Raw genomic sequence first — 115,343 nt, 5'->3', positions numbered from 1 at the left:
GGAAGGTCATCACGTTAGTGCGGAAGATCTGTACAAGCAACTGATTGATATGGGCGAAGAAATTGGTCTGGCCACGGTTTACCGTGTTCTGAACCAGTTTGATGATGCTGGTATCGTCACCCGTCATAACTTCGAAGGCGGCAAGTCCGTATTCGAACTGACTCAGCAACATCACCACGATCACCTGATCTGCCTGGATTGCGGTCGTGTGATTGAATTCCGTGACGAATATATTGAAGGTCGTCAGCGTGAGATTGCTAAAAAACATGGCATCAAACTGACCAACCACAGTCTGTACCTGTACGGTCACTGTGAAGCAGGCGACTGCCGTGAAGATGAATCTTTGCACAATGACAAACCTGCGCATTAATTTGCACAGCTTCGATTGTCGCAAATACTCTAAATAAACTAACCGCTGGAAAGCGGTTTTTTTATGTCTGCGTTTCACCCCGAACACAGACGCCGCTTACCGACGTAGAAAACCCCGGCAAGCCGGGGTTTCGCTTTTGATAATGATGATTTTGCCAGCTAAGGCTTTTACAAAAATCTGCTATTAGTTCGCCATTACAGGCGCGTTATTGGATGTGATTTCCTGCCAGATTTTACCGCAATCCGCCGCATATGCCTGACCATCACCGGTTTTGCGCGCCGTCAGACAGCGCTGGTAATCCAGCACGCGTACTGTTTCCTGTTCCGCAAATTTTTGGTGTTCTTTTTCCTGTTTCAGCTTGTTCAGCAACACCTGACAAGTCGCCAGTTTGTCCGGATTACCTTCTGAAGAATTAATACACGCGCGGTAGTCTTCACGCATTTGCGAAATCTGTGCCTGATCGGCGGTAGGCGCACAACCTGCCAGCAGAACAACAGATACCGCCATCATCAGTAATTTATTCATCGACATAACGACCTCAGAAAATAGTGAATGGAGCAATAACGATGAATTTCACGTCTTTTTCATCCTGGAATATGTTGCCGTAACCCCCGCCCCAGCTCGGAATATCCGAGTGGTTGTCGTACTGGGTGTAATGCAGTTTGAACAATGTCCCCTTAGCGCGGCCTTCCTGAATGGTGTAAAGCGCATCCAGGCTCCAGGCGGTCTCTTTCAGACGCTGGCTCTGGTCATAAGCGGCATTGGTACTCGGTTTGGCGTCCCACGCGTAAACGTAAGAACCCCCGACGGCAAAGCCCGGCAGATCCCATTTCGCCAGATCGTAAAGTACGCCGGCGTACACCGCTTTCTCGCCGTTGGCGTTGAAGTCCGAACGGTTATCCCACCACACGTCAAGACGACCGTTGGAGGAGGAATACGTCGGGGTCATACGTTGCAGGAAGTAGCCCTGATTACCTTCCGCTTTGACCATCGTACCTTCCAGCCGCCAGTTAAACTGACCGGTGGTGTAACCGAAAGTCAGCGCCTGCAACCAGGCCATCCCGTCATACAAGCTGTTCGGATCGTTCTTATTGCTGATGCGATCTTCCGCACCGTAGAACTGGTAGCTGGTGGTCAGCGGATTGCCCATCAGATCGATTTTGTAAGACGCTTTGGCAAAATACTGATCGACGTAACTTTCAGCCTGACCAAAAGCGCCTTCCAGCACAAAGTCGTTTTTGAAGTCGTATTTCGCTCCAAGAGAGTGGATGTACGAAACGCCCGTTTTCTTATCGTTCTGGCGGAAATCATCCATTTCCAGATGCCACGGAGATTTATATTCGTCCGCCCACATGTAGGAGAAACTCAACTCTCCCGGATCACCGAAGTCATGCTTGTAGCCCGCTTCCGCGCCGCGGTAAGTTCCCGGCATGAAGCTCCAGTGCGGCGCAATCAGTGTCTGGCCCGTTGGCTGGATGTAGCCGGCATGTCCCCAGAATCCGCCGTATTTAAATTTACCGGCGGCTTTGTACAGGCTGACCCCACTTTTATCGCCGGAGTAATCTTCGTCGTAGGCACGGTTGCTGTTGGAGAAAGCGATTTCGTTGGGATGTCCGCTTTCGCTGCTTTCGGCCATTTCAATCGCCGTAAAGGCTGCGATATCAATACCAAACATGTCCCAGGCATAGCCGGAAGAAAAATCGAGATTCAGGTTTGCGGTAGAATGCGAAAGGTTGGTTGTGTAGTCTTTGTAGTTGTCGCTCGCCGGATCCATGTCCTTGCGGTCACGCTCACGCTGCCAGTAATACACACCGCCGGTCAGCGTCGAATCATCAATAAAACCTGCCGCTTTGGCATCTTCAGAAAACATCATTCCGCCACCCAATAAGGTGCCGGCAAGAGAATATAGTGCAGGTTTCAGGTAAGCCGATCCCCTGCCCCTGTTAAGGTGCTTGTGCATAGAAATTCCTCATCTTTGACTAAAAAATACCAACAAAACCCAAACGGGTATTAAAAGCGGCCGCCAAAGGCGTAACCGGTTAATTCATGATCAAGAGTATTTTTCGCGACGCGAATTATCAATGAGTAATTACTCCTTGATCGCCGAAGTATGACTAAGTGCACATAAAGATGAAAAAGTGTAACAAAAAGCTTTAAGAAAGGGTCAGGCAGAGAGTTGATAAAAATAAATAATAGAATCAGTAAATTGTAAATTTTAAGCTTTCATTTAAACGTTTCAGCACACAAAAAACAGGGTTTAAAAGTAAACATCAAAAATACATTAATTCGCGATGAAAAACAAAATCACCATGCACCTGTCATTACTAGCAGACAGAAATAGCAGACATAAAAAAAACGCAGCCGGAGCTGCGTTTCATCAGTCGTTCAAACAAGCCATTCAGAGGCAATTACACGACGGGTTTGCTTTCCCAGGTATCACGCAGACCAACGGTACGGTTGAACACCAGATTGTCAGCGCTTGAGTAGCGGCTGTCGGCGCAGAAGTAACCTTCACGCTCGAACTGCAGGCTGATTTCAGCCTGAGCAGCCACCAGAGAAGGCTCAACAAAACCGTGAGCAATCACCAGCGATTCCGGGTTGATCGTGGTCAGGAAGTCTTCTGCCTGGCCAGGATTCGCCACGATGAACAGACGGTCATACAGACGGAATTCCGCCGGTTTACCTTCTGTCGCAGAAACCCAGTGGATCACACCTTTCACCTTGCGGCCATCAGCGGGATCTTTGCTCAGCGTTTCGATATCGTAAGAACAGAAGATGGTGGTGATATTGCCTTCTGCGTCTTTCTCAATGCGTTCCGCTTTGATCACATACGCATTGCGCAGACGAACTTCTTTGCCCAGCACCAGACGCTTGTACTGTTTGTTCGCTTCTTCGCGGAAATCAGCCTGATCGATGTAAATTTCGCGCGTGAACGGCACTTCGCGGGTACCCATTTCCGGCTTGCTCGGATGGTTCGGCATTTTCACCATCTGCACGTCATCACCGGTAAAGTTCTCGATGATCACTTTAACCGGATTGATAACCGCCATGGCGCGCGGTGCGTTTTCGTTCAGATCGTCACGAATACAGGATTCCAGCGCCATCATTTCGACGTTGTTATCTTGTTTTGTCACGCCGATACGACGGCAGAATTCACGGATAGACGCGGCAGTGTAGCCACGGCGACGCAGACCGGAAACGGTCGGCATACGCGGGTCATCCCAGCCTTCAACGATTTTATCCGTCACCAGCAGGTTCAGCTTACGCTTGGACATGATGGAGTATTCGAGATTCAGACGGGAGAACTCGTACTGACGCGGATGGCATGGAATGCTGATGTTATCCAGCACCCAGTCGTACAGACGACGGTTGTCCTGGAATTCCAGCGTACACAGTGAATGGGTGATCCCTTCCAGCGCATCGGAAATGCAGTGGGTGAAATCGTACATCGGGTAGATGCACCATTTGTTGCCGGTCTGATGGTGTTCTGCAAATTTGATACGGTAAATTACCGGATCACGCATCACGAAGAATGGCGAAGCCATATCGATTTTTGCACGCAGACACGCAGCGCCTTCAGCAAATTCGCCGTTACGCATTTTTTCGAACAGCGCGATGTTCTCTTCTACGCTGCGATCGCGATACGGGCTGTTTTTACCCGGCGATGTCAGGGAACCACGGTATTCGCGGATCTGATCAGGAGACAGTTCATCAACATACGCCAGACCTTTATTGATCAGTTCCAGCGCATAGGCGTGCAGCTGATCAAAATAGTCTGAAGAATAGTGAATATCACCACTCCAGTCGAAACCTAACCATTGCACGTCGTGTTTGATGGACTCAACGAATTCAATATCTTCTTTTGCCGGGTTGGTATCGTCAAAACGCAGGTTGCACTGCCCCTGATAGTCTTGCGCGATGCCAAAATTCAGGCAGATAGATTTCGCATGACCAATATGCAGATAGCCATTAGGCTCAGGCGGGAAACGGGTATGAACGGTATTGTGTTTCCCGGTCGCCAGATCTTCATCAATAATCTGACGGATAAAATTTGTTGGGCGGGCTTCTGCCTCACTCATTGTGCAATTCCTCTACGCGACATTTGACTCTACGGATAACCGCTTATGTTCCAACAAGCCACGTAAGGAAACAACCGTTAGTTGCATAAAATCGTGGTTATCTGCATGACTTCTGCTTAGAAGCAATAAAAACGCGGGAAGAGATTACTCTCTTCCCGCGACAGGGCTTTCTACTGTGAATCAATCAACAGAGTTACTTACTCTGGATCTCGAACAGTTTGGTCTGACCGGCAACCACTGAGCCGCTGGCCAGAGAAATCACACCGGTGTAATCGTCGATGTTGCTGACCACAACCGGGCTTATCATTGAGCGCGCATTGGCGTTCAGATAATCCAGATCCAGTTCCAGTACAGGCTGACCAGCGACGACCGTTGCACCTTCTTCAACCAGGCGGGTGAAGCCCTGACCGTTCAGTGCAACCGTATCAATCCCCATATGCACCACGATTTCAGCGCCGGAAGTGGTTTCCAGGCAAAACGCATGGTTGGTATTGAAGATTTTCACCACAGTACCGGCCGCAGGAGAAACGACGATTTTGTCTGTCGGACGAATAGCGACGCCATCACCGACCGCTTTGCTGGCAAATGCTTCATCAGGCACCTGATCCAGCGCAACGATGTCACCGGTAACCGGCGAAACCAGCGTCTCTACGACGGTTTTGACGCTGTTTGGCACAGCCTGCGGCGCTGCTTTAACCGCAGCCACTGGCGTAGCGACACCGGCAGCAATCGGGCCACGCGCCATCACTTTCTTCATGGCATCTGCCAGAGATTCTGCTTTAGCGCCGACGATAACCTGAATACTTTGTTTGTTCAGACGAACAATACCTGATGCCCCCAGACGTTTACATGCGGCGTCATCAACGGTGCCGGCATCTTTCACGTTCAGACGCAGACGGGTAATACAGGCATCAATACCTTTAAAGTTATCAGAACCACCCAGAGCACCGATGTAGCTCACAGCCAGCTGATTCAGACCTTCTTCAGTGTTGCTGTTTGCTTCAGGCTCACCGATATGATCAACGTCGTCTTCACGACCTGGCGTTTTCAGGTTGAACATACGGATGATAACGCTGAACAGAACGAAGTAGATGATGAAGAAGATCACACCCATCACCAGCAACATCCAGACGTTTTTACTTGCTGCTGGCAGGTTGTACATCAATGCATAGTCGATGGCGCCTGCAGAGAAGGAGAAGCCTGCGTGAATGCCCAGAGCGGTTGCGATGTACAGGCTGATCCCGGTCAGGATGGCGTGCACTAAGTACAGCAACGGAGCAAGGAACATGAACAGGAATTCTAATGGCTCGGTCACACCGGTCAGGAATGCAGTCACCGCGACTGACACCAGCATACCGCCTACTAACGGACGACGCTCTTTCGGTGCAGCAAAGTACATGGCACAGGCTGCGCCTGGCAGACCGAACATCATGATTGGGAAGAAGCCGGACATGAACATCCCTGCAGTGCCGTCACCCGCGTAGAAGCGGTTGATGTCACCGTGGAATATAGTACCTGCAGCGTTAGTGAAGTCACCAATCTGGAACCATGCGATGGTGTTCAGAACCTGATGCAGACCGGTTGGGATCAGCAAACGGTTAACGAAACCAAAGATACCTGCACCGAATGCGCCAGCACCTACGATCCACTCCCCGCCCGCACGGATTGCATCCTGCACCGGAGGCCAGACGTAACCGAAGATAGCGGCCAGAATCAGACAGAAGAAGCCGGTTGCGATAGGAACGAAGCGTTTCCCACCGAAGAAGCTCAGGAAGTCAGGCAGTTTGATATCAGACCAGCGGTTGTAAACCATACCGCCCACCAGACCGGTGATAATACCGGCCAGCACGCCCATGTTTACCGCAGGGTTGATGGTGATCATCGCTTTAGTCAGGATGAAGTAACCAATACCACCGGCTAATGCTGCTGCACCCGCGTTGTCTTTAGACCAGCTGGATGCCACACCAATAGCAAAAATTAATGCGAGGTTATCGAAAATCCCGCCACCGGCTTGCGCGATGAAAGGCATATTAAGAAGATCAGGCTGACCGAAACGCAGCAGTAAAGCAGCGACCGGCAGTACGGCTATCGGCAGCTGTAGCGCTCTGCCTAAACGCTGAAAGAATCCAAGAATATTCACATTTCCCCCTATCCGCCGTCAGGCGAATCACCTAAGTAGTTTAATTAGTATGGTTACTACCTTTACATTTACCGTTCCGATTTAACCAACTGCACTTATAACTAACAGCACTGCGAGTGTAAAAAGATTATTTCGTATCGCAAATTAAAACCTCTCTTTTTGTGAGAAATGTCACCAAAAAGAGGTCATAACATGCCATCAGACTGGTCAACACACAAAACTTATTTTATCATTAAAAAAATCTAGACGGCATTGTGCCAGTCATAAACCGCCGCGGTGGTTTACGCTTAACAAGACCGCCTTTGAACTGACGAACTTAGTTTTTACTTTGACTACGTATATCCGCAGTCATTGACGTTGCAGGAAGGCGGCAATCGAGTGGATCCCGATGAGCTTACACAGGTAAGTGATTCGGGTGAGCGAAAGCAGCCAACGCCCCTGCAGCGTCAAGGACAAAGGATATCAACAGTATATTCAATATTCTGAAACTAGAGGTACGTGATGAGACTTATTCCTTTAAACACCACCACTGAAGTTGGCAAATGGGCTGCACGTCATATCGTTGAACGTATTAACGCTTTCAAACCTACCGCCGACCGTCCTTTCGTTCTGGGCCTGCCTACCGGTGGTACCCCTCTCGAAGCTTACAAACATTTAATCGCCATGCATAAAGCAGGCCAGGTTAGCTTCAAGAACGTCGTCACCTTTAACATGGATGAATATGTGGGTCTGCCGCAGGAACACCCTGAGAGCTACCATACTTTCATGTATAAAAACTTCTTTGATCACGTTGATATTCCACGCGAAAATATCAACTTGCTGAATGGTAATGCACCCGACGTCGACGAAGAATGTCGCCAGTACGAAGCGAAAATTAAGTCTTACGGCAAAATTAACCTGTTCATGGGTGGCGTGGGTAACGACGGTCATATCGCGTTCAACGAACCGGCTTCATCCCTGGCTTCTCGTACGCGTATCAAAACCCTGACCCATGAAACCCGTATCGCGAATTCCCGTTTCTTCGACAACGATGTGTCTCAGGTGCCAAAATTCGCCCTGACCGTTGGCGTGGGTACGCTGCTGGATGCGGAAGAAGTGATGATTCTGGTTACCGGTCACGCGAAAGCGCAGGCGCTTGAAGCCGCTGTTGAAGGTAATATCAACCACATGTGGACCATCAGTTGCCTGCAATTACACGCAAAAGCCGTTATGGTGTGTGATGAACCTTCCACCATGGAACTGAAAGTCAAAACTGTTAAATATTTCCGCGAGTTAGAAGCGGAAAATATGAAAAACCTTTAATTAACTGAGTCCCCGAAAGCATTGGAGTTGCAGCAAGGCGGCAACGGAACGAGTCTCAGGGAGCTTACTCAAGTAAGTGACCGGAGTGAGTGAAGGCAGCCAACGCTGCTGCGGCTCAAAGGATTTAGGGGAATGGGGGCATGATGTACGCATTAGTGAACTGCCGGGTCTATACCGGCCATGACGTTCTGGATAACCACGCGGTAGTGATTGCCGATGGCAAAATCGAACGTGTCTGCCCGGTGAGTGAATTGCCGGCGAATGTGGAAACCCGCAGTCTGGACGGCGCCATTCTTGCCCCCGGATTTATCGATCTGCAACTTAATGGTTGTGGCGGCGTGCAGTTCAACGATTCTCTGGAAGCCATTTCAGTAGAAACGTTAGAAATCATGCAGAAAGCCAATGAAAAATCCGGCTGTACCAGTTTCTTACCGACGCTGATCACTTGTAGCGACGACTACATGAAACACGGTATCAGCGTGATGCGCACGTATCTGGAAAAGTATCCGAACCAGGCTTTGGGTCTGCATCTGGAAGGGCCATACCTCAGCCCGGCAAAAAAAGGCACGCATAATCCAGCCTTTATCCGCCTGCCAGACAGCGCGATGATTGATTTCCTGTGCGCGAATGCTGATGTAATTACCCAACTTACGCTCGCACCGGAACAGGTTGATGCGAAATATATCCGCCAGTTGCGTGATGCAGGGATTGTAATTTCCGCTGGCCATTCAAATTCAACGTATGCTGAAGCCCGTGCCGGTTTTGCGGCAGGTATCAGCTTTGCGACGCACCTTTATAATGCAATGCCCGCCATTACCGGTCGTCAGCCTGGCCTTATTGGTGCAATCTTCGATACGCCTGAAGTGTATACCGGCGTGATTGCAGATGGTTTGCATGTGGACTGGGCCAATATCCGTAACGCGAAAAAGCTCAAAGGCGAGAAGCTGGTGCTGGTCACTGATGCCACCGCGCCAGCGGGTGCGAATATTGATGAGTTCATTTTTGCCGGTAAAACAATATACTACCGTGACGGACTCTGTGTGGACGAAAACGGTACGCTGAGCGGCTCTGCGCTGACGATGATCGAAGCGGTGCAAAACAGCGTCGAACATGTCGGAATAGCTCTGGATGAAACGCTGCGTATGGCATCGCTTTATCCGGCTCGCGCCATTGGTCTTGAAGATCAGCTTGGCAGCATCGAAGCAGGTAAAGTCGCCAACCTCACCGCGTTCACTCATGATTTTAAAATCACAAAAACTATCGTTAATGGTGACGAAGTTTAATTGAGCGGATAACAGCATTGATGACAACTGGCGGACAGCAGGCACAAATCGGCAACGTTGATCTGGTTAAGCAGTTAAACGGCGCAGCCGTTTACCGCCTGATTGACCAGCAAGGGCCCATCTCGCGCATTCAGATTGCCGACATAAGCCAGCTGGCACCCGCCAGTGTCACCAAAATTACCCGGCAATTGCTTGAGCGCGGGCTGATCAAAGAAGTGGATCAGCAGGCTTCCACGGGAGGCCGCCGCGCAATTTCCATCATTACTGAAACCCGCCCTTTCCACGCTATTGCGGTGCGCCTTGGCCGCCACGATGCAACGATTACCCTCTACGATCTCAGTGCCAAATCGCTGGCTGAACAACATTACGCCCTGCCCGAGCGCACTCAGGAAACGCTGGAGAACGCGCTGTTCGAGGCTATTGCCCAGTTCATCGAGCTGAATCAGCGTAAAATCCGCGAACTGATTGCCATTTCTGTCATCCTTCCGGGGCTGGTCGATCCTAATAAAGGAATTGTGCGCTACATGCCGCATATCAGCGTCGGTGCGTGGAAATTAGTGGATGCGCTGGAGGCAAAATTTAAAGTCACCAGTTTTGTTGGCCACGATATCCGCAGTCTGGCGCTGGCTGAGCACTATTTCGGTGCGACCCGCGACTGTCAGGACTCGATTTTGGTTCGTTTACACCGTGGTACAGGTGCCGGGATCATCGTTAACGGGCAGATTTTCCTGGGCAGCAACGGCAATGTGGGGGAAATCGGGCATATCCAAATTGATCCGCTGGGCGAACGCTGTCATTGCGGTAATTTCGGTTGTCTGGAAACCGTTGCGGCCAACGCCGCCATCGAAAATCGTGTGCGCCACCTGCTTACGCAAGGCTATGCCAGCAAACTGAGCCTGGAAGACTGTTCGATTTCCGCCATTTGTAAGGCCGCCAATCGCCACGATGCGCTAGCCACCGAAGTCATTGAGCATGTGGGGCGCCAGTTGGGTAAAGGCGTTTCGATTGCCATTAACCTGTTTAATCCGCAAAAAGTGGTGATTGCCGGTGAAATCACGGAGGCCGACAAAGTACTGCTTCCTGCGATTCAGAACTGTATTAATGCGCAGGTTCTGAAGGATTTCCGCCGCAATTTACCGGTAGTGACGTCAGCCCTGAATCATCAGTCTGCGATTGGCGCTTTTGCACTGGTCAAACGGGCGATGCTGAATGGCGTTCTGTTGCAGCGTCTGATGGAAAATTGAGACGTGCTATAGTATCAGGCTGCCAGGAATGGGACTGAAAATGTGGGTTTGGAAATCATGACAATAAAGAACGTAATTTGTGACATTGATGGCGTGCTGTTGCACGACAATACCGCAGTACCAGGCGCCGACCGTTTTCTCGCGCGAATTCAGGAACAGGGAATGCCGTTAGTGATCCTCACTAACTACCCTTCCCAGACAGCGCAGGATCTGGCTAACCGCTTCAGCGCAGCCGGTCTTGAAGTGCCTGAAAGTGCATTTTTCACCTCCGCGATGGCGACCGCCGATTTCCTGAAACGCCAGGAAGGCAAAAAAGCCTATGTCGTCGGCGAAGGCGCATTGATTCATGAACTTTATAAAGCTGGTTTCACCATTACCGATATCAATCCTGATTTCGTGATTGTTGGCGAAACCCGTTCTTACAACTGGGATATGATCCATAAAGCCGCGTATTTCGTGGCTAACGGCGCACGCTTTATCGCGACCAATCCGGATAATCACGGACACGGTTTTGTCCCGGCCTGTGGCGCGTTATGCGCACCTATCGAAAAAATCACCGGACGCCAGCCGTTTTACGTCGGCAAGCCAAGCCCGTGGATCATCCGCTCGGCGCTGAATAAAATGCAGGCACATTCCGAAGAGACGGTCATTGTGGGTGACAATCTGCGCACCGACATACTGGCGGGCTTCCAGGCCGGTCTGGAAACCATTCTGGTGCTGTCCGGCGTTTCCACGCTCAATGATATTGAGGGAATGCCATTCCGCCCGACCTGGATTTATCCTTCCGTTGCCGATATTGACGTAATTTAACGGCCACTGATAAGTCTATGAAAACGAGCCCGGATTTGACTCCCGGCTCGTTTTTTTTCGTCTTGCCGCCTGATTTTTATCCACTTTTCTATTTTTTTGAATCCTCCTCAATTTTTGGCAATTAAATTAATAATTCGCTAAAGAAAACGCCATAAAAATGATGATTCGTTAAAGATCACCCTCCCTCTACCAACTATTTATCAGAATAGCGTTAAACCACTTGCACAACATGGGGGTTTTGACGCATTTTCATAGTCAGCAACGCAACAACCGCCGGTTAAAACTGCAAGAACGGCAACGTTGATCCTCATTCATAAACATAAAAATGACAGCCAGAGAAACGTCGTTAGGGAGAAAGCAATATGTGTTCAATTTTCGGTGTGCTCGATATCAAAACTGACTCCGTCGAGCTGCGCAAAAAAGCGCTGGAACTGTCGCGCCTGATGCGTCACCGCGGACCAGACTGGTCCGGCGTGTTTGCCAGCGATAAAGCGATTCTGTCGCACGAGCGTCTGTCCATCGTTGACGTGAACAACGGCGCACAGCCTCTGTACAACGCAGCACACACTCACGTTCTGGCTGTTAACGGCGAAATCTACAACCACCAGGCTCTGCGCGCAGAACTGGGCGATAAATATGAATTCCAGACCGCATCTGACTGCGAAGTTATTCTGGCGCTGTATCAGGAGAAAGGCCCTGCCTTCCTGGATGAACTGCAAGGCATGTTCGCCTTTATTCTGTATGACACAGAAAAAGACGCGTACCTGATTGGCCGTGACCATCTGGGCATCATTCCGCTGTATATGGGTTACGACGAACACGGCAACATGTATGTCGCTTCTGAAATGAAAGCGCTGGTGCCGGTTTGCCGCACCATCAAAGAATTCCCGGCAGGCAGCTATCTGTGGAGCCAGGACGGTGAAATTCGCGAATATTACCAACGTGACTGGTTTGACTTCGAAAACGTCAAAGACAACGTCACTGACGCTGCGGCGCTGAAAGATGCGCTGGAAGAAGCAGTGAAAAGCCATCTGATGTCTGACGTGCCATACGGCGTGCTGCTGTCAGGTGGTCTGGATTCCTCCGTGATTTCCGCGATCACCAAGAAATTTGCCGGTCGTCGTATCGAAGATAAAGATCAGAGCGAAGCCTGGTGGCCGCAACTGCATTCCTTTGCGGTCGGTCTGGAAGGTTCTCCGGATCTGCGCGCAGCTCAGGAAGTCGCTAACCATTTAGGTACCGTGCACCACGAAATTCATTTCACCGTGCAGGAAGGTCTGGATGCTATCCGTGATGTTATCTATCACATCGAAACGTACGACGTGACGACTATCCGTGCATCAACGCCGATGTATCTGATGTCGCGTAAAATCAAAGCGATGGGCATCAAAATGGTGTTATCTGGCGAAGGCGCAGACGAAGTGTTGGGCGGCTACCTGTATTTCCATAAAGCGCCAAACGCCAAAGAATTCCACGAAGAAACCGTGCGTAAATTGCTGGCCCTGCACATGTATGACTGTGCGCGTGCCAACAAAGCCATGTCAGCCTGGGGTGTGGAAGCCCGCGTACCGTTCCTGGACAAAAAATTCCTCGACGTTGCGATGCGTATCAACCCTAAAGACAAGATGTGCGGCAACGGCAAGATGGAAAAACATATCCTGCGTGAATGTTTCGAGTCATATCTGCCACACAGCGTGGCATGGCGTCAGAAAGAACAATTCTCTGATGGCGTAGGTTATAGCTGGATCGATACTTTAAAAGAAGTGGCCTCTCAGCAGATCACCGATCAACAGCTCGAAACTGCGCATTTCCGTTTCCCGTACAACACGCCGACGTCCAAAGAAGGCTACCTGTACCGCACGATTTTTGAAGAATTGTTCCCGGTCCCAAGCGCGGCGGAATGCGTGCCTGGCGGCCCTTCTGTGGCCTGTTCTTCTGCGAAAGCGATTGAGTGGGATGAAGCGTTCAAAAACATGGACGATCCATCCGGGCGTGCTGTTGGCGTGCACCAGTCCGCCTACAAATAATCTCTTCCCTGGTAAATCTCCTTGTAACAAACGGGCCTGTTATGGCCCGTTTTTTTGTGGGTAAAGCCACTAAAAATAATGTCTTTTGTCCAATTAATCACCAGAGTGGTTATAAGCCAGACAAATGGACGCCATCAGGGCTTTTTCTCCAAAAAAGGTGTTGACGCAAAACGGTCATATACGCATAATGCGCCCCGCAACGCCGATGAAGGTAGCGCGAAAAAAGATGGCTACGTAGCTCAGTTGGTTAGAGCACATCACTCATAATGATGGGGTCACAGGTTCGAATCCCGTCGTAGCCACCATCTTTTTTGCGGGAGTGGCGAAATTGGTAGACGCACTAGATTTAGGTTCTAGCGCCGCAAGGTGTGCGAGTTCAAGTCTCGCCTCCCGCACCATTTCCAGACATCGGTAGCACAGTTGGGGTATCGCCAAGCGGTAAGGCACTGGTTTTTGATACCAGCATTCCCAGGTTCGAATCCTGGTACCCCAGCCATTTTCTTATCTTTCACATTGCGTTACTGATGTGTTTGTGAGGAAAATCCAATTTGAAGAAGTTGTACTGTTGGGGTATCGCCAAGCGGTAAGGCACTGGTTTTTGATACCAGCATACCCTGGTTCGAATCCAGGTACCCCAGCCATACTTCTTTCTGTATAATTGGTAAGCACTTGAAATTTATTATTAAGTTAGTTAAATTAGTGCTTGAAGTTTTGAAGTAAGTCAGTAAAATTTGGCTACGTAGCTCAGCTGGTTAGAGCACATCACTCATAATGATGGGGTCACAGGTTCAAATCCCGTCGTAGCCACCATTTTACTTGCAGTACACTGCTCAAAAGGTAGTGAGAAATAAAATTGGGGTGTCGCCAAGCGGTAAGGCTCTGGTTTCTGATACCAGCATACCCAGGTTCGAATCCTGGCACCCCAGCCACATTAAGAAAGCCCGCCTCGTGCGGGCTTTTTGCTATTTGTCTTTTAGTCAGCAAAAAAGACGTGCGGGCTTTTTGCTATTTGTCTTTTAGTCAGCAAAAAAGAAAGGCAAACCAGTATTTCTCCGGTTTGCCCTGAGCTGATTATATCCCTAAAGCATATTTCAGTGCTTTGGTTTTCAGTGCGCCGGCACGCTGTGCGGTCATTAACGCCAGATTACGCAACGCTTTCACCGGTGGCAGATCGTTGCTGAAGGCGGTATAGAACAAATCCATGCCGCTTTGCATCAGCAAATTATCCAGACGACGCTGACGCTGATAGCGTAACAACACTTTTTCACTGCTCCACGCCTCATCATGATCACGCGCTTTCTCCAGCACTGAGAGCAATGCTTCCACGTCACGATATCCCAGATTCACGCCCTGCCCTGCCAGCGGATTAATGGTATGCGCCGCGTCACCCACCAGCGCCAGCCCCGGTAACACGTAACGCTGAGCATGACGGCGAACCAGCGGAAACGCCCCTGCGGACAGGGCTTTCACTGTGCCCAGTCGTGCAGGGAACGCCTGCATCACTTCTGTTGTGAGCTGCTGCATATTCAGCGTTTTCAGATAACGGATACGCTGCGGACTGTCATACCAGACCAGCGAGGCCTGATTGCCGAACAGAGGCAGAAACGCCCGCGGGCCGGAAGGGAAAAATTGCTGCCAGGTGACGTCCTGATCCGGCGTTTCAGTTTCAACGTTAATCAGCATGCAGTGCTGGCGGTATTCCCAGCCATCCACGCCAATGCCCGCCAGCTGGCGTACCAGTGAGTTCGCCCCGTCGGCGGCAATCACCAGTTTCGTACGCAACAAATCCCCCGTAGTCAGCTGAAGCGACCAGGTTTTATCATCGTGCTGCAAAAGATGGCGTAACTTTGCCGGACAAAAACGCGTCAGATTGGTGAGTGCGTCGAACTGCTGCCACAACGCAAGCTGCAATACACGGTTTTCGACCATGAATCCAAGCTCCGGTAATCCTAGGGATTGCGCGTCAAATTTCACCTCAGAACCGTCCACTTCCCAGGTTTCCAGGCGGCGGTACGGTACTGAGCGCATTTTCTCAACGGATTCCCATGCGCCCAGTTTCTGTAAAAAGCGGGCGGATGCACAGCCAATGGCGGAAATACGCAAATCAGCCGGTGCCGACGGGTCAAATCCGGCGGGCGCTTCATTCTCTATCAGTGCGACTTGCAGACCTTGTTTTGCCAGTCCCTGCGCCGCGGCTGCGCCGACCATGCCGCCGCCGACAATTACTGCATCAAATGTCTTCTCAGAATTATTCATTTTATTCCGGCTTTCTGTTCAGTTCATTATGCGAAGTGTACCGGATTTTTATGTCAGCATCAGGGCCTAAGCTGCTTTCCTGCACTGGTCAGCACCGGAGTGAGGGTTTACAATAGCGCCCCTGAACTATGCTATGCACTGCGGCATTGCCGATCTCACGTTCCCCGTATTGAGTACTGACACGCTGATGACTAAAAAACTGCACATAAAAACCTGGGGCTGCCAGATGAATGAATATGATTCATCTAAGATGGCTGACCTTCTCGACAGCACCCATGGTTACCAGCTGACGGATAACGCTGAAGAAGCAGACATTCTGCTCCTGAACACCTGCTCAATCAGGGAAAAAGCGCAGGAGAAAGTCTTCAGCCTGCTCGGACACTGGAAATTACTGAAGAAGAAAAATCCGGATATCATTATCGGCGTCGGTGGCTGCGTAGCCTCGCAGGAAGGCGAAATGCTGCGTAAACGCGCGCCTTGTGTTGATATCGTCTTCGGCCCGCAAACCCTGCACCGCCTGCCAGAAATGGTGAACCATGTGCGTGGCACTAAAAGCCCTGTCGTCGATATCAGTTTCCCTGAAATCGAAAAATTTGACCGGCTGCCGGAACCGCGCGCCGACGGCCCGACCGCTTTCGTTTCCATCATGGAAGGCTGCAACAAATATTGCAGCTTCTGCGTGGTGCCTTATACCCGCGGCGAAGAAGTCAGCCGCCCGTGCGATGACGTGCTGTTCGAAGTCGCCCAGCTGGCCGCGCAAGGCGTACGTGAAGTCAATCTGCTGGGCCAGAACGTCAATGCGTATCGCGGCGATTCTTTTGACGGCGGCATCTGCACCTTCGCTGAGCTGCTGCGTCTGGTGGCGGCCATTGACGGCATCGACCGTATCCGTTTCACCACCAGTCATCCGGTCGAATTTACCGATGACATTATTGATGTCTACAAAGACACGCCGGAAGTGGTGAGCTTCCTGCATCTGCCGATTCAGAGCGGTTCCGACCGCATTCTGACCATGATGAAACGCCCTCATACGGTGCTGGAATACAAATCGACGATCCGTAAGTTACGCGCTGCGCGTCCTGATATTCATTTCAGTTCAGATTTCATCATTGGCTTCCCTGGTGAAACCAATGAAGATTTTGAACGCACAATGGATTTGATCGCACAGGTCAATTACGACGTCAGTTTCAGCTTCATCTACTCTCCGCGCCCTGGCACACCGGCGGCGGACATGGTGGATGATGTGAGCATGGACGAGAAGAAACAGCGTCTGGCGCTGTTACAGGACAGAATCACTCAGCAGGTCATGCGTTTCAGCCGCGCCACGCTGGGCACCGTTCAGCGCATTCTGGTGGAAGGCACGTCCCGCAAGGACATTATGGAGCTGACCGGGCGTACCGAATGTAACCGCGTGGTCAACTTCGAAGGCACGCCGGATATGATCGGTAAGTTCGTGGATGTCGAAATTGTCGATGTGTATGCCAACTCACTGCGCGGTGTGGTTGTCCGCACTGAAGAACAGATGGCGCTGCGCCTGCATGAATCTCCGCAATCGGTCATCGAACGTACCCGTAAAGAAAATGAATTGGGCGTTGGAATGTATCAACCCTGAACCATAGTAATGATGTATGACCCGATATCGACAGGGCGCTCCGGCGTCCTGTTTCTTTTGAGATTTTCGCTAATACCTTCATCACAAGGGTTTAATTTTCCAGCAAAGGCCGCATATCCGGATGAAGGTCCCTGCAACTGCTGCCACGGCGCAGCATATTTTGCCAAGGGCATGTATTATTAAGTCAGGTATGGTTGACGGCTGAAAGCAGTAATCAGCCGGGTGTTTCATAAAACGTACCCGTAATAATTCGAGTTGCATAAAGTCGAGTGAATGCAGCCAACACACTCTGTAGCTTCAGTATGAAGGGTAAACTGGTCCGAAGTGACCCAAAGGATTCGTTTGAACGTTGTAACACAAGAGATTTTACTGGAGCCCGAAGACAACCAGCGTTTGCTGAGCCTGTGCGGGCCGTTTGATGACAATATCAAACAACTGGAGCGCCGGTTGGGCGTTGAAATCAACCGTCGTGATAACGCGTTTAAATTGGTCGGAAAGAGTCTGCCTGTTGCGGCAGCCGCCGACATCCTGCGTGATTTATACGTAGACACTGCGCCGCTGCGTGGTGAAATCCAGGATATCGACCCTGAAAAAATCCATCTGGCGATCAAAGAAAGCCGGGTGCTGGAACAAACCGCAGAAAGCGTGCCGGATTTCGGCAAAGCGGTCATTATTAAAACCAAGCGCGGGATGGTGAAGCCGCGTACGCCAAATCAGGCGCAATACATCGCTAATATCCTCGACCACGATATCACCTTCGGGATTGGTCCTGCGGGTACGGGTAAAACCTATCTGGCCGTGGCTGCTGCGGTGGATGCGCTGGAGCGTCAGGAAGTACGCCGTATTCTGCTGACCCGCCCTGCTGTTGAAGCCGGTGAAAAGCTGGGCTTCCTGCCGGGCGATCTCAGCCAGAAAGTCGACCCGTATCTGCGCCCGCTGTATGACGCATTATTCGAAATGCTCGGCTTTGAAAAAGTTGAAAAACTGATTGAGCGCAACGTCATTGAAGTCGCCCCGCTGGCTTACATGCGTGGCCGTACGCTGAACGACGCTTTTATTATTCTCGATGAAAGCCAGAACACTTCGATAGAACAGATGAAGATGTTCCTGACCCGTATTGGTTTTAACTCCAAAGCGGTGATCACCGGTGACGTCACGCAAATCGACTTGCCGCGTCATCAGAAATCAGGGCTTCGTCATGCCATTGAAGTGCTGTCTTCCGTTGAAGAACTCAGCTTCAACTTCTTCCACAGTGAGGACGTCGTCCGTCATCCGGTGGTGGCGCGCATTGTTGTCGCGTACGAAGCCTGGGAAGAAGAAGACCAAAAACGCCGCGATGCGATTGCCGCAGAGCGTAAACATGAACACCAGAACAGCTCAACACAACAGGCCGGTCAATGAATACGGTAATTCTCGATTTACAAATTGCCTGCGAAGAACCCGCAGGTTTACCGTCTGAAAATGACTTTCAAAAATGGCTCGAAGCTGTTCTTCCACAATTTCAGGAAGAATCGGAAGTGACCATCCGTCTGGTCGATATCCCCGAAAGTCATGAACTGAATATGACGTATCGTGGCATGGATAAACCGACCAACGTGTTATCCTTCCCGTTCGAAGCACCTCCGGGTATGGAGATGCCACTTCTTGGCGACCTGATTATTTGTCGTCAGGTCGTTGAGAAAGAAGCGAAAGAGCAGGATAAAGAACTTCTGGCTCACTGGGCGCATATGGTGATTCACGGCAGTTTGCATTTGCTGGGCTATGACCATATCGTTGACGAAGAAGCCGAAGAAATGGAATCGATTGAAACTGAAATCATGCACGGTTTGGGTTATCCAGATCCGTACATTTCAGAGAAAGAAGACCACTGATTTATCAGTAAACTCGCGCAGCGCCTGCCCGGTGAAGGTTTATCATCCGCAGGCGTTTCGCATAATTTTCACTAACTACGAGTAAAAAAAACCAAACGCCATGAGCGATGACCATTCACAAAATAGTGACAGCCCCAGTCCCAAGAAGGGCTTCTTTTCCCTTATCCTTAGCCAGCTTTTTCACGGTGAACCTAAAAACCGTGGCGATCTGGTTGAGCTGATCCGTGATTCAGAACAAAACGATCTGATCGACCCCGATACCCGGGACATGCTGGAAGGCGTGATGGATATCGCCGAGCAGCGCGTGCGGGACATCATGATCCCGCGTTCTCAGATGATCACGCTAAAACGCAATCAGCCGCTGGAAGAGTGCCTCGATGTCATCATCGAATCCGCACACTCACGCTTCCCGGTGATCAGCGAAGATAAGGATCACATTGAAGGCATCCTGATGGCCAAAGACCTGTTGCCGTTTATGCGCACAGAGTCTGAACCCTTCAGCATCGATAAAGTGCTGAGAACCGCGGTCGTTGTTCCTGAAAGCAAACGCGTAGACCGCATGCTGAAAGAATTCCGCTCCCAGCGTTACCACATGGCGATTGTCGTGGATGAATTCGGCGGCGTTTCCGGTCTGGTCACCATCGAAGATATTCTCGAACTGATCGTCGGCGAAATCGATGATGAGTACGACGAAGCGGAAGATCTGGATATTCGCCAGCTCAGCCGTCATACGTATACCGTCCGCGCCCTCGCGCCGATTGAAGATTTCAATGAAGTGTTCCAGACCCACTACAGTGACGACGAAGTCGATACCATTGGTGGTCTGGTGATGCAGTCATTTGGCCATTTACCGGCGCGTGGCGAAAGCATTGAAATTGACGGTTACCTGTTCAAGGTTGCGATGGCCGACAGCCGCCGTATCATTCAGGTTCACGTAAAAATACCGGACGACGCGCCGCAACCGATACTGGAAGAATAATTCTCCATGGCAATTGCCTCTTTATATCAACGCCAGCGGGTTCGCGCCCTGCTGGCGCTCTTTTTCGGTGCCTGGGGCACGCTGTCATTTTCCCCTTATGACTTCTGGCCTGCGGCGATTATTTCGCTGTGCGGTCTGCTGGCATTCACGCTCGATCGCCGTCCGGGTCAGGCCGCATTGATCGGCTTCTTCTGGGGGATGGGACTGTTTGGCAGCGGCGTAAACTGGGTGTATGTCAGTATCGCCACCTTTGGCGGCATGCCGGAAGCGATTAACCTTTTCCTCGTCGTGTTGCTGGCAGCCTATTTGTCGCTGTACACCATGCTGTTTGCCGGATTGTTCAGCAAACTGTGGCCAAAAACCACCTGGTGGAAACTGGCTCTTGGCGCGCCCGCCCTGTGGCAGATGACTGAATTTCTGCGCGGCTGGGTACTGACCGGTTTCCCGTGGCTACAGTTTGGTTACAGTCAGATCGACGGCCCGCTGAAAGGCCTTGCCCCCATCACTGGCGTCGACGGCATCACGATTTTGCTCACTTCGCTGAGCGGCCTGATTGTGTATGCGGTACATCAGCGTCGCATCACGCCGGGGATCATTGCTGTTGCTATGTTGCTGCTGCCGTGGCCGTTGCGCTATATCCACTGGTATCAGGAACAGACCGATAAAACGGTCGATGTGGCACTGGTTCAGGGCAATATTCCGCAGTCGATGAAGTGGGATCCAAAGGCGCTGGAAAGTGCATTGCAGACCTATCTGGATCTCAGCCGTCCGTTCGTGGGCAAATCCAGCATGATCATCTGGCCGGAATCGGCGATTTCAGACATTGAATCCGATCAGCAAGGTTTCCTGAGCATGGTAGATAATATCTATCGCTCACACGGCACTCAACTCATCACCGGCATTATCGATGCACGCCGTAACGAAGAAGGCATGAAGGTGTATAACAGCGCCATCGTGCTCGGCGGGGAAAAGCCGTATCGCTATCCCGACGAAAATCGTTTCAACAAGCATCATCTGGTGCCGTTCGGTGAATTCGTGCCGCTTGAAACAATTCTTCGCCCTCTGGCACCGTTCTTTGATTTGCCGATGTCAGGACTTACCAGTGGTGATTACGTGCAAAAACCGCTGGTGGTCAGCGGCCTGAATCTGACCACGGCAATATGTTATGAAGTGGTCTTCGGTGAACAGGTGCGTGATAACCTGCAACCGGACACTAACTTCCTGCTGACGATTTCCAATGATGCCTGGTTCGGACATTCCATCGGCCCGTGGCAGCATTTCCAGATGGCACGTATGCGTTCGCTCGAACTGGGTCGCCCGTTACTGCGCAGCACCAACAACGGCATTACCGCCGTGGTGAATGCGCAGGGCGATGTGACACACGAAATCCCGCAATTCACCCGTCAGGTGCTGAACGTGAAAGTCACACCGACAACCGGTATGACACCGTATGCCCGGGTGGGCTGGTGGCCGGTATGGTTCGCAACAGTAGTGATGGCGGGCGCCGCCTTGTGGCTTGGCCGTCGTAAATCCTAAGTAAACGCATTTCGCAGTGAAAACAGGCACCTCCGGGTGCCTGTTCTTTTATGTCGCACCCTGTTCTGCCCCGCTCTTCCCGCCCCCTTTTACCTGCTACCGATTGTTGAGACTGCCGCATTTAGCGCTGCAGGAATGACGGCTAATGAAGTTAAATCGGGCTATCTGGCACGAGTCTTGCTACATCTGATTGAAAGATATCTGTTTAGTGATTTTTTGCGACGGGATGCATCATTTTGATACAAACAGGCTGATCCTCATGCACTTTTTCAGTGCGCAGCCATTTGATTGCTTCGAATTGGTGCGCGTCTCGTCTCAAAAAAGAAACAATATGGTTTCATAATATTCACATTCAGCTATTTTCTAGCTTCATATGACGAGGCATTAGTACTTTCTGATCCCTGAGTTTGGATCCCTAATGACAGCAAGGAGTTGGACATGCAATTGCGCAAATTGGCATTATCAGTACTGTTGGCAAGCGTTACCGTAAGCAGCTTTGCTCACGCAGAAGAACTGACCGGTACCCTGAAAAAAATTAAAGACAACGGCGTTATCGTTGTGGGTCACCGCGAATCCTCAGTGCCCTTCTCTTATTACAATAACGAACAAAAAGTCGTGGGTTATTCACAGGACTACTCTGACGCTATCGTCGATGCCGTGAAGAAAAAACTCGACCTGCCAAACCTGCAAGTCAAGATGATGCCGATCACTTCCCAGAACCGTATCCCGCTGTTGCAAAATGGGACCTACGATTTTGAGTGCGGTTCAACCACCAACAACCTGGAACGTCAGCAACAGGCCGCGTTCTCTGACACCATCTTCGTGATTGGTACCCGCCTGCTGGTGAAAAAAGGCTCCGACATTAAAGATTTTGCTGATCTGAAAGGCAAAACTGTGGTGGTGACTTCCGGTACTACCTCAGAAGTGCTGCTCAACAAGCTTAACGAAGAGAAGAAACTGGATCTGCGCATCATCAGCGCGAAAGACCACGGTGACTCCTTCCGTACGCTGGAAACTGGCCGTGCTGTTGCCTTTATGATGGACGATGCCCTGCTGGCCGGTGAACGTGCTAAAGCCAAAAAACCTGATAACTGGGAAATCATCGGCACGCCGCAGTCCAAAGAAGCTTATGGCTGCATGATGCGTAAAGACGATGCGGAGTTCAAAAAACTGGTTGATGACACCATCGTGAAAGCGCAGACCTCCGGTGAAGCCACTAAATGGTTTGAAACCTGGTTCAAAAAACCAATTCCTCCTAAAAACCTGAACATGAACTTTGAACTGTCTGACGACATGAAAGCTCTGTTCAAAGCGCCAAACGATAAAGCGCTGTAAGAAATACCAGACAGACAGGTATAACCAAGAGAAGAGTGAAAAGTGACTAAAATATAAGGCTGGCCCACCAGCCTGTGATGATAAAGATGCGGGGTGGTCGTTCCCCACCCCGCGTTTCTTCCCATTCACTTTAGGCGGAATTACGTCATCACTCAGAGGGTAATTCATTACCCGTTTTACGGAGTTTTTATGTCAATAGATTGGAACTGGGGCATTTTTCTGCAACAAGCGCCCTTTGGCAATACCACTTATCTGGGCTGGATTTGGAATGGATTTCAGGTCACTGTCGCACTGTCAATTTGCGCATGGATCATCGCCTTCTTCGTCGGCTCTCTGTTCGGTATCTTACGTACCGTCCCCAATCGCGTCCTATCAGGCATTGGTACGTGTTACGTTGAGTTATTCCGTAACGTCCCATTGATCGTTCAGTTCTTCATCTGGTATCTGGTGGTCCCTGAATTACTGCCGGAAAATATCGGCATGTGGTTTAAATCTGAACTGGCGCCGGACGTGCAATTCTTCACCTCATCTGTGATTTGTCTCGGTTTGTTCACCGCTGCCCGCGTGTGCGAGCAGGTGCGTGCTGCGATTCAGTCACTGCCAAGCGGGCAACGCAACGCGGGACTGGCGATGGGTCTGACCCTGCCACAAACCTACCGTTATGTGCTTTTGCCGAATGCTTATCGCGTGATTGTGCCGCCGATGACTTCTGAGATGGTCAACCTTGTTAAAAACTCCGCCATCGCCTCGACGATTGGTCTGGTCGATATGGCGGCACAGGCCGGTAAATTGCTGGATTACTCCGCGCATGCGTATGAGTCTTTCACCGCGATTACCCTGGCTTATGTTCTGATTAATGCCGTCATCATGCTGCTGATGCACTTTGTAGAACGGAAAGTCCGCCTGCCGGGCAACATGGGAGGTAAATAAGCATGCATGAATTTGACTGGAGTTCTATTGGTCCCGGTCTGCCCTATCTGTGGCAAGGCATGGTCATTACGCTGAAGATTACGTCACTGGCGATTGTGGTCGGTATTTTGTGGGGCACGTTGCTGGCGGTGATGCGTTTATCGACGTTTAAACCGATCAGCTGGTTTGCTTCTGCCTACGTCAATCTGTTCCGTGCCGTTCCGCTGGTGATGGTGTTGTTGTGGTTCTATCTGATTGTGCCGGGCTTTTTACAGAAAGTGCTCGGGCTGTCACCGAAAACCGATATCCGCCTGATTTCAGCGATGGTGGCATTTGCGCTGTTTGAAGCGGCCTACTATTCCGAGATCATCCGCGCAGGCATTATCAGTATCGCCCGCGGCCAGTCTTCTGCCGCACTGGCGCTGGGTATGACGCAGTGGCAGTCGATGAAGCTGGTTATATTGCCGCAGGCTTTCCGCGCCATGGTGCCGCTGCTGCTGACACAGGCAATCGTATTATTCCAGGATACTTCGCTGGTGTACGTTCTGGGCCTCGCGGACTTCTTCCGCAGTGCATCCAACATTGGCGACCGCGACGGTACGCTGGTTGAGATGGTGCTGTTTGCAGGACTTATTTACTTTGTTATCAGCCTTTGTGCTTCCTTGCTGGTGCGTTATTTGAAGAAAAGGACCGTTTCATGATTTCACTGAAGAATGTTTCTAAATGGTACGGGCACTTTCAGGTGCTTACCGATTGCAGCACCGAAGTTAAAAAAGGTGAAGTTGTGGTGGTTTGCGGGCCTTCCGGCTCAGGTAAATCGACGCTGATCAAAACCGTTAACGGTCTGGAGCCGGTTCAGAAAGGCCAAATCCTGGTTAACGGCACGCCAGTGAATGATAAGAAAACCAATCTGGCGCAACTGCGTGCCAAAGTGGGCATGGTGTTCCAGCATTTTGAATTGTTCCCGCACCTTTCTATCATTGATAACCTGACGCTGGCACAGGTCAAGGTCCTGAAACGCGATAAAGCCGCAGCAAAAGACAAAGGCCTGAAATTACTGGATCGCGTCGGTTTATCCGCACATGCCAATAAGTTTCCGGGTCAGCTTTCCGGTGGTCAGCAGCAGCGTGTGGCGATTGCCCGTGCGTTATGTATGGATCCTATCGCCATGTTGTTTGACGAACCGACTTCTGCGCTTGATCCGGAAATGATCAACGAAGTGCTGGACGTAATGGTTGAACTGGCAAACGAAGGCATGACGATGATGGTGGTCACGCACGAAATGGGCTTCGCCCGTAAAGTGGCTAACCGCGTGATTTTCATGGATGAAGGTAAAATTGTGGAAGATCGTAATAAAGACGATTTCTTCAATAATCCGGAATCAGACCGTGCGCGGGACTTCCTGGCGAAAATCCTGCACTGATCAGACTAGTTCCAGCAACAGGAACAAATCAGCCCCGCATTTGCGGGGCTGATTATTGATAATCAAGGCTCAAACGGACGGCGCGTAAACTCTGTATGGCCGCACTTAGGACATTTGCTCAGAATTTCCGGCGTATACACCGCTAAATTGAAATGACAGTTTTCACAGACCAGATTTCCCAGCCCGACTACTTCCCCGCTGTGATAAATCCCGTGATGGCTGACATCTTTAAACACTTCTTTCCATTCCAGCTGGGTTTTGTCGGTCATATCCGCCAGCTCTTTCCACAGGCTTTCTTTAATCACCCGCATAAATACGCTGTCCGTGCCGTCATCTTCAGCTTCTGCTACTGCCTGCTGATTTTCAGAATAACTGCGCGCAAACTCATGCAGGTCGCGTCTTACCGCTGACGTTAGCTGTTCAATCTGGATTTCAGACAGTTTGCCTTCGTTTTGCAGCTCAATACGGGCATCCTGCACCAGCGCGCTGATATCACGTTCCCCATTTTTTAACCGTTCAGTGAGTGAAGCCACCAGCTGGCGGTAAGATTGCGTAATATTGCTCATAATTTCTTCTCCTTGAACTGACGTGATCATTTGCCCGACGAAAGCGCATTGACTTTATTTTAGCCGTAAATCCCTGATCCGTTGCGCAGATTATGTCGTGCCGGCTCGCAGATTATGAATATTGCGCCAATAGCGGACAGAAATCCCCTTTAGCCTTCGCTGGGTGTTGTTGCACCATCCGCTTATCAGCTATGCTATGCGGATCTTTTGATTAAAACTTTTTGAGCTACAGGCGTAGCTGTTTTCACTCACAGGACCACCGGCCGCCATGCAAGAGCAATACCGTCCAGAAGACATCGAGTCACACGTTCAGCTTCACTGGCAAGAGAAGCAAACCTTCAAAGTTACCGAACAGCCTGGCAAGGAGAAATACTACTGCCTCTCCATGTTGCCTTACCCGTCGGGTCGTCTCCATATGGGACACGTGCGCAACTACACCATCGGTGACGTGATTTCCCGTTATCAGCGTATGCTCGGCAAAAACGTTCTGCAGCCAATCGGCTGGGATGCTTTCGGCCTGCCTGCTGAAGGTGCTGCGGTGAAAAACAACACTGCGCCTGCTCCGTGGACGTACGAAAACATCGAATACATGAAGAACCAGCTTAAATTGCTGGGCTTCGGCTATGACTGGGATCGCGAAGTGGCGACCTGCAAACCGGATTATTATCGCTGGGAACAATGGTTCTTCACCAAGCTGTATGAAAAAGGCATGGTTTATAAGAAGACCTCCGCGGTGAACTGGTGCCCGCATGACCTGACCGTTCTGGCGAACGAACAGGTTATCGATGGCTGCTGCTGGCGTTGTGATACCAAAGTAGAACGCAAAGAAATTCCTCAGTGGTTTATCAAAATCACCGATTACGCCGATCAGCTGCTTAACGATCTGGACACGCTGGAAAGCTGGCCAGAGCAGGTTAAGACCATGCAGCGTAACTGGATTGGCCGTTCCGAAGGCGTAGAAATCACTTTTGACGTGGCAGACAGCGACGAAAAAGTGACGGTTTACACCACCCGTCCGGACACCTTCATGGGCGCGACTTATGTCGCCGTGGCTGCGGGTCATCCGCTGGCGCAACAGGGTGCACAAAACAATCCTGCCCTGACCGATTTCATCGATGAATGCCGCAATACCAAAGTTGCCGAAGCAGAAATGGCAACAATGGAGAAAAAAGGCATGGCAACCGGTCTGTTTGCTATTCACCCGCTGTCTGGTGAAAAGCTGCCAATCTGGGTCGCTAACTTCGTTCTGATGGAATACGGCACCGGCGCCGTGATGGCCGTTCCAGGTCACGACCAGCGTGACTGGGAATTCGCCACTAAATATGACCTGCAAATTAAACCGGTTATCCTGAATCTTGATGGCAGCCAGCCTGACGTCAGCGCAGAAGCGATGACCGAGAAAGGCACGCTGTTCAATTCAGGCGAATTTGACGGTCTGAGCCACGAAGACGGCTTTAATGCCATTGCCGACAAACTGGTTGCTCAGGGCGTAGGTCAGCGCAAAGTCAACTACCGCCTGCGCGACTGGGGTGTTTCCCGTCAGCGTTACTGGGGTGCACCAATCCCGATGATCACGCTGGAAGACGGTACCGTTATTCCTACACCAGAAGATCAACTGCCGGTTATTCTGCCGGAAGACGTCGTAATGGATGGCATCACCAGCCCGATCAAAGCCGATCCTGAGTGGGCGAAAACCACCGTGAACGGTATCCCGGGTCTGCGTGAAACCGACACCTTCGATACCTTCATGGAATCTTCCTGGTATTACGCGCGTTACACCTGCCCGCAATATGACGAAGGTATGCTGGATCCGGCTGCTGCCAACTACTGGCTGCCGGTTGATCAGTATGTCGGTGGTATCGAACACGCCATCATGCACCTGATGTATTTCCGCTTCTTCCACAAACTGATGCGTGACGCAGGTCTGGTTGATTCTGACGAACCGGCAAAACGTCTGCTGTGTCAGGGTATGGTTCTGGCTGACGCCTTCTACCACACCGGCAGCAACGGCGAACGTATCTGGGTTTCTCCGACAGATGCCACGGTTGAGCGTGACGAAAAAGGCCGCATTACTAAAGCCACTGATCCGCAGGGCCGCGAGCTGATTTATGCCGGCATGAGCAAGATGTCCAAGTCTAAAAACAACGGCATCGACCCGCAGGTCATGGTAGATAAATACGGCGCCGATACTGTGCGTCTGTTTATGATGTTCGCTTCACCGGCTGAAATGACGCTGGAATGGCAGGAATCAGGCGTTGAAGGGGCAAACCGCTTCCTGAAACGCGTCTGGAAACTGGCCTTCGAGCACACTGCAAAAGGCGCTACCGTTGATCTGGACGCAGCTTCTCTGAACGAAGCGCAAAAAGATCTGCGTCGCGACCTGCACAAAACGATCGCTAAAGTGACCGATGATATCGGCCGTCGTCAGACCTTCAACACCGCTATTGCAGCCGTGATGGAGCTGATGAATAAACTGGGGCGTGCGCCGCAAGAGACCGAACAGGATCGTGCGTTGCTGCAGGAAGCGTTGCTGGCGGTTGTGCGTATGCTTTATCCGTTCACTCCACACGTATGCTTCACCCTCTGGCAGTCACTGAAAGGTGAAGGCGATGTCGATACCGCGCCGTGGCCACAGGCTGACGAAAAGGCAATGGTTGAAGACTCTAAGCTGGTCGTGGTACAGGTGAACGGTAAAGTGCGTGCTAAAATCACCGTAGCCGCTGATGCTACCGAGCAGCAAGTGCGCGAGCGTGCGGCAGAAGAGCATTTGGTCGCAAAATATCTGGATGGGGTTACGGTTCGCAAAGTAATCTACGTCCCGGGCAAACTTCTTAACCTGGTTGTAGGTTGAGTCAAGGAGGATCTGTGCGACATCCCTTAGTGACACTGCTGCTGACCGCCGCAGTTATGGTGACAGCAGGTTGCGGATTCCATTTACGTGGAAAAACCAACGTTCCCGACGAACTGCAAACAATCGTTTTAGACAGTGGGGATCCGTATGGTCCGATGACTCGTAATATCAGGACTCAGCTGCGTCTTAGCAATGTGACCATTGTTGATGATCCAACCAAACAGCAGCGTAAGGATATTCCTTCGCTGCGCGTGGGTGCAGAGTCAGTAGGTCAAAGTACCGCGTCGATCTTCCAGGACGGTAAAACCGCTGAGTACCAGATGGAAATGAATCTGAGTGCAACCGTACTGATGCCGGGTAAAGATATTTATCCAATCCACGTGAAAGTGTTCCGTTCGTTCTTTGACAACCCGTTAACGGCGCTGGCAAAAGATAACGAGCAGGACATCATTATCGATGAAATGCGTCAGCAGGCTGCACAGCAACTGATCCGTAAGTTGCTGACCGTTCATGCGTCTGAACTGCATAAAGCTGAAGATGTCGGCGGACGTGAGGTAGAAGTCATTTCTACCAGTACATCCGCTGGCAGCAAGTCGTCTGAGGATACCAAAGAGGTACCACCAACGACGTCGTCCAGCACGTCTGTAAAATGATCCGAGTTTATCCGGAACAACTTGCCGCGCAGCTCCGTGAGGGGCTGCGCGCTTGTTATGTGTTATGTGGCAACGAGCCTTTGTTGCTGCAGGAAAGTCAGGACAGCATCCGCAAAGCGGCGCAGCTGGCTAATTTCGAAGAGCATTACACCTTTATCATCGATAACCATACTGAATGGGAATCAATCTTCAGCATCTGCCAGGCGCTCAGCCTTTTCGCCAGCCGTCAGACCCTGATGCTTATCCTGCCCGAAAATGGTCCGACAGCGCCGGTTGCCGAACAACTCCTTAAACTCACGACGTTATTGCATGATGACATCCTGCTGCTGTTACGCGGAACTAAGCTGACCAAAGCTCAGGAAAACAGTGCATGGTTTAAAGCGCTGAGTGACAAAGGCGTTTTCATCAGTTGCCAGACGCCCGAACAGGCTCAGTTGCCGCGCTGGGTTTCACGCCGTGCGAAAGAGTTATCTCTGGAGCTTGATGAGCCCGCCAACCAGCTTTTGTGTTACTGCTATGAAGGCAACCTTCTGGCGTTAGCGCAGTCTCTGGAGCGCCTCTCCCTGCTTTATCCGGATGGTAAACTCACGCTGCCACGCGTGGAAGAAGCCGTGAATGATGCTGCGCATTTTACGCCATATCACTGGCTGGATGCTCTGCTTGCGGGGAAAAGTAAACGTGCCTGGCACATTTTGCGTCAGCTGCAACAGGAAGACAGCGAGCCGGTTATTTTACTGCGCACCGTGCAACGTGAACTTCTGATGCTGTTGAATCTGAAACGTAAAATGGATAACACGCCACTCCGCACATTGTTTGATCAGCAAAAAGTCTGGCAAAATCGCCGGGCACTGGTGACACAGGCACTGCAACGCTTATCGCTAGCGCAACTTTCTCAGGCCGTACGTTTACTGACTCAAATGGAAATCACGCTAAAACAAGATTATGGTCAGTCAGTCTGGTCGGAGCTTGAAAGCCTCTCCATGCTATTATGTGGAAAACCATTACCCACCCATTTCGCTGGTTTGGGTTCGTATTGAAGTCAGGTATCCGTTATGCCGCGTAACACCTCTCTTACTTTGTCCTCCGGCCCTGCACCGTTGCTGGCCTTTTTCGGCGGCACGTTCGATCCGATCCATTACGGTCATCTGAAACCGGTGGCCAGTCTGGCGAATATCGCCGGGTTTGATCAGGTTATCCTGCTGCCCAATAATGTCCCGCCGCATCGTCCGCAGCCCGAGGCCACGGCGCAACAACGCCTGCAGATGGTTGAGCTTGCCGTCGCCGCCGATCCGCTGTTTTCTGTTGATCCCCGCGAACTGATGGTGGATACGCCCTCCTACACCATCGAGACACTTGCAACGTTACGTAAAGAACATGGCGATGATTGCCCGCTGGCGTTTATCATTGGGCAGGATTCATTGCTGACGTTGCATAAATGGCACCGCTGGGCGTCACTGCTGGATTTCTGTCATCTGGTGGTGATGGCGCGTCCGGGATACAAAGAGCGTCTCGATACGCCAGAATTACAGAAATGGTATGACGCCCACCGGGTGACTGATGCTGAAAAGCTGAAACAGAAACCCTGCGGATTCATTTATCAGGCCAATACGCCCCTGCTGGATATTTCAGCGACAGAAATCCGGGAACGGCGCCATGCGGGGCTAGATTGCTCAGATTTACTGCCAGCAGCGGTTGAGCACTATATTGAATCGCAGGGCTTGTACCGCCAGTAGCGAACGCGTGCTATACTGCGCCGCTTAATTTCGGCTCTCGATAACGCTACGTGACTCACCAATACAATGTATTGATTGTTAAACGTTTTAGGCTGTTTTCCTGATAACCGCTATGTTTATCCATCATGAGACTGATTGTCGCTTCGGTGCCGCACCGGCGAACGTCTTGTGGTGTCAATTGTTTCAAACATCCCCAGGGGGAACCTTTGCAAGGTAAAGCGCTCCAAGATTTTGTTGTCGATAAAGTCGACGACCTGAAAGCACAAGACATCATTGCCATTGATGTTAAAGGTAAATCAAGCATCACTGACTGCATGATTATTTGTACCGGCACATCAAGCCGCCATGTTATGTCCATCGCCGGGCATTTGGTTGAAGAAATCAAAGCCGTCGGTCTCGATGCGATGGGCGTGAAAGGCATCAACGAAGCTGACTGGGTCGTTGTCGATCTGGGCGAAGTGATCGTTCATGTTATGCAGGAAGAAAGCCGTCAGTTGTATGAGCTTGAGAAACTCTGGGGCTGATGCGTGAAGCTGCAACTTGTCGCCGTCGGCACTAAAATGCCTGACTGGGTACAAACCGGTTTTAACGATTATCTGCACCGCTTTCCTAAAGACATGCCGTTTGAACTGACTGAGGTTCCGGCAGGGAAGCGCGGGAAGAACGCGGATATCAAACGCATTCTTGAGAAAGAAGGCGAGCTGATGCTGGCCGCGGTCGGAAAAGGGAATCGCATCGTGACGCTGGATATTCCAGGGACACCGTGGGAAACCCCGCAACTGGCGCAGCAACTGGAACGCTGGAAACAGGACGGACGTAATGTCAGCCTGCTGATCGGCGGTCCGGAAGGATTAGCTCCGGCCTGCAAGGCGGCGGCGGAACAGAGCTGGTCGCTCTCTCCGTTGACACTTCCTCACCCGCTGGTTCGGGTTCTGGTCGCGGAAAGTCTTTACCGTGCCTGGAGTATTACCACTAATCATCCATACCACCGCGAATAACGGGTGGTGAATGTCAGCAACATGAATTAAGTAGTGGGATGAAAATAGATCGTAACCCTTTTCGCGACTATACGGCTGAATCAGCCCTCTTTGTGCGCCGTGCACTGGTGGCGTTCATCGGCATTCTGCTACTTAGCGGTGTCCTGGCCTTCAATCTCTATAACCTGCAAATCGTCCGGTTTCAGGATTACCAAACCCGTTCCAACGATAACCGCATCAAGCTGGTGCCGATTGCGCCAAGCCGCGGGATTATCTATGACCGTAACGGCACCCCGCTGGCGCTGAACCGGACGATTTATCAGCTGGAACTGGTGCCGGAAAAGGTTGACGATTTGCAGGCCACGCTCGAAGGCCTCAGACCGATTGTTGATCTCACCGATGAAGATATCGAAAACTTCAAGAAAGAACGTCAGCGCTCGCGGCGTTTCACTTCAATAGCGGTAAAAACAGCCCTGACCGAAGTTCAGGTCGCGCGTTTCTCCGTGAACCAGTTTCATTTCCCCGGCGTTGAAGTCAAAGGCTATCAGCGTCGCTATTATCCTTACGGCTCTGCACTGACGCACGTGATCGGCTACGTGTCGAAAATTAACGACCGCGACGTAGAACGTCTGGATAAAGACGGTATTCTCGCCAACTACGCGGCGACGCACGACATTGGTAAGCTCGGCATTGAGCGTTATTACGAAGATACCCTGCACGGTAAAACCGGCTACGAAGAGGTAGAAGTTAATAACCGCGGCCGCGTTATCCGCCAGCTTCACGAAGAACCGCCTCAGGCGGGGAAAGATATTTACCTGACTATCGACCTGCCTTTGCAGCAATACATTGAAGTGTTGCTGACCGGCAGCCGTGCCGCGGTGGTGGTGACCGATCCACGCGATGGGGCGATCCGCGCGCTGGTGTCTAACCCAAGTTATGATCCGAACCTGTTTGTGGATGGCATCTCCAGTAAGGATTACAGCGGTCTTCTTAACGACCCGAACAAACCGCTGATTAACCGTACCACACAGGGTGTTTACCCGCCGGCCTCGACCGTGAAACCGTACATTTCAGTTTCAGCACTGACCTCGGGCGTAATCACTAAAAACACGTCGTTGTTCGATCCGGGCTGGTGGCAGTTGCCGGGATCTGACAAGCGTTATCGCGACTGGAAACACTGGGGTCATGGTCGTCTGAACGTCACCAAAGCACTTGAGGAATCGGCTGATACCTTCTTCTATCAGGTGGCTTATGATATGGGCATCGACCGTCTTTCCGAGTGGATGGGCAAATTTGGTTACGGACACTACAGCGGCATCGATTTATCGGAAGAACGCAGCGGTAATATGCCAAACCGTGACTGGAAGTTTAAACGCTTCAAAAAGCCGTGGTATCAGGGCGACACCATTCCGGTCGGTATCGGTCAGGGCTACTGGACAGCAACACCGGTCCAAATCATGAAGGCCATGACCACGCTGATTAATGACGGCAATGTCAAAACGCCGCATTTACTGCTGAGTACCAAAGTTGACGGGCAGCTCGTGCCTTATAAGCAACAGGAAACCACGCAAATTGGTGATATCCATTCCGGCTACTGGGAAATTGCCAAAGACGGGATGTACGGCGTAGCTAACCGACCAAACGGGACTGCGCGCAAATATTTTGCTGATGCGCCTTACAAAGCAGCGGCCAAATCGGGGACAGCACAAGTTTACGGTTTGAAAGCCAATGAAATCTATAATGCGCATAAAATCGCTGAGCATCTGCGTGACCATAAGCTGATGACCTCTTTCGCACCGTACGATAAACCGACTGTGGCCGTGGCCGTGGTGCTGGAGAACGGCGGTGCGGGTCCGGCAGTGGGGACCATTTCCCGCCAGATACTCGACCATATTTTACTGGGCGACAATACGACACAATTACCGGCTGACGCGCCAGCGCCGCCGGGAACCGAAGGTGATTAACCGTCAATGACTGAGAACCAACAGAAAAGATCATTGTGGTCGAAAATGCATATCGACCTGACGATGTTGCTGATCATACTTGCGCTGCTGACGTACAGTGCGTTTGTCATGTGGAGCGCCAGCGGTCAGGATATGGGCATGATGGAGCGTAAAATCGGCCAGATCCTGATGGGTCTGGTGATCATGCTGGTCATGGCGCAAATTCCCCCGCGCGTTTATGAAAGCTGGGCGCCCTATCTTTATATCTTCTGCGTCTTCCTGTTAGTGCTGGTAGATGCGTTCGGCAGTATCAGTAAAGGTGCGCAGCGCTGGCTGGATCTGGGGATTATCAAATTCCAGCCGTCGGAACTGGCGAAGATCGCCGTGCCGTTAATGGTCGCGCGCTTTATCAACCGCGACGTCTGTCCGCCGTCACTGAAAAATACCGCTATCGCACTGGCGCTGATTTTTATCCCTACCCTGCTGGTGGCCGCGCAGCCCGATCTCGGCACCTCGATTCTGATTGCCGCCTCAGGTCTGTTTGTGCTGTTTCTTTCCGGTATGAGCTGGAAACTGATCGCCGTCGCCGCCATTCTGGTTGCCGCGTTTATCCCGATTTTGTGGTTCTTCCTGATGCACGATTATCAGCGTGACCGCGTAATGATGCTCCTCGATCCGGAAAGCGATCCGCTGGGAGCCGGCTATCATATTATTCAGTCGAAAATTGCTATCGGTTCGGGCGGACTATCCGGTAAAGGCTGGCTGCACGGTACGCAGTCACAGCTGGAATTCTTGCCGGAACGACACACCGACTTTATCTTTGCCGTACTGGCCGAAGAACTGGGCCTGATTGGCGTGCTGGTGCTGCTGGGGCTGTACCTGTGCCTGATCATGCGTGGTCTGGTGATCGCCGCCAATGCGCAAACAACTTTCGGGCGTGTCATGTCCGGCGGACTGATGCTGATTCTGTTCGTTTATGTCTTTGTTAACATCGGCATGGTCAGTGGTATTGTCCCGGTAGTTGGGGTACCTTTGCCTCTGGTCAGCTATGGCGGGTCAGCACTCATCGTGCTAATGGCAGGGTTTGGTATCGTCATGTCGATACATACTCATCGAAAAATGTTGTCAAAAAATTTATAGAGGTGAGCAATGCGTAAGGAGTGGCTTGGAGCTGTCATTATCGGTTTGCTGTTAAGTGGTTGCGCCACTGAAGATACCCAGCAACAACAACCGGCACCGCAACAAGCCTATAACGGCCCTGTGGTGGAAATCGGCGGGGCTGATCCGCGTTACGAACCTTATAATCAGGGCACGATGCAGGATTATACCGTCAACGGTAAAACCTATAAGATCATCAAAGACCCGTCTAACTTCTCTCAGGTCGGTCAGGCTGCCTGGTACGGTCAGGAAAATGGCGGCAATACCACGGCAATCGGTGAAGAATTCGACCCGAGTGCCATGACCGCCGCGCACCCGACACTGCCGATCCCAAGCTATGTTCGCGTCACCAACATGGCAACAGGCCGTATGCTGGTTGTGCGTGTTAACGACCGTGGTCCTTATGTGCCGGGCAAAATAATTGACCTGTCACAGGCAGCCGCAGATCGCCTGAATCTGACCAACAGCACTAAAGTCCGTATCGATTTCATCAATGTGGCGCAAGACGGTACATTGTCCGGACCGGGTACGATTGGTACGACTGTCGCTAAACAATCTTACGCCCTGCCGTCACGTCCAAGTTTAGGTGCCAGCAGCATGGGCACGCCGACGCTGAGCACTCAACCGGTCGATACTTCAGATGTGCGTCCGATCAGCAACAGCACCCTAAGTAATCCGAATGCTGCGCCATTAACCAATGACGAAGATAACAACGCCGCCGTAGCCTCTGCGCCAGCAGCGACCACGATGTCCGGTAACAGCAGCGGCGGTGGATTTCTGAGTGCGCCAACACCTCTGCGTCAGGGGGTGTTAGAAGGCAGCGAACCGGTGGCAGCACCGGTTGCTGTCGCCAGTGCCGCGCCGGTTGCAGCAACTGCGGCTTCCGCAGCGCCTGCGCATACCACTGCCGTTCCTTCCTCGGGATTTATGGTGCAGGTTGGCGCACTGAGTAATCCTCAGAATGCGCAACTGTGGCAAAAAAGCCTCAGCCAGCGTTTCTCTGTACCCGGTAAAGTACAGGCCAATGGCAGCACCTATCGCGTGCAGCTTGGTCCGTTCAGCACCCGCCAGCAGGCCGAACAGCTGAAACAGCGACTGGCCAGCGAAGCCCAGCAGCAGTCTTTCGTCACTGCCAGCATGTAATTTAGAAATAAGGGGCTGCGGCCCCGTTTTTATCAGTGCTCTGTCTTATAAGGGCTCTGTCTTATAAGTAAAAATCAGTAAGCGCCGGTAATCGAAGATGTCTGACTTATGACTCTTCTGCTATAGTGGCGCACGTTTATCACTTACTCCCACGGATGTTGTTGTCCCGATCATGAAACTTGTAAATACTTCACGTTTAGTCAAAAGCCTCGCATTTGGCACCGTAATCACTTTAAGTGCAGCGTCCGCCTATGCCGACGATGTTAATTTAAAAACAATGATCCCTGGCGTTCCGCAAATTGATGCTGAAGCCTATGTCCTGATCGACTACAACTCCGGTAAAGTTCTGGCAGAAATGAATGCCGACGCACGCCGCGACCCTGCCAGCCTGACAAAAATGATGACCAGTTATGTGATTGGTCAGTCCATCAAAGCCGGCAAAATCTCCCCAACTGATATCGTGACCGTCGGTCAGGACGCCTGGGCAACCGGCAATCCGGTGTTCAAAGGCTCTTCCCTGATGTTCTTAAAACCAGGCGATCGCGTGCCGGTTTCTGAACTGAACCGCGGGATTATCCTGCAATCAGGTAACGACGCCTGTGTGGCGATGGCCGACCATGTCGCCGGCAGCCAGGACGCTTTCGTCGCCATCATGAACAACTACGTGAACGCGCTGGGTCTGAAAAATACCCATTTCGGTACCGTTCATGGTCTTGATGCCGCCGGTCAGTACAGCTCCGCCCGTGATATGGCGCTGATTGGTCAGGCGCTGATCCGTGATGTGCCGGAAGAATACGCCACCTATAAAGAGAAAGAATTCACCTTCAACAATATCCGCCAGATGAACCGTAACGGTTTGCTGTGGGATAACAGTCTGAATGTTGACGGCATTAAAACCGGTCACACCGATTCAGCAGGTTACAACCTGGTGGCTTCTGCAACTGAAGGCCAGATGCGTCTGATCTCTGCCGTCATGGGCGGTCACACCTACAAAGGTCGTGAAGTTGAAAGTAAAAAGCTGCTGACCTGGGGCTTCCGCTTCTTCGAAACGGTTTCTCCGCTGAAAGCCGGGAAAGAGTTTGCCTCTGAGCCAGTCTGGTTTGGCGATACCGACCGTGTGGCGCTGGGTGTCGAAAAAGATGCATACCTGACCATCCCGCGTGGCCGTATGAAAGACCTGAAAGCCAGCTACGTGCTGAACACTCCTGAACTGCACGCGCCGTTGCAGAAAAATCAGGTGGTTGGCTCAATCAACTTCCAGCTTGATGGTAAAACCATTGATGAGCGTCCTCTGGTGGTGATGAACGAAGTGAAAGAAGGCGGCTTCTTTGGTCGCATCGTGGATTACATCAAACTGATGTTCCACCACTGGTTCGGTTAAGTGGCTGCTTGAAAAAGTTTGCAACAATCCCCATATAACCGGTATAGATTATGGCTCCCGCTACGGCGGGAGTTATACTTTCAGAGACAAAACTTAATACGCTGTACAACACGCTGGAGTGCACATGAAAACCAAACTGAACGAACTGCTCGAATTCCCTTGTCCCTTTACTTACAAAGTAATGGGCCTGGCACAACCCGAGCTGGTGGACCAGGTTGTGGAAGTCGTGCAACGCCATGCGCCTGGTGACTACAATCCTCAGGTAAAACCGAGCAGTAAAGGGAATTATCACTCCGTTTCTATTACGATCACTGCCACCCACATCGATCAGGTCGAGACCCTGTACGATGAGCTGGGCAATATCGAAATTGTCCGCATGGTGCTGTAAGCCCTTTCTGACCGATACGCGCGGGAGCCACAATACTGTCGCGCGTTCTCCCCTTCCCTGACTGACGATAACTGCCGTGCAACCACATAACCCGCAAGAACGTATCGTACTGCGCCAGCTTGGCCTTCAGCCTTATGAGCCCGTTTCTCTGGCCATGCACCACTTCACTGAACACCGTAACGCTGACTCGCTTGACGAGATCTGGCTGGTTCAGCATCCGCGTGTCTTTACGCAGGGTCAGGCAGGCAAAGCTGAACATGTTCTGATGCCCGGCGATATTCCGGTTATCCAGAGTGATCGCGGCGGTCAGGTGACGTATCACGGTCCCGGTCAGCAGGTGATGTACGTGATGGTGGATCTCAAGCGCAAAAAGCTCGGCGTCCGTCAGCTGGTCACAGCTATCGAACAAACGGTGGTGGATACGCTGGCGCATTTCTGTATCGACGCTTATCCGCGTGCCGACGCGCCGGGTGTCTATGTCGATGGCAAGAAGATTTGTTCGCTTGGTCTGCGCATTCGCAAAGGCTGTTCGTTACACGGTCTGGCGCTGAATATTGATATGGATCTGGAGCCGTTCCACCGGATCAATCCCTGCGGATATGCTGGTCTCGAAATGACTCAGGCCAGTCTGGAAAAGCCGGGTTTAACAGTCGATCAGGTCATGCCTGTTCTGGTGAAATCCTTTAACCATCGCCTTGATTATCAGCAGGTTGATTATCTGCCGTGGCAGATTGAACACTATTCCTCTTCAGCGGAATGATTTTCATCGATTCAAAAACTGCGTCATAAAACCTGCTGCGAAAAAATATTTACACACCATTAACACCCTCTCTCCGGCAGGGGGTGTTTGTGGAAAAAGCTAATATTTTCAATCCACTGGAATCATTACAGGGTTGTTTTTTCGAGAATTATTCTTGTTTAAGGTTAAATAATTGCAGCATTTAGCACTTCAGGCCATGACGAAGGGCTGAACGCAGGGATGCTTCAATGATATAATTTCCGCATTATTTCTACTTTTTTTGATGAATCAGCCAGTTCATTGAATGTCCTGAAAAAACTCGGGTAACGAGTGACAAACCTGGAAGCTGCGAGATTATGAGTAAACCGATTCAGATGGAACGCGGCGTCAAATACCGCGATGCAGACAAGATGGCGTTAATCCCGGTGAAAACCGTGGTCAGTGACCGGCAGGAAATGTTACGTAAGCCGGCATGGATGAAAATCAAATTACCTGCCGACTCAACGAAAATTCAGGGCATTAAATCAGCGCTGCGCAAGAACGGCCTGCATTCTGTCTGTGAAGAAGCAGCTTGTCCTAACCTTTCCGAATGCTTCAACCACGGCACCGCGACCTTCATGATCCTGGGCGCTATTTGTACCCGTCGCTGCCCGTTCTGCGACGTGGCACATGGTCGTCCGACCGCACCAGACACCAACGAGCCAGAAAAACTGGCGCAAACCATCTCGGATATGGGTCTGCGTTATGTGGTTATCACCTCTGTTGACCGTGATGATTTGCGCGATGGCGGTGCTCAGCACTTTGCTGATTGTATTACGGCAATCCGCGCGAAAAACCCGACCATCAAAATTGAAACGCTGGTACCGGATTTCCGTGGCCGTATGGATCGCGCACTGGACATTCTCAACGCCAGCCCGCCGGATGTGTTTAACCACAATCTGGAAAACGTGCCACGCGTTTACCGTCAGGTTCGTCCTGGCGCGAACTACGAATGGTCACTGACCCTGCTGCAACGCTTTAAAGAAGCGCATCCGGAAATCCCAACCAAATCTGGCCTGATGGTCGGTCTGGGTGAAACCAACGAAGAAATCATCGAAGTGATGCGCGACCTGCGTCGCCACGGTGTGACCATGCTGACGCTCGGCCAGTACTTACAGCCAAGCCGTCACCATTTGCCGGTTCAGCGTTACGTGAGCCCGGAAGAGTTTGACCAGATGAAAGAAGCGGCGATGGAAATGGGCTTCACCCATGCAGCCTGCGGTCCGTTCGTGCGTTCTTCTTATCACGCCGATCTGCAAGCCAAAGGCTTAGAAGTTAAATAAAGTCTGACGTGGTGCTCCGGCACTGCGTTTAATATTTTGTTACTTCTTATCGCCGAAAACAAAAAAGGTTGTTCGTGAGAACAACCTTTTTTTATGCCCGGAAAACGTGATTGAGTCAGACTCAGTCTTTGTGCTCTACGCGCTCAGCCGGTTTAGCTTCTGCTGTTTTTTCAGCAGCTGCCGGAGCCGGATCATCATTCATGGCTTTCTTGAAGCCACGCAGTGCTGCACCCAGGTCGCCGCCCAGAGAACGCAGTTTGCTGGTACCGAACAACAGAACGATCAGCACGCCGACCACCAACAATTTAGTAATACTTAGACCTTCCATACATACCTTCTTTACACTGAGTGCTGGAAAACAGCAGTGACAATTTGTCGCTATTAACGGCCATTCGCGACGTTAATACAACCCGAAAATGTAACAGAACGGATCCAGAACTGTGCGCATTATGACCATAGTGAGCTATTATGAGCGTGAATAGCCTGCTCATAAAGTAATTCTGTCTTTATTTACAGCAAAACCACTTCGTCTTTGATTTCGACCCGTTTTACACGCCCGATTAGCCCGCCCGACCATGTGGTGTTTGAGGCGAAGAAAGACGGGCGGAACCGGGTTGAGATAGCAGAGTAAATCTATCGCTTCCCCGTGTTCTGCCCGCTGTTATCAGATGAAGCGGCTCAGGAATGCCTGCGTGCGAGGATGCTGAGGATTCACCAGCACCTCATCTGCCGCGCCCTGCTCAACCACCACTCCGCGATCCATAAACACCACACGGTCAGCTGCTTCTTTCGCAAAACCGATTTCATGGGTGACCACAATCATGGTCAGCCCCTGCTGCGCCAGATCGCGCATAGTCGCAAGCACCTCGCCCACCAGTTCAGGGTCAAGCGCTGAAGTGGGTTCATCAAACAACATCAGTTTAGGTTTCACTGCCAGCGCACGGGCAATCGCGACGCGCTGCTGTTGTCCGCCGGAAAGATGGCGCGGATACGCATCGGCCTTATCGCTCAGTCCGACCTTTTGCAGCAACTCACGGGCATATTTCTCTGCGTCCTGACGGCTTTCTTTATGCACGCCGACCGGGGCTTCAATAATGTTTTGCAGCACGGTCATATGCGGATAAAGATTGAATTGCTGAAACACCATGCCGATATCCCGGCGCTGGCGCGCAATCGCCCGTTCAGGCAATTTATGCAAACGATCGCCGCGCAGCTCATAACCGATTTGCTCACCGCCCATCATAATAGAACCGCGATCGATATCTTCCAGATGATTAATACAGCGCAGGAATGTCGATTTACCTGAGCCTGACGGCCCGAGGATCACCACCACTTCGCTGGGTTTCACATCCAGATCAATGCCTTTCAGCACTTCATTATCACCGTAACTTTTATGTACGTTACGGGCTGTCACCAGTGATGCCGGTTCGGATGACTGTGCGTCGGATAATAGTTGACTCATAAGTCCTCCTTTCGGGCCAGACCCGGCGAGTTAATGATCGGCGCGGTTTTTTCTTCCGCATTACCCTGACGTCGCTTCGCATTAGGCAACGTCCGGCGCGTACCCCGGGAATAATAGCGTTCTATCGCCGACTGTCCGAGATTGAGTAATGACGTGATAAACAGATACCAGATCACCGCCACCATCAGCATCGGTACCACTTCAAAGGTGCGGTTATAAATGGTTTGCACCGAATACAGCAGGTCGCCCATAGCAATAACGCTGACCAGCGACGTCGCTTTAATCATGCTGATCAGCTGATTACCGGTCGGAGGGATAATCGAACGCATCGCCTGCGGAATGATGATCCGGCGAAGCGCGCGACCACGGCTCATGCCGAACGCCTGCGCAGTTTCCGCCTGACCGTTATCCACCGATAACAAACCGGCGCGGATGATTTCGGCCATATACGCCGCTTCGTTCAGCGCCAGACCGGCAATCGCTGCCGTCAGCGGCGTGATCAGATCATTGGTATTCCAGCTCAAATATTGCGGACCAAACGGGATACCGAGCACCACCCGAGGGAACAGCGTCGACATGTTGTACCAGAACAGCAATTGCACCAGCAGCGGCGTACCGCGGAAGAACCAGATGTACAATCCTGCTAATCTTCGCAGCAGCATGCTGTCGGACAATCGGGCAATCGCCAGCATCAGGCCGATGAAAACACCGAGCACCATTGAGACCACGGTAAGGCCAAGCGTGACGCCCAGGCCTTTGATGACTGTACCTTCCGTAAACCACTGCGCCACCACATGCCATTCGAAATTGGGATTGTGAGAGACAGCCCAGAGAACATCCGCGGCAATCAGCAGCACCACTATCCAGGCAATCCAGCGACCGTAGTTTCGCGGTGCATGGGAAAACTCGACGTTACGTCGTGGATCCTGCGTATAGTCGTCCTTGACTGCCGGCGTTGAACTATACGTTTTATCAGTCATTTAGCCTGCGCCTTTGCCAGGTTGATGCCCGGTGCTGGGATCATATTGCCTTCCAGCCCCCATTTTTTCATGATGATGGCGTAGGTGCCGTTATCGAACAATTTCTGATAACCGGCAAGGATCGCATCACGCACTGGGGAATCTTTTGCCACCACCGTGCCCTGGAAGATATCGCCAAATCCGTTGGATTTACCGGTGCCGGTCAGCTCAAGCTGGCCGTTGGCTTTTTCCACGAAATACGTCAGCGGAGCCTGAGAAGAGAAGAACGCGTCGGAACGGTTTGAGCGCACAGCCAGAATTGACGTCGGCTGATCGCTGAAAGATTGCACCGTGACTGCCGGTTTACCGTCTTTCACACACACATCCGATTGCTTGCGGATAACCTGTTCAGCAGACCCGCCCGCCATGACAGCGATGCGTTTACCGCAGGTATCATCGAGAGAAGTGATCTTTTCCGGATTACCTTTGCGTACGCCGAACACCACGTATTCTTTCACAAAATCGATGAAATCATTTTTCGCCTGACGATCCGGATAATCACCAATCGGGCCGATGCCCATCTGGTAACGACCAGCCGCCATACCGCTGAGGATGCCAGATAAACCGCTCACGGAAGCATGTTCAATTTTCACACCTAACACTTCGGCCAGCGCGTGTGCCAGATCGGCGCTTGCACCGTCCAGACCGTTTGCGCCGGTGACGATTTCATACGGAGGGAATGACCCGTTGTTCACCGACGTCATCACGCCTGACTTTTGAATATCCGCAGGTAATTTAGCGTGGATCGCCGGATCCATCGTCTGCGTCGGGATGGTCACATTTTCAGCAGCCAGGGCATTCATGGAAGATACGGAAAGTAATGCAGCAGTCAGAACAGCAGCCTGACGTAATTTTTTTGCCATCATTCTCTTATTTCCTCTGTCGAAAAAGTCGGTCTGTGAGTTTATGAATGTTGTGTATTTATAGTGAGTGCCTTCCGTGGCGGGATTCCGGATGCTTCTTTTCGAAGCTTTTTCTATGGTTTTTTCTATGGCTATTAAAAACAGCTTTAGCCTTTTATTTATAAAACAAACGCATTCCCTGGTGAGGGCGCGGTACTGCATGAAATCAGTGGCCGCCGTTGAGGACCGGCAGCGAAATCAGTCCTGACGCAATTGCGGTAAACCAAAGCGGCGGTTTGCCAGCACCGGTAACACCTTGCGGGCATGTGCCAGACGATCTTTATCCAGTTCGGCAAACACCAGCGCCGGGGCTTCTGCTGCGCGGGCAATGGCCACACCCAGCGGATCGACCACCATACTGTTGCCGATATTACGCTCGCCACACTCGCCCACTGCCACCATATAAGTGGTGTTTTCCAGTGCGCGCGCCGTGACAAGCACTTCCCAATGCATTTCTTTCAGCGGGCCTTTCACCCACGCGGCAGGCAGAACCAGCACGTCTGCGCCATCCAGCACCAGACGCCGCGCCAGTTCCGGGAAACGCACGTCATAACAGGTCATCAGGCCGATGTTAAAACCGGCGACATTGACCAGCGGCGGCACTTCATCGCCAGCCGTAACGTTTATCGATTCCTGTGAAGAAAAGGCATCATAAAGATGCAGCTTCTGGTATTCAGAGATAATTTCGCCATTACGGATGGAAATCAGCACGTTATAGGCACGACCGTCCGGTGCGGGCGTGTGCACGCTCATCATGGTGGTCATCTGATTGCCCCGGCTGGCGGCGACCAGCTGGCTGACAAACGGGCCATCCAGAGGCTGTGCCGCTTTCAAAACCAGATCCGGATCGGTGATGTCGCGCGCCAGAATGCCTTCCGGCAATACCAGCAAATCCGCACCCGCTTCCAGCGATTTCGCCATCAGCGAAAGGCAGGTTTCGACGTTCGCTTCCCATTCACGGGAAACGGCAAACTGACCTAATGCAACTTTCATCTTTACTCCCCTGTCGCCTGAGAATTCAGGCAAGTGGTTAGATAGTATTAGCAAATTGCGGGAACAACTCCTGCGGCGTCAGGCGTTTAGCCGTCAGTCCCTGCGCATGTAATTCATGAGCAAAATCGTCGATCATTTTCTCATTGGCCGCGTAACCGTTTGCATTCCAGTCCGCAGGTAAATCGATGACCGTACGACGTAAATCGTCCAGCAACCACGGTGTGGTATCGGCATATTTAGCGCGCTTATCCATCCAGACCTGATAAGAACGGTCGATAATTTCGCTCAGTGCCTGCGGTAACCACGGGTGTTCTTCGGCCAGTGCAGGTTTGATCGCCAGCAGGTGAATGCCAGGGATATAACCGACGCGGTTAAAATAGGCCAGTTCGGCGGTACGGAAATCCGGCTGGAACTGACGGAAACCGGAGTCAGCTTTGAAGAAACCGTCAGGCATGAAGGGCGTGAAAATCGCGTCCAGCCAGCCTTCCTGCAACAACTCCATCATCGGACGCTCTTCCGGCACCGCTTCAATACGGCCTTCACGACCAAAACCTGCCAGACGATCCACAACCGGATGCGCTTCGGTCAGACGACCGACATACCAGTTCGCATCTTCAATGCCCACGCCTTCCAGCGCCAGCAACGTGCGGGTCCAGGTGTTGCCGGAATCCTGCCAGCCGGTCAGTCCGATACGTTTGCCTGCCAGCTGAGAAAGTTCGGTCAGCGGGCTGTCTTCGCGGGTGATGATGCAACGCTGGCGGAAACCGCGCATCAGGAAATGCGGTATCGCCAGCAGATCGGATTCGCCCCGCGCACGCCCTTGTGCGTAGCGGCTGAAAGAGACTTCGCCCGCATCGTATTTATCGCTGCTGCCCAGATTATCGACCAGCGTACCCACGCGATCGATTTCAAGATTAAAGCCTTCCGGTTTGAGGTCGCCCAACGCCAGCGGCGTAAAATAATCCCAGTCACGAACTGCCAGCCTGATGGTAATCGTCACATCTGTCCCCTTAAGTGTCAGCATGGTTGATATGCAGAAAAACAACTGTGCGTTTACAAACCTTCCCGCAAACACACCAAATTCTTTTACGAAGGAGACCATCCTCATCGTAATGTGATTATTTTATCGCCTCCTCTGGCTAAGTTTGATACTAATGGCATAAATTAATATGTACAATAGATTCTTTGTTACTGAACAAAAGGCGAGAAAATGGCAGAAAACCCCCTCGAAAAAACGCTGGATGCACAATGGTTAGCGACGCAATTACAGGATCGTTCCATGCGGGGCATTGCAATTGAAACCGCAGCGATGATCCGCTCCGGCGTGATTGAAATCGGAACGCACCTGCCCGCCGTCCGTGAACTGGCGCAGGCGCTGGGGGTCAGTCCGGCCACGGTATCCGCCGCCTGGGGGCAACTCCGCAGACAAAAAGTGATCGCCGGTCGCGGGCGTAACGGCGTCTGGGTGTGCGGGGACATGCTCTCGCCGAGACCGGCGCGGTTCGAGAAAATCGGCAATTTTGGCGAACATATCATTGCGGATCTGGCGCTGTCTTCGCCGGATCCGGAGTTGCTGCCAAACCTGCTCGAAGCCATGCAACACGGCGTTGGCGCAGACAATCTCAACAGCTATCAGCGTGAGGCCATCGCGCCGTCTTTGCTTGAAGCGGCTAAACAGGACTGGCCTTATGACGCGCCGGCTTTTATGTCTGCGGATGGGGGGTTTGACGGGATGAACCTGACGTTGCAAACCTTGCTGATGCAGGGTTCCGTGGTGGCTATCGAAGATCCGACCGCTACCCGTTTGCTGGATATGCTGGACAATCTGGGCGCGCAGGTCATTGCCGTGAAATGTGATGAGTTCGGCCCGCTGCCGGAATCCCTGACTCAGGCGCTGCTGAAAAATCCTTCCGCGTTTATTTATCAGCCCCGTACGCACTCACATTGCGGTCACGCCATCAATGCGGAACGTTATGCTGCGCTGGCGGAAATTCTCAGCCAGAGCAATACGCTGATCATTGAAGATGACGGCATCGGGCAATTGTCCTGTCATCCGCCGCTCAGTATGGGCAGTCGCCTGCCTGACCGGACGGTGCATGTTCGCTCCTATTCCAAAGCTTACGGGCCGGATTTGCGGCTGGCCGTCATTTCAGGATCGAAAGATTTAATCAAACAAATCAAATCATTCCGTAACTTTGGTGCCGGCTGGTCGAGCCGAATTTTACAGGAAGCACTGGCCTGGCTGATTAAAGATCCGAAAACGCAGGAAGGTATTTCGCACGCCAAAAGCGTATATGCACAGCGCCGTAAAGCCATGTCCGATGCCTTACGCATACGCGGGATTAACATTCCCGAACGCGACGGGCTGGCGATGTGGATCCCGGTGCCATCGGAGCAGTTCGCACTGGTCACAATGGCTGCGCGGGGCATTGCCGTTCTGCCCGGCGAGCGCAGCCGCATCGGGCCGGGGCAGTTTATCCGTATCAGTACCAATCAGGTGAAACCAGAACAGGTTGATTTAATTGCCGATGCTTTGGTTCTGGCAATGGGTGCCTGATGATTTACCGTTTTTTTAGCAAATACTTCGGCGACTCTTCGTACTGCGCCCGCGCATAGAACTGGTGGGCGCGCACGCGGCGGGTATGGCTGTGAACTTCCATACGGTCACAGCCACGTTCAGCCGCCAGCCGTTCTGCTTCATCGAGCAATTTCTGGCCGATACCGCCGCCACGACACTGATCACTGACGCATAAATAGCTGATACGGCAGAATTCTCCGGCCAGGGCGATTTGCGGGATATAGTGCAACGAGATAAAGCCCACCGCTTTGCCGTCTGCTTCAGCAACCAGCAGACAACTGTCCGGGTTGGTCGCCATTTTTACCACACGTTCTGCTATGGCTTCCGGCGTGTTGGGATAATCCAAATCGCCCAGCAATTGCGCCAGAATCTGCGCGTCTGAAACAACACCTTCTCTGATTAGCATGGCATTTTCCTGGTTACATACTGTTTCTGTATCGTGGCTACACAAGCCTCAGGACGCGAGGTAAACTTAGCGCCCGGCCCTTTCTGAATTCATCTGCTTTTTTAAGGCATTACTATGTTTAGCACCTTACTTGCAGTCTTTATTGGCGGTGGTATTGGCAGCGTGGTCCGCTGGTATGTCAGCCTCAAAATGAACGGGATGAGTCCGGTTCTGCCCGTGGGTACACTGACGGTGAATCTGGTCGGCGCTTTTATTATTGGTCTGTGTATCGCCCTTTTCACCCGTCTGACTCATATTGATCCGGTGTGGAAACTGCTGATCACCACCGGTTTTTGCGGCGGTTTAACCACCTTCTCCACCTTCTCACTGGAAGTCGTGTACATGTTACAGGATGGCCGTTTTGGTGCCGCTCTGCTTAATATGGCGCTCAATCTTGCCGGTTCCCTGGCCATGACGTTACTGGCCTTCATGCTGGTCAGCTGGTTCAGCGCGCACTGATACTATCTTCCGGCGATGCCTTTTTTATGACAAAAGGCATCGCTGCCCTAAATTTGTGACACAGGTTCTTATCCTTCCGCCTCGCCTTAATGTTTCCTTCATCTTCTGTACTGATAATAGCGTCAGTTCACTCTGGTTTATTTTCGAGGTATGGCATGTTTTCTGTTCCAAAAACGTCTTCTGAGCTTCTGGTTGTTGCTCTCTGTATTCTGACTGTTGTCGCTTTTTTACAGGCTTACTTTGCCTGAATAACAATGTCTTGCCCGTTGAGTTATCACTTCTCCCTTTTCCGTAAACGGCGCATTCCTCAGGTTTGCGCCGTTTGCATTTCAGCGTCGTGCGTAATAGCGCTGAAACTAAACGTCACTTTTCATTCCATTCATAATACAAATATTTACCTGTTCCTCCTTATTGCCTATACTTGAGAATGATCGTTCACAGTCACTGTCAGCAAAATTCTCAGGTAAATCATGCTTCACCCACAACAATGCAGTAAAGACGCGCGCATCAGCGCACGGCGCGACCAGATTATTGCCGCAGCACGCCTGTGTTTTCGCAAGCACGGCTTTCACGGTGCCGGCATGGCTGAAATCGCTAAAACTTCACTGCTCAGCGTGGGACAAATTTACCGCTATTTCGCGAATAAAGACGCCATCATCGAAGAGATTGTGCGCCGCATCGTGATGAAAAAAATCAGACTGATGACCGGCAATGCCCACAATCTGCAGCAGGTGGCACACAATCTGGCATACCGCCGGATTGGCAATCTCAGCGCGCCTTATAAAGAAGAACTGTGCGCGGTTCAAAAAGAACAGGCAGAAATTGACCACGCATTAATGCTGGAAGTAGCCGCAGAAGCCACCCGCAATCCTGTTGTGGAAAAGATCTGGCGCGACTCTGAAAAACAATTGTTCAACGAAGCAAAGTCTCTGCTCAGTGCCACCTTCCCGCAATTTTCAGAAGCTGAAATGACGGCCAAAGTGGAAACTTTAGCAGTGATTTGTGAAGGGACCGCATTTCGTCGACTGACGACAATTCACGCCGACGCGGAGCTTCTGGAAGCCATCTACCATCGCTACTTCCAGAGCCTCTTCGAAACGGATTTAATCACCAGCAAACCGGAATAAACCTTTACCATGAGCGCTCATCTGCAAGAAAAACGCCTCGGTTATGCCCTGGTGCTAGGTTCCCTCGCCGCACTGGGTCCCTTATGCACCGATTTATATCTTCCCGCGCTGCCAGAGATGGCAGGCGATCTGAATACCACAACCGCCAGCGCCCAACTTAGTCTGACCGCCGGTTTACTCGGCCTCGGTTTCGGCCAGTTACTGTTTGGCCCGCTGAGCGACCGTTATGGCCGTATGCGACCTTTATTATGGTCACTGGCTTTATTGCTGGCCGCGTCAGTCTGGTGCGCCGTGGCGCAGGATATCAGTCAGCTGATTGTCGCCCGTCTTTTACAAGGGATCGCCGGTGCCGGAGGTGCCGTGTTGTCACGCGCAGTCGCGAGGGATTTATATAACGGACATGAGCTGACACGTTTTTTTGCGTTGCTGATGCTGGTCAACGGGCTGGCACCGATTATCGCGCCGGTACTTGGCGGCGCCTTACTGAACTGGGTGAACTGGCGGGGAATATTCGGCGTACTGGCGTTCATTGCCATCTTACTGTTCAGCTTCTCGTCGCTGAAACTGCATGAAACCTTAGCCCCCGAACGCCGTTCGCCGGGCGGCATTTTCAGCATGTTAGGTTCGGTATTCAGCCTGCTGAAACACCGTCCGTTTATGGGTTTGTGCCTGACACAGGGCTTTATCATGGCGGGAATGTTTGCGTATATCGGCGCATCGCCGTTTGTGCTGCAACAGATTTACCATCTCAGCCCGCAGATGTTCAGCCTGTGCTTTGCGATAAACGGCATCGGACTGGTGATTTCCGCGCAGGTATCTACCCGCCTGAGTCGTCGTTTTGGTGAACTGGCACTGGTGAAAGCCGGTTTAGGTATCGCCGCTGTGGCCTCCGTTGCACTGGTCATCGCCGCAAGCTTTAACGCGCCGCTGGTGATGCTGCTGATCCCGCTGTTCTTCTCGGTGATGGTGATAGGAATTATCGGCCCGAATGCCGGATCACTGGCAATGCAAAGTCAGGGGAAAAACGCAGGCAGCGCTTCTGCTCTGCTCGGGGTTTGTATGTTTGCGCTTGGCGCACTGGCGGTGCCGGTGACCGGCTTTGGCAGCCAGCCCGCCCTGTCGATGGGGCTGACCATTCTTGGCTGCTACGCGATTGCTATCCTGATGTTCATGATGCTGGTCCGCAAACCGGCGTAAATATTTCACGAATGACAGGCAAAAAAAAACCCGCTTCGGCGGGTTTTTTAGAATTCGGCTAAAGTCAGATAGCGATAACGTTAGCAGCCGACGGGCCTTTGGCACCATTGGTGATTTCGAACTCTACGCGCTGGCCTTCAGCAAGGGTTTTGAAACCGTTGCTGGAAATAGCAGAGAAATGAACGAAAACATCTTTGCTGCCATCTTCAGGGGTAATGAAACCAAAACCTTTAGATTCATTGAACCACTTAACGCTACCTTTAATCTTAGACATCAAACTTACCTTTACGTGAATGTTGGACACAAAATGTGTGTCAAATACAGTACAGCAACAGATTTCACTTTTGTCCAGAATTCTGATGGTAATAAGCGATAAAGCTCTCACTCCTGACTTTCTGTTGCTTTGTTCTGCTGTCGAAAAGGCCTTTAATCGCCTTATGACATCAACCGGTTAGAAGAATGAGTCGTCATCATTGTTGAAATCGTCAGTGTCGAAATCATCATTTCCAAAACCCAAATCCGAATTGTCATTGCGCAGCGAGGCGTCTTCCCATGAAGGCTGACCGCTATCAAAACTCTGATTATTGTCGAGGAAACTGCTGTCAGCCGGATTGAGATCCTGCACTGGCGGCTCTTCGATAATATTGACGATTTCCTGCGGCTGGCTGTGATGGAACATGCCGGTCAGCATATCCGCCAGCACCACACCGCCCGCAACACCGGCGGCTGTGCGCAGTGCGCTGCCTAAAAAGCCCGGCTGCTGAGGCGCGGCCTGAGCCGGAGCCTGCTGCTGCGGTTGTGCAGCATATTGCTGTTGCTGAGGCTGACTGCCCCACCCTTGCGTACCGGGAATAGGCTGGCTGCCCTGCGACGCCTGACGCTGTGGCGCAGCCTGGGAGGAGCCGCCGCCAAACAAACCGGCCAGAAAACCGCTGCTTTGTGGTTTGGCGGTTTGCGCCTGCTGTTGCAGCTGTTCATTCTGCTGTTGCAGTTCCTGCACCTGCGCATTGAGCTTGGTCAGCGCCGCTTCCTGAATAATCATCGCCTGCGCCATGTAATAGGGGGCAGACGGTTGCTGACGAATATGGGCCTGAATCACACGCTCAGCTTCCGCATCACGCGGTGCTGTATTGGACTCAGCCTGTTGTAAGCGACCAAAAAGTCCGTCAATTAAACGCTGTTCTTCAGATTGCATAAATTCACCTTGTTGATGTGTCGTACGACGCCTTATACGGTATTCACCGGCGTGATAACGCTACAGTAATACAGTTACATTTTTGTATGAATTAACGGAGTGTCAACAAATGTGACGAAGGTAAAGTTGGTGCAGAAAACATGCGGAGGGATTGAAAATCCGCCTGCGGGACCACAGGCGGAATCATCAGACCTGAGAAGGACAGATGTCAGTCGTTACTTTTTCGGCGTCCAGCCCAGAATGAAATCCTGATCCGGCAGGTTAGTGAAGTTACGCACGATGTCGTGATACGTCTTCGCCGGATCCAGATCTTTGAACTGTTGCGGATAGATAAATTTCGCCAGATATTCCATGCCGACAATGTTGTAAGGATGGTTGTAGAACTGGTGATAAACGCCATACACATGGTTGGTGCTAACCGCCGGGATCTGCGCAACGCCGGTACGGGAGAGCAACACTTTGGCTTGTTTATCCACATCAGCTTCATTCGCACCATAACCGAACGGAAGAATGTGCGTAACGGAACCGGAAGCCGGACGCGCAGAACCGGTCATGATGTAAACGTCCGGTTTCATGCTGATGACTTGTTCCAGAGAAACCGTGCCGGATGCGCCCGGCAGCAGTTTAGAACCAATATTATTGGCATCAACGGCCTGGATCAGTTTGCCCCAGCCTGCATTCCCATGGGTAAAGCAGCAGGAATCGTCACGCCCGGCAATCGGCTCAATGAACACATTTGGCCTGGTTTTAATCGCAGCGACGGCCTTCTGAATAGCCTGGAAGTGCTCATTATAAAACGCGGTATAGGCGCGGGCATTGTCTTCCTGATTCATCACTTTACCCAGCAGCTCAATGCTCGGCGCGGTATTTTTGGCCGGATCCAGTTCGTAATCCACGAACAGCACCGGAATATGCAGCGCAGCCAGTTTTTCCAGCACACCAGCCTGCGCCAGCGAGTCTTTGGCACGCGTCTGAGCAATCATCAGATCCGGTTTTTTGGCGATCACCGTTTCCAGATCCACCTGCCCCTTATCGCTGAATCCCATATCGAGGATTTTCGCTGAGTCAGGCCATTTGCTTTTCAGCATGTCCCAGGTGCCGCTGTCCGTTTTCTTCAGCAGGTTATTCCACGCCACCACATGCTGGAACGGATTGGCTTTGTCCAGAACGGCCAGCGCCAGCAGATCACGCCCATCCTGCAAAATCACACGCTGCGGCGCTTTATCAATAGTGACCTTTTGCCCGGCCATATCGGTCACGGTCAGCGGATAGGTGGTAGCAAAAACGGAGAATGAGGCAGCCATCAGACCTGTAACAGACAGCACGCGAGCGGTGTTCTTTAACATGCGATTACCCGAAGATGAGAATGAATAAGAAATGATTTTGATAATTGTTATCAAGTAAGGCTGAAATAATAAACAAGGAAGGATTGGCGGGGCAATGTTTTTAGGGAGAATATTGGCGGTTAAAACATGTCGAAATATTAACGGGATACCGTAATGGCATCCCGTTTGGCTTAAGTCACCGAATCACTGCATCGGCTTTCTTTCTATGCTTTACGTCCAATGAAGTGCAACAGAAACTCACTCACCATCACGCGCTTAAACGCAGATTGCGCCTTGTCTGCCGCTGCGCTATGCCCCCCGTCGGTATTCTCATAAAAATACACATCCGGGATGCCCATTGCCTGCATTTTGGCGGCCATTTTACGTGCATGGTCAGGTCCGACGCGATCATCGCTGGTGGCAGTGGTTATCAGCACCGGCGGATATTTTTTCGTTGCATCAAGATTATGATACGGCGAAAACTCGCGGATAAACGCCCACTCTTCCGGCTTCTGCGGGTCGCCATATTCGGCAATCCACGAAGCGCCTGCCGAAATTTGCGTATAACGGTACATATCCAGCAGCGCAACTTCACAAACAATCGCCCCGAATAACTCAGGATAACGCGTCAGCATATTGCCGACCAGCAAACCACCGTTGCTGCCACCCTGCGCCGCAAGATGCGCCGGAGAGGTGATGTTGCTGGCGATGAGCGCTTTGGCGACCGAGGCGAAATCCTCATACGCCCGCAGACGTTTTTCTTTCAGTGCCGCTTTATGCCATTCCGGCCCGTATTCACCGCCGCCACGGATATTGGCGACCACAAAGACGCCGCCGCGATCCAGCCACGACACGCCGCTGACGCCGAGATAATACGGATCCAGCGAGACTTCAAAGCCGCCGTAACCATAAAGGAGCGTCGGATTTTGCCCGTTGTACACCACGTCTTTGCGACAGATAACAAAATACGGCACGCGTGTGCCGTCATCAGATTGCGCGAAATGCTGGCTGACCTGATAACGCGATGCATCAAAATGCGACGGATCCTGTTTCAGTAGTTCAGCCTCCACCTCCACGCCGTTATCCAGATTACCGAGTGATAAACTCGCCGGTTGCAGGAACCCGCTGACCGTCACGAAATATTCGTTGGTGTCGTCATCCACGCCCCAGGCATGAATTTTACTCAGCTCCGGCACCTTGCCGAACGGTTCACGCCGCCATTCACCGTTTTCCGGCGTCAGCACTTCGAGGCGATTGACCACATCGTGCGTGATACTGAGGATGATGTGATCGCTGGTCAAGGAATAACCGTTTAACTGGTCGCGGGTTGCCGTCACACCGCTGAGAGACGAATGCGCCCCCGGCATAAACAGCGGTTTCAGCGCGCGTTCCCCGGCCAGAAACGCATCAAAGTTTACGGTCAGCAGTGAGCCGGAAGGCCATGTTTCGCCGTTAATCTGCCATTCGCTGGAAGGCTGGATCAGCAGCCAGTCGCGCCAGGTACTGAATTTGGCATCCGTTGGCAGGTCAATCCGGGTCAGCTCTTTTTGCGCATTGAGCACAAAGGCCTCGCGGTGATAAAAGTCGATAACGCGCACCACAAAATCGCGTTCGAAACCTTTAAAACTGTCGTGATAACCGGCCGCCAGCATGTCTTTCTTATCGGCGCTGAATACCGTTTTGGCTTCTGAGAGCGGTGTGCCGCGCTGCCAGATTTTTACAATGCGCGGATAACCGGAATCGGTCAGCGAGCCTTCGCCAAAGTCGGTGGCGACAAACAGATGGTCGTGATCAATCCAGCCGGTACGGCTTTTGGCGACGGGCAGGAAAAATCCGTCAGAGACAAATTCCAGCGTCCGCAAATCAAACTCACGCACTTCAGAAGCATCGCCGCCATCCGGTGACAGAAAAATCAGCGCACGGTTAAAATCGGGCTTCAGCGCGAACACGCCGTGATACACCCAGTCTTTTCCTTCGGCTTTGCCCAGCGCATCGATGTCCAGCACGGTTTCCCACTTCGGCTGCGGTTTACGAAACTCGTCGAGCGTGGTTCTGCGCAGTAATCCTTTGGGATTCTGTGCATCCTGCCAGAAGTTGTACCAGTCATTGCCGCACTTTGAGACGACCGGGATCTGCTCCGGAGAGTTCAGCCCTAGCAGCACTTTCTCGCGCAGAGGCGTAAATTCACTGCCTTGTGTGAAAGCCGCGAGTGTGATGGCATTTTGTTCGTGCGCCCATTCGAGCGCTTTTTCGTTACGCAATCCTTCCAGCCAGATGAAATCATCCTCCGGCACAGATAATGAATCAGTTGTCATGATGTTCAGCCCTGAAAATCAGAAAGGATTCAGAAATACCTGTTTTATCGTTGTCATTTCAAGTCTTTTTGCTTTCGTTTTTCATTTCCAGGGTTCGTTCCGAATAAATGCATTTTGTCCTAATTAATCCATTATGCGATCTGTGAAAGTTCTTCCTGCCTCTTTTGTGAGTCAGTTCAAGCATTGAACCTATCGGAACGCCTATAAAGAAATCATTACTTTGTGATGACAAAACATGACGGACTTATGAGTTAAAAAAGAGGCAGAAAGACTCACGAGAAATCAGACAGAAACACGAAAGGAGTGAGAATATGGAATGGAAAATCATAGATATCCTGAGCATCCCTCAGACGGGGCTGAAGTATATCTGCATTCAGGCGTTCAGAAATCTGAAGCTGATCCTGTCCGTGGATAACGATTTTACCCTGAAAGCCGGTGATACCTTAGAGATCACGCCGGAAGGTTATTCCCTGAATCATCATCAGGCGCAAAGTCTGAAGATCCACAAGATGATGCCTTATTGTCAGCAACGCTGGCAGTCGCTTTCCATCCAGTAATCACCCGGTGATTATTGAGAAATTAATGGAAAGTACAGAAAGACCGGTTTCTACACCGGTTTTTTTATTTGCTGTCTTCTTACATCGGAAAGACCATCGTGCCCGCCAAATTCCTGCTGCGGAACATCCTGCCAGCGGTCTTTGCGCGTCGCCTCATATTCCTGATTGAGCGGATAATAAATCCGGTTTTCCGGTTTATTGGCTTCACCCACGACCAGCAACCGCACTTCCTCATCCGTGTTATTGATGAAGGTATGGCAAATCCCCGTACCGTGCGGAAACGCTACTGCGTCACCTGCGTTCAGCCGGTGCAATGTGCCGTTGATCCAGGCATCAGGATGCCCTTCCAGCACATACACGAATTCGTCTTCTGCACTTTCCGCGTGGGCATAACAGGTGCGGCGGCCAGGCAACAGGCGTTCATGATGAATGCCAATACGCGTCAGTCCGAGCGTTTTGCCGAGCGGCGCGCCAATCGACATCAGTTCGTCATCGCCAGGATAATTGCCGTCGTCAGCGCCTTCGAGCTCAGTCCAGTGACGGATAAAATCAGGTCTTTCCTTGCTCATAAAACCTCCGAGTCAGTTTTAAACTCAGTAAAGTGAAGGAGACTTCTGCTGTATTGAATAAGAACTTTGGGTCTGAACCGTTTCTTTTGGCAAGCAGGCGAAGCGGATATGCATCGTTTCGCCGTCGTCACTTTCGCCCAGCGTCTGGAATTTGCCGCTGCAGAATTCGAAGATCTTCTTGTAAGTATCCGCGCGACGCTGGCGTTCAAGTATCGAAAACACTGACGTGGTATAGCTCGCCTCGCCCTGTGCAAATGATGCATCGTAATTCGCAGGCCGGTAAGTTTCAGCGCCAACGGGTTTATCAATTGATGAGCATCCTGCCAGAACACCCGTCACTGCAACTGCTGCCACCATCATTATTTTAATATTTTTCATTTTTCATCCGGGAAAATATTTGTTCATTCGTGTATGTCGTTATGTCGCTAATAGTGTATTCAGTATAGTCAGGCGACGGCTTCTGCCCTGCCCGCGCTGCCAATACTGTTTTTACCATTACGTTTTACATTCATCAGCGCACGTTCCGCTGTCGCCAGCCACTGATGATAATCCTCATGATGTTTCGATGTCGCCACACCAATACTCAATGAACACTGAAACCCTTCATCCTGCGATAAACGAATTTCAGACGTTTTCAGTAATAACCGGTAACCGACGGCATAAGCTTCTTCCTCCGAAACGCCCGGCAGAATAACCACAAATTCATCGCCACCCAGAATAGCTGGAAAATCATTCAGCCCCGTTTCCTGACGCAAAATAGCGGAAACCGATCGCAACACATAATCGCCCGCTTCGCGCCCGAACAGATCATTCACCATTTTCAGATCGTCCACGCCCAGCACCATCAGACAGGCCAGGTCATGTTTAGAGCGTTCAAATTCCAGCATCAGTCGCCGGTCAAGTAACCTTCTGTTGGGCAAACCGAGAAATGGATCCATCAGCGCCGATTTCTCCAGCTCATGCTGTTTATCACGCAGCTTTCTTGAGATGGAATAATTGGCTGCGCTGAACGCAATAATGTAAATCGTCGAAAGAGGCAATGTCAGCCATAACGTCCGGTCAGTGACGGTGGTATAGAACGTCATCCCGGTGAATGGCCAGCAAACAATAAATCCGATGCAGTAAAACAGCGCAGCGCGGCGCAGTAATTGCCAGCCTCCGGCAGAGAACCGGTCAGCAATGAGAATTGAGGTGATCACCGCCGAGGGCAGCAAACAAACCCCCATCTGCGCCACCCACGCGCCACCGGCAATCGCATCAAACGCCAGATTTCGAAATTCAGCCTGATTGGGGTGTTTAGACCGCTGGGAAATCATCATCGCGACATGTGGCCAGACAAAGGCATTCAGCGTCAGCAAAGAGACCGCAATCCAGGAAGCCCCCCGTTCCAGAAGAACGGAAAGGATCGGGAAAAAGCACAGAAATGTGCCCAGCATGCGCATAAAGTACATTCGGCGTAAGAAGCGATCTGAACGCTCGCGAACAAGGCTTTCACCAGGAGAATAATATGGCATACCTGAAGCGACTCTTAAGTTGATATCTATTTATAGTAGTCGAGTTGCTTATGAGAGAGCTACAGAAAGCATGGGTTTCAATAGCCCGAACAGCGGGGTTTTTAGGCGTAAATCGGAGGGATTGATCGTTAATGCGCGAATTTAGGTTAAACAACGAAATCCTGACCAGCAATACCGGACAGGATTTGAGTGAACGCAGCCAAAAAACTGCGTCCTGAGGCAGGGTGGAAAATTATTTTGAGTACTGAGCGTCAGTCACTTTTTCCATCCACTCAACCGGGCTGCCGTTCAGAGATTCGGCAATCGCGATGTGGGTCATGGCATTTTCAGGAGTAGCACCGTGCCAGTGTTTTACGCCTTCCGGGATCCACACGATATCGCCGACATTCATCTCACGGATCTCACCGCCTTCTTCCTGCAACCAGCCGCGCCCCTGCGTGATAATCAGCGTCTGACCCAGCGGATGCGTATGCCATGCGGTACGCGCACCCGGCTCGAAAGTCACTGTTGCACCGCCGACGCGGGCGGATTCCGTGCCGCTGAAAGGCGAATCGATACGCACCTTACCGGTGAAATAATTCTCCGGCCCTTTTTGTGAAGGCACAGAACCGCTTTTGGTGATTTTCATTTTATCAGTCATTTCATTCTCCGCTTCGGCACAGACTGTCGCTGGCCGTTTGATTGTCAGGTAACAATATCGCCCTTAGCGGACAGCCACCAGAGGGCTAATCAGAATGGCGTTATGAATTTTATTCATGAATGACTTACGTTAAACCTCACAGGGAGGACTTTGCTTCTTTTAGCAAAAAATAAACGCGGAGATAATCAGAGCAAGCGCTTAATAACGTGAAGGAATACGGTTAATCGTTTTTAAAATGCCTTTTTCCATAGCGATGTAACCCCCGGTTTTCAGTTGCGCGAGAATTTTCATGATGGTACTTCGCGAAAGGAAGGTACGGTTCATCACATAGGACACAACGGTGATATTATTCCTGACCTCCTCCGGTTCATACATCAGCTCATACAGCTGATAACAAATAATTTCATACGAGGACAGCGCAGAAATCTTGGCGCAGTGATCATAAACCCGTGTGGCGGTATAAATTAATAACTGCGCCAGACTGCGCCATAAATTGTTTGCCGAAACAATCTGATTCGCCAGATCGACAGGCAGTGAACTGACCTGCGAATGTTCATGGATGCGGATAAAAAGATAATCCGGATCAGTATATTGGGTACTTATTCCAAATACATAGGGCGCGGATTCAGAATTTAATACCATGCCATCGATTTTACGGTGCAGCATCACGTTGCCGCTGTGTAATAAGAAGCAATTCTTTTGTTTATCAGCGGAATAACTCAGTGAGTCCCTGATATTCGTTTCGAGAATGTGTGAGTCCGGAGAAAGATGTTCGATTAACGTTTCAATTTCTTTCAGAGGCTTTTTGTCTCTGATACTGCAATTATCTGTAAAAAAAGGCTTTATATCTCGTTGCACGTGATTCCCTCCACGAATCTCCAGTACTACCAGGACTTTTCTTGCGCAGGGATTATGCGAAAACCCGTTAAATTATAAAGTTATTTATGGGTGTAAAATTACACTCATAAATATCTTGTATAGATCCTCACACTTCAATCAAAATCGCCGCCAGCAACCGCAGTCATAAGTATTTCCGCATCGGTTTATACCTTAGCGTTTTAGTAAGTTATTTAACTTTCAGCGGAGATTGCTTAGGGCTGCCGGCACTGCAAAAAAACATAACACATCATGGACACTTTGAATTTCAAAGTGATGGGATTTATTTACCCTAAATCCAGCACTTTATTTTCTTAGTCAGATTCATTCATTTAAAGGAATTATTATGAAAAAGAATTTAATCAGTCTCGCTGTTATTACTACCGCTATTTTTTGGGGTACTTCAGCGATGGCGGCAGGCGGTCAGGTGAACTTTACGGGTGAAATTATCGATGCCGGTTGCGACATCGTGAATACCCCAAGCTCTCCGCTGAATGTCGTCATGGGTCAGGTGGCAAAAAGTGAATTTACCGGGGCCGGTTCTACCGCTGCACCGACCAAATTCACCCTGGTGCTGACCAACTGCCCGGCAACTGTCTCTACGGCAAAGATTAAATTTGACGGTTCCAGTGTGAATGGCGATACCAGCCTGCTCGCACTGACTCAGCAAGCAGGCGTAGCGCAAAACGTGGCGATTCAACTGACCGATGACACCAATACTCTGGTGCCACTGTTCACTGAAACCAAAGCGTATCCGCTGACCAGCACCCAGGACAACAATCTGGATTTCATAGCACGTTACATCGCTACGTCCGACACTGTTAATCCGGGCCCTGCTAACTCCGTCGCGAATTTCTCTGTGATTTACAACTGATCCTTCGTCGCCCTTCACCGGGCGACTGAGTTTTACTTCTGGCCGGCAGACACTGCCGGCCAGTATTTCTACGTTATCGGAAATGCATTATGAAAATATTCCCATGCACATTACTGGCCGTGACGCTGGTATGCGCCACATCCGCACAGGCCGGGGTTGTCGTCGGCGGCACGCGTCTGATCTATGACGGTGGCAAGAAGGAGTCTTCACTGAGCGTCAGTAATCCGGACAAAAAACCTTACCTGATCCAGACCTGGGTAGAGGCCGCCGGAACGGGCGCTGAGAAAGCTCCTTTTATGGTCACACCGCCGCTGTTCCGCCTCAACAGCGGACAACAGAACGTGCTTCGCGTTGTTCAGGCCGGTGGCAATCTGCCGTCTGACAAAGAATCCCTGTACTGGATGAATATCAAATCCATTCCTGCGGCGGAAAGTAATGATCATCAAAACACATTACAGATTGCGGTGAAAACCCGCATCAAGCTGATTTACAGGCCAAAAGGCGTGACGGGGGTACCGGAATCCGTGACCGAAAAGCTTCACTGGCAGCGCAACGGGAATACCTTGCAGGTGAGCAATCCGACGCCGTTTTACATGAACTTTATGCAGGTGAAAGTGGGCGGAAAAGACGTGAAGGATGTGACGTTCGTCGCCCCCGGTGGCGCTGCCAGTTTCGCCCTGCCCGCTGGCGCGAATGCAAGTAGCGTCAGCTGGAAAATCATCAGTGATTACGGCGGTATCGGGGATGAGCATACCGCTGCCCTGTAATTCACTTTTGCAAAACCCGTCAGCACAAAACACCTGCGCCCAAACATAAATATGAAGCCAGAAGGCGGCGTTCTCAGCCCTTCCGGCAGGGGAATACATGGATGAATCGCCATAAACAACAGGGAAAGTCCCCATTTTCTCAGCCTTTGAACAGCCTCGCCTGTCTGATCGCCAGCCAGCTGGCCCTTTACGCTGGAACCTCTTTTGCCGTTCAGGCAGGTGAGACCTTTAACCCGGCCTTACTTGAGATTGAAAGCGCGGGTCAGGGCAGCGCCGACCTGTCGGTATTTGAAACAGGCTCAGGTCAGTTACCCGGTACCTATCGCGTTGATATTTATCTCAACAATGAATTGCAGGATACCCGGGACGTGGAGTTCCATACGCAGAAAATGGCCGACGGCTCCACGGTTCTGGCGCCCTGCCTGACCCTCGCACAACTGGAAGACATGGGCATCAGAACGCCGCTGTTTCCTGAGCTGGGCAACGCGCAGACGCCCTGCGCCAATCTGGATGCCATCCCGCAGGGGACAGCCGAATTTCGCTTCAGTGCGCAGCAGCTGTTACTCAGCGTACCGCAGGCGGCGATAACGCAGAAAGCCCGGGGAAATGTACCTGAAACTCAGTGGGATAACGGCATCACTGCCGCGTTGCTCAACTACAACCTGAGCGGCGCGGACAATTCTGCCCGCAGTCACACCGGCACTAACAGCAGTACGCAATACGCCAATTTGCGTCCCGGTCTGAATATCGGGCCGTGGCGGCTGCGTAATTACACCACCTGGGAGCATGACGGCAGCGGCAAAGATAAATGGGATACCGTTTATACCTACGCCACGCGCAGCATTATTTCGCTGAAAAGTCAGATGACGATCGGGGACAGTTCTTCGCCCGCTGACATCTTTGACAGCGTGCCGTTTCGCGGCGTGCAAATGGCATCCGACGATGACATGCTGCCGGAAAGTATGAAGGGATATGCGCCGGTGGTGCGGGGGATTGCGCGCACCAATGCGCAGGTCATCGTGCGCCAGAACGGCTACGTCATCTACCAAAGTTACGTTTCGCCCGGGGCATTTGAAATCGCGGATATGTTCCCGACCGGTGGCTCCGGCGATTTATACGTGACCATTAAAGAAGCCGATGGCAGCGAGCAGTTGCTGGTGGTGCCCTTCGCCTCATTGCCGGTGTTACAACGTGAAGGCCGCCTGAAATACAGTCTGACCGGCGGACAATATCGCGCGTATGACAACAATGTTGACGCGACACCTTTTGGTCAGGGGACGGCTATTTATGGTCTGCCTCATGGTCTGACGGCCTACGGCGGCAGCCAGTTCTCCAGTCACTATCAGTCGGTGACGCTGGGCATGGGCAAGAATCTGGGCGACTTCGGCGCCTTTTCCTCTGATCTGACGCACGCGTGGTCAGCGATGGAAAATCAGCCCCATGTCAGCGGTCAGTCCCTGCGGGTGCGCTACAGCAAAAACATCGTACAGACCGGCACTAACTTCGCGATTGCAGGTTACCGATACTCCACTGACGGTTATTACAACCTGCAGGAAGTGATGGATACCTGGCGGGATCAGAATGCTGAACTGCCTGCCGGACGACGCCGTAACCGCAGTGAAATGACCATGAGTCAAAACCTGTGGCAGGGTGCCGGGTCGTTTTCCCTGAGCTGGATTAGCGAGAATTACTGGAACAGCGGGCGTTCAATGCGCTCAGTCGGGGTCGGCTACAACAACAGCTGGCGCGGGATCAGTTACGGGCTCAATTACAGCTATAACGAAAATGCCAGCAGCAACAGTCACGATGGCACCGACGGAAAACGTGTTTACGACCGGGATCAAATCATCGGTTTTAACATCAGCGTGCCGTTAAGTTTATTCGATGCCCCGGTGTACGCCACTTACAGCTACAACACCAGCGAACAAGGAAATACCACACATACCGTCGGGCTCAACGGTTCGGCGCTTGCTGCCAATAACCTTAACTGGAATGTGCAGGAAGGCTATGGCAGTCAGGGCACGGGAAACAGCGGCAATATGAACGCCGATTACCGGGGTACCTACGGCGAAATGACTGCGGGTTATGCCTATGACCAGAACAGTCGCCGCCTGAACTATGGCCTTCAGGGCGGCATTTTGGCTCATGAAAACGGCATCACGCTCGGCCAGCCGATGGGCGAAACCCTTGCGCTGGTCCAGGCTTCCGGCGCCAGCGGTGTCAGCATCAGCAATCAGCCTGGCGTAAAAACCGACTGGCGCGGTTATGCCATCGTTCCCTACAGCAGTCCGTACCGTAAGAATCTGGTGCAACTGGATACTGAAACATTGCCTGACGATGTTGAACTGCCACAGACCACGCAGACGGTGATCCCGACCCGCGGCGCGGTCGTGCGTGCCCGTTTTGCGGCAAGCGTGGGCCTGCGCATGATGATGACATTGCAGCGCCAGAATGGCTCACCGGTACCTTTCGGTGCCACGGTCAGTGATACGGCGCAGAAAACCGCGCAGGGCTTTATTGTCGGCGACGCCGGACAGGTCTATCTGACCGGCATGGCAGAAAGCGGTTCGCTGCTGGCGAAATGGGGAAACACCCCGGCGGAACAGTGTGCCGTGCATTACAGCCTGGCAAAACCAGCGACAGACTCAACAGGCGTTCAGGTGCTGAACGCGCAATGCAGGTAAGGGAAAGGATACCGATGATGAAAATAATCAAAAAAATAGTGATGCTGGCCGGTTTACTCGCCGGACTGAGTTTTCTTTCACCCGCTGCGCTGGCGGCCAATACCGGTTGCACCAGCTCGCCAAATATTCCGGGTGTCGCAACGCTCGGTAGTATCGCGGTAGATGCCAGCTTACCCGTTGGATCGACCATTCCCGGCACGGAGAAAGTGTTCGCTTTTGCCGGTAACTGCGCGGCAATCAGTGGCGTCCCTCAGGGCGCGGTGATCATCACCTGTTATTACGGTAGCGGGACAGAAATCAGCGGTATGCCCGGCGTTTATAATACCGGCGTCAGCGGCATTGGCATTACGCTGGTCAACTCCGCCGGACAACGTGTCGTGGGGGCGGGCACGAGCTGTGATACCCGCAACACGCCGCTGGGATATATTTCCAGTACGCCCGGAAAAACATTTTCTGTCAGCATGACTCTGGCGCTGGTTAAAACCTCTGCCACCATCGGCACCGGCTCGCTTAACCAGTCGCAGACTAAATTCGGTATCGGCATGTATAACACCGGCTGGGGTCTGGGCAGTTCAACCGACAGCTCCGTTTCTTACGCGGGGAATATTATCTATCGCAGCGTTTCCTGTTCAACGGGAAGTACTGTCCCCGTTCCGCTGGGCGATATCCCGGTGAATGCTTTTACCGGTCCGGGTTCTACCGCAGGCGACAGAAACTTCTTCATTCCGGTGACCTGCGATAATCCGGTCAATATCACAATGAGCATGAGTTCCCCTGCCTATGCGTCTAAACCTGACGGCGTGATGGCTATCACCAGCGGCACCAACAATGCGACAGGCATCGGTGTACAAATGCTTTTCAATAATATGCCGGTGACGTTTGATAATTATTTTCAGGCTGGTGCTATTTCAAATTCAGGTGGCACGCTGAACGCGGCATTTACTGCCCGCTATTATCAGGTCTCAGATACGGTGATCCCGGGGCAAGCTAATGCCTCCGCCACTGTCACACTGGCGTATCAATAATGAAAATGAACGTGCAGAGATTTAAAATCTTACTCGCAGCCGGCTTTGCATTACCCGTGATTTTGTTTTCAAATCAGGTAAGGGCTACCGATCTCGTGAATATCAACGTCACGGGGAATATCGTTGCCGCGCCCTGCTCCGTCGATACCGGTTCGGTCAGCCGGACAGTAAACTTCGGGCAATTACTCGGAACAGATTTACGTACTGCGGGCGCCGCTTCGGACTGGAAGCCCTTTCAGGTCAGACTGAACAATTGTCCCGCGACCACCCTCAGTGCAACCGCCACCTTTAGCGGCGCAGTATATCCGGGCGATCCGACACTCTTTCTAAACAGCGGTTCTGCCGCCAATGTGGCGATTCAGGTGGTGGATGACGCCACAAAATCCAGCGTAAAAGGCAGCGGCAGTACAATGACGGTCGGTATTGATCCGGTTCAGCACAACGCCATTTTCGCCCTGGCCGGACGGGTTATCGCCCCCGCGGGCAGTGCCGGTTCGGGGGATATTAACAGCGTGATGCTCATGACGTTTACTTATCAGTAACGTTTAAATCCACTGGCGCAGTGGTGCCCGACCTGCAGAGAATTGTGCTAAATTTAAAAGAATTCTCTGTCACCCTGGCACTTGCAATGAAAGACCCTACGACGCTGAAAAGTGAACACGATACAAGCCTGCTCTATGCGACGGCAGCACTGTTTGAGAAACTCAGCCCGTATCTGGAATTCAATATAGTTCCTGCTCAGACGCGCTTTGATTTATTCAAAAACGGTACGTCATATTGTTATTTCGTCCGCAATGGCTGGTTCAGCATTCATCACAGTGCCGATCCTGTTTTACTTGGCACATTACAGTTACCGGGCATTATCGGTATAGGCGGTGCGATACCGGAATCAGCGGGTTTATATATTGAATCGAAGGTAGAATCAGAAGTGGCGATGACTACCGTTCCAGAAATGCACGCATTAATTAATGAGCTTGATTTATGGGAGATGTTATCCAAACATATTTTCAGAATGACCGGCAGTATATTCACCAAAGGTGTATTGCTCACCGGTAATTCATCTTATGAAATCATTCGTTTTCATCTGATTGAACTGATGAATGAACCCGAGGAAATTCGTAATATTACCGTCGCCGTAACCTATGTTCAGCAAAAGACACGTCTTTCCCGCAGTACTATCATGAAAATGCTCGCCCAGTTAAAACAAGGTGGCTATGTCACCCTGGAAAACGGCATTCTCAAAAAAGTACATAAACTGCCCCTGAAATACTGAACAGTCAGTCAGCCCCCTGCGCATTATCACGAATTATCCGGCAAGGGTTGCCACAGGCGATTGCGCCCGCAGGTACAGAGCGGGTCACCACACTGCCAGCGCCGACCGTGCAACCATCACCCAGCGTCACGCCAGGCAAAATTATGCATCCGCCGCCAATCCAGACATCGTTCCCGATACTCACCGGCTGTGCGCTGCCAATATGTTCACGCCGCAGGTCAATATCCAGCGGATGTTGTGCGGTATAAATCTGCACGTCAGGCCCGATGAAAACGTTATTTCCTATCGTGACCGGTGCGCAATCGAGCAGAACAAAATTGAAATTGATGAAAACATTATTGCCGAGCGTGGTATTGATACCGTAATCAATGCGCATGCCTTTTTCGAAATGAACATTGCTTCCCACCTCACCAAAAATCGTTCTTATCAGCGCATCTTTCTCAGGCGCCTGGCGGGCACTCAGCGCATTAAATTCATCCACTTTATCGCGGGTCTGATAACGAATTTCACGTAATTCCGCATCATTGATTTGGTAATCCAAACCTTGGATCATTTTTTCTAATTCACGCATTAGCTGCTCCCTGAAAGTATTCAGCGATTACGATAACCGAAAGTTTCCAGCAGAGTAAGAGCAGGAAAGGCGCATCTATACACCATCCTGCTGCGCCGGATTTTTTGTGATCGGGATCACCCTGGACAAATGAGCCTTATTGAAGGGAAAATATTTTACTTTTCAGTTTGCACTGAGTCGTGTCTGGCGTCAGGATTTACCCTGATTTCCTATTGGCAGTGATAAAGGCTTACCGATAATGACGACTCAGACACCTAAAACGCCGGTTGCGGCAGGGACAATTTTTAGCGCCGCCGGTCTGCAATTTCTGAATAAACTCGCGCAGAACAACACCCGTGACTGGTTTAAGGCTAATCAGGACGAATACGAGAACACGCTGAGAACCCCGGCGCTGCACTTTATCGAGCAGATGCAGCCAGAGATTGTCGCCATTTCTCCGAGGCTGACTGCCGTCGCTAAGAAAGTCGGTGGCAGCCTGATGCGCCCGCAGCGCGACAGCCGGTTCAGCAAAGATAAAACGCCTTACAAAACCAATGTCGGCATTCAGTTTCGTCATTTTCAGGGCAAAGACGTTCACGCTCCCGGCCTCTATCTGCACATCGCCGAAGACGGTTGTTTTATTGCGGCGGGGATCTGGCATCCGGAATCGAAAGCCTTAAACGCCATCCGGGCGTGCATTGACGAGAACCCGAATGCCTATCAAAAAGCCCTTAAGACATTGCACGATAACGGGTTTGCAATGGATGGCGACAGCCTGATCCGTCCGCCAAGAGGCTACGACAATAACCACCCGCTGTTAGCTGAATTAAAACGCAAAGATTATATCGCGATCAAAAATATCGCCTTTGAAGACTTGTGCAGGCCAGATGTTGTCGATTTTTGTGCAGAACAGTTCAGGCATTGTGCGCCACTGATGGCCTATTTATGTTTTGCGCTGGAACTCGATTTCTAAGGCAGTATTTCTAGCCAGCAGGAAATGGCGTGATGCGTTCCGGAGACATATTCTGTCCTCGCAGTGAGGCCTTCGTGAAGGCTTCCGGTGATGACCTGTCGCTGGTATAAAGTAATCAACCGATACTGAAATGTGACCAGAAGGGAATTTGGTGTGACCGGACGCATTGACTACCAGATTGAAAAATACCATTTTTCTGAAGCGGCAGAATCCCCTCGCCTTATCCAGCAATGGAAAGATGTGATTGCCGAATGTCAGGAAAATAACGCGGGCGCCGCAGAGCGCCTGCGTATCGCCCTGCTCAATGTGGACTATGTCACCAGCTTTGAGCTGCCTTTCCGGCTTTTGCTTACCCGCGCGCCCCAGCTCATTGACAGCGTGCGCGATGAATTGCAACTCAGTCAGAAAAATGTCCTGTTTAATGGCAAACGCTTCGGCTGCGTCTACAGCCTCAAAATGGATCTGGGCGGGATACCCGATGAGTTTCAATACCGTCTTACGACCCGTATCCGGCGCATCGATGCGACAGGAACAACGGAAGCCACTTACCGGGAAATCGCGCAACAAACCAAAGTGCCACGCGATCGTCTCCGGTTAGCACTGGAAGCCGGGCTGGAGGTCAATCCGCTGGACGGACTGTTCTGGTTCGGACTTCAGCGTATTGCGGCTGATGTTTTACGGCTGAGAAAAACGGGAATGGCGATAGCAACGTCTGAAATCGAGGTATTTGATACGCTGACCGGGACGACAAGGCGCATTCCGGCGTACAGGCTGAAGGCGTAGTTATGCAGTCAACACTATGAATTTTAAACATTTAATCTATCTGTTGCTGATAACCGCAGCGGCTGGCAGCGCCTGTTCCCCCCACCCTTTTGTGATGTGGTTCTTAATCGTCAATCTGCTGACGCTGGTCTTTTACGGTGTGGACAAACGAGCAGCCTGTCACTCGACGAGCAGAGTTCCTGAATTCACCTTGCTGCTGCTTGGTTTTGCCGGTGGCTGGATTGGAGCGATTGTTGGCCAGCAGCTTTTTCGACATAAAACGAAAAAACAGCCTTTTAAAACCTGGTTCGCCATCAGTGTGATAGTGAATCTGGTGGTAGTGGCGGGTGTGAGCTGGCTGATGAAGGATTTATTTCTTTGAAATGGTACGCCCTACAGGGCTCGAACCTGTGACCTACGGCTTAGAAGGCCGTTGCTCTATCCAACTGAGCTAAGGGCGCATTGCTTGTCCCTTTCGGGAGCGTTGCGGGTTCGGATTATACGGGCAGACCGGGATGAGTCAATGGCTTTCGAACTCTCTGCTTAATGCCTGAACAATTTGCAGATATTCCCGGACCGCCTTGCAACGTTATGTGACGGGTGTTGGCTATTTTTCAGATTTCAGCGCTGCCGCGATAACGCGGGCAGAAGCGTGATACGCCACACCTTCGTAAGCGGTCAGTTCCGGTTGCAGCGTTTGCACAATACCTTTTTTGCCGATGACCGCCGGCTGGCCGATATAAACACCCAGTTCTTCGTCCCAGGCCGTAACCGGCCAGACGCTGCGCGCATCGGACAAGATCGCATCCACCAGTCGCGCCGTCGCGGTGGCGATACCAAAACTGGTCCAGCCCTTCCCTTGCAGGATTTCCCAGCCACCGCCGCGCACGGCATCGTTCATTTTTGCCCAGTCGACGTCACGATCGCCCGCCAGTTCTGCCACAGGACGGCCGCCGAGTGTCACGGTGCTCCAGGCGACAAACTGCGATTCGCCGTGCTCACCCATGACATAGCCGGTCACGCTTTTCGGATCGATGCCAAAAAACTCGCCGACCACGCGTTTCATGCGCGCGGTATCCAGCGACGTGCCGGTGCCGAACACCTGCGTGTCCGGGAATCCGCTGGTCTGCTGAATAATTTGCGTAATAACATCGCACGGATTGGTGATGTTCAGGATAACGCCGCCGAAACCGCTGGCAATCACGCGCGGGATAACTTCACGCACGGCGGCACGGGTCTCAGCGAGTTCTTCCAGACGATCTTCACGCAGTAAGGTTTTCGGGCCGATGGCGATGACTAAAACGTCGGCATCACGCAGTTCGCTGTAATCGTTGGCGATGACCTGCACGCGTGAAGAGATCAGCGACGCCATATCACGCAACTCCAGCGCCTGACTGGCCGCTTTAGGTTCGTTCTCATCGAGCAAGACAATCACGTCACACAACCCCTGCGTGACCAGAGAGAATGCAACATCAGCGCCCACATGACCGGCACCGATGATCCCCACTTTGCGTGTCATTTGTTTCTTTCCTTATGATTTAAAAAGAGTCATATCTAAAATAGACACTTTTTTCGCCACTGTCTCAGGTTAAATTCTCACCCGTAATTCTCACCCGTTTAAACAAGTTATTCGCATTCAACGCCTGACAGCGCCCGCCGCTTCTGACAAAATAGGCGCATCCCCCTGCATTTATTAATTGATGGATTTATTCCCTGATGGCAGCAAAGATTATTGACGGTAAAACGATTGCGCAGCAAGTCAGAAGCGAAGTTGCGGCGCGTGTTCAACAACGACTGGCCGAAGGAAAACGTGCGCCGGGTCTGGCTGTGGTACTGGTAGGTGAAAACCCGGCATCGCAGATTTATGTCGCCAGCAAACGCCGTTCGTGTGAAGAGGTCGGGTTCATCTCGCGGTCTTACGATTTGCCTGCAACCACTACCGAAGGCGAGTTGCTGGATCTGATTGAAAAGCTCAATAACGACAGCGAAATCGACGGCATTCTGGTGCAACTTCCTCTGCCCGCCGGTATCGATAACATTAAAGTGCTGGAACGCATTCATCCGGACAAAGACGTCGACGGTTTCCATCCGTATAACGTTGGCCGTCTGTGCCAGCGCGCGCCAACGCTGCGCCCTTGTACGCCGCGTGGCATCGTGACGCTGCTCGAGCGTTACGGTATCGATACCTTCGGTCTGAACGCGGTGGTGATCGGCGCTTCCAACATTGTTGGGCGTCCGATGAGTATGGAATTACTGCTGGCCGGTTGCACCACCACCGTTACGCACCGTTTCACCAAAAATTTGCGACATCATGTTGAGAATGCCGATCTGGTGGTTGTCGCGGTCGGTAAACCGGGCTTTATTCCCGGCGAATGGATTAAACCGGGCGCGATTGTCATTGATGTCGGTATTAACCGCCTGGAAAGTGGTAAAGTTGTCGGCGATGTGGAATATGATGCCGCCGCTGAGCGCGCTTCCTTTATCACACCGGTGCCGGGCGGCGTTGGCCCGATGACGGTCGCGACGCTGATTCAGAATACCTTGCAGGCGTGCGAGGAATATCACGACATCAGCGCCAGTAAGCCTTAAACAATTCGCACTACACAAAAAGTCAGGAACACATGGAAACTTTCTTTCTCGAAAAGCACCCGCACGTAGAACTGTGCGACCTGCTCAAATTTATGGGCTGGTGTGACAGCGGCGGTACTGCGAAAGCAGTGATTGCTGAAGGCCAGGTCAAGGTCAACGGTAAAGTCGAAACCCGTAAGCGCTGCAAAATCGTTGCTGATATGAACGTTGAGTTCGCCAGCAACAAAGTCGTGGTGAAAGCGTCCGAATAAACTTTCCGGCGACGTAACACTGCAAAAGAAAATGCCCTGCAAGCGAAAGCTCACAGGGCATTTTTTTATTCTCAGTTTGTGCCGGGGTTACGGTTGAGTCACCCAAAGTACCGGCCATTCTCCGCCGCTGCTGTACCCGTCGCAGCTGGGTTCAGAAGCAAACGCCGCCAGACGGAACGCTTTACCATCAAATATCCAGCGCGATGAAACACCACAATCCCCTATACCCCGCCCTTTGTCATAGGTCGAAAGCGTGCCGGTTTTAGGATCGAAATCTGCATTGATCAGCTCAGGTGATCCCTCATCCTCGCCCAGTTTAAACGGCATATTCAGCGCCAGATCGTCCATCTTATAAGGCGCCTGCCGGTTCACCAGAAAACCCAGCGCGAAGAGGTTATACGCACCCATATCGCAATTGACGGTCATCAGGGCCTTGTCGCTGCTCAAGGCAAAAATATGCACCTCACGTTCAGAAGGATCCAGGCTGCAATCGTTATTCTCAATCGTGGTCGCCGCGTTTTGCGTGATGGCTGAGATTTCAGATTCGGTTAACGCCTGCGGTTCACTGAAATGCGGCAGAACCGGCGCGGAAGGGATCGGTGGTACGGTATTTACCGGTTTTGTGCCGCGGTTAGCCCACGCCGTTTTAGTACCGACGCGCCCCTGCTGGGCATCGATCGCCAGTAATGCGGCTTTTATGCCTTTCAGGGAAATCACCGGAGGCACCGGTTGTGCCGGATCCGCTTTACCCGCCAGCGAAATTGCGCTGCCTTCGCGAATGGCGGCGATAAAATCATTCACTACCAGACGATTATTTGTGGAAAGATGTTTTTTACTGACATCCCATTCACGGTGATTAAAGCTCAGGGTTTTGCCGTTCATTTGCAGGCGTCCGGCAACCGGCGCATCTGCACTTTGTTCATCGCTGTTACGCTGATAATCAATGCTGACGGAGGATTTTCCTTCCGGTCCGGCTTCACGACTGATTTTCATCACCAGTTCCTGGCCGTCCTGAGAATTGCGCGCGACACAGTGGTTAAGGTTGTCACAACTGACCTGCCAGTCGCTATAAATGGCCTGTAAGGGCTCAGCCTGCGTGCTAAAAGCCAGCAGCGTGCCCAGCAGGCATAAAGGGGCGGTTATCCATCTGCACATTATGAGTTTCAACTCTGTTTGGATTTATCTTTCTGATAATAGCGTAACACCCGGCAAGAGACTGCCAACAATGCAGCATTTTTTATTCGAAATAAGAAAGAGATACCCCGCCCGATCGGGCTTTTACAGAGGATAATTTTTCGCCGGATATGAAATCACGTAATGGTGACGTAACGAAACATTCAGTACACTGGCAAAGCCAATAACGAAAAATAATGGCGTAAAGGATGACTTTCATTTCTCCGGGAGATTCAGATGAAGTTATGGATTTGGCTGATAGCCGTGTTTTCACTGCCTGCGCTGGCTGAAGAGCCGCCGGTGGTGTACTCCGGCACGCTAGGTAAAACCAGCATTGTGCTCGAACTGGATTTAAATAAACCAGACGAAGTCACTGGCCGGTATTTCTATCAGAAATATCATTTAGATTTACCCCTCAACGGTGCGCTGGATGGTCAGGAACTGAAACTTCAGGAAGGTCTGGACGATTTTGACGATACGCCACGTCCTGAGCTGACCCTGACGAAAGATGAGAATGGCGGCTGGCAAGGTAACTGGACCAATCCGCAAGGAAAAACATTGCCGGTGAAACTGCAACCGGTGCAAATGCCCGCAGCAGCCACGGACGACGGCTACCTGAGCGCGCTTATTCATACCGATCCTTACGAGTATCTGCGGTTATCTGCGCTGCAACTCAAAGCGGGTAAAAACGAGAATTTCATGGGCTACCAGCTGCAATGGTGGACGGAGCCGCAGTCGAAAATCAGCTTCTTTGAAATTGTCTCAGGCTATCCGGAAACGGAAATACAGGCGATTAACCAGAAATTGCGTACCCGCTTGTGGCAGGAAGTCAGCGGCTGGCATGCCTGTATGCTGGGCGCAAGCCGGTTTGGTCAGGGTGAATATCAGCAGACCGTCACACCGGAATACCTGAGTGATGAAATCGTCAGTGTCAGCGTGTTTACCTCGTATGATTGTGGCGGTGCGCATCCTGATTTCGGCGAATCGCCGGTCAACCTCAATGCCAAAACCGCAGAAACACTGACGCTGGAAGATGTGGTATGGGTTGGCGAAGGCGCGCCTTTCCATTATCTGAATGCGGAAGACCGTACCCTGACGGGCAAAAATGACGTGGATTTTGATACGTTTGCGGATTATCGCGATAAGAAATGGGCGCCGTGGCTGGTGAAGCAGCTGACGGCTGCGTATCCGGAGCAAATGAAAAAGCCGACCGAAGAAAGTGATGATGATTGTGATTACTCGGATACTTCTGTCTGGCAATTCCCGGCGTGGTATTTCACGAAGAAAGGACTGTATTTTGACCCGACGTTCGCCCGCGTTTTGCGTTCATGCGAAGGTCCGGAATGGTCGGTTCTGCCGTGGTCTGCGATGAAAGGTCACGCGGGTAGCGTCGCCATCAGTCAGGAACACTAAAAGACGAAAGGCACCGTCGGTGCCTTTTTTATTAAAGCTCATTTCATTGAAGCTGAGAGGCGGAAACGTTATGCCAGCCAGCCCTGAATTTGCGCATGTTGTAACAGCATAATGGTCTTGCCATCTTTAATGCGGCCATCTTTGATCATCGCCAGCGCGTCGGTGAACGGCACTTCGAGCACATCGATATCTTCATCTTCCACACCGCCACCGGCGTTCTGACGCTGAGACTCATCGTATTCTGCGGCAAAAAAGTGAACAATCTCCGTCACACTTCCCGGCGACATATAGGCTTCAAACAGTTTATCTACCTTGCCCACCGCAAAACCGGTTTCCTCAATCGCTTCTTTACGGATGCAATCTTCAGGCGAATCGTTGTCGAGTAAACCGGCACAGGTTTCCAGCAGCATGCCGGTCGGATTGCCATTGACGTAGGTCGGCATACGAAACTGTTTGATCAGCAGGACGGTTTTTTTAGGCCGGTTATAAAGCAGGATTGTCGCTCCGTTTCCCCGGTCATACACTTCGCGGGACTGCGGCTGGCGTTCGCCGTTGCGCTTGATTAAGTCGTAGGTGTATTTGCGAAGAACATACCAGTTATCAGAGAGTAACTGGTTCCTGACGTTTTCGATTCTGGATGACTTGTCATGAGATGACATATTGCGTGCCCCCGCTCAGAAGTTGTGAGAGAAGCCAGACAGCATAGCCGGATTCATCGGCTGCCGCTACCGTCAACCGTGCTCAATCGCGGCCAGAAGTTGCTCGCTATGACGTTCAATCCATTGGGGATCTAACGGCCCCCAGCTCGAGAGCTGATAATAGCCGTCATTGTTGCGCACGCCCTGCTGTATAAACTCCAGCCCGACGCCCATTCCGGGCAAAGCTTTCAGCACATCCTGCAAAGTGCGCCGTGGCCAGCCGGTGATTTCCATCAGCTTTGGCACATTCGGTTTTTGTTCATTCCTGATCAACCAGCAAAGATATAAACGACGGGCAAAGACGGAATTAATTAGCAAACTCATCTGGACAGCTCCTGCCGGGATGTCATAAAAATGAAGATAGCCAAAGAGTAGACTGTTTCAGCGAATATCGCTGAGAGATAACCCTGTGTACGGGGAGGATTTTTTACATTATCTCCTTTATTTCTCCACGTTTTATGCCATATGAACAGGTAAAGTGCTTAGGCGTAGAACACCACTCTAACACTCGCTCCGTCCCGCCGGGACAGTACCGCCTCTGAGACCTCTTCTGAAAAGACAATTTCTATGAAGACAATGCTCAGGGGATTTTTTTGTCAGATTACTGGCATTGTGTTTGTTTGCTGATGTTAGTCACTCACGCCAGAGTGACAACGAGGTTCCTGAAGCATGGCTAACTTTTTCATCGATCGCCCGATTTTTGCCTGGGTTTTAGCGATCATCATTTCCCTGACCGGCGCACTCGCGATCTATTTTCTTCCGGTTGAGCAGTACCCTGATCTGGCTCCGCCAAACGTCAGGATCTCTGCAACGTATCCCGGCGCATCAGCACAAACATTAGAAAATACCGTTACCCAGATTATCGAACAGAACATGACGGGCCTTGATAATCTGATGTACATGTCGTCACAAAGCAGTAACGACGGTAAGTCGCAGATAACCCTGAGCTTTACTGCCGGTACGGATCCGAACGAAGCGCTCCAGCAGGTGCAAAACCAGCTGCAACAGGCGCTGAAACGTCTGCCACAGGACGTGCAGACGCAAGGCGTGACCGTCTCAAAAACCGGTGATACCAACCTGATGATGGTGGCGTTTGTTTCCACAGACGGCAGCATGGATAAGCAGGATATCGCCGACTATGTGGCGTCCAATATTCAGGATCCGCTGAGCCGCGTGCCCGGCGTCGGCAGCATTGATGCGTACGGTTCGCAGTACGCTATGCGTATCTGGCTCGATCCGGACAAGCTGAATAATTATCAACTGACTACCGCCGATGTGGTCACCGCGATTAAAGCGCAAAACAGTCAGGTGGCCGTCGGTCAGCTCGGCGGTGCGCCTTCTGTGGATTTTCAGGCGCTGAATGCCACCATTAACGCGCAGTCTCAGTTACAGACGCCTGAACAGTTCCGCCAGATCACCTTGAAAGTGAATCAGGACGGTTCGCAGGTCAAACTTGGTGATGTCTCAACCATCGGTCTCGGCGCGGAAAACTACGCCCTGCTCAGCCGGTATAACGGACAGGCCGCATCCGGGATGGGTGTGAAACTGGCGTCCGGTGCCAACGAACTGCAAACGGACAAAGCCGTCCGTGCGCGCCTTGAAGAGCTTTCTCATTATTATCCGCACGGGCTGAAAGCCGAAATCGCCTACGAAACCACGCCATTCGTCAAAGCGGCGATCACCGACGTGGTGAAAACGCTGTTTGAAGCGATCGTGCTGGTGTTCCTGGTGATGTATCTGTTCCTGCAAAACTTCCGTGCCACGCTTATCCCGACCATTGCCGTGCCGGTGGTTCTGCTGGGTACATTCGCTGTGCTGCATCAGTTCGGTTACAGCATCAATACCCTGACGATGTTCGCGATGGTGCTCGCCATCGGCCTGCTGGTGGATGACGCCATCGTGGTGGTGGAAAACGTCGAGCGCGTGATGAGCGAAGAAGGCCTCAGCCCCAGAGAGGCGACGCGAAAATCGATGGGACAAATTCAGAGTGCGCTGGTCGGTATCACCATGGTGCTGTCGGCGGTGTTCGTGCCGATGGCCTTCTTCGGCGGCACCACCGGCGCAATTTACCGTCAGTTCTCCATCACGATTGTTTCCGCAATGGTGTTGTCAGTGTTCGTCGCCCTGACGCTGACACCGGCGCTGTGCTCCACCATTCTCAAGCCTATCGCGCAGGGACATCATCACGGTAAACGCGGCTTCTTCGGCTGGTTTAACCGGATGTTCGACCGCAATGCCCGCCGCTACGAAAACGGCGTGGCACGCGTGCTGCGTAACAGCGTGCGCTACATGCTCGGTTATGCGGCGCTGGTCGCCTTGCTGGCCGTCATGTTTATCAAACTGCCGACCTCATTCCTGCCGATGGAAGACCGCGGGGTATTCACCGTTCAGATCCAGTTGCCGCCGGGTTCGACATTGCAGCAGACACAAAAAGTCGTGGAAAAGGTCGAGAAGTATTTCCTGCAAGAAGATAAGAAAGACGTGCTTTCGGTATTCTCGACCATCGGCGCAGGCCCCGGCGGTAACGGGCAAAACGTGGCGCGTATGTTCGTACGACTGACGCCGTGGGATGCACGCACCGGTGAAGACGATTCTTCTTTTGCTCTGATTGAACGGGCGACCAAAGCGTTTAACAAGATAACCGAAGCCCGCGTTATCGCCAGCAGCCCGCCCGCCATCAACGGCCTCGGCAGCGCGACTGGCTTTGATATGGAATTACAAGATCACGCCGGTCTGGGTCACGACGCACTGATGGCGGCGCGCGATCAGTTACTTGAAATGACATCCAAAGACAGCAATCTGACCCGCGTACGTCACAACGGTCTGGATGACAGCCCGCAATTGCAGATCGACATCGATCAGGTGAAAGCACAGGCGCTGGGCGTGGCGATCGCGGATATCAACAGCACGTTAAGTACCGCGTGGGGCTCGACCTACGTCAATGACTTCGTTGATCGTGGCCGTGTTAAAAAAGTCTATGTGCAGGCCGGAGCGCAATACCGCATGTTACCGGACGATATCAACCGCTGGTATGTGCGAAATTCTGCCGGAACCATGGTGCCTTTCTCGGCTTTCGCCACCTCAAAATGGCTGACCGGTTCACCGCGTCTGGAACGTTACAACGGTTATTCCGCACTGGAAATTGTGGGTGAACCGGCAACGGGCATCAGCAGTGGTACGGCGATGGATGACATGGAAAAACTGGTCGCGAAATTGCCGGTGGGTATTGGCCTTGAATGGACAGGTCTGTCGTATCAGGAAAGGTTGTCAGGTTCGCAGGCTCCGGCGCTGTATGCCATTTCCCTGCTGGTGGTGTTCCTGTGTCTGGCCGCATTGTATGAGAGCTGGTCCATTCCGTTCTCGGTGATGCTGGTCGTTCCGCTCGGCGTACTTGGCGCGGTGATTGCCACCTGGATGCGCGGGCTGGAAAACGATGTGTACTTCCAGGTCGGGATGCTGACCATCATCGGGCTGTCGGCGAAGAACGCCATTCTGATTGTCGAGTTTGCCAATGACCTGAATGTTCGCGGCAAGGAATTGCTGGAGGCCACGCTTGAAGCATCGAGAATGCGTCTGCGTCCGATACTGATGACGTCGCTGGCATTTGTTTTCGGTGTTCTGCCGATGGCGACCAGCATGGGCGCAGGTTCAGGCAGCCAGCACGCGGTCGGTACCGGCGTCATCGGTGGGATGATTTCCGCGACGATCCTGGCCATCTTCTTCGTGCCGCTGTTCTTTGTGCTGATCCGCCGCCGGTTTCCCGGAAAAACCGCGCATCCCGTGATTGCCGATATTGCTAAGACAGTGCCCGCAGATCACAAATAACGGCGCTGCATTTCAGGCAACAAAAAAGGCGTTAATGTGAATTAACGCCTTTTTTATTAATGATTTACTGGCTGTGAGAATCGTCGCTAAATCGGACGTAATGGTCTTCAAGAACAAACGCTTTTTATAATGACGTACTGCACTGAGAATAAATCTTTTCTTTGCTTTAACGGTAACGATGCGGGCAATTACGCTTTCAACATACGGTCGATAAAGTCTTTCCAGTGGCCTAACTCTTGCTCTAACATTTTACTCCCCTTGATTGGACGGACGGATTATACGTCTATTTTTTGACCATGTAAAAAGGCCTTCATTATTTTTTAAGCGCGATCACAATCCCGCCCCGTCTGGATCCTGCAGCCGTTTTGCCTCATTATGTGTTCCATCCTTACGTCCGTTTTTATGCGGGTAAAAAGTTCTTATTTTACTGACAGGTTACGTTTTTCTATGGCAACGACTTCCGCTCCAACCTCTTTTATTCTCTACGGCATAAAAAATTGCGATACCGTGAAAAAAGCCCGCCGCTGGCTGGAAGAAAACGGGGTTGAATACCAGTTTCATGATTACCGTATCGAAGGGCTGGATGATGCGTTGTTGCAGAACCTGCTGGATAAGCAAGGCTGGGAAGCCATGCTCAATACGCGCGGAACGACCTGGCGCAAACTTGATGAAGCCACGCGCGCAGCCTGTGATAACGAAGCCAGCGCCAAAGCGGTGATGCTCGAACAGCCTGCGGTGATAAAACGTCCATTTTTGCTGGCCGCCGACGGTCAGTCCCTGCTGGGATTCAAACCAGAAACCTATCAGCAATTTCTCGCACAGGTGAAGTAACATGAGTTGTCCGGTTCTCGATTTAGCCCAACAGTTAATCCGCCGTCCTTCCCTCAGCCCGGATGACGCTGGCTGTCAGGAAATTATGATTGCCCGCCTCGAAGCCGCTGGCTTTCACGTGGAACCCATGCATTTTGGCGATACCCTGAATTTCTGGGCCACTCGCGGCGAAGGTAAAACGCTGGCCTTTGCCGGTCATACGGATGTCGTGCCGACCGGCGATCATAAGCTGTGGGTGACCGGTCCGTTCGAGCCTACGCTGCGCGACGGAATGTTATATGGTCGCGGTGCGGCAGACATGAAAGGTTCGCTGGCGGCGATGGTGGTCGCGGCGGAACGTTTCGTTGCCGCAAACCCGAATCATCAGGGTCGTCTGGCGTTTCTTATCACCTCAGATGAAGAAGCCAGCGCCGTCAACGGCACCGTAAAAGTGGTCAATGCGCTGATGGAACGCAATGAGCGCCTCGATTACTGCTTAGTCGGCGAGCCTTCCAGCACCACGCGCGTCGGCGATATTGTGAAAAATGGCCGCCGCGGTTCGATGACGGCTAATCTTCACGTACACGGCGTTCAGGGACATGTCGCCTATCCGCATCTGGCGGACAATCCGGTGCATCGCGCCATGCCTGCGCTGAATGAACTGGTCGCCACCGTGTGGGATAACGGCAACGAGTTCTTCCCGCCGACCAGCATGCAAATCGCCAATATCAACGCCGGTACCGGCAGCAATAACGTGATCCCTGGCGAGCTGTATGTGCAGTTCAATTTCCGTTTCAGCACCGAACTGACTGACGCCATCATCAAACAGCGCGTGGCAGAACTGCTGGACAGGCATAACCTGCAATACACCCTGAACTGGGTGGTTTCCGGTCAGCCGTTCCTGACTTCACGCGGTGCGCTGGTCGATGCGGTGGTTAACGCTGTACGTCACTACAGTGAAATCACGCCGGAACTGCAAACCACCGGCGGCACCTCTGACGGGCGTTTCATCGCGCTGATGGGCGCGCAGGTGGTCGAACTCGGGCCGGTCAACGCCACCATCCACAAAATTAATGAATGCGTTCACGCGGCGGATTTGCAGGTTCTGAGCCGTATGTATCAGCGCATCATGGAACAGTTAGTCGCATGATCAGCCATGAAATGCTGACCGGCCGCTCCGCTGAGCATCTGGTGACGCTGGGCGAAGGCCCGCACCGGTTGCAGAAAGAGGCAGCGCAGGCATTTGAAAAAATGCGCCAGGCCGCCAGTGTTGCCGGTTTTGATCTGCAACCGGCCAGCACTTTTCGTGATTTCAGTCGCCAGCTGGCGATCTGGAATGGCAAATTTCGCGGCGAGCGACCAGTATTAGATAAGAACAGCCAGCCGGTGGATATCAGTAAGTTAACCACAGCGGAACGTTGTGAGCTGATTTTACGCTGGTCGGCGCTGCCGGGTGCCAGCCGCCATCACTGGGGCAGTGATCTGGATGTGTACGATCCTTCTCTGTTACCGGCTGATAAAAAGTTGCAGCTGGAGCCGTGGGAATACGAGGAAGGCGGTTATTTTTATCCGCTGAATCAGTGGCTTTCAGCACATATGGCGGAATTTGGTTTTTATCGACCGTACGCAGAAGATACCGGTGGTGTCGCCGTTGAACCCTGGCATCTGAGTTACCGTCCGCTGGCGCAGGAGTGCGAGAAATTGCTTACACCGCACGTTCTCATCAGCGCCTGGACAGGACAGGAAGTGGCCGCCGCAGACTGGTTAGCCGGTCAGATGACGGAAATATTTCCGCGATTTATCGCCCTCTCACCCCTTAAAGGAGCACACCATGGAGTGGCTTAAAGATTACTGGTGGATCGTTCTGATCATACTGGTCGGGATGTTAATCAGCGGGATCAAAGAGCTGAACCGCGTGGATGTTAAGAAGTTTTTGAAAGACAAACCGGAGATCCCACCGCACCGCGACAACAATGCGGAATGGGATAAAGATGACGAGTGGCCGAAGAAAAAGTAATTTCCATCCGGTAGCCCCTCATCTTTAATCAATATTAGTCGGCGGATAATCTAGCGATTCTCCGCCGATTGACTTTCTCCCGTGCCGGTAACATGCAACGTGAAACCGATGCACGGAGAGAACACGTCCTTTGCAAACACTACCTATTTCCCACCCTGTTCAGGCTGCGTCTGAGCATTTCGACGCCACGCAATTTCTGGGACTGGCTCCGTTTTTACGTATGAGCATCGCCGGTGATGAGTGTACTGACATCGCACAGGAGCTGGTGACCCGCGCGCAGCAAAACCCTGATGACGCCGTGCTGTGGATGAACCTGTCCACCGTCATGTTGTGCCTGCAGCGCACCGATCTCGGGCTGACTATTCAGGATCAGGCGCTGGCTATGCAGCAGGTTTATACCCTGAATGCCGCACAACAACCGGCGAAAATGCGCCTGCTGATGCTGATGGTTCCCGGCACGTTATCGGCCAATGTGCCGCTGGATTGCCTGCTGGAAAACAGCGATATCGAGCTGATTTACTACTACATCACGCCCGAAGCGCCGTTTGAAGCGCCGATCCCTGAGCATGATGTGCTGATGGTCGCCATCAGCGCCACCACTGAAAACCTGTTCCTGTTACAGCAGCTGGAAAGTATCACCCGCCAGTGGCCGGTGCCGGTCATCAATGCGCCGCAACATATTCCCAATTCCGAGCGTCATAACGCCAGCACGTTGTTGCAAAATCAACCGGGATTAACCATTGCGCAGGCGCATCCGGTGACATTCTCGGCTTTATCTGCGGTAGCGGAAGGCAACATCTCCCTGAGCAGCGCATTGCCCGGCAGTGATTTTCCGGTGATCCTGCGACCTGCCGGTTCGCACGGCGGTCATGGTCTGGAAAAAATCACCAGTCCGGAAGAACTGGCCGGTTATCTGACCCGTGTGCAGGTGGAAGATTATTTCCTTTCGCAGTTCATTGATTACAGCAACGCTGATGGTCAGTTCCGCAAATACCGTATTTCGCTGATCGACGGCGTGCCTTATGCCTGTCATATGGCGATTTCGTCGCACTGGATGGTGCATTACGTCAACGCCTTCATGTATGAAGATCAGAAAAAACGTGAAGAAGAAGCCGCGTTTCTGAATAACTTCCATGAATTCGTTGCCCGTCATCAGCAGGCGCTGAAGGCCATTTTTGAGACCACGCAGCTCGATTATCTGGGGATTGATTGCAGCGAAGCGCCGGACGGCAGTTTGCTGGTCTTTGAAATCGATCCGGCGATGGTAGTCCACGCGATGGATCTGGAAGTGATGTTCCCGCACAAACAAATCCATATGAATAAAGTTAAAACAGCATGCCGAGAGTTGCTGTTATCCCGTGCCTTTGCGCACAGCGGTGCATCGGCTGATGCGCCAGAAGGAAAAGAATAATCATGATTTCACGTAACGCCCTTAATTTCTCCGGTGGTCCCGGCGCATTGCCGGAAGTCGTACTCGCACAAGTTGAAGCGGCGATCAAAGAAGTGCCGGAAGTTGGCCTGTCAATTCTCGGTATCAGCCATCGCTCTGACTGGTTTGCCGCCATTGTTGAAGAAACCGAAAATAACATCCGCACCCTGCTCGGCTTGTCGAAAGATTTCCATATCCTGTTTCTGCAGGGCGGCGCAACGCAGCAGTTCTCGATGGTGCCGATGACACTGTTACGCGGTCAGAAACATGCCGCAGAATATCTGGATACCGGTTACTGGAGCAGCAAAGTCGTCACCGAAGCGCGTCGCGAAGGGCCGGTGAAAGTGCTGTGGAGCGGTGAATCTTGCGGGTTTAACCGCCTGCCCGCGGATGACGAACTGGCGTTTTCGCCTGACGCGCCGTATCTGCATTACGTTTCTAATGAAACAGTGGAAGGCTTGCAATTCCAGCGCGTTCTGGGACGTGACGATGTACCGCGTGTCTGCGATATGTCCTCTGATTTCCTGTCCAAACCCTGCGATGCCAATAAATTCTCAGTGATCTATGCCCACGCGCAGAAAAACATCGGCCCGGCTGGCGTCACTATCGTGCTGGTGCACGACACCGTGGTGAAAGCGTCGTCTGACGAATTGCCCTCATTCCTGAATTATCGCCGTCAGGTGGAATCCCATTCCAACCTCAACACGCCGCCGGTATTCGCGATTTATGTGGTGCTGCTGGTCACGCGCTGGTTGCTCAATGATGTCGGCGGTCTGGACAATATGGAACAGACCAACCGCCACAAAGCGGAACTGCTGTACGCAATGCTCGATAACAGCGACGGTTTCTATAACGGCTGGAGCAGCAAAGCGGACCGTTCACAAATGAACGTGGCATTTAAACTGCCGGATGAATTGCTGGAGAAGAAATTCCTGGCGGAAAGCCATGAAGCAGGTTTCTCGGGTCTGTCAGGCCACCGCGCCATCGGCGGTATCCGTGCGTCAATCTATAACGCCCTTTCGCTGCCGGCGGCTGAAAAGCTGACAAACTTTATGGATGATTTCATGCGTAAAAACCGCAAATAATTGCCATCAGGCAGACATAAAAAACGCCCCCGGTTGTCATGCAGCCGGGGGCGTTTCTTTTTAAAATCTCGACAAAATCAGCGCTGGTGCGATTTCGGCTCGTAATTCTGTAAATGAGCAATGGCGGTGTTGATCATATGCGAATCCAGTCCGTGGGCCATACCGGCCTGCAAATCCAGAGTACAGTCACAGCCCAGAGACTTCAGACGTTCTGCTGCACTTTTCGACTGGAACGGGTTGATCACCGGATCCTGCTCGCCGTGAATAAAATGTACCACCGTACCGGCGGCAATCGGCTGTTCCGGCAAAGACGAGAAACGTCCGCTGAAGGCGACAATGCGTGATGCCAGATGCTCTTCAACTTTCGTCGATTCCAGCGCCATGATGGTGCCCTGTGAGAAGCCCACCAGCGTGGTGTGCTCCGGCGTGACACCGGTTTTCTGCTGCCAGTCACGGACAATCTGTACGAAAGCCGGCATTGCGGCATCCACACGTGGCTGACGGTTTTGTTCGGTCACGCCTTGCACGGAAAACCACTGGAAACCGCGGCCAAAATCACAAATGTCCGGACTGCCGACGCTGATCACCTGCGCCTTCGGGAATGAAACAGCGAAAAACTTACCGATTTCGCCCATTGAAATCGGGTTATCACCCACGCCATGAAACAATAAAATCAGCTGGTTAGCTATTTCTTCCGGCTGCTGGACGATAATCTGTTCTGAGCTCATTGCTCTCTCCCGTTGTCGATTAATGGGTTCACTATACGCTGCCTGCCGGTCAGTGAAATCGGGTTTTATTGAACGAGTCTTTCCATTTTTTGCAATGAAACCGGTGACTTATTCCGCAGTTCCCGCGTCTTTCAGTGCCTGTTGTGTCTCCTGACGCCAGCGGGTCAGTAAGGCTTTACGGCCGGAAAGTTTCAGCGCCGTGACGATTTCTGCCACGCTCTGCCCCTGTTGCAGATGAGCACGCAGCGCGGTCAGCGGCAAAGCACTGTGTAAAAGCAGGCGATTGAGCGCCGGTAAACTGCTTTCCAGCGGACGATGAGCAAAAGCAAATCCGTTCAGTTCGCGCCAGTCCGCGTCGTCAGGCTGCGTGTCTGCCGGGCTGTTTAGCGGTAACACCAGATCCATCTGCGGCGCCAGCCAGCGCCAGTCACGGTTAAGCTGAGATTCTGCACTCTCTGCCAGCGCCTGCCCTGCTGCACTGAGCGGTAATATCGCCATCGCGGCATAACATCCGCTGCTGGCTTCTTTCTGCATACTGATACGCACCAGCCGAAATCCGGCCTGCTGCCATAATGACGCCAGATCTGATGTGTAGCCAAAACTCACCGACAGGAAATCCAGCCCAGCCTGCTGCGCACGCTGTTGCTGCTCCGCCAGCAAATCACGGGCGATACCCCGACGGCGAAACGCGGGATGTACCGCAATGCGGCTGACGCGCCGTGAACGTAATACGGCGGCTTCGGGGAAACCCGCGTGAGCCGCGAGTGATTGTGCGACCAGATTACCGCGCGGACGTCGCCTGCCCGCCCAGACATCCTGCGCCAGTTCCGCACTCAGCCCGCCCTCATCCACCAGCCATAACGCGCCGGTCAGCGTGTTGTGCATCCGCGATGCGCTGAAGGTCATGCCCCGCGCATCCAGCAGACGACGCAGATCCAGCGGTGACGTACGGTAATGCGCGCTGGTAAGCAGGCCGTAGAAATCCTGCAACAACGCCGGTTCACTCAGCCAGTCTCCAGCATTAACCGGGACTATTTCTGATGTGCCGTCCGTCTGCTCAGCAACCGGAAGATGCTCATCAAACAGCAATAAATCGCTGATGAACGGCTCAAGAGTGTCGGCGGATGACCAGCGGACCGGCGCATTGAGACGCAGGTCATGCCACTGCGGCAAAGACGCACAGAATTTGAGTAAGAACCCGCGCCCCGTGCCTTCATATCCCTGAACCGTAGTGGTCAGCAACACACGCGGGAAAGCCGCAACCAGCTCTGAAAGCATCGGTGCCGGAATAGCGGCAGCTTCGTCGATAATTAGCCAGTCAGCGCCGGTTACAGCGCCTTCGCGGCATAACGCCAGCAGCGCATCAGGCGCGAAAAAATGAGCAGATTCAGCTGGCTGATTTAGTATCTGGCTGGCCGACGCTTTGGCGGGTGCGGTCACCCAACAGCTGCCCGGCCACTGACGGATTAACATGCCCGCCAGCGTCGATTTACCCCGACCACGCGGCGCGGTCAGCACCCACACGCCGAACTGAGCCTGCATCAGTTGTTGTAAAATATACGATTGATCAGCGGTAGGCTGACCGTCGGGTGGCAGCCAGTCTGCTGCAACGGGCAACGGCGCGAGCTCAAAAGGCTGATTCTGCCGCCAAACCGTGACGCTGCGGTCTTGTTCAAGCAAACACTGGAAACGGCGGATAAAGCGCGGCGTCGGGATCGCCTGCGGCTGTTCGCTCCAGCGCAGACTATCGGCATCCGGCGTGTTAGCCCAGACGCTCCATTCCGGCACCAGTAAAATCAGCCAGCTTCCGGCTTTCAATGCGCCGGAAAATGCCGCCAGCGCCTCGACATTCAGGCTATGGCGGGCATCAAACACGCCGTGAAAAATATCCTGCCCGAGCAGCGTATGTGCCGCTGACGGCGAACAGGCGTTCACGTCATCAGGCGGGGAATCACTGAGCCAGAGCCAGTCACCGGCACTCTGTGCGCAGAACTGAATGGCCTGTTGTTCACACCACAGCGCGTCGCCACTGAACACCAGCAAACGCCGGACGCCCAGCCTCTGCATCTGTTGCTGTGGCAAAGTGACTGACATATCAGGTTTTCCCGACAATCATCGATAACAGACCGGCAGCGATCAGCGGCCCGACCGGCACACCTTTAAACATCGCCACGCCCAGCACGGTGCCCACCAGCAAACCCGCCACCAGATGCGGCTGCGTACCCATCAGCGTCAGGCCACGTCCGCCAAGCCATGACACCAGCACGCCCACCAGAATGGCGACAATGGATTTCCAGTGAAAGAACGAATGCACCACGGTGCTGGCGCTGATTTTTCCGCTGGCAATCGGCGCCATCACACCAATGGTCAGAATAATAATGCCGATGGTCAGACCGTATTTTTCAATCCACGGGAAAAAGTTGTTCAGCGGCGTAATGCGGACCGTAAGAAGGAAGAACATTGCGATGGTGACGGCGCTGTTGTGGCTGATGATGCCCAGACCGGCGAAGACAAGTAAAATCAAAAGGGTTGGATCGAGAAAAGCCATGGCATTCCCAGCGGTTCAACATGAGGAAAAAAGAGAGGCTCACGGAGCCTCTCTGGATCGGTCATTGATTATTGAACAGTTTTTGGCAGCAGACCAGCGCTTATTGCCTGTTAATCAGCGGCTGGCGAAGGTGTTGCACTGATCCGGATTACCGGTATCAAATCCACGTTTGAACCAGGTATAACGCTGTTCAGACGTACCGTGTGTGAAGCTGTCCGGCACAACGCGTCCCTGACTTTGCTGCTGTAAACGGTCATCGCCGATGGCACGCGCAGCATCCAGCGCTTCTTTCAGGTCGCCCTCTTCGAGAACGTTTTGCTGCTGCATGGCATGTCCCCAGACACCGGCGTAGCAGTCAGCCTGCAATTCCATTTTCACCGACAGCTGATTCACCACCGTCTGCGATGCGCCCTGCTGCATCTCGCGAACCTTACGCTCAGTACCCAGCAAGTTCTGCACATGGTGACCGACTTCGTGCGCGACCACATAGCCCTGCGCAAAATCACCGCCCGCGCCGAGTTTGTTCTGCAATTCCTGATAGAAAGACAAATCGATATACACCGTGCTGTCCGCCGGGCAGTAGAACGGGCCCATCACCGACTGGCCGGTACCGCAACCGGTACGGGTTGCGCCGCGATACATCACCAGTTTCGGCTCACGATAAGTCATGCCCTGCTTCTGGAAAATCTCTTTCCAGGTGTCTTCCGTTGAGGCGAGGATCACCGAGGTGAATTTTGCCTGCTCATCATCTTTCGGGCTGATGGATTGCGACTGTGTCTGTTGCTGCATCCCGCCGGACTGCCCGCCGTCAATCAGCGGAGTGAGGTCAATACCGTAATAACCGGCCACGAGTACCACGATGATGATCACAATGCCGCTTTTGCCACGGATAGGCAGACGCATTCCCCCGCCACCTAAACCGCCACCTCCGTTTGATCCCTGTCCGCGTCTGTCTTCTACATTGTCGCTTTCGCGACGCCCTTGCCAACGCATAGATACCTCCAACCTGTTTTTTTTAAGACTAGCCAGCACATGCAGTTAATACCATCTGCGAAAGGACGTAATTTTAGTGACGAAGGGATTAAATGAAAGGAATCAGTGTGAAAACAGGAAAATTAAATGCAGGGAAGAGAACGGGTGACGGAGACCATCACCCGTTAAGTGCGCACCGCGTAAACGATTGCGCAGTCTGGCTAAAAAAATAACGCGCCGCTTAGTCCAGTTTCACACCGATACGGTGAGCCACTTCTTCATACGCTTCAATCAGGCCACCGAGGCTCTGGCGATAACGGTCTTTGTCCATCTTATTCAGGGTTTCTTTATCCCACAGGCGGCTGCCGTCTGGTGAGAACTCATCACCCAGCACCACTTCACCGTTGAACAGACCGAATTCCAGTTTGAAATCGACCAGGATCAGACCCGCATCATCAAACAGTTTGCTCAGCACGTCGTTGGCTTTGTAGCTCAGCTCTTTCATGCGCGCGAGGTTTTCTTCGTTCACCCAGCCAAAGGTTTTGCAGTAAGACTCGTTGACCATCGGATCGTGCATCGCATCGTTTTTCAGGAACAGGTCGAACAACGGCGGGTTCAGTTCCAGACCTTCTTCAATGCCCAGACGTTTTACCAGCGAGCCAGCAGCACGGTTACGGATAACGCATTCAACCGGGACCATATCCAGTTTTTTCACCAGTACTTCGGTGTCAGACAACAGGCGTTCCATTTGCGTAGGAATACCGGCTTCTTCCAGCTTAGCCATGATGAAATGGTTAAATTTGTTGTTAACCATACCTTTACGGTCGAACTGCTCAATACGCTGACCATCCAGTGCTGACGTATCGTTACGGAACTCCAGTACCAGAAGGTCCGGGTTTTCGGTGGTGTAGACGGTTTTCGCCTTGCCGCGATACAACTCAGCTAACTTTTGCATCTTTACTTACTCCAGTGGAAAAAACAGATGTAAAAAGGGGCCGGAGCCCCTTGGTATTATTTTGCGCTGCTCTGGCTAAACGCGGCCTGCATGACCGCCACCATCGCGTCGTTCTGCGACTGGCTGAGAGCATGTCCTTTCGGATCAAGGAACTGCAAGCTACTACGGTTGTCGAGGTCGCCAACCTGAAGTTTGTAATCACCGGAGCTGAGGCCCGGATCTTTCGCACCCAGTGTCTGCCACGCATCGTCATTCAGCGGTTTGTAAGTCACAGACATTGTGCCTTGCGGACGGCTGCTGTCGGTCACTTTCATGCCGGCTTTCGCCAGGGCATTAGGCAGACGATCCCAGACCACGCCGTAAGATGAACGGACGATCAGCACCGGTAAGCCGGTATCATCAGCGCCACTCTGGACGTCGATTTCACCTACGCGACGGTTATCGAGACGCGCCTGAGTATCCTGCTGCACTTTATCCAGGTTCGCCGTGATGGCGTTCATCATCTGGCTGTTGTAGCGCTGGATTTCGGCAGTAGACGTCACCGCTTTATCTTGCTGTTTCAGCTCAAGCGTTTTCACGGTCAGTGCCAGCTGGTAGCTCTGCTGTTTCACGCTGATCTGATAACGGCCCTGGTACTGGAAGTCTTCATCCGCACGATTCCAGTCAACGAAATCTGTGGAGAGCGTCTGGTTCGCGTCATCACGGTTGGCAATTTTGAATTTATTTTGCTCAACAGCTTTAACGACGTTGTTCCACAAATCGCGGTTTTGCGGCGTGTTTTCCAGCAGCACGGTACTGGTGTCGCCGGAGAACTGAGTCTGGGAACCGTTCAGCAACGCCAGCGGCTGGGCCGGTGGACGAATGTCGAGCTGCTTACCTACCGCGCCCTGCATTGCGCCTTGCTGAATATCATAAGTACCGTTCTGTACAGGCAGGATCATGCCTGATGGTGCTTTCAGCTCATGCAGCGCGGGCGCATCCAGGTAGGCTTCATCACCGCTCACCTGGCGCTTGTAGCGCTGGTCGCTGGAACATGCAGCCAGCAGCATAATCAGGGAAACACCCACGACTTTTGCTACGGCTGTTTTCTGCAATCGGGTCATCTGGAAACTATTCTTGTCAAATAAAGAGGCCATCAAATCTTCCTAAGAGTTACAGCAAACCGGCGCTTTTTAATGCTTCTTCCACGACCGGACGGGCAGCATCTGTTAACGGCGTCATAGGCAGACGCATCGTATCGGTTGCCATCAAACCCAGTGCCTTACAGGCCCATTTCACCGGGATTGGGTTTGCTTCTACAAACAAATTCTGATGCAAAGGCATCAGGCGCTGATTCAGGCGACGCGCCTCGGCAAAATTGCCAAGAGCAGCCAGCTCACAAAGTTGTGCCATTTCACGGGCAGCGACGTTAGCAGTAACGGAAATAACGCCCTTGCCACCCAGCTGCATAAAGTCCAGACCACTGGCGTCATCGCCGCTCAGCAGAATGAAATCTTCATCATCAACCAGCACTTGGATCTGACTAACACGACTTAAGTTCCCTGTTGCCTCTTTAACAGCAACAATATTCTTCAATTTTGCTAAACGCGCGATGGTCGGCGGCAGCATATCGCAGCCGGTACGTGAAGGCACGTTGTAGAGAATTTGCGGCAGGGAGGTGTTTTCAGCGATAGCTTTGAAGTGCTGATACAGGCCTTCCTGAGTCGGACGGTTGTAATAAGGGGTGACTGTCAGACAGCCAACAACGCCACTTTTTTCAAAACGTTGCGTCAGAGAAATCGCTTCAGCGGTGGCATTTGCACCTGTGCCTGCGATCACCGGAATGCGGCCATCGGCCAGTTCCAGTGTTTGTAAGACCACATCACCATGCTCTTCGTGGCTCAGCGTTGCTGACTCGCCGGTTGTGCCAACGGAAACGATCGCCGCAGTACCACTGGACACATGATAATCAATCAGTTTTTTCAGACTTGCGCGATCGACGGCACCTTTGGTGTCCATCGGCGTAACCAGTGCAACAATACTTCCCGTAAACATTGACCTTCCCCTCCACAAACAGGTCACTCATGGTACTTTTGACACCACTGCAAAAGCAAGCAATCAACGAGCGGTAACCGCTTGTCCGGCGGTTTTTTTTATGTTTACCTTGGGAATACTCCAAAGCACGACAGGAAGACCCATTTTGCCGCAGCCACAACAACATTATCTGGTCATCACCGCGTTGGGTGCCGATCGCCCTGGTATCGTCAACACTATTACCCGTCAGGTGAGCAGCTGCGGCTGTAATATCGAAGACAGCCGGCTGGCAATGCTGGGCGATGAGTTTACGTTCATCATGCTGCTTTCAGGCAGTTGGAACGCCATCACCCTGATTGAATCCACCCTGCCGCAAAAAGGCGCGGAGCTTGAGTTGCTGATTGTGATGAAACGCACCAGCGCCCATGAACGCCCGCCGATGCCTGCCACCGTGTGGGTGAAAGTGGAAGTCAAAGACTCGCCGCATCTGATTGAGCGTTTTACCGATTTATTCGATACGCATCAGATGAATATCGCCGAACTTGCGTCAAAAACCCGTCCGGCGGACGCCACGTTGCCCGCGCAGCTTTCTATTCAGATCACGGCGCACAGCGCGGCAAATACCGATCCGGCAATTATTGAGCAGGCGTTTCATCAGCTATGTACAGAACTGAAAGCGCAAGGCAGTATTAACGTCGTTAGTTATTCTGAGAATGAAAATAAACTGCAGTAACAGCTGAAAGATACGGAGAAAGACAATGAGCCCACTGAAAGCCGGTGACCCTGCGCCGCAATTTAGTTTACCCGATCAAGATGGTGAACAAATTAATCTGGCCGACTTCCAGGGACAGCGTGTCCTGGTCTATTTTTATCCAAAAGCCATGACCCCGGGTTGTACGGTACAGGCCTGCGGACTGCGCGATAACATGGATCAGTTGAAAAGTGCAGGCGTCGAAGTGCTGGGGATCAGCACCGATAAGCCAGAAAAACTGTCGCGTTTTGCTGAAAAAGAGTTGCTGAACTTCACGTTGCTTTCCGATGAAGATCATCAGGTCTGCGAGCAGTTTGGCGTCTGGGGTGAAAAATCCTTTATGGGTAAAACCTATGACGGCATCCATCGCATCAGCTTCCTGCTCGACGGCAATGGCAAGGTCGAGAAAGTGTTCGACGACTTTAAAACCACTAACCACCATGACATCGTGATGGCCTATCTGAACGAGAAGTCTGCCTGATCTCTCACGCCTGACAAACGTTCATAAAAAAAAGCGCAGACGCGCTTTTTTTATTGGGTACGGTAGCAGAAAGAATCAGACCGTTTCGTTCAGTGATTCATCCGGCCAGACGTGAACCACGGCTTTGACCAGCGTCGCCAGCGGTATCGCAAAGAATACGCCCCAGAATCCCCACAACCCGCCAAACACGACAACCGCCAGAATAATGACCAGTGGATGCAGGTTTACCGCCTCTGAAAACAGCAGCGGCACAATCACGTTACCATCCAGTCCCTGAACGACCAGATACGCGACAATCAGCGTCCAGAAATCCGCGCCGAGTCCCCACTGGAACATCGCCACAATTACCACCGGAATGGTCACCAGCATCGCGCCGATATACGGGATAAGCACTGATACGCCCACCAGCACCGCCATCAGCAACGAGTAACGCATGTCCATCACCACAAATACCAGATAAGTGGCGACACCGACGATGATCATCTCCAGCACTTTACCGCGGATATAATTAGTAATTTGCTGATTCATCTCCACCCAAACCTGTCCGGCCAGCCCGCGATCGCGTGGCAGCACGCGACGCACGGCATTGAGCATCTGCTCTTTATCTTTGAGGAGGAAGAACACCATCATCGGCACCAGAATCAGGTAAATCGCCAGCGTCAGTAAGCCTACCAGCGACGCCAGTGAATATTTCACCACAGACTCGCCGAGCCCCGATAACTTGCTGCGCATGTTTTCGGCCATCATATCGATGATACCGGCATCGACCAGCGCCGGATAACGCTTGGGTAACGTGGCTGCAAAATCGTAAAAACGGTTAAGCATACTGGGCAAATCTGTCATCAGATTCACACCCTGTTGCCAGGTAACCGGCGCAATAACGAACATGCCGAGCAGTAAAATACCGGCAAAAATAATCAGCACAACGCTGACGGAAAGCGTGCGGGAAAGCCCGACATGTTGCAGACGAACAGTTGGCCATTCCAGTAAATACGCCAGAACAATCGCCACCAGAAGCGGAGCAAGAATGCCATTAAGAAAATAAAGAATACAAAAGCCCGCGACCAGGATGGCCAGCAGCGCAATGGCCTGGGGATCGGTAAAGCGACGGCGATACCACTGTAACAACATGTCCAACATCAGAGAACGCTCCTGTAGTTTCCTGTTCTGGCGGGTGTGCGCTGTATGTTCCCTGCGCGCTCAGACACAAGTAACTATCTAAAAAATTCGTTGTCATACCACTGTAGCTGCACAGTGTTTTAAACTCTCACGAGGATAGCTACTATAGAGACAGGCGCAAAGAAAAGCGTCAGAAAATAATGGTCTGACTCACTGATCATGGAAGAAAGGCTCGCAAAGCTCATCGGTATCGCGGTTCACTTATTGGGAAGCAAATGTTTATGGTCATGCGGTTGAAAAAAACGGTGATTGCCCTGTGTCTGGGCAGCCTGCTCACAGGCTCTATTCTGCCCGCAGGTGCGGATGACAGTTCATTCTGGTCAACGCCGGTGAGTTCTGCCAAAACCAGTTCACCCCTGGCTCCGCCGGTAAGCGATCAGTTACCCGATATCGGTACCACCGCCGGCGGCACGCTGAGCATCAATCAGGAACTGCAGATGGGCGATTTTTACGTCCGTCAGATGCGCGCCAGCACGCCGCTGATTAACGATCCGCTGCTTAATCAGTACGTCAATGAACTTGGCCAGCGGCTGGTAGCACACGCTTATTCCGTCCGTACTCCTTTTCATTTTTTTATCGTCAATAACGATGAACTGAACGCCTTTGCTTTCTTTGGCGGCAACGTGGTGATCCACTCTTCCCTGTTCCGTTATACCGATAATGAGAGCCAGCTGGCTTCCGTTATGGCGCACGAAATTTCCCACGTGACCCAGCGCCATCTGGCGCGCGCGATGGAAGATCAACAGCGCAATGCCCCGCTGACCTGGGTGGGCGCACTAGGCTCTATCCTGCTGGCGATGGCCAGCCCGCAAATGGGCATGGCAGCGCTGACCGGTACGCTGGCAGGCACGCAGCAAGGCATGATCAGCTTCACGCAAGGCAATGAGCAGGAAGCGGACCGTATCGGCATTCAGGTTTTGCAGCGTGCCGGATTTGATCCGCAGGCCATGCCCGCCTTCCTGCAAAAACTGGCCGATCAGGCCAGCTATTCGACCCGCCCGCCGGAAATGCTGCTGACGCACCCGTTACCCGACAGCCGTCTGGCCGATATCCGCAACCGCGCCAACCAGATGCCGCACCCGATTGTGCAATCTTCACAAGATTACACCATGGCGAAAGTGCGCATATTGGGGATGTACGGTTCCGACAGTTTCCCGCTGAGCGATGACTATTTACTGAAGCTGAGCAACGGCAATATCCGTGAGCAACTGGCGGCAAAATACGGCCATGCGCTGCAATTCTACAAAGCTAAGAAATACGATCAGGCACGGGCGATCCTCGAGCCGCTGCTGGCACAAAATCCGGGCAACGAATGGCTGCTGGATTTAGCGACCGATACCGATATCGAGAGCAAACGTGCACCGCAGGCTATTGCGCGTCTGGAACAGGCGGGTGCGGCGACCAGTTCAAATCCGGTACTTCAGCTCAATCTGGCCAACGCTTACCTTGAAGGGGCGAAACCGGCCAATGCCATGAAGATCCTCAACCGCTATACTTTCAATTACCCGGGTGATCCGAATGGCTGGGATCTGTTATCTCAGGCCGCTGCGGCTCAGGGTTTGCGTGCGCAGGAACTGGCCGCCAGAGCGGAAAGCATGGCGTTAATCGGCCGTCTGGATCAGGCGATTGAAATGCTGAGCAACGCCAGCGCATTACAAAAATTAGGCAGTCTGGAACAGGCCCGTTACGACGCACGCATCGACCAGCTTCGTCAGTTGCAGGGACGATTCCGTCAGTATCAGAAAGGCTGATTTCAGCGCCAGAATGGAGAAATGTTAATGCCACATGATGTCGAGATTTACCACAATCCGGCGTGTTCAAAAAGCCGTGAGACCCTGAAATTACTGGAAGCAGAAGGCATTGAGCCGCAGGTGATTTTGTATCTGGAAACTCAGCCGTCGGTGGATAAGCTGAAAGAACTGCTGGGGCTGCTGGGCTTTAGCTCAGCGCGGGAACTGATGCGCAAAGGCGAGCAGATTTATAAGGATCTGAATCTTAAAGACAAAGACCTGAGCGAGGAACAACTGTTACAGGCAATGGCGGATCATCCGCGGCTGATTGAACGTCCGATTGTGGTTGCCAACGGCAAAGCGCGTTTAGGTCGTCCGCCGGAACAGGTGAAAGAGATTTTATAACCCCCGCCAGTACATTCGGGTTCGGTTTACGAACCCGGCTGTCCTTTCCCATTAAAGCCTTCCGCTTACAGCCCGAGAATTTCTTTCACGAACGGGATCGTCAGTTTGCGTTGCGCGGTGATAGATGCGCGATCGAGCTGATCGAGCGTCATAAACAGCGTACGCATTTCCCTGTCCAGCCGTTTTAACAGGAAACGGCCCACGTCTTCCGGCAGTTCAAAGCCGCGCAGTTTGGCGCGTAACTGCAATGCCTGAAGTTTTTCTTCGTCGGAAAGTGGCTGAAGTTTGTAGATTTGCCCCCAGTCGAGACGGGAAGCCAGATCCGGCAGGCTGAGATTCAGCTGACGCGGAGGACGATCGCCGGTAATAAACAGACGCGTGCGACCGGTTTCAAGAATGCGGTTATAAAGATGGAAAACAGCGGCTTCCCATTCATCATCACCGGCAATGCCTTCGATATTATCGATACACACCAGCGCCAGATGCTCCATGCCATCCAGCACTTCCGGCACGAAATAAGCCCGCTTGTCTAAAGGCACATACCCTACCGCTTCGCCGCGCTGCGATAATTCTGCGCAAGCTGCGTGTAACAGATGGCTGCGGCCGCCGCCTTCGCGTGACCAGAAATAAATATAAGTGCCGTGTTCCTGATGCAATGCGCTCTGAATGGCAGATAGCAGAGAAGGGTTTTCCCCCGGATAAAAACTGGCAAAGGTTTCATCATCGGGTAGATAAAGTGGCAGGGAAAGCTGTGCCGGCGTATTCAGAAGCACCTCAACCGAAGCGGCATAAAGACCGCAGATGTTGTCACGTCAATAAAAGGAACTGCCGAATTCTAGCAAGGATCCGTCGTGAAATGAACTGTACCCGGTGCAACCGCTTGCGATCCGAGCACCTGACCGGCAAGCAGCTGCCTGACGGTCAGGAATGATCACGGTCAGACTGGCGGGTTTTCCCGCTCATCTTCCACGTCAATGATCTGTTCTTCGCCGCGGAAAATCTCAATCACTTTGAACAACAGGCTCAGGAAGATACCGACGATCGTCGCCAGCGCCATGCCTTTCAGCTCAGCCGCACCGATGTGGATCTTCGCTCCGCTGACGCCGATGATCAGGATCACCGCAGTCAGGATCAGGTTCTGCGCTTTATTGTAATCAACTTTCGATTCAATCAGCACGCGGATCCCTGAAGCGCCAATCACGCCGTAAAGCAGCAGCGAAACCCCGCCCATCACCGGTACCGGCACCGCCTGAATGGCCGCCGCCAGTTTCCCGATACAGGAAAGCAGAATAGCCAGGATTGCCGCGCCGCCGATGACCCAGGTGCTGTAAACCTTGGTGATCGCCATCACGCCGATGTTTTCACCGTAGGTGGTGTTTGGCGTAGAACCGAAGAAACCGGACAGTACGGTCGACAGGCCGTTCGCCAGCATCGAACGGTGCAAACCCGGATCCCGCAGCAAATCTTTCTTCACAATGTTCGCCGTCACGACCAGATGCCCGACGTGCTCAGCAATCACCACCAGCGCCGCAGGCAGGATGGTGAGGATAGCCACCCATTCAAAACGCGGCGTATAGAAAGTTGGCAGCGCGAACCAGTGTGCGTTTTCAATAGCAGAAACATCCACTACGCCCATGAAGAACGAGAGTGCATAACCGACCAGCACGCCAATCAGGATCGGGATAATCGCCAGGAAACCGCGGAACAGTACGGAACCCAGAATCGTCACCGACAGCGTCACCAGTGAAATGGTGATGGTGGTAGAGTCTACCGCTGCGCCATCGGCAGGCAGCAGTCCGGCCATATTCGCTGCGACACCGGCCAGTTCAAGCCCGATGACGGCTACGATTGCCCCCATCGCCGCGGGCGGGAACATCACGTTGATCCAGCCAATACCGGCTTTCTTAACAATCAGCGCCACCAGACAAAACAGTAACCCGCAGGCAATAAATCCGCCCAGCGCCACTTCATACCCCATCGGCAACAGCAACAGCACCGGTGAAATAAACGCGAAACTCGAGCCGAGATACGCCGGTATCTTCCCTTTACAGACAAATAAATACAGCAAAGTCCCTATGCCATTGAACAGCAGCACCGTTGCCGGGTTTATCTTAAACAGAATGGGAACCAGAACGGTGGCACCAAACATGGCAAACAGATGCTGGAAACTCAGGGGAATTGTCTGCAGCAATGGCGGACGTTCGCTTACCCCGATGACACGACGGGTCATGAATGTGATCCTCTCAATGGTGTGATGTTGTGTTGTGTATGACGAGCAAAAAAAAGCCGACTGCTTAGTCGGCTTATTGCTAATTGCTTACTTCGTACCAAATATCTTGTCGCCCGCATCGCCGAGCCCCGGGATGATGTAGCCTTTCTCGTTGAGTCCCTGATCCACCGAGGCGGTGTAGAGTTCAACGTCCGGGTGCGCGGCTTCGAGAGCGGCGATCCCTTCCGGAGCAGCAACCAGCACCAGCACTTTAATGCTCTGGCAGCCCGCTTTTTTCAGTAGGTCGATGGTGGCAATCATAGAACCACCGGTGGCCAGCATCGGGTCAACGACCAGCGCCAGACGTTCTTCGATGTTAGAAACCAGCTTCTGGAAATACGGCACAGGTTTCAGGGTTTCTTCATCACGATACACGCCGACGACGCTGATACGCGCACTCGGAACGTGCTCCAGTACGCCTTCCATCATGCCCAGACCGGCACGCAGGATTGGCACGACAGTAATTTTCTTGCCTTTGATCTGATCGATTTCCACCGGGCCATTCCAGCCTTCGATGGTGACTTTTTCAGTTTCTAAATCGGCAGTCGCTTCATACGTCAGCAGACTTCCCACCTCAGAAGCCAGTTCGCGAAAACGTTTCGTGCTGATGTCGTTTTCACGCATCAGGCCCAGCTTGTGTTTCACCAGCGGGTGTTTCACCTCGACGATCTTCATTATTTATTCTCCTAAGGTGGTTGAGCTGCAAAAAAAAATCGCGAGATTATAACGCCATTTTTTTTGAACGCCATACCAATTAGCCTGATCCAAATCAACTTATCCTTCTTCATTGAAGCCGCAGTTGCGTTAGCGGCTCTCTCTCACCCGAATCACTGACTCAAGTCAGCTCGTCGGGATTCGCTCGTTTGCTGCCTTGCTGCAACGCCAATGACTTCGGCTAAGTGTTGTATCTTTAAGTATAGATAGTGACTCTGAATAAGGCGCTCGCAAACGTTTGCTTCCACTGTTAGAATTGCCCCGCTTTATTCTTCAACCACCAACCCAAACCGCCGTGGGGACTTCGCAGTGACCGACAAAACCTCTCTCAGCTATAAAGACGCAGGCGTAGATATCGATGCCGGTAACGCATTGGTAGATCGCATTAAAGGTGTAGTAAAACAGACTCGTCGCCCGGAAGTTATGGGTGGATTAGGGGGTTTTGGTGCTCTCTGCGCGCTGCCGCAAAAATATCGTGAACCCGTGCTGGTTTCGGGTACCGACGGCGTTGGCACCAAGCTGCGTCTGGCGATGGATTTACAACGCCACGATACTATCGGTATCGACCTGGTCGCGATGTGCGTCAACGATTTGATCGTTCAGGGCGCTGAACCTCTGTTCTTCCTCGACTATTACGCCACCGGTAAACTGGACGTCGATATCGCCGCCAGTGTGATCACCGGTATTGCAGAAGGCTGTAAACAGTCTGGCTGTGCGTTAGTCGGCGGCGAAACCGCTGAAATGCCGGGCATGTACCACGGCGAAGATTACGACGTCGCCGGATTCTGTGTTGGCGTAGTGGAAAAATCAGAAATTATCGACGGCAGCAAAGTAGCTGATGGCGATGTGCTGATCGGCCTCGCCGCCAGTGGCCCGCACTCCAACGGTTACTCCCTGGTGCGCAAAATTCTGGAAGTCAGCAACACTGACCCGGAAACCACCACACTGGCAGGCAAATCCCTGGCTGATCACCTGCTCGCACCAACCAAAATTTACGTGAAGTCGATCCTCAATCTGATCGAAAACGTGGACGTTCACGGTATCGTTCACCTGACCGGTGGCGGCTTCTGGGAAAATATTCCGCGCGTACTGCCGGAAAACACTCAGGTCATCATCGAAGAAGCCAGCTGGGAATGGCCGGACGTCTTCACCTGGTTGCAGACTACCGGTAACGTCAGCCGTCACGAAATGTACCGCACCTTTAACTGTGGCGTGGGCATGGTGGTCGCACTTCCGGCAGAACTTGCCGACCAGGCCATTGCGTTACTGAATGACAAGGGTGAAAAAGCGTGGAAAATTGGCTATGTTAAGGCCTCTGACTCCGCTGAGCGCGTCGTTATTGAGTAATCAGTCAGGTCACTCTATTCACTGAAGACGACAGGTAGGGATATGAAAAGGATTGTGGTTCTGGTATCGGGCGAGGGAAGCAACTTACAGGCCCTGATCGATGCCTGCCAGCAGGGACGAATCAACGCAGAAATCAGTGCAGTCTTCAGTAATAAAATCGCTGCATACGGGCTTGAAAGAGCCCGTTTAGCCGATATTCCGGCGCATGCGCTGGATGTAAAAGCTTACGAAGATCGCATCGCCTTTGACGTTGCACTGGCTGACGCTATTGAAACTTTCAAGCCCTCTCTGGTGGTACTCGCTGGTTACATGCGGATCCTGAGCGCCGAATTCGTTCAGCGCTTTGCGGGGCGCATGATTAACATCCACCCTTCCCTGCTGCCGAAATATCCGGGTTTACATACTCACCGTCAGGCGATTGAAAATCAGGATGCTGAACACGGCACGTCCGTACATTTCGTGACGGAAGAACTCGATGGCGGCCCGGTGATTTTACAGGCCAAAGTGCCTGTTTTTGCTGAGGATACGGAAGAAGAGCTGGTTGCCCGCGTGCAAACGCAGGAACACAGCATTTATCCGCTGGTGGTCAGCTGGTTTGTTGACGGACGTTTATCACTGCAAAACGGTCAGGCGTTTCTGGATAACAAACCGCTTTCTGAACGCGGATACGCAGAAGATTAATCTGTACTTGCCTCACGATTTCACTATAAACCGGCCACGTGCCGGTTTTTTATTTTCCATCATTTGACATTTGTTTACATTTCACCCGATATAATGCACATCCCGGCGCACGTTTAAACGTCGTTTGTGCGCCGACCTTCATCTGAAACACAGTTGTTTCAGACCTCATATTTACGAAGGTTACCCTCATAAAACGGCTTTTATAGTTGAGGAACACCCCATGTTTAGCCATAACAGCGTCAGATTACGTCCACTGGAAAAGGACGACCTGTCGTTTGTTCACCGTCTTGATAATAACGCCAGCATCATGCGTTACTGGTTTGAAGAACCTTACGAGGCTTTCGTCGAACTGACCGACTTGTATCACAAACACATCCATGACCAGAGCGAACGCCGCTTTATTATAGAATTCGAAAGCGGACCGGTCGGCTTAGTGGAGCTGGTGGAAATTAATCATATTCACCGCCGCGCGGAATTTCAGATAATCATTGACCCGCAACATCAGGGCAAAGGCTTTGCCGGTGATGCCGTGCGTCTGGCGATGGATTATGCCTTCTCAGTTCTGAACCTCTACAAACTGTATTTAATCGTCGATAAAGAAAATAAAAAGGCGATCCACATTTACAGCAAATTAGGGTTTGAGATCGAAGGTGAACTGAAACAGGAATTCTTTGTGAACGGCGAATACCGCAGTGCCATCCGCATGTGTATTTTCCAGCCGCAATTCCTGGCGAAGTACAAAACCAAACCGGTTCAGGTCAAAACTGAATCACTGATTGGCGCCAGCGCGGTGTAGTTTAGTGCTGTACAGTTTAGCGCGTTAAAAATCAGGCCATAAATTACCGGTGAGGGGAAAAGAACTCCTTCACCGGTAAGACTTTTCCCGCCTTTTTCTCTCATTTGTTCCCCTGATATAAACTCTCCTGAAATCATCCCCAGTTATGTTGGACTTTCCTGTCAATCTTTCGCAATATTGATAGCAGACACTAGGCCCCTCTCACTGACAGCTTCCTGTTACGCTGACCTGAAAAAACGGCCCGTAACACGAGGAATAAGCTGAGCTAAATTGCGGTGTTTTCGGGCAAATTTGCCTGTATGGGCCAGGTTGCAAGCTAAATGAACGGAGTGAAAATGGGTCAGGAAAAGCTTTATATCGAGAAAGAACTAAGCTGGCTGTCCTTCAATGAGCGCGTGTTGCAGGAAGCGGCAGACAAAAGCAATCCCCTGATCGAACGGATGCGTTTTTTAGGGATCTACTCCAATAACCTGGATGAGTTCTATAAAGTCCGTTTTGCCGATTTAAAGCGACGGATCCTCATCAGTGAAGAACAAGGCTTTCTGGGTGCCTCCCGTCATTTACTGAAAAAAATTCAGGCGAAAGTTCTGCGTATTGATCAGGAATTTGACAGCCTTTACAACGATTTGCTGCTGGAAATGGCGCGTAATCAGATCTTCCTGATTAACGAACGGCAGGTTTCTGAGAATCAGCAAGCCTGGTTGCGTCAGTATTTCAAACATCATCTGCGCCAGCACATCACGCCCATTCTGATTAATCACGACACCAATCTGGTGCAGTTCCTTAAAGACGATTACACCTATCTGGCGGTCGAAATTATCCGTGGCGAAGAAATTCACTACGCGCTGCTGGAAATTCCTTCAGATAAAGTGCCGCGCTTCGTCAATCTGCCGCCGGAAGCTCCGCGCCGCCGCAAGCCGATGATCCTGCTTGATAACATTCTGCGTTATTGCCTGGACGATATTTTCAAAGGCTTCTTTGATTACGACGCGCTGAATGCCTATTCGATGAAAATGACCCGTGACGCCGAATACGATCTGGTCACGGAAATGGAATCAAGCCTGCTGGAACTGATGTCATCGAGCCTGAAACAGCGTCTGACCGCCGAGCCGGTGCGTTTTGTTTATCAGCGCGATATGCCCGATGAAATGGTGGAATTGCTGCGCGGCAAGCTGGGTATCTCGAACTATGATTCTGTGATCGCCGGTGGCCGTTACCATAACTTTAAAGATTTCATCAGTTTCCCGAATGTCGGTAAAGCCAATCTGGTCAACCGCCCGCTGCCACGTCTGCGCCATTTATGGTTCGATAAATTCCGCAATGGCTTTGCGGCGATCCGCGAACAGGATGTGCTGCTGTATTATCCGTATCATACGTTTGAACACGTGCTGGAACTGCTGCGCCAGGCGTCGTTCGATCCCAACGTTTTATCCATAAAAATCAATATATACCGCGTTGCGAAAGATTCACGCATCATCGAATCGATGATCCACGCGGCGCACAACGGCAAGAAAGTGACCGTCGTCGTCGAACTTCAGGCGCGCTTTGATGAAGAAGCCAACATTCACTGGGCGAAACGTCTGACAGAAGCCGGTGTACACGTTATTTTCTCTGCGCCGGGCCTGAAAATTCACGCAAAACTCTTTCTTATTTCCCGCCGCGAAGGCGATGAAATTGTCCGCTATGCTCATATTGGGACCGGTAACTTTAACGAGAAAACCGCCCGCCTTTATACCGACTATTCGCTGCTCACGGCGGATGCGCGCATCACCAACGAAGTCCGCCGGGTGTTTAACTTTATTGAGAACCCGTACCGGCCGGTCTCTTTCGAGCATCTGATGGTGTCACCGCAAAACTCGCGCGACATGCTGTATCGCCTGATCGACAAAGAAATTGCCAATGTACAGGCTGGCGGCACAGGCGGAATTACGCTGAAAATCAATAATCTGGTGGATAAAGGACTGATCGACCGCCTGTACGTCGCGTCTAACGTCGGGGTGAAAATCCGTCTGCTGATCCGCGGTATGTGTTCGCTGGTCCCGAATTTACCGGGCTTTAGCGAAAACATTCAGGTCACCAGTATTATTGACCGCTATCTTGAGCACGACCGTGTTTATGTCTTTGAAAATGGTGGCGATACCAAAGTATTCCTGTCTTCTGCTGACTGGATGACCCGTAATATCGATTACCGAATTGAGGTTGCTGTCGCCCTGCTCGATCCACGCCTTAAACAACGCGTTCTGGATATTCTAGAACTGCTGTTTAGTGACACGGTAAAAGCCAGAGTGATTGATAAAGAACTGAGCAACCGGTATGTTCCACGCGGAAATCGTCGCAAAGTGCGTGCGCAGCTGGCGATTTACGAATATCTGAAAGATCTGGAACAACAAAGTCAGCAAGCCTGAATCTCTGGAGCGCTACACAACTATGCCCCTTAAAAACAGCCCAATGAACGCCAAGCCACAGGAAATTGCGGCTATCGATCTCGGATCGAACAGTTTCCATATGGTCATCGCGCGCGTGGTTAACGGCGCGATGCAGGTCTTAGGTCGCCTGAAACAACGCGTTCATCTGGCCGATGGTCTCGACAATAAAAGTGTGCTCAGTGAAGAAGCCATGCAACGTGGGCTGGATTGCCTGGCTTTATTTGCAGAACGTCTGCAAGGTTTTCCGGACAGCAACGTCACCATCGTCGGCACGCATACCCTGCGTCAGGCGGTGAACGCCGAGGAGTTCCTCAGGCGTGCCAAAGAAGTGATCCCCTACCCGATTGAAATTATTTCCGGGCAGGAAGAAGCCCGTCTGATTTTTATGGGTGTTGAACACACGCAACCGGAAAAAGGTCGCAAGCTGGTCATCGACATCGGTGGCGGTTCTACGGAACTGGTCATCGGCGAAGATTTCGAACCTTTGCTGGCAGAAAGCCGACGTATGGGCTGTGTCAGTTTTGCGCAGATGTTTTTCCCGGAAGGCGAAATCAGTCGCAGCAACTTCAAACGTGCGCAACTCGCTGCCGCGCAGAAGCTGGAAACACTGGCCTGGCAGTACCGTCTGCAAGGTTGGCAGTATGCGCTGGGCGCGTCCGGCAGTATCAAAGCGGCTTACGAAGTGCTGGTCGCAATGGGGGAGAAAGACGGACTGATCACCCCTGAGCGTCTGGAAATGCTGACCGAAGCGGTGCTGAATTTCAAAAAATTCAGTGATCTGGATTTACCGGGCTTATCGGAAGACCGTCAGTCAGTGTTTGTGCCAGGACTGGCGATTTTGCGTGGCGTATTTGATGCGCTGGCTGTCAAAGAGCTGCGTCTTTCAGACGGCGCGCTGCGTGAAGGTGTGCTGTATGAGATGGAAGGTCGTTTCCGTCACCAGGACATCCGCACGCGTACCGCGAAAAGTCTGGCCGACCATTACAATATCGACCGGGAACAGGCGCGCCGCGTGCTGGAAACCACCGAGCAGCTTTACAGCCAGTGGTTAGCACAAAATACTAAACTGGTGCAGCCACAGCTGGAATCACTGCTGAAATTCAGCGCCATGCTGCATGAAGTGGGTCTGAGCATTAACCACTCCGGAATGCATCGCCACTCTTCTTATATCCTGCAAAACACCAATTTGCCGGGCTTTAATCAGGAACAGCAAACGCTGCTGGCGACGCTGGTGCGTTTCCATCGTAAAGCCATCAAGCTGGAAGAATTGCCACGCCTGAATCTGTTTAAGAAGAAACACTACATTCCTCTTATTCAGCTGCTGCGTCTTGGCGCATTACTCAATAACCAGCGCCAGTCCACGACCACACCGGAATCCCTGCGGTTATCTACCGATGATAATCACTGGACGCTGCGTTTCCCGGCCGGATATCTGGCGCAGAACAACCTGGTTCAGCTGGATTTTGAAAAAGAACAAAGCTACTGGGATGACGTCACGGGCTGGAAACTGATGCTCGAAGAAGAAGACGGCGCAGCGGAAGACTAATTCGTTTGTCGCTATAAAAAAGCCCTCCGGCACAATGTGCTCAGAGGGCTTTTTATTTTCTATGCCCCAATCACCCGCGAAATCAGGTCGCAGGGAAATCGAGCAATGTGGCTAGTGGCTCCGGTTTACCCACCAGATATCCCTGCATGTAATCGACGCCCAGCGCATGGAGCGCAGCTTTCTGTTCTTCCGTCTCCACATACTCCGCCACAATAGACAGGTGCTTCATACGTGCGACCTGGCAGATAGATTGCACAATGTAGGCATCCAGTGAATCTGTGAGCATATTGCGCACAAAACTGCCGTCAATTTTCAGGATGTCGGCCTGAATAGCTTTCAGACGTCCGTAACTGGCGTAACCGGTGCCGAAATCGTCTATTGCAATCCGGCAGCCATAAGCACGCAGTTCCCGCATCGCGAAGTCGGCATATTTCATATTCTGCAAAAGATGCGATTCGGTGACTTCCAGAACGATCTGGAACGGCTCAATTTCATATTCCAGCATCAGCGATTTAAAATCGCGGGTAAACGTCGGACGACATAACGTCGATGGCGTGAAATTAACGGCAAAACGCAGGCTCGGCAGACGTACACGGTTCTGATTAATAAACATCAGCGCATGCCGGAGTACCCACATATCCATCTGATAAGACAGCCCGAATTCGTGAACCACCGGCAGGAATTTATCCGGCGTGATCAGGGTATCCTGCGAACCATCAAACATGCGCAGCAGGATTTCGTAATAGCTGTCGCCGCGAACACCCAGTATCGGCTGAGCCATCAGCACAAAGCGGTCGTCATCTAACGCACGCTGAATTTTGTGCAGCATGTCGACTTTGTCTCTGATCTCCAGCTGAACCTGACTGTGGTCGCTTTTGTTCGACTCAGGCTGACCGGTGGTCAGTGAAACTTCCGCAATACCACTGAGTTCACCCAGTAAAATAGGCAGATGCTCGACTGGCGAATATACCGTGCAGTACGACAAACCAATGTTGGGATGCAACGGCAACCCGTTCCAGAGCAGGCGGAAATCCTCGAGATAATCATGCAGCCCCTGCAATTTCATATCTGCATCTTCACAATTCAGGCGCAGAACCAGATCATAGCCGGGTAAGTGATACACACGCTCGCCGGACTGAAGGAAAGGTTTGAGCCCGACCGCCAGTTGCTGTTTGAACTGGATCCGCAGCTGCATCCCGTAGTTACGGCTGAGAACGTCCATATCCGACACGCGGATGAAGCAAAGCATGGAACGCGGATGGCGGGCTAAATCGCGGTTAAAGGCACGCAGATTAGGCAAACCAAACACCGGATCCAGCAGGGCGGCTGATTTGAATTTTTTCATCAGCAGTCGCTGGCGCGAAGAAAGCGCCGACATCAGCAACAGCGTAATGGTGTAAACCAGCATCAGCGCAGAAACAAAGACCAGATTATGAACAAAGCCGGTTTCTGAGATAAACCCCTGATAATTGTAGAATAATACAGTGAGCGTAATACTCCATACGATACTGATGAAGTAATAGCCATAGCGTAACGCCCCGAACAGCATCACAGGGAAAAGCAGCGTCAGAGTGTAATCACTCAGCAAAATTTTTGTGAACGGCTCGCTTATACTGGGCACGCTGAGCAGCGTGACCATGGTGGCCATGACCAGAAACCAGACCACCATTTCGGTGGTTTTCACGCCCGGCGCCCGCTGCTTACGCAACATCATCCGCAACACGCGCCAGTAGCGGGGCTGACGAATCATGCGGATCACCAGGTAAATGACGTGCGAATTGAGCAAAATGCCGATGATCATCGCCTGCAAATTGATGAGTGTCCGCAACGTCACAAAATCAGCCGTGACCAGCCCCAGATAACCCGGCAGCAACCCGCTTTCCACCACAATCTGCAATACAGTCATGAAGAAGACAGTGAGGAACACCAGCAACCAGCCGACACGCATCCACGCCAGATTCATCAGACCTAATGGCGCTGACCAGCGATTTCCGGCCTGCCAGCGGTATCCGAGCCAGGCCAGAAAAAGCGAGGTGAAATAAATAACCGTCAGCAACGTCGCCATTTCTGCGCCGACCCTGAAATAATAACGCAGGAACAACGTCAGGACGATCCCGGGTAATGCAGCCCAGTCAAATACCATCAGCAGCGCAACACACGTCGCCAACGGCATATAAATCAGATAGGTACGACCTTCAGGCAAAAATATGATCGGAGAAAGCCATGAGGTAACGGGGATCAAGACCAGCGCGCAAATGACGGGAAGTCCCCACCATTTATGGCGAATCTCATGCCAGGAAAAAATTTTACGCATTCAGTCCATCTAAGTTTTGCGCATGAACTTCATGCCGCGGTGAGTGATTCATCGTGTAACGGACGCCAGACAAGCTGGCTGACAACCGCAGTTGCAGACGTCGTCTAAAATTATCGTAGTAAAAACGTCACTTCACACAAAATAACTGAAGAAAAAAGAATACAGCGGAGGTCAGAGTACAACGCTTCAAAATAAGACTGAATTCTAATGTCACTTATCTTAAATCCCTTGATGCAGATCATTAAACACAATCTTTGTGTTTTAACGTAAAAATCATCTTAAACAAATTCATCGCGTGACTAACAGAATGGTTTTTATATCCAGTGATATAGAATAATCCGAGGAAAAAGGAAAATTACTCGTTTACAAAAATGGACGTTACGGAAATTCGCTTTTATTTGATTATCTGGCTGCTCGTTTAGATGTGTTATATATTGTAAACGTTATCATTTGCAGTTCTTCATCCTTCCACCGGAGCAACGATTTACTTAAGCGATCAAATTATGTCTCGAAAAACCAACATCACAATGACGAAAATCGTTTTATCGATCAGCTTCATTATTTTGTTAGGACGTCTGGTCTATTCCGGTATCGGCGCGTATTCCCACCATCAGAACCAAAAACAACAGCAAACAGATGGGCAAACCGTCGCACCTCAGGAACCGACTTCCGACAAAACTTGTACCGGCACACTCAAGACCTGCCGCTACCATAAGGACTAAGGATCCCGAATGTCTGCCGAAAAACCAAAAAGTTACGGACAAAAACTCGCCGAGAGTCGTGGCCGGATCCTCGATCTCCTGCTTAACACCGATGATCTTGCTGACAGCATTCTCGGTGAAGAAATTGACGTTGATGATGCCACCCGCGCCAGGCTGATGGATTACACCGCGGAGCTGAGCTCGCGGGTGCAGAAACTCCATGCCGCTGACGTGGCGGATGTGCTGGAAGCGTTACCCATTCACGAACGCCTCGCGTTGTGGCGGCTGGTTGAACCCGCTGCCCGCGGTAAGGCGCTGGTCGAAGTCTCTGAAACCGTCTGGGACAGCCTCATTGAGGAAATGAGCGACAAAGACCTGCTGAAAACCATGTCTCTGCTGGACGTGGATGATCAGGTCTATCTGGCCGAATATCTGCCGCGTGACCTGACGGGCCGCGTGCTTACCTCACTGGATCCGCGTCAGCGCGATAAAGTTCGCGAGGTGATGAAATTCAATAAAGAGTGCGTCGGCAGGATCATGGACTTCGAGCTGCTGACGGTTCGCCCTGATGTTTCTCTCGGCACCGTGCAGCGCTTTCTGCGCCTGAATAAAGCCATCCCGGAAGCGTCCGATAAGCTGTTTATCACTGACCGTAAAAACACGTTATTAGGCGAACTGCCGCTGACGACGATTTTGCTGAACCCGCCGCATACGCTGGTTTCAGACGTCATGGTCACCGATCTCACCAGTTTTGAGCCAGAAGATAAAGCCGAAGACGCCGCCAGTGCGTTCGAACGTTATGATCTGATCACTGCGCCGGTGGTGGACAAAAAAGGCAAGCTGATGGGACGTCTGACGGTGGAAGAAATCGTCGATTTCGTCAATAACGACACCGACAGCAATTTACGCCGCATGGGGGGGCTGAGCCCGGAAGAGGATGTCTTTTCACCGGTCACTAAAGCGGTGCGTAATCGCTGGGCGTGGCTGGCGATCAATCTGTGTACGGCCTTCGTTGCATCGCGCGTGATAGGTTTGTTTGAACATACGATTTCACAACTGGTGGCGCTGGCTGCCCTGATGCCAATTGTTGCCGGCATCGGCGGGAATACAGGCAATCAAACCATCACCATGATTGTCCGCGGACTGGCCCTGCACCATGTCCAGCTCGGTAACCTGAAGTTCCTGATGTTCAGGGAACTGGGCGTCGCGCTGATTAACGGCCTCGTCTGGGGCGGACTGATGGGCGTGGTGACCTGGCTGCTGTACAGCGACTGGGAAATGGGCGCCGTAATGACGCTGGCGATGGTGCTGAATCTGCTGCTGGCAGCACTGATGGGTGTGGTCATTCCGCTGACCATGGTGCGTCTGGGGCGCGACCCTGCGGTCGGTTCCAGCGTGATGATAACTGCCCTGACAGATACCGGTGGATTCTTTATCTTCCTCGGCCTCGCCACCATTTTCCTGCTCTGACCCTCTTATTCCGGCCATCCGGCCGGAATATTCGTCAACTATTCCAACGTAACGTAAAATTTATATTAATAATTAGTCACGCTTTTCCGATACTGATAACGATATTGAGAGTACGTGTCATCGTTTGTGCTCATGATGACGCCTGAGTGATAAAAAAATACAAAAACGACCATCACTGCAACTGTTCTGGATCCAAACACCAGTCAGAAAAAGGTTTTCACCGTGGAAAAAAGCAAACCACCCTCGATCACAATAAGCCGGACGAACTGGACATCTCACGTACTGTTAGGCATTTCTGTCTGCCTGCTGGCGCTCGCCTGTATGAGCGTGATCCAGAAATCGTCCAGCCTTGCAGGCTTGTGGCTGCCAACGGCGCTGATGATCCCTGTTCTGTTTCGCCATCGCTACCGCGACTGGCTGCCGTTACTGTGTGCCAGCGCGTTAGGCATTGCAGCGGCACATTCCGTTCTGGGCACGCCTTTCCTGCGCTATCTGCCTTATCTGCTTAACAATCTTTTTGAAGCCGCATTTTGCGCGGCATTGTTGCGGCGATTGTTGCCGGAGCAGGATCCCCTTACCGGCCTCGGTTACTGGGTCAGATTCCTGATGGTTGCGGTCATTTTCTGTCCACTGGTCAGCTCATTAATCATGATGCTGTTTATCCTGCACATTCAATCGCCGGTGGAATTGCAAAGTCGTTTTGCCACCTGGTTCATGTCTGAAGCTGTCGCAATCCTGGCGCTTACCCCGCTCGGGCTGGTTTATCAGCGCGGTTATTTCAGGAAAAACCTGACTTCCGGGCGTTTTTTTGGATTGCTTCTGACGCTCATCATCACGCTGGCGGCAGGTTTTCTGGCGCTCAAATGGCTGCCTTATACCTTTGCCTTTATCACCATTCCGCTGTTGTGGTGCGCCATTCGTTTACCCCGCATCGAAGCGTTCATTATTTTCCTGTGCATGACGCTGATGATTGCTTTACTGCACACCAGCGGCATTGTTTCCGTGCAGCCGCATACCGTCGTACAAATTCCTCAGGGGCTGATTTTCCTGCCACTGCTGCTGATCCTGACTCCGGCAAACGCCATGGCGATGGCGATGCACGCCCTGCGGGCAGAGAAATCGCATATCACGCAAAGTGAAAATCGTTTTCGCAACGCGATGGAATACTCGGCAATCGGCATGGCGCTGGTATCCCCGCAAGGCAGGCTGCTGCAGGTCAATAAATCGCTGTGTAATCTGCTGGGGTATGAGGCGGAATATCTCACCACGCTGACCTTCCAGGAAATTACTTATCAGGAGGATTTGGGCAAGGATCTGGCGATGCTGGAGCAACTGCTTAACGATGAAATCCAGACCTACACCATGGAAAAACGCTACCTGTGCCGTAACGGAGAAGTGATTTGGGCATTACTCGCCGTGTCGCTGGTGCGCGATGAAGAACACAATCCGCTGTATTTCATTTCTCAGATTGAAGATATCAACGAGCTCAAACATACCGAAATGACCAATAAGCGTCTTTCGGAAGCGCTGCATGAAGAGAAAGAACTCATGCACATCACCCTCAATTCCATCAACGAGGCGGTGATTTCCACCGACCGGAATATGAATATCACGTTCATGAATCCGGTGGCGGAGAAAATGACCGGATGGACAGAGGAACAGGCGCAGGGCCAGCCGGTGAACCGCATTGTACTCATCAGCAAAGGGCAGGATGGTCCGCTAATCGACAATCTGCTGCACTTTGATATCAACGAAAATCTTCACTCTTCCGTTGAGCGTTCACTGGTGTTGCATGGCCATCATACCGGTCTGTTTGATGTCCAGCTGGCGGTGTCTCCGCTGCGTACGTTGAAAGATGAACCGATCGGCATCGTGCTGGTATTGCAGGACGTCAGCAGATCGCGCGAGCTGATGCGCAGGCTGAGCTACAGCGCGTCCCACGATTTACTGACCGGATTGTCGAACCGTGGCAGTTTCGAATCCAGCCTGAAAAAAGCACTGAATCTGATAGCCACTGCGCGTCAGTCGCACTGTCTGGCGTTTATCGATCTGGATCATTTCAAAGCGATTAATGACACGGCCGGGCACGCCGCCGGTGACGAACTGTTACGTCAGATCAGTACGCTGATGCAGGAACACATGCGCAACAGTGACCGCCTCGCGCGGCTGGGCGGCGATGAGTTTGCGCTGATCTTATTTGATTGTCCGGTGGAACAGGGTTTGAACACCCTCTCGAAACTGGTGAGTGAAATCAATCAGTTCGAATTTATCTGGGAAGACAAAATTTACCGCATCGGTGCCAGCGCCGGATTAACGAAGATGAATGACCCCACCGTCAGCGGCAGCGAGTACATGGCGCAGGCGGATAAGGCCTGTTATACCGCCAAAAATAACGGACGGGGACGGGTTTTCCGCTATGAGCCGCAACAGAAAACTGCCACCGTTCATACCGAAGGCAGCATTTTCCCGCCTGAAAAAACTTAACCCGCGCGGATTAAGGCATATCCGGTTGCCAGTCGTTATTGAACCATAAATGCAGCGTGGCGTAAGTGCGCCACGGTTTCCAGACTTCGGCATAGCGGGCAATTTTCCCCGGCGTCATGCCCGGAAAACGCTGTTTAATCAGATAATCACCGCCAAGAAAAACGTCCGGCGCAGACCATGCCCGCATCGCCACATAACTGGCCGTCCAGCTGCCAATTCCCGGCATCGCCAGCAGTAATCTGACACCTTCCTGCACATCGGTAATGTCATCGAGCGGCAACCGCCCTTCTTCCACCGCCTGCGCAATATTGATCAGACAGGCTGCGCGTTTGGCCTGCACGCCGATACCGCGTAAATCATCGACCGTTAATTTCGCCATCGCCGCCGGAGACGGAAACAAATGCGTCAGCGCCGCGAACGGCGTGCTCACCGGCTCGCCCCATTTTTCAGTCAGCCGGGTTGCCAGCGTCGCGGCCATTTTCACACTGACCAGTTGCCCGAGAATGGCCCTGACCGTCAGCTCAAAACGGTTCACGCAGCCCGGCAGACGTAATCCCACGGCGTTTTCAGCCAGCCGACCTAAACCCTCAGCGATAAGTAATGGCTGCGCATCGAGATCCAGTAAACGCCGCACCTGCTTTGCCACGCTATCCGTCACCGGCTCAAGCGACGGCGAAATCTCAAGTTCGACGCTGTTAATGTCCGCCAAAGGCCGCAGCCGCAACCAGCCGGTCAGCCGCACGCCGTTGTGTATGACCGCCAGCGTCCGCTGATAATAGTCGCCGTCCTGCTGCTCGATGCCCTGCAACGCACGCGCACCGAGAAACGCCGTCATCCACTGCCAGTCATACGGAGGCTGATACGTCAGAAGCATTTGGGTCACAGGATGATCCTTATAAAAAAGCCTCCCGGAAGGAGGCTATATGTCTCGCATCTCCAAAATAACTGGAGTTGCAGCAAGGCGGCAAGTGAACGAATCCCGATGAGCTGACACAAGTCAGTCATTCGGGTTCGCGAACGCAGCCAACGCTCCTGCGGCTTCAGGTATGAAGGAGATTACTTACGACGCCAGGTGGTGCCGTTGGCGCCGTCTTCTAACACGATGCCCATTTCATTCAGACGATCGCGCGCTTTATCCGCCATACCCCAGTCTTTGCTGGCGCGGGCATCGTTACGCTGTTTGATCAACGCTTCGATTTCGGCGACTTCATCGTCGTTGTCCGCCTGCGCACCAGATTTCAGGAACTGCTCCGGATCCTGCTCCAGCAAGCCCAGCACGCCCGCCAGCTGACGCAATTCTGCTGCCAGACCGTTGGCCGCCGCCATATCTTCCGCTTTCAGGCGGTTGATGTCGCGCGCCATATCGAACAGCACGGAATAGGCTTCCGGCGTGTTGAAATCGTCGTCCATTGCCGCACGAAAACGCGCCACGAAAGCCTCACCACCGGCTGGCGTTGCAGTAACGTCCGTACCGCGCAGCGCGGTATACAAACGTTCCATCGAGGTACGTGCCAGTTTCAGGTTCTCTTCGCTGTAGTTCAGCTGGCTGCGGTAATGGCCAGACATCAGGAAGTAACGCACGCTTTCGGCGTCGTAATATTTCAGCACATCGCGCACGGTAAAGAAGTTGTCCAGTGACTTGGACATCTTTTCGCGGTCGATCATCACCATGCCGGAGTGCATCCAGGTGTTAACATACGGACCGTCGTGTGCGCAGCTGGACTGAGCAATTTCGTTTTCGTGGTGCGGGAACATCAGGTCAGAACCGCCGCCGTGGATATCGAAATGCGCGCCAAGCTGTTTGCAGTTCATAGCAGAACATTCGATATGCCAGCCCGGACGGCCTTCGCCCCACGGTGACGTCCAGCTCGGCTCACCCGGCTTGGACATTTTCCACAGCACAAAGTCCATCGGATTGCGTTTCACGTTGGCTTCAACTTCAACGCGGGCGCCCGCCTGCAACTGATCCAGATCCTGACGGGATAACACGCCGTAATCCGGATCGCTCTCCACCCAGAACATCACGTCGCCGTTCGACGCCACATACGCGTGATCACGGTCGATCAGCTTCTGTACGATATCGATGATTTCATGAATGTGACCGGTGGCGCGAGGCTCAGAATCCGGCGGCAGAATGTTCAGTGCAGCAAAATCCGCGTGCATTTCGGCGATCATACGATCGGTCAATGCCATAAAGGTTTCGCCATTCTCAGCGGCACGTTTAATGATTTTGTCGTCAATATCGGTGATGTTACGCACGTATTTCAGGTCATAACCGACGTAACGCAGGTAACGCGATACCACGTCGAAAGAGACAAAGGTGCGACCGTGGCCGATATGACACAGGTCGTAAACAGTGATCCCACACACGTACATCCCGACTTTACCGGCATGAATTGGCTTGAATTCCTCTTTTTGGCGACTCAGGGTATTAAAAATCTTCAGCATCAGGCTATTCCGTGTGTTGGGCGTAGAAAATGACGTTGGCGCATTTAAGCGACACTAACGGCCATAATATAACGAAAATGATTTCACCGAAACGGCATAAGGCCGCCGGACGGGCTTTAGTGGTCATAAAGGCGCTGCTGACGGCAACTTTTGAGTTATGGTATAAGAAAAGGCTATAGTAGCCGCTCTGACACAGAGCACACATCAACATTAGCAGGATGATAATTATGGTCACTTTCCACACCAACCACGGCGACATCGTCATTAAAACTTTCGCTGACAAAGCGCCAGCCACGGTTGAAAACTTCCTGAACTATTGCCGTAAAGGCTTCTACGACAACACAATTTTCCACCGTGTGATTAACGGCTTCATGATCCAGGGCGGCGGTTTTGAGCCAGGCATGAACCAGAAAAACACCGATGCACCTATCGATAACGAAGCAGACAACGGCCTGAAAAACACCAAAGGCACGCTGGCGATGGCGCGTACCAACGATCCACATTCTGCTACCGCACAGTTCTTTATCAACGTCACTGACAACGATTTCCTGAACCACAGCGGTAAAAACGCGCAGGGTTGGGGCTACTGCGTATTCGCAGAAGTGGTTGAAGGTCAGGACGTGGTTGACGCGATCAAAGCCGTCAAAACGGGCCGCAGCGGTATGCACCAGGACGTTCCAAAAGAAGATGTTGTGATCAAAAGCGTGACAGTCAGCGAATAACCGACGTTTTTAAGAACACGTCGGCATGACCACGTTTTTTATCGCAGATATCCATCTTTGCGCACAGGAACCGGCAATCACTGCCGGTTTCCTTCGTTTTCTACGTGAAGATGCGCCACAGGCCGATGCTCTGTACATTCTCGGCGACCTGTTCGAAGCCTGGATTGGCGACGACGATCCGCAGCCACTTCACGCAGAAATCTCCGCCGCACTGAATCATTTGCATCAGCAAGGCGTGCCCTGCTTCTTTATTCACGGCAAC

Annotated in this window: 107 protein-coding genes and 7 tRNA genes (2 of these 114 only partly in view); 72 read left to right on the top strand and 42 right to left on the bottom strand. The window is 52.0% G+C overall.

Features of this window, described 5'->3' with window-relative positions; translation table 11 throughout:
- Positions 1 to 370: the 3' portion of a ferric iron uptake transcriptional regulator gene (gene fur / locus EC840_RS10170; RefSeq protein ID WP_015698140.1), read on the top strand. 86 nt of this gene lie to the left of the window's left edge; the window shows 370 of its 456 coding nt (coding positions 87–456); its start codon lies off the left edge, out of view; its stop codon occupies positions 368 to 370.
- 183 nt (positions 371 to 553) lie between these two features.
- Here the strand turns inward: fur and chiQ are convergent, their stop codons facing one another.
- From chiQ to nagE, 4 genes are all read right to left on the bottom strand, one after another.
- Complete coding sequence (chiQ, locus tag EC840_RS10165; protein ID WP_165929023.1) at positions 554 to 895, bottom strand: ChiQ/YbfN family lipoprotein; 342 nt, start codon at positions 893 to 895, stop codon at positions 554 to 556.
- A gap of 13 nt (positions 896 to 908) precedes the next feature.
- Complete coding sequence (locus EC840_RS10160) at positions 909 to 2,330, bottom strand: OprD family outer membrane porin (protein WP_132965156.1); 1,422 nt, start codon at positions 2,328 to 2,330, stop codon at positions 909 to 911.
- A gap of 448 nt (positions 2,331 to 2,778) precedes the next feature.
- The gene (gene glnS, locus EC840_RS10155) at positions 2,779 to 4,449 is read right to left on the bottom strand and encodes a glutamine--tRNA ligase (RefSeq protein WP_132965154.1); all 1,671 of its coding nucleotides are present in this window, start codon (positions 4,447 to 4,449) and stop codon (positions 2,779 to 2,781) included.
- A gap of 193 nt (positions 4,450 to 4,642) precedes the next feature.
- Positions 4,643 to 6,589, bottom strand: coding sequence for a PTS N-acetyl glucosamine transporter subunit IIABC (gene nagE, locus EC840_RS10150; RefSeq protein ID WP_113876049.1), 1,947 nt, complete (start codon positions 6,587 to 6,589; stop codon positions 4,643 to 4,645).
- Between the two features lie 501 nt (positions 6,590 to 7,090).
- Between nagE and nagB the strand changes: the two genes are divergently transcribed.
- The 11 genes from nagB to EC840_RS10095 all read left to right on the top strand — a co-directional run bounded on the left by nagB (position 7,091) and on the right by EC840_RS10095 (position 14,184).
- Positions 7,091 to 7,891, top strand: coding sequence for a glucosamine-6-phosphate deaminase (gene nagB, locus EC840_RS10145; RefSeq protein ID WP_112287648.1), 801 nt, complete (start codon positions 7,091 to 7,093; stop codon positions 7,889 to 7,891).
- Positions 7,892 to 8,034: 143 nt separating this feature from the next.
- Positions 8,035 to 9,174, top strand: a complete 1,140-nt coding sequence (gene nagA, locus EC840_RS10140; protein ID WP_113876050.1) for an N-acetylglucosamine-6-phosphate deacetylase — start codon at positions 8,035 to 8,037, stop codon at positions 9,172 to 9,174.
- 20 nt (positions 9,175 to 9,194) lie between these two features.
- Positions 9,195 to 10,418, top strand: a complete 1,224-nt coding sequence (locus EC840_RS10135) for an ROK family protein (RefSeq protein WP_112287646.1) — start codon at positions 9,195 to 9,197, stop codon at positions 10,416 to 10,418.
- A 57-nt stretch (positions 10,419 to 10,475) separates the two neighbouring features.
- Positions 10,476 to 11,228 (top strand): HAD-IIA family hydrolase, encoded by a 753-nt coding sequence (locus EC840_RS10130; RefSeq protein WP_113876248.1) that lies wholly within the window; start codon positions 10,476 to 10,478, stop codon positions 11,226 to 11,228.
- Positions 11,229 to 11,590: 362 nt separating this feature from the next.
- A complete protein-coding gene (gene asnB / locus EC840_RS10125) occupies positions 11,591 to 13,255 on the top strand; it encodes an asparagine synthase B (RefSeq protein WP_129638374.1) in 1,665 nt (554 codons plus the stop codon).
- A 228-nt stretch (positions 13,256 to 13,483) separates the two neighbouring features.
- Positions 13,484 to 13,560 (top strand) — tRNA-Met (locus EC840_RS10120).
- 8 nt (positions 13,561 to 13,568) lie between these two features.
- Positions 13,569 to 13,653 (top strand) — tRNA-Leu (locus EC840_RS10115).
- A gap of 23 nt (positions 13,654 to 13,676) precedes the next feature.
- A tRNA-Gln gene (locus EC840_RS10110) sits at positions 13,677 to 13,751 on the top strand.
- 70 nt (positions 13,752 to 13,821) lie between these two features.
- Positions 13,822 to 13,896: transfer RNA gene (locus EC840_RS10105), tRNA-Gln, on the top strand.
- 92 nt (positions 13,897 to 13,988) lie between these two features.
- A tRNA-Met gene (locus tag EC840_RS10100) sits at positions 13,989 to 14,065 on the top strand.
- A 44-nt stretch (positions 14,066 to 14,109) separates the two neighbouring features.
- Positions 14,110 to 14,184, top strand: a tRNA-Gln gene (locus tag EC840_RS10095).
- A 142-nt stretch (positions 14,185 to 14,326) separates the two neighbouring features.
- Here EC840_RS10095 and ubiF read toward each other — a convergent pair.
- Positions 14,327 to 15,511 (bottom strand): 3-demethoxyubiquinol 3-hydroxylase, encoded by a 1,185-nt coding sequence (ubiF, locus tag EC840_RS10090; protein ID WP_132965152.1) that lies wholly within the window; start codon positions 15,509 to 15,511, stop codon positions 14,327 to 14,329.
- 187 nt (positions 15,512 to 15,698) lie between these two features.
- Here ubiF and miaB point away from each other — a divergent pair, with 187 nt between their 5' ends.
- The 9 genes from miaB to EC840_RS10040 all read left to right on the top strand — a co-directional run bounded on the left by miaB (position 15,699) and on the right by EC840_RS10040 (position 25,176).
- Positions 15,699 to 17,123: a tRNA (N6-isopentenyl adenosine(37)-C2)-methylthiotransferase MiaB gene (miaB, locus tag EC840_RS10085; protein ID WP_112287667.1), complete on the top strand. Its 1,425-nt coding sequence runs from the start codon at positions 15,699 to 15,701 to the stop codon at positions 17,121 to 17,123.
- A gap of 324 nt (positions 17,124 to 17,447) precedes the next feature.
- On the top strand, positions 17,448 to 18,524 hold the full coding sequence (locus EC840_RS10075; RefSeq protein ID WP_113876055.1) for a PhoH family protein: 1,077 nt from the start codon (positions 17,448 to 17,450) through the stop codon (positions 18,522 to 18,524).
- Positions 18,521 to 18,994: an rRNA maturation RNase YbeY gene (gene ybeY / locus EC840_RS10070; RefSeq protein WP_113876056.1), complete on the top strand. Its 474-nt coding sequence runs from the start codon at positions 18,521 to 18,523 to the stop codon at positions 18,992 to 18,994. Before EC840_RS10075 ends, ybeY begins: the two co-directional genes overlap by 4 nt.
- Positions 18,995 to 19,094: 100 nt before the next feature.
- Positions 19,095 to 19,973, top strand: a complete 879-nt coding sequence (corC, locus tag EC840_RS10065; protein WP_015698153.1) for a CNNM family magnesium/cobalt transport protein CorC — start codon at positions 19,095 to 19,097, stop codon at positions 19,971 to 19,973.
- A gap of 6 nt (positions 19,974 to 19,979) precedes the next feature.
- Positions 19,980 to 21,509, top strand: a complete 1,530-nt coding sequence (lnt, locus tag EC840_RS10060; RefSeq protein ID WP_132965150.1) for an apolipoprotein N-acyltransferase — start codon at positions 19,980 to 19,982, stop codon at positions 21,507 to 21,509.
- Between the two features lie 438 nt (positions 21,510 to 21,947).
- A complete protein-coding gene (locus EC840_RS10055; protein ID WP_112287639.1) occupies positions 21,948 to 22,844 on the top strand; it encodes an amino acid ABC transporter substrate-binding protein in 897 nt (298 codons plus the stop codon).
- Positions 22,845 to 23,033: 189 nt separating this feature from the next.
- Positions 23,034 to 23,774 (top strand): amino acid ABC transporter permease, encoded by a 741-nt coding sequence (locus EC840_RS10050; protein WP_112287638.1) that lies wholly within the window; start codon positions 23,034 to 23,036, stop codon positions 23,772 to 23,774.
- Positions 23,775 to 23,776: 2 nt separating this feature from the next.
- On the top strand, positions 23,777 to 24,454 hold the full coding sequence (gltK, locus tag EC840_RS10045; RefSeq protein ID WP_013576487.1) for a glutamate/aspartate ABC transporter permease GltK: 678 nt from the start codon (positions 23,777 to 23,779) through the stop codon (positions 24,452 to 24,454).
- The gene (locus EC840_RS10040) at positions 24,451 to 25,176 is read left to right on the top strand and encodes an amino acid ABC transporter ATP-binding protein (protein WP_095921160.1); all 726 of its coding nucleotides are present in this window, start codon (positions 24,451 to 24,453) and stop codon (positions 25,174 to 25,176) included. Before gltK ends, EC840_RS10040 begins: the two co-directional genes overlap by 4 nt.
- A 62-nt stretch (positions 25,177 to 25,238) precedes the next feature.
- Here the strand turns inward: EC840_RS10040 and EC840_RS10035 are convergent, their stop codons facing one another.
- Complete coding sequence (locus tag EC840_RS10035; protein ID WP_112287636.1) at positions 25,239 to 25,742, bottom strand: zinc ribbon-containing protein; 504 nt, start codon at positions 25,740 to 25,742, stop codon at positions 25,239 to 25,241.
- Between the two features lie 268 nt (positions 25,743 to 26,010).
- Between EC840_RS10035 and leuS the strand changes: the two genes are divergently transcribed.
- From leuS to lipA, 13 genes are all read left to right on the top strand, one after another.
- A complete protein-coding gene (leuS, locus tag EC840_RS10030; protein ID WP_113876058.1) occupies positions 26,011 to 28,593 on the top strand; it encodes a leucine--tRNA ligase in 2,583 nt (860 codons plus the stop codon).
- Between the two features lie 14 nt (positions 28,594 to 28,607).
- Positions 28,608 to 29,246 (top strand): LPS assembly lipoprotein LptE, encoded by a 639-nt coding sequence (lptE, locus tag EC840_RS10025; RefSeq protein ID WP_165929019.1) that lies wholly within the window; start codon positions 28,608 to 28,610, stop codon positions 29,244 to 29,246.
- A complete protein-coding gene (holA, locus tag EC840_RS10020) occupies positions 29,243 to 30,283 on the top strand; it encodes a DNA polymerase III subunit delta (RefSeq protein WP_132965148.1) in 1,041 nt (346 codons plus the stop codon). Before lptE ends, holA begins: the two co-directional genes overlap by 4 nt.
- Positions 30,284 to 30,298: 15 nt before the next feature.
- On the top strand, positions 30,299 to 30,979 hold the full coding sequence (gene nadD, locus EC840_RS10015; protein WP_132965146.1) for a nicotinate-nucleotide adenylyltransferase: 681 nt from the start codon (positions 30,299 to 30,301) through the stop codon (positions 30,977 to 30,979).
- A gap of 206 nt (positions 30,980 to 31,185) precedes the next feature.
- Complete coding sequence (rsfS, locus tag EC840_RS10010) at positions 31,186 to 31,503, top strand: ribosome silencing factor (RefSeq protein ID WP_015698163.1); 318 nt, start codon at positions 31,186 to 31,188, stop codon at positions 31,501 to 31,503.
- A gap of 3 nt (positions 31,504 to 31,506) precedes the next feature.
- A complete protein-coding gene (gene rlmH, locus EC840_RS10005) occupies positions 31,507 to 31,977 on the top strand; it encodes a 23S rRNA (pseudouridine(1915)-N(3))-methyltransferase RlmH (protein WP_112287631.1) in 471 nt (156 codons plus the stop codon).
- A gap of 38 nt (positions 31,978 to 32,015) precedes the next feature.
- Complete coding sequence (gene mrdA / locus EC840_RS10000; RefSeq protein WP_113876061.1) at positions 32,016 to 33,920, top strand: peptidoglycan DD-transpeptidase MrdA; 1,905 nt, start codon at positions 32,016 to 32,018, stop codon at positions 33,918 to 33,920.
- Positions 33,921 to 33,926: 6 nt separating this feature from the next.
- Complete coding sequence (mrdB, locus tag EC840_RS09995; RefSeq protein WP_112287630.1) at positions 33,927 to 35,039, top strand: peptidoglycan glycosyltransferase MrdB; 1,113 nt, start codon at positions 33,927 to 33,929, stop codon at positions 35,037 to 35,039.
- A 9-nt stretch (positions 35,040 to 35,048) separates the two neighbouring features.
- Positions 35,049 to 36,200 (top strand): endolytic peptidoglycan transglycosylase RlpA, encoded by a 1,152-nt coding sequence (gene rlpA, locus EC840_RS09990; RefSeq protein ID WP_132965144.1) that lies wholly within the window; start codon positions 35,049 to 35,051, stop codon positions 36,198 to 36,200.
- Positions 36,201 to 36,372: 172 nt separating this feature from the next.
- Positions 36,373 to 37,581 (top strand): D-alanyl-D-alanine carboxypeptidase DacA, encoded by a 1,209-nt coding sequence (gene dacA / locus EC840_RS09985; protein WP_112287628.1) that lies wholly within the window; start codon positions 36,373 to 36,375, stop codon positions 37,579 to 37,581.
- 124 nt (positions 37,582 to 37,705) lie between these two features.
- Positions 37,706 to 37,969, top strand: coding sequence for a DUF493 family protein YbeD (ybeD, locus tag EC840_RS09980; protein WP_013576500.1), 264 nt, complete (start codon positions 37,706 to 37,708; stop codon positions 37,967 to 37,969).
- 76 nt (positions 37,970 to 38,045) lie between these two features.
- Positions 38,046 to 38,729 carry a lipoyl(octanoyl) transferase LipB gene (gene lipB, locus EC840_RS09975; protein ID WP_129638367.1) on the top strand — a complete coding sequence of 228 codons (684 nt, stop codon included), beginning with the start codon at positions 38,046 to 38,048 and terminating at the stop codon, positions 38,727 to 38,729.
- Between the two features lie 335 nt (positions 38,730 to 39,064).
- Positions 39,065 to 40,030, top strand: a complete 966-nt coding sequence (gene lipA, locus EC840_RS09970) for a lipoyl synthase (protein ID WP_095921145.1) — start codon at positions 39,065 to 39,067, stop codon at positions 40,028 to 40,030.
- 121 nt (positions 40,031 to 40,151) lie between these two features.
- Here the strand turns inward: lipA and tatA are convergent, their stop codons facing one another.
- The 6 genes from tatA to EC840_RS09940 form a co-directional block, all read right to left on the bottom strand.
- Positions 40,152 to 40,358, bottom strand: coding sequence for a Sec-independent protein translocase subunit TatA (gene tatA, locus EC840_RS09965; protein WP_112287626.1), 207 nt, complete (start codon positions 40,356 to 40,358; stop codon positions 40,152 to 40,154).
- A gap of 336 nt (positions 40,359 to 40,694) precedes the next feature.
- Entirely contained in the window at positions 40,695 to 41,492 is a 798-nt protein-coding gene (locus tag EC840_RS09960; RefSeq protein ID WP_132965142.1) for an amino acid ABC transporter ATP-binding protein, read from the bottom strand.
- Positions 41,489 to 42,472 carry an amino acid ABC transporter permease gene (locus tag EC840_RS09955; protein ID WP_113876063.1) on the bottom strand — a complete coding sequence of 328 codons (984 nt, stop codon included), beginning with the start codon at positions 42,470 to 42,472 and terminating at the stop codon, positions 41,489 to 41,491. The genes EC840_RS09960 and EC840_RS09955 overlap by 4 nt, the downstream gene beginning before the upstream one ends.
- Positions 42,469 to 43,377, bottom strand: a complete 909-nt coding sequence (locus tag EC840_RS09950) for an ABC transporter substrate-binding protein (protein ID WP_112287623.1) — start codon at positions 43,375 to 43,377, stop codon at positions 42,469 to 42,471. Before EC840_RS09950 ends, EC840_RS09955 begins: the two co-directional genes overlap by 4 nt.
- Positions 43,378 to 43,611: 234 nt before the next feature.
- Positions 43,612 to 44,406 carry a deaminated glutathione amidase gene (locus EC840_RS09945; RefSeq protein ID WP_132965140.1) on the bottom strand — a complete coding sequence of 265 codons (795 nt, stop codon included), beginning with the start codon at positions 44,404 to 44,406 and terminating at the stop codon, positions 43,612 to 43,614.
- A gap of 37 nt (positions 44,407 to 44,443) precedes the next feature.
- The gene (locus tag EC840_RS09940) at positions 44,444 to 45,406 is read right to left on the bottom strand and encodes a nitrate ABC transporter substrate-binding protein (protein WP_132965138.1); all 963 of its coding nucleotides are present in this window, start codon (positions 45,404 to 45,406) and stop codon (positions 44,444 to 44,446) included.
- A 210-nt stretch (positions 45,407 to 45,616) separates the two neighbouring features.
- Between EC840_RS09940 and EC840_RS09935 the strand changes: the two genes are divergently transcribed.
- Positions 45,617 to 46,963 carry an aminotransferase class I/II-fold pyridoxal phosphate-dependent enzyme gene (locus EC840_RS09935; RefSeq protein ID WP_132965136.1) on the top strand — a complete coding sequence of 449 codons (1,347 nt, stop codon included), beginning with the start codon at positions 45,617 to 45,619 and terminating at the stop codon, positions 46,961 to 46,963.
- A gap of 4 nt (positions 46,964 to 46,967) precedes the next feature.
- On the opposite strand, the gene EC840_RS09930 is transcribed toward EC840_RS09935, so the two are convergent.
- Positions 46,968 to 47,390: a GNAT family N-acetyltransferase gene (locus tag EC840_RS09930; protein ID WP_112287620.1), complete on the bottom strand. Its 423-nt coding sequence runs from the start codon at positions 47,388 to 47,390 to the stop codon at positions 46,968 to 46,970.
- 114 nt (positions 47,391 to 47,504) lie between these two features.
- Here EC840_RS09930 and crcB point away from each other — a divergent pair, with 114 nt between their 5' ends.
- The 3 genes from crcB (at position 47,505) to EC840_RS09915 (ending at position 50,212) form a co-directional block, all read left to right on the top strand.
- Positions 47,505 to 47,888 (top strand): fluoride efflux transporter CrcB, encoded by a 384-nt coding sequence (gene crcB / locus EC840_RS09925; protein ID WP_112287619.1) that lies wholly within the window; start codon positions 47,505 to 47,507, stop codon positions 47,886 to 47,888.
- 470 nt (positions 47,889 to 48,358) lie between these two features.
- A complete protein-coding gene (locus tag EC840_RS09920; RefSeq protein ID WP_129638362.1) occupies positions 48,359 to 49,015 on the top strand; it encodes a TetR family transcriptional regulator in 657 nt (218 codons plus the stop codon).
- Between the two features lie 9 nt (positions 49,016 to 49,024).
- A complete protein-coding gene (locus tag EC840_RS09915) occupies positions 49,025 to 50,212 on the top strand; it encodes a multidrug effflux MFS transporter (protein WP_132965134.1) in 1,188 nt (395 codons plus the stop codon).
- A 64-nt stretch (positions 50,213 to 50,276) separates the two neighbouring features.
- Here EC840_RS09915 and cspE read toward each other — a convergent pair whose 3' ends face one another.
- The 4 genes from cspE to EC840_RS09895 form a co-directional block, all read right to left on the bottom strand.
- Entirely contained in the window at positions 50,277 to 50,486 is a 210-nt protein-coding gene (gene cspE, locus EC840_RS09910) for a transcription antiterminator/RNA stability regulator CspE (RefSeq protein WP_009636912.1), read from the bottom strand.
- Between the two features lie 177 nt (positions 50,487 to 50,663).
- Positions 50,664 to 51,407 carry a DUF2076 domain-containing protein gene (locus EC840_RS09905; protein WP_112287616.1) on the bottom strand — a complete coding sequence of 248 codons (744 nt, stop codon included), beginning with the start codon at positions 51,405 to 51,407 and terminating at the stop codon, positions 50,664 to 50,666.
- Between the two features lie 215 nt (positions 51,408 to 51,622).
- Positions 51,623 to 52,753, bottom strand: a complete 1,131-nt coding sequence (locus EC840_RS09900; protein ID WP_129638361.1) for an ABC transporter substrate-binding protein — start codon at positions 52,751 to 52,753, stop codon at positions 51,623 to 51,625.
- A gap of 203 nt (positions 52,754 to 52,956) precedes the next feature.
- Positions 52,957 to 55,047, bottom strand: coding sequence for a prolyl oligopeptidase family serine peptidase (locus tag EC840_RS09895; RefSeq protein WP_132965132.1), 2,091 nt, complete (start codon positions 55,045 to 55,047; stop codon positions 52,957 to 52,959).
- A gap of 311 nt (positions 55,048 to 55,358) precedes the next feature.
- On the opposite strand from EC840_RS09895, the gene EC840_RS09890 reads away from it, so the two are divergent.
- Positions 55,359 to 55,604, top strand: a complete 246-nt coding sequence (locus tag EC840_RS09890) for a hypothetical protein (protein ID WP_112287613.1) — start codon at positions 55,359 to 55,361, stop codon at positions 55,602 to 55,604.
- 50 nt (positions 55,605 to 55,654) lie between these two features.
- Here the strand turns inward: EC840_RS09890 and EC840_RS09885 are convergent, their stop codons facing one another.
- From EC840_RS09885 to EC840_RS09865, 5 genes are all read right to left on the bottom strand, one after another.
- Positions 55,655 to 56,173 (bottom strand): cupin domain-containing protein, encoded by a 519-nt coding sequence (locus tag EC840_RS09885; RefSeq protein ID WP_120160312.1) that lies wholly within the window; start codon positions 56,171 to 56,173, stop codon positions 55,655 to 55,657.
- A 24-nt stretch (positions 56,174 to 56,197) separates the two neighbouring features.
- Positions 56,198 to 56,551, bottom strand: coding sequence for a hypothetical protein (locus EC840_RS09880; RefSeq protein WP_112287611.1), 354 nt, complete (start codon positions 56,549 to 56,551; stop codon positions 56,198 to 56,200).
- Between the two features lie 68 nt (positions 56,552 to 56,619).
- The gene (locus EC840_RS09875) at positions 56,620 to 57,624 is read right to left on the bottom strand and encodes a diguanylate cyclase (protein WP_279432770.1); all 1,005 of its coding nucleotides are present in this window, start codon (positions 57,622 to 57,624) and stop codon (positions 56,620 to 56,622) included.
- A gap of 295 nt (positions 57,625 to 57,919) precedes the next feature.
- A complete protein-coding gene (locus tag EC840_RS09870; RefSeq protein WP_113876250.1) occupies positions 57,920 to 58,315 on the bottom strand; it encodes a cupin domain-containing protein in 396 nt (131 codons plus the stop codon).
- A gap of 210 nt (positions 58,316 to 58,525) precedes the next feature.
- Positions 58,526 to 58,993: a winged helix-turn-helix transcriptional regulator gene (locus EC840_RS09865; RefSeq protein ID WP_243701048.1), complete on the bottom strand. Its 468-nt coding sequence runs from the start codon at positions 58,991 to 58,993 to the stop codon at positions 58,526 to 58,528.
- 556 nt (positions 58,994 to 59,549) lie between these two features.
- Here EC840_RS09865 and EC840_RS09860 point away from each other — a divergent pair.
- From EC840_RS09860 to EC840_RS09835, 6 genes are all read left to right on the top strand, one after another.
- Positions 59,550 to 60,077: a fimbrial protein gene (locus EC840_RS09860; RefSeq protein WP_113876075.1), complete on the top strand. Its 528-nt coding sequence runs from the start codon at positions 59,550 to 59,552 to the stop codon at positions 60,075 to 60,077.
- Between the two features lie 89 nt (positions 60,078 to 60,166).
- Positions 60,167 to 60,844 carry a molecular chaperone gene (locus tag EC840_RS09855; protein WP_132965128.1) on the top strand — a complete coding sequence of 226 codons (678 nt, stop codon included), beginning with the start codon at positions 60,167 to 60,169 and terminating at the stop codon, positions 60,842 to 60,844.
- 101 nt (positions 60,845 to 60,945) lie between these two features.
- Entirely contained in the window at positions 60,946 to 63,528 is a 2,583-nt protein-coding gene (locus EC840_RS09850; RefSeq protein WP_132965126.1) for a fimbria/pilus outer membrane usher protein, read from the top strand.
- 17 nt (positions 63,529 to 63,545) lie between these two features.
- Positions 63,546 to 64,553, top strand: coding sequence for a fimbrial protein (locus tag EC840_RS09845; RefSeq protein WP_132965123.1), 1,008 nt, complete (start codon positions 63,546 to 63,548; stop codon positions 64,551 to 64,553).
- 95 nt (positions 64,554 to 64,648) lie between these two features.
- On the top strand, positions 64,649 to 65,095 hold the full coding sequence (locus EC840_RS09840) for a fimbrial protein (RefSeq protein WP_132965121.1): 447 nt from the start codon (positions 64,649 to 64,651) through the stop codon (positions 65,093 to 65,095).
- Between the two features lie 23 nt (positions 65,096 to 65,118).
- The gene (locus EC840_RS09835) at positions 65,119 to 65,826 is read left to right on the top strand and encodes a helix-turn-helix domain-containing protein (protein ID WP_232829824.1); all 708 of its coding nucleotides are present in this window, start codon (positions 65,119 to 65,121) and stop codon (positions 65,824 to 65,826) included.
- A 4-nt stretch (positions 65,827 to 65,830) separates the two neighbouring features.
- Here EC840_RS09835 and EC840_RS09830 read toward each other — a convergent pair whose 3' ends face one another.
- The gene (locus tag EC840_RS09830) at positions 65,831 to 66,397 is read right to left on the bottom strand and encodes a sugar O-acetyltransferase (protein ID WP_132965119.1); all 567 of its coding nucleotides are present in this window, start codon (positions 66,395 to 66,397) and stop codon (positions 65,831 to 65,833) included.
- 238 nt (positions 66,398 to 66,635) lie between these two features.
- Between EC840_RS09830 and EC840_RS09825 the strand changes: the two genes are divergently transcribed.
- From EC840_RS09825 to EC840_RS09815, 3 genes are all read left to right on the top strand, one after another.
- The gene (locus EC840_RS09825; protein ID WP_132965118.1) at positions 66,636 to 67,349 is read left to right on the top strand and encodes a DUF2461 domain-containing protein; all 714 of its coding nucleotides are present in this window, start codon (positions 66,636 to 66,638) and stop codon (positions 67,347 to 67,349) included.
- A gap of 153 nt (positions 67,350 to 67,502) precedes the next feature.
- A complete protein-coding gene (locus EC840_RS09820) occupies positions 67,503 to 68,132 on the top strand; it encodes a DNA-binding protein (RefSeq protein ID WP_132965115.1) in 630 nt (209 codons plus the stop codon).
- 16 nt (positions 68,133 to 68,148) lie between these two features.
- Positions 68,149 to 68,493 (top strand): DUF1294 domain-containing protein, encoded by a 345-nt coding sequence (locus EC840_RS09815; protein ID WP_132965113.1) that lies wholly within the window; start codon positions 68,149 to 68,151, stop codon positions 68,491 to 68,493.
- 2 nt (positions 68,494 to 68,495) lie between these two features.
- Here the strand turns inward: EC840_RS09815 and EC840_RS09810 are convergent.
- A tRNA-Arg gene (locus EC840_RS09810) sits at positions 68,496 to 68,572 on the bottom strand.
- Between the two features lie 146 nt (positions 68,573 to 68,718).
- Entirely contained in the window at positions 68,719 to 69,630 is a 912-nt protein-coding gene (locus EC840_RS09805; protein WP_132965111.1) for an L-lactate dehydrogenase, read from the bottom strand.
- Between the two features lie 197 nt (positions 69,631 to 69,827).
- On the opposite strand from EC840_RS09805, the gene folD reads away from it, so the two are divergent.
- Both folD and ybcJ read left to right on the top strand, forming a co-directional pair.
- The gene (gene folD / locus EC840_RS09800) at positions 69,828 to 70,700 is read left to right on the top strand and encodes a bifunctional methylenetetrahydrofolate dehydrogenase/methenyltetrahydrofolate cyclohydrolase FolD (RefSeq protein ID WP_095925051.1); all 873 of its coding nucleotides are present in this window, start codon (positions 69,828 to 69,830) and stop codon (positions 70,698 to 70,700) included.
- A 32-nt stretch (positions 70,701 to 70,732) separates the two neighbouring features.
- The gene (gene ybcJ, locus EC840_RS09795) at positions 70,733 to 70,951 is read left to right on the top strand and encodes a ribosome-associated protein YbcJ (protein WP_013576535.1); all 219 of its coding nucleotides are present in this window, start codon (positions 70,733 to 70,735) and stop codon (positions 70,949 to 70,951) included.
- Positions 70,952 to 71,038: 87 nt separating this feature from the next.
- Here the strand turns inward: ybcJ and EC840_RS09790 are convergent, their stop codons facing one another.
- On the bottom strand, positions 71,039 to 72,106 hold the full coding sequence (locus EC840_RS09790; protein ID WP_112287596.1) for a DUF1176 domain-containing protein: 1,068 nt from the start codon (positions 72,104 to 72,106) through the stop codon (positions 71,039 to 71,041).
- Positions 72,107 to 72,361: 255 nt separating this feature from the next.
- On the opposite strand from EC840_RS09790, the gene EC840_RS09785 reads away from it, so the two are divergent.
- Entirely contained in the window at positions 72,362 to 73,537 is a 1,176-nt protein-coding gene (locus tag EC840_RS09785) for a DUF3298 domain-containing protein (RefSeq protein ID WP_112287595.1), read from the top strand.
- A gap of 68 nt (positions 73,538 to 73,605) precedes the next feature.
- Here the strand turns inward: EC840_RS09785 and nudK are convergent, their stop codons facing one another.
- A complete protein-coding gene (gene nudK, locus EC840_RS09780) occupies positions 73,606 to 74,196 on the bottom strand; it encodes a GDP-mannose pyrophosphatase NudK (RefSeq protein WP_120160283.1) in 591 nt (196 codons plus the stop codon).
- Positions 74,197 to 74,268: 72 nt separating this feature from the next.
- Positions 74,269 to 74,553, bottom strand: coding sequence for a winged helix-turn-helix domain-containing protein (locus tag EC840_RS09775; RefSeq protein ID WP_192878626.1), 285 nt, complete (start codon positions 74,551 to 74,553; stop codon positions 74,269 to 74,271).
- 351 nt (positions 74,554 to 74,904) lie between these two features.
- On the opposite strand from EC840_RS09775, the gene acrD reads away from it, so the two are divergent.
- The 7 genes from acrD to EC840_RS09740 all read left to right on the top strand — a co-directional run bounded on the left by acrD (position 74,905) and on the right by EC840_RS09740 (position 83,401).
- Complete coding sequence (gene acrD / locus EC840_RS09770; protein WP_113876094.1) at positions 74,905 to 78,060, top strand: multidrug efflux RND transporter permease AcrD; 3,156 nt, start codon at positions 74,905 to 74,907, stop codon at positions 78,058 to 78,060.
- A gap of 447 nt (positions 78,061 to 78,507) precedes the next feature.
- Positions 78,508 to 78,891 (top strand): ArsC family reductase, encoded by a 384-nt coding sequence (locus EC840_RS09765; protein ID WP_132965109.1) that lies wholly within the window; start codon positions 78,508 to 78,510, stop codon positions 78,889 to 78,891.
- A 1-nt stretch (position 78,892) separates the two neighbouring features.
- Positions 78,893 to 80,020, top strand: a complete 1,128-nt coding sequence (gene dapE, locus EC840_RS09760; protein ID WP_112287590.1) for a succinyl-diaminopimelate desuccinylase — start codon at positions 78,893 to 78,895, stop codon at positions 80,018 to 80,020.
- An 11-nt stretch (positions 80,021 to 80,031) separates the two neighbouring features.
- On the top strand, positions 80,032 to 80,715 hold the full coding sequence (locus tag EC840_RS09755) for a M15 family metallopeptidase (RefSeq protein WP_207914753.1): 684 nt from the start codon (positions 80,032 to 80,034) through the stop codon (positions 80,713 to 80,715).
- Positions 80,702 to 80,887, top strand: coding sequence for a YpfN family protein (locus EC840_RS09750; RefSeq protein WP_112287588.1), 186 nt, complete (start codon positions 80,702 to 80,704; stop codon positions 80,885 to 80,887). Before EC840_RS09755 ends, EC840_RS09750 begins: the two co-directional genes overlap by 14 nt.
- 130 nt (positions 80,888 to 81,017) lie before the next feature.
- Positions 81,018 to 82,298, top strand: coding sequence for a hypothetical protein (locus tag EC840_RS09745; protein WP_132965107.1), 1,281 nt, complete (start codon positions 81,018 to 81,020; stop codon positions 82,296 to 82,298).
- A 2-nt stretch (positions 82,299 to 82,300) separates the two neighbouring features.
- A complete protein-coding gene (locus tag EC840_RS09740; RefSeq protein WP_129638345.1) occupies positions 82,301 to 83,401 on the top strand; it encodes a phosphoserine transaminase in 1,101 nt (366 codons plus the stop codon).
- A gap of 77 nt (positions 83,402 to 83,478) precedes the next feature.
- Here the strand turns inward: EC840_RS09740 and ypfH are convergent, their stop codons facing one another.
- The 7 genes from ypfH to dapA form a co-directional block, all read right to left on the bottom strand.
- Positions 83,479 to 84,129 carry an esterase gene (ypfH, locus tag EC840_RS09735; protein ID WP_132965105.1) on the bottom strand — a complete coding sequence of 217 codons (651 nt, stop codon included), beginning with the start codon at positions 84,127 to 84,129 and terminating at the stop codon, positions 83,479 to 83,481.
- Between the two features lie 108 nt (positions 84,130 to 84,237).
- Positions 84,238 to 86,223, bottom strand: a complete 1,986-nt coding sequence (locus EC840_RS09730) for a GNAT family N-acetyltransferase (RefSeq protein WP_132965103.1) — start codon at positions 86,221 to 86,223, stop codon at positions 84,238 to 84,240.
- Position 86,224: 1 nt separating this feature from the next.
- Entirely contained in the window at positions 86,225 to 86,677 is a 453-nt protein-coding gene (locus EC840_RS09725; protein WP_112287584.1) for a DUF441 domain-containing protein, read from the bottom strand.
- 114 nt (positions 86,678 to 86,791) lie between these two features.
- A complete protein-coding gene (locus tag EC840_RS09720; protein WP_112287583.1) occupies positions 86,792 to 87,670 on the bottom strand; it encodes a neutral zinc metallopeptidase in 879 nt (292 codons plus the stop codon).
- Between the two features lie 220 nt (positions 87,671 to 87,890).
- Positions 87,891 to 88,604 carry a phosphoribosylaminoimidazolesuccinocarboxamide synthase gene (gene purC / locus EC840_RS09715; RefSeq protein WP_015698209.1) on the bottom strand — a complete coding sequence of 238 codons (714 nt, stop codon included), beginning with the start codon at positions 88,602 to 88,604 and terminating at the stop codon, positions 87,891 to 87,893.
- 56 nt (positions 88,605 to 88,660) lie between these two features.
- Complete coding sequence (bamC, locus tag EC840_RS09710) at positions 88,661 to 89,740, bottom strand: outer membrane protein assembly factor BamC (protein ID WP_112287581.1); 1,080 nt, start codon at positions 89,738 to 89,740, stop codon at positions 88,661 to 88,663.
- A 16-nt stretch (positions 89,741 to 89,756) separates the two neighbouring features.
- The gene (gene dapA, locus EC840_RS09705) at positions 89,757 to 90,638 is read right to left on the bottom strand and encodes a 4-hydroxy-tetrahydrodipicolinate synthase (RefSeq protein WP_095925033.1); all 882 of its coding nucleotides are present in this window, start codon (positions 90,636 to 90,638) and stop codon (positions 89,757 to 89,759) included.
- A gap of 145 nt (positions 90,639 to 90,783) precedes the next feature.
- On the opposite strand from dapA, the gene EC840_RS09700 reads away from it, so the two are divergent.
- On the top strand, positions 90,784 to 91,350 hold the full coding sequence (locus EC840_RS09700) for a glycine cleavage system transcriptional repressor (protein ID WP_112287580.1): 567 nt from the start codon (positions 90,784 to 90,786) through the stop codon (positions 91,348 to 91,350).
- A gap of 25 nt (positions 91,351 to 91,375) precedes the next feature.
- Positions 91,376 to 91,849, top strand: a complete 474-nt coding sequence (gene bcp, locus EC840_RS09695) for a thioredoxin-dependent thiol peroxidase (RefSeq protein WP_112287579.1) — start codon at positions 91,376 to 91,378, stop codon at positions 91,847 to 91,849.
- 75 nt (positions 91,850 to 91,924) lie between these two features.
- Here the strand turns inward: bcp and EC840_RS09690 are convergent, their stop codons facing one another.
- A complete protein-coding gene (locus EC840_RS09690; protein WP_112287578.1) occupies positions 91,925 to 92,989 on the bottom strand; it encodes an AI-2E family transporter in 1,065 nt (354 codons plus the stop codon).
- Between the two features lie 260 nt (positions 92,990 to 93,249).
- Here EC840_RS09690 and EC840_RS09685 point away from each other — a divergent pair, with 260 nt between their 5' ends.
- Entirely contained in the window at positions 93,250 to 94,779 is a 1,530-nt protein-coding gene (locus EC840_RS09685) for a M48 family metallopeptidase (RefSeq protein ID WP_165929022.1), read from the top strand.
- Positions 94,780 to 94,806: 27 nt separating this feature from the next.
- The gene (arsC, locus tag EC840_RS09680) at positions 94,807 to 95,163 is read left to right on the top strand and encodes an arsenate reductase (glutaredoxin) (protein WP_113876102.1); all 357 of its coding nucleotides are present in this window, start codon (positions 94,807 to 94,809) and stop codon (positions 95,161 to 95,163) included.
- A gap of 65 nt (positions 95,164 to 95,228) precedes the next feature.
- On the opposite strand, the gene hda is transcribed toward arsC, so the two are convergent.
- The 3 genes from hda to upp form a co-directional block, all read right to left on the bottom strand.
- Positions 95,229 to 95,936, bottom strand: a complete 708-nt coding sequence (gene hda / locus EC840_RS09675; protein ID WP_013576559.1) for a DnaA inactivator Hda — start codon at positions 95,934 to 95,936, stop codon at positions 95,229 to 95,231.
- 164 nt (positions 95,937 to 96,100) lie between these two features.
- A complete protein-coding gene (uraA, locus tag EC840_RS09670; RefSeq protein WP_112287575.1) occupies positions 96,101 to 97,393 on the bottom strand; it encodes a uracil permease in 1,293 nt (430 codons plus the stop codon).
- Positions 97,394 to 97,480: 87 nt separating this feature from the next.
- The gene (upp, locus tag EC840_RS09665) at positions 97,481 to 98,107 is read right to left on the bottom strand and encodes a uracil phosphoribosyltransferase (protein ID WP_095925026.1); all 627 of its coding nucleotides are present in this window, start codon (positions 98,105 to 98,107) and stop codon (positions 97,481 to 97,483) included.
- 348 nt (positions 98,108 to 98,455) lie between these two features.
- On the opposite strand from upp, the gene purM reads away from it, so the two are divergent.
- The 5 genes from purM (at position 98,456) to ppx (ending at position 104,942) form a co-directional block, all read left to right on the top strand.
- Positions 98,456 to 99,493 carry a phosphoribosylformylglycinamidine cyclo-ligase gene (gene purM, locus EC840_RS09660; RefSeq protein WP_132965101.1) on the top strand — a complete coding sequence of 346 codons (1,038 nt, stop codon included), beginning with the start codon at positions 98,456 to 98,458 and terminating at the stop codon, positions 99,491 to 99,493.
- 42 nt (positions 99,494 to 99,535) lie between these two features.
- Positions 99,536 to 100,174 carry a phosphoribosylglycinamide formyltransferase gene (gene purN, locus EC840_RS09655; RefSeq protein WP_113876104.1) on the top strand — a complete coding sequence of 213 codons (639 nt, stop codon included), beginning with the start codon at positions 99,536 to 99,538 and terminating at the stop codon, positions 100,172 to 100,174.
- 220 nt (positions 100,175 to 100,394) lie between these two features.
- Positions 100,395 to 100,970, top strand: a complete 576-nt coding sequence (gene speG, locus EC840_RS09650; RefSeq protein ID WP_112287572.1) for a spermidine N1-acetyltransferase — start codon at positions 100,395 to 100,397, stop codon at positions 100,968 to 100,970.
- A gap of 335 nt (positions 100,971 to 101,305) precedes the next feature.
- The gene (gene ppk1 / locus EC840_RS09645) at positions 101,306 to 103,375 is read left to right on the top strand and encodes a polyphosphate kinase 1 (RefSeq protein WP_112287571.1); all 2,070 of its coding nucleotides are present in this window, start codon (positions 101,306 to 101,308) and stop codon (positions 103,373 to 103,375) included.
- A 22-nt stretch (positions 103,376 to 103,397) separates the two neighbouring features.
- Positions 103,398 to 104,942: an exopolyphosphatase gene (ppx, locus tag EC840_RS09640; RefSeq protein ID WP_112287570.1), complete on the top strand. Its 1,545-nt coding sequence runs from the start codon at positions 103,398 to 103,400 to the stop codon at positions 104,940 to 104,942.
- An 82-nt stretch (positions 104,943 to 105,024) separates the two neighbouring features.
- Here the strand turns inward: ppx and EC840_RS09635 are convergent, their stop codons facing one another.
- A complete protein-coding gene (locus EC840_RS09635) occupies positions 105,025 to 107,256 on the bottom strand; it encodes an EAL domain-containing protein (RefSeq protein WP_113876105.1) in 2,232 nt (743 codons plus the stop codon).
- 503 nt (positions 107,257 to 107,759) lie between these two features.
- Between EC840_RS09635 and EC840_RS09630 the strand changes: the two genes are divergently transcribed.
- The 3 genes from EC840_RS09630 to EC840_RS09620 all read left to right on the top strand — a co-directional run bounded on the left by EC840_RS09630 (position 107,760) and on the right by EC840_RS09620 (position 111,911).
- Complete coding sequence (locus EC840_RS09630; RefSeq protein ID WP_112287568.1) at positions 107,760 to 107,978, top strand: YfgG family protein; 219 nt, start codon at positions 107,760 to 107,762, stop codon at positions 107,976 to 107,978.
- A gap of 9 nt (positions 107,979 to 107,987) precedes the next feature.
- The gene (gene mgtE / locus EC840_RS09625; RefSeq protein WP_132965099.1) at positions 107,988 to 109,427 is read left to right on the top strand and encodes a magnesium transporter; all 1,440 of its coding nucleotides are present in this window, start codon (positions 107,988 to 107,990) and stop codon (positions 109,425 to 109,427) included.
- A gap of 222 nt (positions 109,428 to 109,649) precedes the next feature.
- Entirely contained in the window at positions 109,650 to 111,911 is a 2,262-nt protein-coding gene (locus tag EC840_RS09620; RefSeq protein WP_132965097.1) for a PAS domain S-box protein, read from the top strand.
- 10 nt (positions 111,912 to 111,921) lie between these two features.
- On the opposite strand, the gene alkA is transcribed toward EC840_RS09620, so the two are convergent.
- Both alkA and cysS read right to left on the bottom strand, forming a co-directional pair.
- On the bottom strand, positions 111,922 to 112,785 hold the full coding sequence (alkA, locus tag EC840_RS09615; protein ID WP_243701052.1) for a DNA-3-methyladenine glycosylase 2: 864 nt from the start codon (positions 112,783 to 112,785) through the stop codon (positions 111,922 to 111,924).
- A gap of 182 nt (positions 112,786 to 112,967) precedes the next feature.
- The gene (gene cysS, locus EC840_RS09610; RefSeq protein WP_113876109.1) at positions 112,968 to 114,359 is read right to left on the bottom strand and encodes a cysteine--tRNA ligase; all 1,392 of its coding nucleotides are present in this window, start codon (positions 114,357 to 114,359) and stop codon (positions 112,968 to 112,970) included.
- Positions 114,360 to 114,586: 227 nt separating this feature from the next.
- On the opposite strand from cysS, the gene ppiB reads away from it, so the two are divergent.
- Both ppiB and lpxH read left to right on the top strand, forming a co-directional pair.
- Complete coding sequence (gene ppiB, locus EC840_RS09605; RefSeq protein ID WP_113876111.1) at positions 114,587 to 115,081, top strand: peptidylprolyl isomerase B; 495 nt, start codon at positions 114,587 to 114,589, stop codon at positions 115,079 to 115,081.
- A 25-nt stretch (positions 115,082 to 115,106) separates the two neighbouring features.
- Positions 115,107 to 115,343: the beginning of a UDP-2,3-diacylglucosamine diphosphatase gene (gene lpxH, locus EC840_RS09600; RefSeq protein WP_132965093.1), read on the top strand. Its footprint extends 486 nt past the window's final position; only the first 237 of its 723 coding nucleotides appear in the window; its start codon is at positions 115,107 to 115,109; its stop codon lies off the right edge, out of view.

The sequence above is a fragment of the Rahnella sp. JUb53 genome, from assembly GCF_004346065.1.
GTDB classification, from domain to species: Bacteria; Pseudomonadota; Gammaproteobacteria; order Enterobacterales; family Enterobacteriaceae; genus Rahnella; species Rahnella variigena.
This window is presented reverse-complemented; position numbering and strand designations above follow the sequence as displayed.

Bases quoted from the DNA above. Each gene is read 5' to 3' on its own strand.
- chiQ (WP_165929023.1), bottom strand. From the start codon at position 895: ATGAATAAATTACTGATGATGGCGGTATCTGTTGTTCTGCTGGCAGGT.
- EC840_RS10160 (WP_132965156.1), bottom strand. From the start codon at position 2,330: ATGCACAAGCACCTTAACAGGGGCAGGGGATCGGCTTACCTGAAACCT.
- glnS (WP_132965154.1), bottom strand. From the start codon at position 4,449: ATGAGTGAGGCAGAAGCCCGCCCAACAAATTTTATCCGTCAGATTATT.
- nagB (WP_112287648.1), top strand. From the start codon at position 7,091: ATGAGACTTATTCCTTTAAACACCACCACTGAAGTTGGCAAATGGGCT.
- nagA (WP_113876050.1), top strand. From the start codon at position 8,035: ATGTACGCATTAGTGAACTGCCGGGTCTATACCGGCCATGACGTTCTG.
- EC840_RS10135 (WP_112287646.1), top strand. From the start codon at position 9,195: ATGACAACTGGCGGACAGCAGGCACAAATCGGCAACGTTGATCTGGTT.
- EC840_RS10130 (WP_113876248.1), top strand. From the start codon at position 10,476: ATGACAATAAAGAACGTAATTTGTGACATTGATGGCGTGCTGTTGCAC.
- asnB (WP_129638374.1), top strand. From the start codon at position 11,591: ATGTGTTCAATTTTCGGTGTGCTCGATATCAAAACTGACTCCGTCGAG.
- ubiF (WP_132965152.1), bottom strand. From the start codon at position 15,511: ATGAATAATTCTGAGAAGACATTTGATGCAGTAATTGTCGGCGGCGGC.
- miaB (WP_112287667.1), top strand. From the start codon at position 15,699: ATGACTAAAAAACTGCACATAAAAACCTGGGGCTGCCAGATGAATGAA.
- ybeY (WP_113876056.1), top strand. From the start codon at position 18,521: ATGAATACGGTAATTCTCGATTTACAAATTGCCTGCGAAGAACCCGCA.
- corC (WP_015698153.1), top strand. From the start codon at position 19,095: ATGAGCGATGACCATTCACAAAATAGTGACAGCCCCAGTCCCAAGAAG.
- lnt (WP_132965150.1), top strand. From the start codon at position 19,980: ATGGCAATTGCCTCTTTATATCAACGCCAGCGGGTTCGCGCCCTGCTG.
- EC840_RS10055 (WP_112287639.1), top strand. From the start codon at position 21,948: ATGCAATTGCGCAAATTGGCATTATCAGTACTGTTGGCAAGCGTTACC.
- EC840_RS10050 (WP_112287638.1), top strand. From the start codon at position 23,034: ATGTCAATAGATTGGAACTGGGGCATTTTTCTGCAACAAGCGCCCTTT.
- gltK (WP_013576487.1), top strand. From the start codon at position 23,777: ATGCATGAATTTGACTGGAGTTCTATTGGTCCCGGTCTGCCCTATCTG.
- EC840_RS10040 (WP_095921160.1), top strand. From the start codon at position 24,451: ATGATTTCACTGAAGAATGTTTCTAAATGGTACGGGCACTTTCAGGTG.
- EC840_RS10035 (WP_112287636.1), bottom strand. From the start codon at position 25,742: ATGAGCAATATTACGCAATCTTACCGCCAGCTGGTGGCTTCACTCACT.
- leuS (WP_113876058.1), top strand. From the start codon at position 26,011: ATGCAAGAGCAATACCGTCCAGAAGACATCGAGTCACACGTTCAGCTT.
- holA (WP_132965148.1), top strand. From the start codon at position 29,243: ATGATCCGAGTTTATCCGGAACAACTTGCCGCGCAGCTCCGTGAGGGG.
- nadD (WP_132965146.1), top strand. From the start codon at position 30,299: ATGCCGCGTAACACCTCTCTTACTTTGTCCTCCGGCCCTGCACCGTTG.
- mrdA (WP_113876061.1), top strand. From the start codon at position 32,016: ATGAAAATAGATCGTAACCCTTTTCGCGACTATACGGCTGAATCAGCC.
- mrdB (WP_112287630.1), top strand. From the start codon at position 33,927: ATGACTGAGAACCAACAGAAAAGATCATTGTGGTCGAAAATGCATATC.
- rlpA (WP_132965144.1), top strand. From the start codon at position 35,049: ATGCGTAAGGAGTGGCTTGGAGCTGTCATTATCGGTTTGCTGTTAAGT.
- dacA (WP_112287628.1), top strand. From the start codon at position 36,373: ATGAAACTTGTAAATACTTCACGTTTAGTCAAAAGCCTCGCATTTGGC.
- ybeD (WP_013576500.1), top strand. From the start codon at position 37,706: ATGAAAACCAAACTGAACGAACTGCTCGAATTCCCTTGTCCCTTTACT.
- lipA (WP_095921145.1), top strand. From the start codon at position 39,065: ATGAGTAAACCGATTCAGATGGAACGCGGCGTCAAATACCGCGATGCA.
- tatA (WP_112287626.1), bottom strand. From the start codon at position 40,358: ATGGAAGGTCTAAGTATTACTAAATTGTTGGTGGTCGGCGTGCTGATC.
- EC840_RS09960 (WP_132965142.1), bottom strand. From the start codon at position 41,492: ATGAGTCAACTATTATCCGACGCACAGTCATCCGAACCGGCATCACTG.
- EC840_RS09955 (WP_113876063.1), bottom strand. From the start codon at position 42,472: ATGACTGATAAAACGTATAGTTCAACGCCGGCAGTCAAGGACGACTAT.
- EC840_RS09950 (WP_112287623.1), bottom strand. From the start codon at position 43,377: ATGATGGCAAAAAAATTACGTCAGGCTGCTGTTCTGACTGCTGCATTA.
- EC840_RS09945 (WP_132965140.1), bottom strand. From the start codon at position 44,406: ATGAAAGTTGCATTAGGTCAGTTTGCCGTTTCCCGTGAATGGGAAGCG.
- EC840_RS09935 (WP_132965136.1), top strand. From the start codon at position 45,617: ATGGCAGAAAACCCCCTCGAAAAAACGCTGGATGCACAATGGTTAGCG.
- EC840_RS09930 (WP_112287620.1), bottom strand. From the start codon at position 47,390: ATGCTAATCAGAGAAGGTGTTGTTTCAGACGCGCAGATTCTGGCGCAA.
- crcB (WP_112287619.1), top strand. From the start codon at position 47,505: ATGTTTAGCACCTTACTTGCAGTCTTTATTGGCGGTGGTATTGGCAGC.
- EC840_RS09920 (WP_129638362.1), top strand. From the start codon at position 48,359: ATGCTTCACCCACAACAATGCAGTAAAGACGCGCGCATCAGCGCACGG.
- EC840_RS09915 (WP_132965134.1), top strand. From the start codon at position 49,025: ATGAGCGCTCATCTGCAAGAAAAACGCCTCGGTTATGCCCTGGTGCTA.
- cspE (WP_009636912.1), bottom strand. From the start codon at position 50,486: ATGTCTAAGATTAAAGGTAGCGTTAAGTGGTTCAATGAATCTAAAGGT.
- EC840_RS09905 (WP_112287616.1), bottom strand. From the start codon at position 51,407: ATGCAATCTGAAGAACAGCGTTTAATTGACGGACTTTTTGGTCGCTTA.
- EC840_RS09900 (WP_129638361.1), bottom strand. From the start codon at position 52,753: ATGTTAAAGAACACCGCTCGCGTGCTGTCTGTTACAGGTCTGATGGCT.
- EC840_RS09895 (WP_132965132.1), bottom strand. From the start codon at position 55,047: ATGACAACTGATTCATTATCTGTGCCGGAGGATGATTTCATCTGGCTG.
- EC840_RS09890 (WP_112287613.1), top strand. From the start codon at position 55,359: ATGGAATGGAAAATCATAGATATCCTGAGCATCCCTCAGACGGGGCTG.
- EC840_RS09885 (WP_120160312.1), bottom strand. From the start codon at position 56,173: ATGAGCAAGGAAAGACCTGATTTTATCCGTCACTGGACTGAGCTCGAA.
- EC840_RS09880 (WP_112287611.1), bottom strand. From the start codon at position 56,551: ATGAAAAATATTAAAATAATGATGGTGGCAGCAGTTGCAGTGACGGGT.
- EC840_RS09875 (WP_279432770.1), bottom strand. From the start codon at position 57,624: ATGTACTTTATGCGCATGCTGGGCACATTTCTGTGCTTTTTCCCGATC.
- EC840_RS09870 (WP_113876250.1), bottom strand. From the start codon at position 58,315: ATGAAAATCACCAAAAGCGGTTCTGTGCCTTCACAAAAAGGGCCGGAG.
- EC840_RS09865 (WP_243701048.1), bottom strand. From the start codon at position 58,993: ATGCTGCACCGTAAAATCGATGGCATGGTATTAAATTCTGAATCCGCG.
- EC840_RS09860 (WP_113876075.1), top strand. From the start codon at position 59,550: ATGAAAAAGAATTTAATCAGTCTCGCTGTTATTACTACCGCTATTTTT.
- EC840_RS09855 (WP_132965128.1), top strand. From the start codon at position 60,167: ATGAAAATATTCCCATGCACATTACTGGCCGTGACGCTGGTATGCGCC.
- EC840_RS09850 (WP_132965126.1), top strand. From the start codon at position 60,946: ATGAATCGCCATAAACAACAGGGAAAGTCCCCATTTTCTCAGCCTTTG.
- EC840_RS09845 (WP_132965123.1), top strand. From the start codon at position 63,546: ATGAAAATAATCAAAAAAATAGTGATGCTGGCCGGTTTACTCGCCGGA.
- EC840_RS09830 (WP_132965119.1), bottom strand. From the start codon at position 66,397: ATGCGTGAATTAGAAAAAATGATCCAAGGTTTGGATTACCAAATCAAT.
- EC840_RS09825 (WP_132965118.1), top strand. From the start codon at position 66,636: ATGACGACTCAGACACCTAAAACGCCGGTTGCGGCAGGGACAATTTTT.
- EC840_RS09815 (WP_132965113.1), top strand. From the start codon at position 68,149: ATGAATTTTAAACATTTAATCTATCTGTTGCTGATAACCGCAGCGGCT.
- EC840_RS09805 (WP_132965111.1), bottom strand. From the start codon at position 69,630: ATGACACGCAAAGTGGGGATCATCGGTGCCGGTCATGTGGGCGCTGAT.
- folD (WP_095925051.1), top strand. From the start codon at position 69,828: ATGGCAGCAAAGATTATTGACGGTAAAACGATTGCGCAGCAAGTCAGA.
- ybcJ (WP_013576535.1), top strand. From the start codon at position 70,733: ATGGAAACTTTCTTTCTCGAAAAGCACCCGCACGTAGAACTGTGCGAC.
- EC840_RS09790 (WP_112287596.1), bottom strand. From the start codon at position 72,106: ATGTGCAGATGGATAACCGCCCCTTTATGCCTGCTGGGCACGCTGCTG.
- EC840_RS09785 (WP_112287595.1), top strand. From the start codon at position 72,362: ATGAAGTTATGGATTTGGCTGATAGCCGTGTTTTCACTGCCTGCGCTG.
- nudK (WP_120160283.1), bottom strand. From the start codon at position 74,196: ATGTCATCTCATGACAAGTCATCCAGAATCGAAAACGTCAGGAACCAG.
- acrD (WP_113876094.1), top strand. From the start codon at position 74,905: ATGGCTAACTTTTTCATCGATCGCCCGATTTTTGCCTGGGTTTTAGCG.
- EC840_RS09765 (WP_132965109.1), top strand. From the start codon at position 78,508: ATGGCAACGACTTCCGCTCCAACCTCTTTTATTCTCTACGGCATAAAA.
- dapE (WP_112287590.1), top strand. From the start codon at position 78,893: ATGAGTTGTCCGGTTCTCGATTTAGCCCAACAGTTAATCCGCCGTCCT.
- EC840_RS09755 (WP_207914753.1), top strand. From the start codon at position 80,032: ATGCTGACCGGCCGCTCCGCTGAGCATCTGGTGACGCTGGGCGAAGGC.
- EC840_RS09750 (WP_112287588.1), top strand. From the start codon at position 80,702: ATGGAGTGGCTTAAAGATTACTGGTGGATCGTTCTGATCATACTGGTC.
- EC840_RS09740 (WP_129638345.1), top strand. From the start codon at position 82,301: ATGATTTCACGTAACGCCCTTAATTTCTCCGGTGGTCCCGGCGCATTG.
- ypfH (WP_132965105.1), bottom strand. From the start codon at position 84,129: ATGAGCTCAGAACAGATTATCGTCCAGCAGCCGGAAGAAATAGCTAAC.
- EC840_RS09730 (WP_132965103.1), bottom strand. From the start codon at position 86,223: ATGTCAGTCACTTTGCCACAGCAACAGATGCAGAGGCTGGGCGTCCGG.
- EC840_RS09725 (WP_112287584.1), bottom strand. From the start codon at position 86,677: ATGGCTTTTCTCGATCCAACCCTTTTGATTTTACTTGTCTTCGCCGGT.
- EC840_RS09720 (WP_112287583.1), bottom strand. From the start codon at position 87,670: ATGCGTTGGCAAGGGCGTCGCGAAAGCGACAATGTAGAAGACAGACGC.
- purC (WP_015698209.1), bottom strand. From the start codon at position 88,604: ATGCAAAAGTTAGCTGAGTTGTATCGCGGCAAGGCGAAAACCGTCTAC.
- bamC (WP_112287581.1), bottom strand. From the start codon at position 89,740: ATGGCCTCTTTATTTGACAAGAATAGTTTCCAGATGACCCGATTGCAG.
- dapA (WP_095925033.1), bottom strand. From the start codon at position 90,638: ATGTTTACGGGAAGTATTGTTGCACTGGTTACGCCGATGGACACCAAA.
- bcp (WP_112287579.1), top strand. From the start codon at position 91,376: ATGAGCCCACTGAAAGCCGGTGACCCTGCGCCGCAATTTAGTTTACCC.
- EC840_RS09690 (WP_112287578.1), bottom strand. From the start codon at position 92,989: ATGTTGGACATGTTGTTACAGTGGTATCGCCGTCGCTTTACCGATCCC.
- EC840_RS09685 (WP_165929022.1), top strand. From the start codon at position 93,250: ATGGTCATGCGGTTGAAAAAAACGGTGATTGCCCTGTGTCTGGGCAGC.
- arsC (WP_113876102.1), top strand. From the start codon at position 94,807: ATGCCACATGATGTCGAGATTTACCACAATCCGGCGTGTTCAAAAAGC.
- uraA (WP_112287575.1), bottom strand. From the start codon at position 97,393: ATGACCCGTCGTGTCATCGGGGTAAGCGAACGTCCGCCATTGCTGCAG.
- upp (WP_095925026.1), bottom strand. From the start codon at position 98,107: ATGAAGATCGTCGAGGTGAAACACCCGCTGGTGAAACACAAGCTGGGC.
- purN (WP_113876104.1), top strand. From the start codon at position 99,536: ATGAAAAGGATTGTGGTTCTGGTATCGGGCGAGGGAAGCAACTTACAG.
- speG (WP_112287572.1), top strand. From the start codon at position 100,395: ATGTTTAGCCATAACAGCGTCAGATTACGTCCACTGGAAAAGGACGAC.
- ppk1 (WP_112287571.1), top strand. From the start codon at position 101,306: ATGGGTCAGGAAAAGCTTTATATCGAGAAAGAACTAAGCTGGCTGTCC.
- ppx (WP_112287570.1), top strand. From the start codon at position 103,398: ATGCCCCTTAAAAACAGCCCAATGAACGCCAAGCCACAGGAAATTGCG.
- EC840_RS09635 (WP_113876105.1), bottom strand. From the start codon at position 107,256: ATGCGTAAAATTTTTTCCTGGCATGAGATTCGCCATAAATGGTGGGGA.
- EC840_RS09630 (WP_112287568.1), top strand. From the start codon at position 107,760: ATGTCTCGAAAAACCAACATCACAATGACGAAAATCGTTTTATCGATC.
- mgtE (WP_132965099.1), top strand. From the start codon at position 107,988: ATGTCTGCCGAAAAACCAAAAAGTTACGGACAAAAACTCGCCGAGAGT.
- alkA (WP_243701052.1), bottom strand. From the start codon at position 112,785: ATGCTTCTGACGTATCAGCCTCCGTATGACTGGCAGTGGATGACGGCG.
- cysS (WP_113876109.1), bottom strand. From the start codon at position 114,359: ATGCTGAAGATTTTTAATACCCTGAGTCGCCAAAAAGAGGAATTCAAG.
- ppiB (WP_113876111.1), top strand. From the start codon at position 114,587: ATGGTCACTTTCCACACCAACCACGGCGACATCGTCATTAAAACTTTC.